This is a genomic window from Klebsiella ornithinolytica NBRC 105727 = ATCC 31898 (assembly GCF_001598295.1).
In the GTDB taxonomy this organism is placed as follows: domain Bacteria; phylum Pseudomonadota; class Gammaproteobacteria; order Enterobacterales; family Enterobacteriaceae; genus Klebsiella; species Klebsiella ornithinolytica.
This window is the reverse complement of sequence record NZ_BCYR01000004.1, coordinates 172,234-286,117: the sequence shown is the minus strand read 5'-3', so window position 1 is coordinate 286,117 and position 113,884 is coordinate 172,234. Positions and strand designations below refer to the sequence as shown.

Sequence of the window (113,884 nt, the reverse complement as noted above, 5' to 3'; positions counted from 1 at the left end):
CAGCGCCTCGGTCGGCGCCATCCAGCGCGGCCTGCTGACTCTGGAACAGCAAGGAGCGGAGCACTTTTTCGGCGAGCCGATGCTCGACATCCAGGACTGGATGCGTCTCGACGAGAACGGCAAAGGGGTGATTAATATCCTCAGCGCCGAAAAGCTGTATCAGATGCCGAAACTCTACGCCGCCAGCCTGCTGTGGATGCTCTCGGAGCTCTACGAGCGCCTGCCGGAAGCCGGAGATCTGGAAAAGCCGAAGCTGGTCTTTTTCTTCGATGAAGCGCATCTGCTGTTTAACGATGCGCCTCAGGTGCTGCTGGATAAAATCGAGCAGGTTATCCGCCTGATTCGTTCCAAAGCCGTGGGGGTTTACTTCGTGTCGCAGAACCCGTCGGATATTCCCGATGCGGTTCTCGGCCAGTTGGGCAACCGCGTTCAGCACGCCCTGCGCGCCTTTACACCAAAAGATCAGAAAGCGGTGAAAACCGCGGCGCAGACCATGCGCGCCAACCCGGCTTTCAGCACCGAACAGGCCATCCAGGAGCTGGGCACCGGTGAAGCGCTGATCTCCTTCCTCGATGAAAAAGGCAGCCCTTCGGTGGTCGAGCGCGCGATGGTAATTGCCCCCTGCTCACGAATGGGGCCAGTGACCGATGATGAACGCAACGGGCTCATCAATCACTCCCCGCTGTATGGCAAATATGAGGATGAAGTGGATCGGGAGTCCGCCTTCGAGAAATTGCAGCAGGGCGTGCAGGCCACCGCCGAACAGCAAAATGCGCCGCCGGCAAAAGGGGCCACCGCTGACCTCGACGACGGCATTTTAGGCGGCCTGAAAGATATTCTGTTCGGCACGACCGGCCCGCGCGGCGGCAAGCGCGACGGTCTGGTACAAACGGCAGCGAAAAGCGCCACGCGGCAAATCACCAATCAGATTGTGCGTGGCATGCTCGGAAGTTTGCTGGGCGGCAGACGGCGCTAGTCAGACGCACACCGCTGCCGGGGCGATAAGGGTGCCCTTTTCGCCCCGCAGGATGGCTGGGGCATCGCGCAGCGCGCCGATGTACGCCGGGTGACCTGTCATCTCCACAAACTGGATCGCGGCTTCCGCTTTCGGCCCCATTGCACCATCCGGCACGGCCAGCGGCCGAAGATCGTCCACGGTGGCCGTGCGCAATGCGCGCGCTTTTGGGGTACCCCAGTCAAGATAAACGGCGTCAGCCTCGGTGAGGATCAGCAGCGCTTCTGCCTGCAGCGACTGAGCCAAAACCGACGCCGCCAGATCTTTATCCACCACCGCCTCCATGCCCTGATAACTGCCGTTTTCCTCCACCACCGGCGTGCCGCCGCCGCCCGCACAAATCACCACGTTGCCGTCGGCCAGCAGCTGACTAATGGCCTGCCGCTCAAGGATTTTTTGTGGTCTTGGCGACGGCACGACCCGGCGAACATAGTCGCCGTCTTTTTTCATCTGCCAGCCATAGCGGGCCTCCAGCGCACTTTGCTCCTCCGCAGCCCACACCGGACCGATATATTTCCCGGGCTGGCGAAACGCCGGGTCGGCGGCGTCCACTTCCACTCGGGTCAACAGGGTGACGACCGGTGGGATCCCGGCCCGGCTGCCCAGCACCTGAGCAATCATGTAGCCCAGCATCCCCTGGGTCTCGGCCACCAGCACATCCAGCGGCCACGCCGGGCTGTCGCTGTAAGCCTGATTTTGCAATGCCAGCAGCCCCACCTGCGGGCCATTACCATGCACAATCACCACCTGATACTCCTGGCTCAGACTGGCCACCACATCGGCAATTTGCGCAATATTACGGTACTGATTTTCGGCGCTTAACGCTTCACCGCGTGCCAGCAGAGCATTCCCCCCCAGCGCAATGACGATGGTCTTTTTCATGTTATTCTCCGGTTAATAATATTGCCTGAAAACATAACGAAATAATCATCATAAAATGTGAGCAATATCATTATTGACCGACTCGAAAGAACAATTTAAAAATTAAACCTCAGTCCATCATGGTTATTAAATTAATTCTAATAATGGCTTCTTTTAAATATTTTTAATAATCCAGACGGCGTGAAGAAAAAAAATCTCACAATCAGGCGAGTGTGATCTGCTTCACCAGAATACCCCTATTTCTACTGTAGGTTTAGCCACAGAACACCCGCCGGGACTGGCGGCGGCAACATTATCTACAGGAGACAAACCATGTCTGCACAACTCAACGATGCGGTGGCCCCGCACAAAAGAGGGATCCCCGCCTGGTGGGTGACCATCTTTTTATTCTGGCTCGGCTGGATATTTATGTATGCCGACCGCACGGTATTAAACCCGGTCATGGGGGAACTGGAAAAAGAATTTGGTTTATCAGGCACCCAGCTCGGATTAATGAATTCGGTCTTTTATTTCTCTTACGCTTTATTACAGGTTCCGGCCGGGATCCTCGGAGATAAAATAGGCAAGAAAAAAGTCCTTATTCCTGGATTTTTACTGTTCGGGGCCTTTACCGCCGCCACCGGCTGGGCCAAAAGCTGGAGCACCCTGCTGTTCGCCAGGGTCGTCACCGGCGCTGGCGAAGGCACCTACTACGGCCCGCAGTACGGCCTCTCCTCAGAGCAAATCCCCAAAAAATACCGTTCGCTCGGCAGCGCCATCATCAACAGCGGCATGGCTTTTGGTATTGCGCTGGGGCTGATGGCCTCCAGCTGGCTGGTGTATGACCAGGGCTACAGCTGGCGTACGCCGTTCTTTGTCATGTCGATCCCTACTCTGCTGACCGGGCTGGCTATCTGGCTGTTTGTCAAAGAGAAAAAGCGCCAGCCCGTCGAGGCAGGCGGGGTGGCGAAACCGAAAAGCAAATTCACCGATTTGTTCAAAAACCGCAATCTGCTGCTGGTCTATCTGATGGTGTTTTGCAGCCTGTTTGGCTTCTTCGTGATCCTCACCTGGCTGCCCTATTACCTGCAAAGCGAGCGCGGCATTGCGGGCAGCGAAACCGGCTTTATCACCTCGCTGGTCGCCTGGATCTCAATCCCTGGAGCGCTGCTCTTCTCCTCGCTCTCCGACCGTCTGGGTAAACGTAAGCCGCTGATTCTGGTACTGGTGCCGGTGGCCATTCTCAGCATGCTCTCCATCATCTGGATGCCGAATATGACCGGGGTAATCGTCGCCCTGTGCGTTTACGGCCTGGTCGGCAAGCTGGCGCTGGATCCGGTTCTGGTGGCGCTGGTCGCCGACAGCGTCGATGAGAACAACTACAGCTCCGCCTTCGGCCTGTTCAATTTTATCGGTATGAGCTCCTCCATACTGGCTCCGGTGATTGCCGGCGCCGCTCGCGATATGACCGGCAGTCTTGCCTCCAGCTTCTACGTCTCCGCGGCGTTACTGGTCGTGGGTCTGGTCGGCATGCTGTTCCTGAAAGAGAAGAAATAACCCGAGGTCTGTGATGATTTACGCATTCGTAAAAAAAGGCAGTTTTCAGGACTCCGTCAGCCTGATGCTTATCTCCCGTAAGCTGAGCGCCATTGACGATGTCGAAGAAGTCTCGGTGATGATGGGCACCCCCGCTAACAAAGCGCTGCTGGAGTCGACGGGCTTCTGGCATGAAGAATTTGCCCAGGCAACGCCGAACGATATCTGCGCGGCAATCCGCACCCGTCAGCCGGTCGCCGATATTCTCACCCTGATCCAGCAGCGACTGGACGCCGAGCTAAACACCATTGCCCAGGGGCAAAGCAGCGGCCTGCGTCTGCAAAAGGCGCGCCGCTGGGAGAGCGCCTGCGCGAAGCTGCCGGAGGCAAACCTGGTGCTGATCTCCGTCGCCGGGGAGTACGCGGCGGGCGTGGCCCGTCAGGGGCTGGAGAGCGGTAAAAATGTGATGCTGTTTTCTGACAACGTGCCGCTGGAGCAGGAGCGGGCCCTGAAACAATACGCCCGCGAGCGCGGTCTGCTGGTGATGGGGCCCGACTGCGGCACCGCCGCCATCGCCGGAGCGCCGCTGGCCTTCGCCAACATTCTGCCTGCGGGCTGTATCGGGGTGATTGGCGCTTCGGGCACCGGCATCCAGGAGCTGACCTCACAGGTAGCGCTGCTCGGCCAGGGCGTGACTCACGCGATGGGTTTAGGGGGACGCGATCTGAATCAGCAGATCGGGGGCCTCAGCGCCCTGACGGCGCTGGAGATGCTGGCGGCAGACGAGCAAAGCAAGGTGATCGCTTTCGTCTCCAAGCCCCCTGCTGAATCAGTCAGGCAGACCATTATCAGCGCCATGAAAAAGCTGTCTAAGCCCGTCGTCGCCTTGTTTCTCGGCAGCAAACCCGCCCGGGCGCAGGAGGGCAATATCTGGTTCGCCAGCTCACTGGCTGAAGCCGCGCGCCTGGCCGCTATGCTGGCGAGCGTCGAGCAGATAGCGGCTTCGCAGGCACCACAACGTGGTAAGCAGATCCTTGGCCTGTATGCAGGCGGTACGCTCGCCGCTGAGGCGGCGATGCTACTGGCGGAGCATCTGGGGGTGGAAACCGATGCTCATCACCCGGACGGCGTGATGCTGGAAGCCCAGGGTCATCGCCTGATCGATCTTGGCGACGACGCCTGGACGGTGGGACGCCCGCACCCGATGATCGACCCAACCACCCGTTCACAGGAGATCGAGAAACTCAGCCAGCAGCCGGAAACCGGGGTGCTGCTGGTAGACATCGTGCTCGGCTATGGCGCCTGTGACGATCCGGCGGGCGCGCTGCTGGAGGCCATTAACACCGTCCGCAGCGCCCGTGGCCCTGAGCAACCGCTGACGGTTATCGCCACCGTCACCGGCACCGAACAGGATCCCCAGCCTCGCTCCCAACAAATCGACGCCCTGCTCAACGGCGACGTCATCGTAATGAACACCTTGCAGGAGGCGGTGCTGCTGGCGCATTACCTGGTGGCTCCCCGTCAACACCCGGCGCCTGTCGCTCCCCCGGCGCTGCTCAACGGCGTGCAGGTGATCAACGTTGGCCTGCGCAGCTTTGCCCGTGATTTGCAGCAGGCCGGTTGCCCGGTGGTGCATTTCCAGTGGGCGCCGATAGCCGGCGGCAATCCGCATCTGGCGGCCCTGCTTAAGCAACTGAACTTTTGACTCTATTTTTGTAAGAGGTAGCTATGTACACCAGCATTAATCAAGCAAACGACGCGGTGATCGCCCGTATTAAAGCCGCCCGCCCGCACTGGCTCGACGTTAAACCCGCCGCCAGCGTTATCCCTGAACTGCGTGAAGGCCGCGTGCTGCTGCATGCCGGGCCGCCAATCCGCTGGCAGGAGATGACCGGCCCGATGCGCGGGGCCTGTCTCGGGGCCTGTCTGTTTGAAGGCTGGGCTGATGATGAAGCCCATGCTTTGCAGCTGCTGGAGCAAGGAGAGGTCGCCTTTGTCCCCTGTCATCACGTCCGGGCAGTGGGTCCGATGGGCGGTATTACCTCCGCCAGCATGCCGGTGATTGTGGTGCGCGATGCGGTGCACGGCAATGAAGCCTATTGCAACCTCAACGAAGGAATCGGCAAAGTGATGCGCTTTGGCGCTTACGGCCCTGACGTGCAAACCCGTCTGCGCTGGATGCGCGATACCCTCGCCCCGGTACTCAGCGACGCGCTAAGCACCTTCGAAGAGGGCCTTGACCTGTCGGCGCTGATGGCGCAGGCCATCACCATGGGCGACGAGTTCCACCAGCGCAACATCGCCGCCTCGGCGCTGCTGATGCGTACCCTTGCCCCGCGCATCGCCGGACAGGAACGAGATAAAACCCAGACCGGTGAAGTGCTGGAGTTCCTCAGCGTCACCGATCAGTTCTTCCTCAACCTGGCAATGGCCTACTGTAAAGCCGCCATGGATGCCGCCGCAGAAATTAAAGCAGGCTCGGTGGTCACCGCCATGACCCGCAACGGCCAGATGTTCGGCATCCGCGTCAGCGGCCTCGGCGACCGCTGGTTTACCGCGCCGGTGAATACCCCGCAGGGGCTGTTCTTTACCGGCTACAGCCAGGCAGATGCCAACCCGGACATCGGCGACAGCGCAATAACGGAAACCTACGGCATCGGCGGCGCGGCGATGATTGCTGCCCCAGGCGTTACCCGCTTCGTTGGCGCAGGCGGGATGGAGGCGGCCCAGGAAACATCAGAGGAGATGGGCGAGATTTATCTTCAGCATAACCCGCTGTTGCAGATCCCGTCGTGGAACTTCCAGGGGGCCTGCCTGGGGCTCGATATTCGTCGGGTCGTGGAAACCGGCATCACGCCAATCATTAATACCGGCATTGCCCACAAGGAGGCCGGGATTGGCCAGGTGGGTGCCGGAACCGTCCGCGCCCCGCTGGCCTGCTTCGAGCAGGCGCTGGAAGCGCTGGCCCAGGCGATGAATATCCAGGCAGCCTGATATGATCCTGACGCCGCTTGCCTCTGGCTGCAGCCATCCGCTCCCGGACGGCGAGTGGCGTTGTCATAGCCTGTTTAACCAGGCCATTAATCTGCAGCATGAGGATGGCACGCTGTTGACCCTGCTGCGCGGCGGAACAAACCTGCCACCCATGGGCTGGCTGCTGCACTGTCAGGAGTATGATTATCTGCGCAGCATCCTCTCTCCTGGCACCGTGCTCACTCTGTTTGCCGGCGTTTTACACTGGCGGGCGCTGCGATTGCGCGCTCCTCGTCGGCATATTACCCCCTCACTCCCTACTCATCCCTTACAGCCACTGGCGGCTTTTTTATCCGCTTATCCTCAGAATACCGGGCTTTGCGGCAGCCTCTCAGAAGCGGTGAACCGTGCAGATGCGCCACAGCAGCGCCTGTTCAGGCTGCTGAACAACGGCTTTGCCGACGCAGAAACGCTGATCGGACTCGGCCCCGGACTGACCCCCTCCATGGACGATATGCTGGTCGGTGCGCTGGCCGTTCTGTACTGCGCCGCGCCACTTCGCGAGTTGCCTCGCAAAATCGAGCAATTCCCCCCGGCCCGGACGCTGCAACAGCTGACAACGACGGTAAGCGCTTGTTATCTTCTGCACGCCAGTCAAGGGCGCTTTTCGACCACGCTTATCCATCTCCTGCGTCACCTGGCTGTCGGTGCTCATCGCACAAGGACTCACCACGCCATTCGTCACCTGCTGGCACACGGACACACCTCTGGCGCAGACACTCTGCTGGGAGTGCATGTTGCGCAGCAGTGTCTGGTAACGCATGTATCAGGGGGACACTGTAATGATGGACCATGAAACGATCCGCACCTTTATTCGCGTGGCGGAAACCCGGAGTTTTTCCCGCGCCGCCGAGAGCCTGTTCAAAACCCCGGCCGCCATCAGCTACCGCATCAAAATGCTGGAAGAATCGTTGGGTACACCGCTGTTTCTGCGAACCACACGCTCGGTCAGTCTGACCCCCGCCGGCACCCATCTGCTTGAGCGCTGCCTGCAGTGGCTAAGCTGGCTGGAGGCGATGCCCGATGAGCTAAGCCAGGTCAATGACGGCGTCGAACGCCAGGTGAATCTGGTTATCAACAATCTGCTGTACGACAACCTCGCCGTGGCCCTGCTGCTCAGCCATCTGCATCAGCGATTCCCGTTTACCCAGTTTCAGGTCTCCCGCCAGGTCTATATGGGGGTCTGGGATGCCATGCTGTATGGCGACTACCACCTGGCGATTGGCGTCACCGGTTCGGAATCGCTCTCCAACTCAATTAATCTGTTGCCGCTCGGGGAAATCAGCTGGGTCTTTGTGGTGGCGCCGCATCATCCGCTGGCGGCCGTCGAAGGGGTGATTAACGATGCACCGCTGCGCGCTTTCCCGGCTATTAATATCGAAGATACCTCCCGCAATCTCACCAAGCGCGTGGCCTGGCTGCTCTCCGGACAGAAGGAAATAAAAGTCCCGGACATGCAGACTAAATTACAGTGCCATATTACCGGGGTGGGCGTCGGCTTTCTGCCGCGCAATGTCTGTCAGCCGTGGCTTGATAACGGCAGTCTGATAGCCAAAGAGGTGGAGAATCGTCGACAGCCTTCACCGCTGTCGCTGGCATGGAGTAAAGAACGGGACGGTAAGGCGGTGAGTGAGATAGTGACGCTGTTCCGTCATCAGGAAAGCTGCGTGAAAGGGTTTTTAAACAATATTGACAGGCCGCCCGCGCTGTAACGACTCCTCCCGACGGGAGGAGTCGCGGGTCGTTTACGCCTTACGCATCATCAGCCAGAGGCTGATCAGGAAGAAGCTGGCGCTTGGCAGCAGCGCGCCGATAATCGGCGGGATGCCGTAGACCAGCGTCAGCGGGCCAAAAATCTGGTCCAGCACGTAGAAGATAAAGCCAAAGCTGATCCCGGTGACAACCCTTACCCCCATCGCCACGCTGCGCAGCGGGCCGAAGATAAACGACAGCGCCATCAGCATCATCACCGCCACCGACAGCGGCTGGAAGATTTTGCTCCACATGTTGAGCTGGTAGCGTCCCGGGTCCTGTCCGCTGGATTTCAGATAGGTCACGTAGTTATGCAGGCCGCTGATCGACAACGCATCCGGATCCAGCGCCACCACGCCCAGCTTGTCGGGCGTCAGCTTAGTTTTCCAGGTGCCGCTGACCATCTGCGAGCCGGTGATCTGTTTCGGGTCGGTCAGGTCAGACTCATCAACCTGCGACAGGCGCCAGACTTTATTATCGTTGTCGAATTTCGCCGAGGCGGCGTAGCGAACGGTCTGCAAACGGCGCTGGTCGTTAAAGGCGTAAATACTCACGCCGCCCAGTTCATCGTTTCCTTTCACCCGTTCGATATACACGAAGTTATGGCCGTCTTTCGCCCACAGCCCCTGCTGGGTCGACAGCAGCGAACCGCCGTACATCTGCTGGGCGCGATAATTACGCGCCATCTGCTCGCCCTGCGGCGCCACCCACTCCCCGATCGCCATAGTCAGCAGAACCAGCGGAATCGCGGTTTTCATCACCGCCAGCGCTACCTGTAACCGGGTGAAGCCGGAGGCCTGCATCACCACCAGTTCGCTGCGCTGCGCCAGCATCCCCAGGCCAAGCAGTGCGCCAAGCAGCGCTGCCATCGGGAAGAAAATCTGCACATCTTTTGGCACGCTGAGGATGGTATACAGCCCGGCACCGAGCGCGTCGTAGCTGCCCTGGCCGGCTTTTTTCAACTGGTCGACAAACTTGATAATGCCCGAGAGCGAAACCAGCATGAACAGCGTCATCATGATGGTGTTGAAAATCGTCCTACCGATATAACGGTCGAGTACGCCAAACGCCTGCATCACACCGCTCCTTTGTTAAAACGGGCACGGAAGCGGCGCATCGGCACCGTATCCCACAGGTTCAGCAGCACGGCCAGCGCGAAATAGAGCAGGTTAATCCCCCACATCCAGATCATCGGGTCGATTTTACCTTTACCGCCGTTTGACTTAATCGAGGTTTGCAGCAGGAAGAAGACCAGATACAGCAGCATCGCCGGCAGCATCGACAGCACGCGGCCCTGACGCGGGTTCACCACGCTCAGCGGAACGACCATCAACGCCATAATGAACACCGTTGCCACCAGCGTGAAGCGCCAGTGCAGCTCAGCGCGCGCGCGGTCGGTATCGGTGCGCCACAGCGCGCGCATGCCCATCTGTTCGGTGTCGTCAGGATCCGAAGCCACCGCCTGATGGCCAATAATGGCCTGGTAATTTTTAAAATCAGTAATGCGGAAATCGCGCAGCATCGCCGTACCTTCAAAGCGGGTACCCTGATTCATGGTCACCACCTGCGAGCCGTCTTTCTTCTGCGTCAGTTCGCCGGAATCGGCCACCACGACGGAAGGTCGCGCGTTACCTTTTGGCTTCAGCTGCGCCAGGAAGACATCATGGAAGCGCTTGCCGTTGACGTTTTCAATAAACAGCACGGCGCTGCCGTCGCTGGCCTGCTGAAACTGGCCCTGGGCCAGCGCCGCCATACCGGGGTTGGCTTTCGCCTCCGCCAGCACTTCATCCTGATGGCGAGACGACCAGGGGCCGGCCCACATCACGTTGACCGCCGCCACCGCGCCGGTAAACAGCGCGAGGATCATCGCCGCTTTCACCAGCACGGCCTTACTCAGGCCGCAGGCATGCATCACCGTGATTTCACTTTCGGTATACAGTTTGCCCAGCGTCATCAGCAGCCCGAGGAATAAACTCAGGGGCAGAATGAGCTGCGCCATTTCCGGTACGCCCAGCCCTAACAGCGAGAGCACCAGATTTGTCGGGATATCGCCATCCACCGCGGCGCCAAGGATCCTGACCAGTTTCTGGCAAAAGAAGATCAGTAACAGGATGAACAGGATCGCCAACTGGCTTTTCAGCGTCTCACGAACCAGATATCTTATGATTATCACTATAAATACGCCCGTAAAAACCCGTCTTATTGCAGGAAAATTGCTTGTTTCATGGCTTAAACGTCATTTATTCTCTTTGGTCTTCGAAATCATCGCTAAGATTAAATGACTCACTGGTTCCGCGTATCAGGTTTTTTTCTGACGAACCAAAGCCGTAATAACGTTAAGATTAACACGAAGTCACCGCAACAGCGGACATGAGTTACGAAAGCTTTCAATTCTATCCGTAGCCACCGTCGTTGTCTTTAAGATTCAGGAGCGTAGTGCATGGAGTTCAGTGTAAAAAGCGGTAGCCCGGAGAAACAGCGGAGTGCCTGTATCGTAGTCGGCGTCTTTGAACCGCGTCGCCTCTCCCCTATTGCCGAACAACTCGATAAAATCAGTGACGGCTATATCAGCGCGCTGCTGCGTCGCGGTGAACTGGAAGGTAAGCCTGGCCAGACGCTGCTGCTGCACCACGTGCCAAATATTCTGTCAGAACGTATTCTGCTGATTGGCTGCGGCAAAGAGCGTGAGCTGGACGAGCGTCAGTACAAGCAGGTCATTCAGAAAACCATTAATACTTTGAATGATACCGGTTCAATGGAAGCCGTCTGCTTCCTGACCGAACTGCACGTGAAAGGCCGTAACAACTACTGGAAAGTTCGCCAGGCCGTTGAGACCGCCAAAGAGACGCTGTACAGCTTCGATCAGTTGAAAACCAACAAAAGCGAGCCGCGTCGCCCGCTGCGTAAAATGGTCTTCAACGTCCCGACCCGTCGCGAGCTGACCAGCGGCGAACGCGCCATCCAGCACGGACTGGCCATTGCCGCCGGTATCAAAGCAGCCAAAGATCTCGGCAATATGCCGCCAAACATCTGTAACGCCGCCTATCTGGCCTCTCAGGCCCGTCAGCTGGCCGATACCTACAGTAAGAATGTGATCACCCGCGTCATCGGCGAACAGCAGATGAAAGAGCTGGGTATGAACTCTTACCTGGCGGTTGGCAACGGTTCGCAGAATGAATCGCTGATGTCGGTGATTGAATACAAAGGCAACCCGGCGGAAGACGCGCGTCCGATCGTTCTGGTCGGCAAAGGGCTGACCTTTGACTCCGGCGGTATCTCCATCAAGCCTGCCGAAGGCATGGATGAGATGAAGTACGACATGTGCGGCGCGGCGGCGGTGTACGGCGTCATGCGCATGGTGGCCGAGCTGCAGCTGCCGCTGAACGTCATCGGCGTACTGGCGGGCTGTGAAAACATGCCCGGCGGCCGCGCCTATCGCCCGGGCGACGTTCTGACCACGATGTCCGGTCAGACGGTTGAGGTGCTGAATACCGATGCCGAAGGCCGCCTGGTGCTCTGCGACGTCCTGACCTACGTAGAGCGCTTCGAACCGGAAGCGGTGATTGACGTCGCCACGCTGACCGGCGCCTGCGTGATTGCCCTGGGGCACCATATCACCGGCCTGATGTCGAACCACAACCCGCTGGCTCACGAGCTGATCGGCGCATCCGAACTGGCGGGCGACCGCGCATGGCGCTTACCGCTGGGCGACGAATTCCAGGATCAGCTGGAGTCTAACTTCGCGGATATGGCCAACATCGGCGGACGTCCTGGCGGCGCGATCACCGCCGGCTGCTTCCTGTCGCGCTTTGCCCGTAAGTACAACTGGGCACACCTGGATATCGCCGGCACCGCCTGGCGTTCCGGGAAAGCGAAAGGTGCCACCGGCCGCCCGGTCGCCCTGCTGTCGCAGTTCCTGCTCAATCGCGCCGGGTTTACTGGCGAAGAGTAATTGCCGTCTGATGCCCGGCGGCGCTACGCTTGCCGGGCCTACGCAAAGATGCCGTTTGTAGGCCGGGTCAGCGCAGCGCCACCCGGCTTAAGCATTTAAAGTCACCACAAGAAGCCCCATATATGAAAAACGCAACGTTCTACCTTCTGGACAACGACACACAACAAGACGGTTTAAGCGCCGTTGAACAACTGGTGTGTGACATTGCCGCAGAACGTTGGCGTAGCGGCAAACGCGTGCTTATCGCCTGTGAAGACGAACAGCAGGCCATCCGTCTGGATGAAGCGCTGTGGGCCCGCCCTCCGGAAAGCTTCGTCCCGCATAATCTGGCGGGAGAAGGCCCCAGAGGCGGAGCGCCGGTGGAGATCGCCTGGCCGCAAAAACGCAACAGCAGCCCGCGGGATATTCTGATCAGTCTGCGGCTAAACTTTGCAGATTTTGCCACCGCTTTCACAGAAGTGATAGACTTTGTCCCTTACGAAGATTCTCTGAAACAACTGGCGCGCGAACGCTACAAAGCGTACCGCATGGCTGGTTTCAACCTGAATACGGCAACCTGGAAATAATGGAAAAGACATACAACCCACAAGATATCGAACAGCCGCTCTACGAGCATTGGGAAAAGCAGGGCTATTTCAAACCGAATGGTGATGAAAGCCAGGAGAGCTTCTGCATCATGATCCCGCCGCCGAACGTCACCGGCAGTTTGCATATGGGTCATGCCTTCCAGCAAACCATCATGGATACCATGATTCGCTACCAGCGCATGCAGGGTAAAAATACTCTGTGGCAGGCCGGTACCGACCACGCGGGTATCGCGACCCAGATGGTGGTTGAGCGTAAGATTGCCGCAGAAGAAGGGAAAACTCGCCACGACTACGGTCGCGATGCCTTTATCGATAAAATCTGGCAGTGGAAAGCGGAATCCGGCGGCACCATTACCCGTCAGATGCGTCGCCTGGGCAACTCCGTGGACTGGGAGCGCGAGCGCTTCACCATGGATGAAGGCCTCTCCAATGCCGTAAAAGAAGTCTTTGTTCGTCTGTACAAAGAAGACCTGATTTACCGCGGCAAGCGCCTGGTTAACTGGGATCCGAAACTGCGTACCGCGATTTCCGACCTGGAAGTGGAAAACCGCGAGTCTAAAGGCTCGATGTGGCACATCCGCTACCCGCTGGCCGACGGCGCGAAAACCGCCGACGGTAAAGATTACCTGGTCGTGGCGACCACCCGTCCGGAAACCCTGCTGGGCGACACCGGCGTGGCCGTTAACCCGGAAGATCCGCGTTATAAAGATCTGATCGGTAAATTCGTGGTGCTGCCGCTGGTTAACCGCCGCATTCCGATCGTCGGCGATGAACACGCCGATATGGAAAAAGGCACCGGCTGCGTGAAAATCACTCCGGCGCACGACTTTAACGACTATGAAGTCGGGAAACGTCACGCCCTGCCGATGATCAACATCCTGACCTTTGACGGCGACATCCGCGAAAGCGCGCAGGTGTACGATACCAAAGGCGAAGAGTCCGACGTTTACTCCGCAGAGATCCCGGCGGAATTCCAGAATCTGGAGCGTTTCGCTGCGCGTAAAGCCGTGGTGGCAGCCATCGATGCGCTCGGCCTGCTTGAAGAGATCAAACCTCACGATCTGACCGTGCCGTACGGCGACCGTGGCGGCGTGGTGATCGAGCCGATGCTGACCGACCAGTGGTACGTGCGTGCCGACGTGCTGGCGAAGCCTGCCGTAGAAGCGGTTGAAAACGGCGACATTCAGTTCGTGCCGAAGCAGTACGAAAACATGTACTTCTCCTGGATGCGCGATATTCAGGACTGGTGTATCTCCCGTCAGCTGTGGTGGGGTCACCGTATCCCGGCGTGGTATGACAACGAAGGCAACGTCTACGTAGGCCGCACCGAAGACGAAGTGCGTCAGGAGAACAACCTCTCCGCTGACGTCGCGCTGCGCCAGGACGAAGACGTGCTCGACACCTGGTTCTCCTCCGCGCTGTGGACCTTCTCCACCCTCGGCTGGCCGGAAAACACCGATGCGCTGCGTCAGTTCCACCCGACCAGCGTGATGGTTTCCGGTTTCGACATCATCTTCTTCTGGATTGCCCGCATGATCATGATGACCATGCACTTCATCAAAGATGAAAACGGCAAACCGCAGGTACCGTTCCATACCGTCTACATGACCGGTCTGATTCGTGACGACGAAGGCCAGAAGATGTCCAAATCCAAGGGCAACGTTATTGACCCGCTGGATATGGTTGACGGCATCTCCCTGCCAGAGCTGCTGGAGAAACGCACCGGTAACATGATGCAGCCGCAGCTGGCGGAGAAAATCGCCAAACGCACCGAGAAACAGTTCCCGAACGGTATCGAGCCGCACGGCACCGACGCCCTGCGCTTCACCCTGGCGGCGCTGGCCTCCACCGGCCGCGACATCAACTGGGACATGAAGCGTCTGGAAGGTTACCGTAACTTCTGTAACAAGCTGTGGAACGCCAGTCGTTTCGTGCTGATGAACACCGAAGATCAGGACTGCGGCTTCAACGGCGGCGAGAAAGTCCTGTCGCTGGCGGACCGCTGGATCCTTGCCGAATTCAACCAGACCGTAAAAGCGTACCGCGAAGCGCTGGATAACTTCCGCTTCGACATCGCCGCCGGCATCCTGTATGAGTTCACCTGGAACCAGTTCTGCGACTGGTACCTGGAGCTGACCAAACCGGTCATGACCGGCGGATCTGAAGCCGAGCTGCGCGGCACCCGCAACACGCTGGTCACCGTGCTGGAAGGTCTGCTGCGTCTGGCGCATCCGATCATTCCGTTCATCACCGAAACCATCTGGCAGCGTGTGAAAACTATCGTCGGTATCGATGCGGATACCATCATGCTGCAGCCGTTCCCGGCTTACGATGCGGCGCAGGTTGATGAAGCGGCGCTGGCCGATACCGAATGGTTGAAGCAGGCGATCGTTGCCGTACGTAACATCCGTGCGGAAATGAACATCGCCCCGGGCAAACCGCTCGAACTGCTGCTGCGCGGTTGCAGCGCTGACGCTCAGCGTCGCGTGACCGACAACCAGAGCTTCCTGCAGTCCATGGCGCGTCTGGAAAGCATCATCGTACTGCCAGCCGACGACAAAGGTCCGGTTTCCGTGACCAAAATCATCGACGGCGCCGAGCTGCTGATCCCGATGGCGGGTCTCATCAACAAAGAAGATGAGCTGGCGCGTCTGGCGAAAGAAGTGGCGAAGATCGACGGTGAAATCAGCCGCATCGAAAGCAAACTGGCCAACGAAGGCTTTGTCGCTCGCGCACCGGAAGCGGTGATCGCCAAAGAGCGTGAGAAGCTGGACGGTTATGCCGAAGCGAAAAGCAAACTGATCGAACAGCAGGCGGTCATCGCCGCGCTGTAATCCTCCCGCCCCTTGCCTGCTCAGGCAGGGGGCGTTTTAATCCGCGATCCCCGCTTGCGCTCCCCCCGCTCCCGATGTTATTAACAACACCATCCGTCATTTTTTTGCTATGAGTAATCGTATGAATACGATCGCGACCGTTACGGCGTCGCTGCGCCGCATCACCGCTGAAGACAATGCTGCTATCGCCAACGTTATCCGCCAGGTTTCTGCGGAATACGGGCTGACGGCTGATAAGGGCTACACCGTAGCCGACCCCAACCTCGATGAGCTGTTTGAACTCTACAGCCAGCCGGGCTCCGCCTATTGGGTGGTTGAGCAGGATGGTCGGGTGGTCGGTGGCGGCGGCATTGCTCCGCTGGCACATAGCGAACCGGATATTTGCGAACTGCAGAAAATGTATTTTATGACCTCTGCCCGTGGGCAGGGACTGGCGAAAAAGCTGGCGCTGCTGGCGTTAGATTATGCCCGCGAGCAGGGTTTCAAACGCTGCTATCTGGAAACCACCGCCTTCCTGAAAGAAGCCGTCGGGCTGTATGAGCGCCTGGGTTTCGAACATATCGACGGCCCGCTGGGCTGCACCGGTCATGTAGATTGCGAAGTGCGGATGCTGAAAACGCTGTAAGCGCTCGTGCCCGTCAGCCGCGCTTCCCCGGTCTTACCGGGGCGACGGGCTCTCCCCCTCAGATACCCCGGATAAGGCGTGCAGCGCCGTTAGCCGGGCCTCGTCAGGTTTGGTCGTCCGGACCCGCCTCCGGGGAAAGGCACTTTACGCCGCGACCATCGGTACGCCGCTGTGGAAGCGGAACTCCGCCTCAGGTCGGAGAATTAACGCCGCCTCCGCCTCGCCAAGCTGGTGAATACGTTCACTGATATCCTCTTCGGCAATCTGCTGCGCCAAATCCAGATAGTCCTGATAGTGCCGCGCTTCGGAGCGCAGCAGCGACAGATAGAACTTCTGCAGATCGTCATTCAGCCACGGCGCCAGCGCGGCAAAGCGCTCGCAGGAGCGCGCTTCAATGTAGGCTCCGCAAATCAGCTTATCGATGAGCATCACCGGTTCGTGGGAGCGTACCTCTCTGCGCAACCCGCGGGCATAATTACTGGCGGTGATTTTGACGTACGGAATAGCGTGGGCCTGCATCATCTCCCGCACCTGCCAGAAATGGTGCAGCTCTTCTTTAATCAGCAGTACCATGCTGTCCACCAGCTGACGGCTCCAGGGATCGTCGGTTTGCGGCATGGCGCTCTTATTAATCCGTTTATGCAGCGCGACGAAATCCGGCTCGGGCCCCCGGCGATAGGTAAAGTCCTCATACGGCTTCAGGCAGGCCAGCAGCTCGTCGGCCCCTTCTTTATCAGCAACATATTTACGCACCAGTAGCAGCGCGTTTTGCGCCGCTTTTAGCTCACAAACCATATGATCGGTCAGCAGCAGCGGGAGATTTTCCGGCTTACGGGCTTCATCAATCCACGCCTGTGGCGTCGGGCAGTGCAGGAAGTGACTTACGGGGGCGAGTATTTGCGGGTAGTCCATTGAGGTTCCTTGCTATACGGTAACGGCTGCCGGCCGTTATCGCATCCAAACAGACACAATATTATTGTTCAGGGTATAACGAGACGAAAACCCCGACAACATAGAGAACGATGTCGCCGGGGTTCCTGTGCGTAGCCAGCAAAGACGCGGCCTGAAGGATGACGTGCAGATTTACTTAGTGGCGAACGCCGTCATCGTCTTCATCGACGAGATCGTCGTCATCTTCTTCATCGCCCTCTTCACCGTTCGGGTCTTCATAGTAAGTACCCCAACCGTCATATTCGACGCCGAATTTTTCCGCCAGAGTCATCAGTTGTTCAACCTGGGCATCAATCAGCTCCACCTTCAGGGCGCTTTCGCTCAGGATGTCACAGCAGATAACCACTTCGCCTTCTTCCACTTCCAGCTCTTCCGGCTCGGTCACTTCGTAACCCAGCTTGAAGGCCTCGACAGCCACTTTCTCCAGCGTTTCAAAGTCGTCGGCAGAGAGATGGTGTTCAATCGTGTACAGCGCGTCCGGATCGCTGCCGTCTTCGAGCAGCTCTTCGATAATCAGACGCGTTTCTTCACGCTGTTCTTCCAGTAGTTCCGGGTTTGCCATGGCTCGTTCCTCATAATGTGCGGCAGATACTTCTATTGTCACATACCGCCGTGATTGCCTCCACCTTTGTGCGAAAGATTTGTGTCACGGGGTTGCAAATGAATATTCATACATATAAATTGAATTTTAATTCAATAAGGGGCTTAAGCCATGTGAGGGAATCATGTCCGCGTTTTACCAGAAGCATTTTTTAAAGTTACTCGATTTTACCCCTGCAGAAATCACCGCTCTGCTGAAGCTGGCGGCCAGACTGAAAACCGATAAAAAAAACGGTATTGAAATCCAGCATCTGGCTGGAAAAAACATCGCGCTCATCTTCGAAAAAGACTCTACCCGGACACGATGCTCTTTCGAAGTTGCCGCATTTGATCAGGGTGCCCGCGTCACTTATCTCGGGCCAAGCGGCAGCCAGATCGGCCATAAAGAATCCATTAAAGATACCGCCCGCGTGTTGGGCCGGATGTATGACGGTATTCAGTACCGCGGTCATGGTCAGGAAGTGGTCGAAACGCTGGCCAAATATGCCGGTGTTCCGGTATGGAACGGTCTGACCAACGAGTTTCATCCCACCCAGCTGCTGGCAGATCTATTGACCATGCAGGAACATCTGCCGGGGAAAGCCTTTAACGAAATGACCCTGGTCTATGCAGGCGACGCCCGCAACAATATGGGCAACTCCATGCTCGAAGCCGCGGCGTTGACCGGTCTGGATCTGCGCCTGGTGGCTCCGAAGGCCTGCTGGCCCGAAGAAAATCTGGTGGCAGAATGCCGGGCGCTGGCACAGAAAAACGGCGGCAACATCACTCTGACCGAAGATATCGCGGCGGGCGTGCAAGGGGCGGACTTTATCTACACCGACGTGTGGGTCTCGATGGGCGAAGCCAAAGAGAAATGGGCGGAACGCATTGCGTTACTGCGCGCTTATCAGGTGAATAGCAACATGATGGCGCTGACCGGTAATCCGCAGGTGAAATTTCTGCACTGCCTGCCCGCGTTCCATGACGATCAAACGACCCTTGGTCAGCAGATGGCGGAGGAATACGGCCTGCATGGCGGCATGGAAGTGACTGACGAGGTCTTTGAGTCGCCGGCAAGCATCGTCTTCGATCAGGCGGAAAACCGGATGCACACCATCAAAGCGGTGATGGTGGCAACGCTGAGTAAATAGCGCATCTGGTACGGATCATCCCGGAGCGGTGCTATCGCGCCTGACCGGCTAGCGGATGATCTCCCCGGATTGCGGCACAAGAGCCTTCATCCGGATGACCTCCCCCGTAAGCGTAGCGCCTGCGGGGGATTTTTTACGCCATCAGGATCTTCACTACCGCCTTACGCACTTTGGCCGGTTCGCCCACGGCACACAGCGGCTTATGCACTTCTCCAGGGTAAAAGACCACAAAATCCCCCTCGTTCAGAATGACGGTTTTCTCCTGTTCGCCGGCCGACAGAAACGCAATATCTCTCTCCGCCAGCCCGTCGATGTCCGCTGCGCCGGCGGCAGGGCGGGTGCTGAAGGTCATGGCCTCCTGGCCGCGCAGCACAATCTGGATATCCAGATAGCGCGCATGGTATTCCGCGCGGCGGGCGGCAAGAGGTTCGGTCGTATCTTCTGAAATCATATAAAACACGTTGTTACCGTCAATATCGTATTTGCCGGGCGACGTCTCTTCGCTCACGTGGGCTTTAACGTGCTCAATCGCCTGACGCAACGCGTCCGGTAGCCAGGCCTGCAGATGGTGAATGTGACCAACGATCATAGTACCCCTCAAAGATAAAACAGCTTTTCATTTTTGTTTTTATACGCCCCTTCACACTGCCATACCACCTCTTTTTTACGGTTTTTTGCGCTGGCGCAGCCTTATCGAAGCAATCGTTTTCTTGTTTGTGTACTAATCGCTTGATCCGAAATTTGAGCTGCGTATAATGCCGGTCGATTTGCCGGGAGGAAGCATGGTCTACTGCGTACGACATTCTGTCTTACCGCGTCTGAACACAGGCGCTGGCGTAGCGTTTTTCTTTCCGTTGCTCAATGAATTCTCGAAGCCCCTTATTTAAGGGGCTTTTTTTTTGCCCAGGCGTCAGGAGATAAACATGGCTAACCCGCTATATCAAAAACATATCATTTCCATAAACGATCTCAGCCGAGAAGACCTCGAACTGGTCCTGGCGACCGCTGCAAAACTGAAAGCGAATCCACAGCCGGAACTGCTGAAGCATAAGGTTATCGCCAGCTGTTTCTTTGAAGCCTCCACCCGTACCCGCCTGTCGTTTGAAACCTCGATGCACCGCCTCGGCGCCAGCGTGGTGGGCTTTTCCGACAGCAGCAACACCTCGCTGGGCAAAAAAGGGGAAACCCTGGCCGACACCATTTCGGTCATCAGCACCTACGTCGACGCCATCGTGATGCGCCATCCGCAGGAAGGGGCTTCGCGTCTGGCGACCGAGTTTTCCGGCGGTATCCCGGTCCTCAACGCCGGCGATGGCGCTAACCAGCACCCGACGCAGACCCTGCTGGATCTCTTCACCATTCAGGAAACTCAGGGCCGCCTGGAAAACCTCAACGTCGCGATGGTTGGCGACCTCAAATATGGCCGCACCGTCCATTCGCTGACCCAGGCGCTGGCGAAATTCAACGGCAACCGCTTCTACTTTATCGCCCCGGATGCGCTGGCGATGCCGCAGTACATCCTCGATATGCTGGATGAGAAAGGGATTGCCTGGAGCGTGCACAGCGCCATTGATGAAGTGATGGGAGAGCTGGATATTCTGTACATGACCCGCGTGCAGAAAGAGCGTCTTGACCCGTCGGAATACGCCAACGTGAAAGCGCAGTTTGTCCTGCGTGCCGCCGACCTCGACGGCGCCCGTCACAATATGAAAGTGCTGCACCCGCTGCCGCGCATTGATGAAATCACCACCGATGTCGATAAAACGCCGCACGCCTGGTACTTCCAGCAGGCCGGCAACGGCATCTTCGCACGCCAGGCGTTACTGGCACTGGTACTGAATAGCGAGCTGGCTCTGTAAGGGGAAACGACCATGACACACGATAATAAACTGCAGGTAGAAGCCATTAAACGTGGCACCGTTATCGACCACATCCCTGCGCAGGTGGGCTTTAAACTGCTGACGTTGTTCAAACTGACCGAAACGGATCAGCGGATCACCATCGGCCTGAACCTGCCGTCAGGTGAAATGGGCCGCAAGGACCTGGTAAAAATCGAGAATACGTTCCTGACCGACGAGCAGGTAAACCAGCTGGCGCTGTATGCCCCGCATGCGACGGTCAACCGCATCGATGATTATGAAGTAGTCGGTAAGTCACGCCCGAATCTGCCGGATCGGATTAACAGCGTGCTGGTCTGCCCGAACAGCAACTGTATCAGCCATGCCGAGCCGGTTTCCTCCAGCTTTGCGGTGAAAAAGCGGGAAAACGATATCGCGCTGAAGTGCAAATATTGTGAAAAAGAGTTTTCGCATTATGTGGTTCTGGCCAACTAATTGAGGTTGGTATTGGCAACCCGGCTCCCTATAATGGCCGGGTTCCATACGCGCTATCCTTCAAGCTGCTTCTTTGTCGGCCGTGCGGGCGGTTCGCCCCTTGCCGCGTCGCTGCAACTCGAAGGATTTTGCGTCACTACTTAATAATGCTGTTATTCAGGAGAACTCATGTCTAAAACTATCGCGACGGAAAATGCACCAGCAGCAATCGGCCCGTATGTTCAGGGTGTTGATCTGGGCAGCATGATCATCACTTCCGGCCAGATCCCCGTCGATCCGAAAACTGGTAGCGTGCCGGAAGATGTCGCCGCTCAGGCGCGTCAGTCTCTGGACAACGTCAAAGCTATCGTTGAAGCCGCAGGCCTGAAAGTCGGCGACATTGTTAAAACGACCGTATTCGTTAAAGATCTGAACGACTTCGCCACCGTGAATGCCGCTTATGAAGCGTTCTTCACCGAACATCACGCGACCTTCCCGGCGCGCTCCTGCGTGGAAGTGGCTCGCCTGCCGAAAGATGTGAAAATCGAGATCGAAGCGATCGCCATTCGTCGCTAAGCCTCGCATCCCCTCACCCATACGCCTTTATTACCGCGCCGGGTGAGGGAGTTTCACTACTCGACCTTCGTCGCCCGCAGCAGTTTCTCCAGCGGATAAACCGCCGCAATCACCAGCTCATCCTGCGTTTTCGCCGCCTCGTCCAGCTGCGCCTGAACCGACGCATACTCTTTATCATCCAGCGTGCCCTGCCGCGCCACCAGATCGGTCAACCGTATCCCCAGCGTCGCCAGCTTATCCACCTGCGCCACCACCGGCTTTATCGCCGCCAGCTGATAGCTGTTTTCCGTCAGCGCCTGCGCATCGGCGATATTATTTTGCCAGAGGGTAAAAATATGGCGCAGCGCATCCGCGCTTTCGCTGTCTTCCGCATCGCTGATCAAACGCGACGCCCAACGATCGAGGTTGCGTACGGTCGTACTTTCTGCCGGTAACGCATCGGCGAGGCGGTTCAGCGGCTCAAACAGATGATAATGATTAGCCTGGAATTTCAGATGCTGGCGGGTGTAGTAGTGCGCCGGCTCCAGCGCCTGGGCGAGAATTTGTAGCGGCAGCGTGCTGCCGCCGTTGGCTAAGCGCGTGAACTGCACCAGCTGCTGGGTATGTTGCTGCAGGCCAACCGACACCGTAGACCAGCTGTCCATCGCCTGTAGCCGCTGATACATGTTATCGCTGTCGTTGACATCCTGCGCCGACCACAACCGCTCCGCCACCGCAAAGGCCCGCGGCCAGAGTTTAATATCCAGCACCGGCGCCGCCACGTTTTCCGCCCATAGCGCCGCCTCGCCGCCGAGCAGGTTCTTCTGCTGGTCCGCCTCCGGGACCACCGGCGGCGTGCCCTGGGGCACCGCTTCCAGCCTTTGCCCGCTGACAGGATAGCGGGTGTTGCCCAGCAGGAAATAGCCGCCCAGCTTATCGTCGTTCACGGTCAGCACCGGTCGGGTTTCCCCCATCCAGGTGTCGACGCGAAAGGTCAGCCGATCGTCGCCGCCCCATTCAATATCCTGCGCCGCACGACGAGATTTGCCTTTGAAATCAATAAACCCGCGCCAGCCGCTCTCGCCTTTAACCAGTGTAAAGCTTCCCTCCACCGCGCTGCCCTTCAGCCGTGGCATCGAGAAGCTCCAGCTCTGCGCGCTGTCGTTATCACTTATCGTATCCACGCCGTTCAGCCCCTGGGGCACAATTTCATTACGATAGTGATAGGCAGTGTACTGCGGCTGGTCGAGATAGAAACCGGTGGAGAGGATCCCCCGATAGCCCTGCTTTACCACCTCGCCCAGCGCGTCCTGTCCCTGCCAGGACTGAATCAGAATGCTTTTCGGCAGGTCCGGGTGATAAATCTCATCCCAGCCGACCATCTGCCGGTGGTATTTTTCGAGGATCGCCTCCAGCCTGCGGTTGAAGTACGCCTGCAGCGCGTGGCTATCGGCCAGCCCCTTCTCGCGCATAAACGCCTGGATAGTCGGGTTCGCTTTCCACTGACTGTCGTCCACTTCATCCCCGCCGATATGCAGATACGGGTCGGGGAAAATAGCCGCCAGCTCGGCGATCATCGCCTCGGCAAAGGCGTAGGTGGTCTCTTTGCTGGGATCGAGCACGGGTTTCAGTACGCCCCAATGGCGCTCCATGCCGTAGGGCCCCGGGGCGCTCATCAGCTCCGGGTAGGCCACCGCAATCGCCGACGCGTGGCCGGGCATATCGATTTCCGGCACCACGCGAATGCCGCGGTCCGCCGCGTAGCGCACCACCTCTTTCATCTGCGCCTGAGTATAAAACAGCCCGTCGCTGGCCTTCTGTTGCAGTTTCGGATACCGCGTGGAGGCGAAGCGCCAGCCCTGATCGTCGGTCAGATGCCAGTGGAAGACGTTGAGCTTGGCCGCCGCCATGCCGTCAATCTGGCGTTTGATCGCCTCCAGCGGCATGAAGTGGCGAGCGGAATCCAGCAGCAGCCCGCGCCACGGAAAGCGCGGCGCATCATCAATCGTGACGTAAGGAATTGCCGTGTTCTCGGCGCCGTTCTGCATCAGCTGGAGCAGCGTTTCCATCCCGCGCATCGCGCCAAACCGGGTATTCGCCTTGAGGGTAACGCCCTCGGCAGTCACCTTCAGCTGGTAGCTTTCATCACTGTCAGGACGAGGAATCGCCGGCACTTTTTTGGCCACCACCACGTTAATTGTCGGCGTGGTAACCGGCGCCATTTGCGGTTGTAACGTCCAGCCGGTCTGGCGGGCAATGCGCTCGCGCCAGCGGCCCACGGCGTCGCCGGGCACGTCGCCGGTCACGTTCAGCGTCAGCGCGTTATTCACCACCAACGCCCCCGGCGACTGCGGGCGTTCGACCTGAGCCGGCCACGGCATCAGCGGCAGATCGCCGGCCGGAGCGGCATGTGCCATCGCGCCAAATAATAATCCGCTGGTCAGCAGGCCATTGCGCACAGAGTTAAGCATGAGTTTTCCTTTTGATGACGGGCCAAAAAAAAGCAAAACATTGGGTTAACATGCGCGCAAAAGAGCGTCAAGCAAACGGGATGACGGGGTTCACAACTTTCTGAGATTTAAGAGAAATGCCAAAAAGACCGTCCTCCCCTGAGGGAGAACGGTCGGCACAAAGACGGGTTATTGCCAGCCGTAGCGACGGCTGTAGAAGCCTTTTACCATCTGCGTCAGCGTCATGTAGCCTGCCAGAATAGCAATCAGCCACGGGAAGTAGCTCAGCGGCAGGGCCTGCAGCTGCAGATAGCCCGCCAGCGGCGAGAACGGCAGAGCGATGCCAACCAGCATCACCACCAGCGTCATGGCAAACAGCGGCCATGCGGCGCGGCTCTGAACAAACGGAATCCGCCGCGTACGGATCATATGCACAATCAGCGTTTGCGACAGCAGCCCTTCAATAAACCAGCCCGACTGGAACAGCGTCTGGGCTTCCGGCACGTTGGCCTGGAACACCCACCACATCAGGCAGAAGGTCAGGATATCGAAAATCGAGCTTATCGGGCCAAAGAAGACCATAAAGCGCCCCAGTTCCGAGGGATTCCAGCGCTGCGGTTTTTGAATCTGCTCGTCGTCGACGTTATCAAACGGGATCGCCACCTGGGATACATCGTACAGCAGGTTCTGGATCAGCAAGTGCAGTGGCAGCATCGGCAGGAACGGCAAAAAGGCGCTCGCCACCAGCACGCTGAAGACATTACCAAAGTTCGAACTGGCGGTCATTTTGATGTATTTCAGCATGTTGGCGAAAGTACGGCGACCTTCGATCACCCCCTCTTCCAGCACCATCAGGCTTTTTTCCAGCAGAATAATATCCGCAGCTTCGCGCGCAATATCCACCGCGCCATCCACGGAGATACCGATATCCGCCGCGCGCAGCGCCGGAGCATCGTTGATGCCGTCGCCCATAAAGCCGACCACATGGCCTTCGCGTTTAAGCAGCGTGACGATGCGCTCTTTATGTAACGGCGCAAGACGTGCAAACAGGGTCGTGCGTTTGGCCAGCGCCGCCAGCTCGTCATCGCTCATGTCTTCAATCTGGCTACCGGTGACCACCTCGCCGGCGTCCAGCCCCACTTCATGGCACACCTTCGCCGCCACCAGCTCGCTATCGCCGGTGAGGATTTTGACGGTAATGCCGCTAGCCTTCAGCGCTTTCAGCGCCGGGGCGGTGGTCTCTTTCGGCGGGTCGAGGAAGGCGATATAGCCTTCAAGGATCAGATCGGACTCGTCAATGCGCTGATAGTCACCTTCGCGGGCGGGCAGATATTTAGTCGCCACCGCCACCACGCGCAGCCCCTGGCGATTCAGGGTATCGGTGACGCGTTTGATACGGCGCAGCATGGTATCGTCCAGCGGCACGATTTCACCATTGTGGCGCACCTGGGTCGAGACGTTGAGGATCTCCTGGAGCGCACCTTTGCAGATCAGCTGATGCACGCCGTCTTGTTCACTCACCACCACCGACATACGGCGACGTTCGAAGTCGAAGGGAATTTCATCGACTTTCTGCCAGCGTTCAGAAAGCTGGCGCGCCGCATCCAGATCCACGCCTTCCAGCACGGCCTTATCGAGCAGGTTTTTCAACCCGGTCTGATAGTGGCTGTTCAGCCATGCGCAATGCAGAACCCGCTCGCTGACCTTACCGGAAATATCGGTATGGTTTTCCAGCACGATTTTATCCTGAGTCAGGGTGCCGGTTTTATCCGTGCACAGGATGTCCATCGCGCCAAAGTTCTGAATCGCGTCGAGGTGCTTCACAATGACTTTCTGTTTCGACAGCTTCACCGCCCCGCGTGCCAGGGTCGAGGTGACAATCATGGGCAGCATCTCCGGCGTCAGGCCCACCGCCACCGACAGGGCAAACAGCGCCGCTTCCCACCAGTCGCCTTTGGTGTAGCCGTTGATCAGCAGCACCACCGGCGCCATCACCAGCATAAAGCGGATCAACAGCATGCTGACGCGGCTGATGCCTTTCTGGAAGGCATTGGGTTCGCTCTCCTGCTCGCTTACCCGCCCGGCCAGCTGACCAAACCAGGTGTTGCCGCCGGTGGCGAAGACCATCGCCTGCGCCGTTCCGCTCACCACGTTGGTGCCCATAAAGCACAGGGTATCGCACTCAAGCGGGTTGCCCTGCTGAGGGTCGCGGCTGCTCGCCACTTTTTCGACCGGCAGCGATTCACCGGTCAGCGACGCCTGGGCCACGAACAGATCCCGCGCCTGAAGAATACGCAGGTCTGCCGGGATCATATCCCCGGCCGACAGCTTCACGATATCGCCAGGCACCAGCCGATCAATCGGCAGTTCGCACCAGCGGCTTTCGCCCTGTTCGTTGACCACCCGCAGCACCGTCGCGGTGTTGCTGACCATCGCCTTCAGCGCATCCGCCGCTTTGGTCGAGCGGGCTTCCTGAATGAAATTGAGCAGCGTGGAGATCCCCACCATCAGCGCAATCACGCCTGCGGCAAACAGGTCTTCCGTCGCATACGAGACGATACCCAGCACGGTCAGCAGCAGGTTGAACGGGTTGCGGTAGCAGGTCCAGAGGTGCACCCACCACGGCGCCGGTTTTTGTGCCGGAATTTGGTTATCGCCGTAGCGGGCAATTTTCCGCGCAACGTCGGCGTCGTTAAGCCCTTCCGGGTGGCTTTCGAAGGCGCGCCAGATTTCATTTTCGTCCATTGCCGCCACGTTCAGGCAGTGCTTACCCAACGAATCCGGAATCGGCGCAGTGGCCAGATTGCGGGCATCAGGTAACGGATCGCGCTGAACCAGTCGGCGCGGCAAATGGCGGCTGAGCTGTGCAAACAGCTGCCGGGTGATATTTTTCAGCATAAACAGTCCCTCCACGCTCGTACAGACGAACGCGGCAAAACAGACAGGCACGATAGAACCTTACCTGTCAGGTATTATTTTTTTATGGCAGGGACATCAAGGACGTCACTGCTTTACGCTTCCGGTAAAGCAGTGCTAAGCAGGCTTACCGGAAAAGGATGTAACTCCATCGAGGATGAGGAGTGGGATCGGGGTCCATATAATCTCCGGTAAGTGAGTAAAAGCGGCGCGAGAGTACCGCGAGCAACAGGCAATTTATAGCCACTGTCTTAATGATAACCCCGCGTAACTAAACAAGACGTAAACCAGACTTTGCTCATTGCGGTTTGGTTGAGTAGCATTAGGCTCACTTTTATCGGACCACGACGAGACCTCTGCATGCAAAACCGGCTGACCATCAAAGATATCGCGCGCTTAAGCGGCGTCGGGAAATCGACGGTATCCCGCGTGCTTAATAACGAAAGCGGCGTCAATGAGCGCACCCGTGAACGGGTCGAGGCGGTGATGCAACAGCACGGCTTCTCGCCCTCCCGCTCAGCGCGGGCGATGCGTGGTCAGAGCGATAAAGTGGTGGCGATTATCGTCACCCGTCTGGACTCGCTGTCGGAAAACCTTGCCGTACAGACCATGCTGCCCGCCTTTTACGAGCAAGGTTACGATCCGATTATGATGGAAAGCCAGTTCTCTCCCGCGCTGGTCGGCGAGCACCTGGGGATCCTCGCCCGCCGCAATATCGACGGCGTGGTACTGTTTGGCTTTACCGGCATTAGCGAAGAGATGCTGACGCCGTGGCGGGAATCGATGGTGCTGCTGGCCCGCGACGCGCCGGGATTCGCCTCCGTCTGCTACGACGATAACGGCGCGGTGAACATGCTGATGCAGCGTCTGTACGATGGCGGTCATCGGCATATCAGCTTCCTCGGGGTACCGCATAGCGACGTCACCACCGGGCAGCGCCGCCATCAGGCCTACCTCAATTTTTGCGAGCAGCATCAGTTGATCCCGTCCGCCGCCCTGCCGGGCCTGGCCATGAAACAGGGTTATGAAAATGTCGCCGGCGTATTGACCCCCGATACCAGCGCGCTGGTGTGCGCGACCGATACCCTCGCCCTCGGCGCCAGCAAGTATTTGCAGGAGCAACGCATTGGACATCTGCAGGTCGCCAGCGTCGGCAGTACGCCGCTGATGAAGTTTCTCCATCCGGAAATCCTGACCGTGAATCCCGGTTACGCCGAGGCCGGTCGCCAGGCGGCCCAACAGCTGATCGCCCAGATCGGCGGCCAGGCAGAACCTCGTCAAATCGTCATTCCCGCCGCGCTGATTTAAGCCCGTTTGTTGGATTTATGTGATCGTTGCTGCGTTTCGGGAACGTTCCCATTTTGAAAGTTGAACGGAGCGGTTAGGATTCGTCTCAGGTCATTACGCAATCTCTTCCCTCTGTTTTGAGGCCTCATAATGAGCAAAGTAAATCAGCAGGACATCGATAAATTAATCGAACTGGTCGGCGGGCGCGATAACATTGCGACCGTCAGTCACTGTATTACCCGTCTACGCTTTGTGCTGAACAATCCGGCCATCGCCAAACCGAAAGAAATTGAGCAGCTGCGCATGGTGAAAGGCTGCTTTACCAACGCCGGGCAGTTCCAGGTCGTGATCGGCACAGAAGTCGGCGATTACTACAAAGCCCTGCTGGCGACCACCGGCAAAGCGTCTGCCGATAAGGAACAGGCCAAGCAGGCGGCGCGGCAAAATATGAAGTGGCACGAGCAGCTGATCTCGCACTTTGCCGAGATCTTCTTCCCGCTGCTACCGGCGCTGATCAGCGGCGGTCTGATCCTCGGTTTCCGCAACGTGATCGGCGATCTGCCGATGAGCAACGGCCAGACGCTGGCACAGATGCACCCGTCGCTGAAAACCATTTATGACTTCCTGTGGCTAATTGGCGAAGCCATCTTCTTCTATCTGCCGGTGGGTATCTGCTGGTCAGCGGTGAAGAAAATGGGCGGCACGCCGATCCTCGGCATCGTGCTCGGCGTCACGCTGGTCTCTCCACAGCTGATGAACGCCTATCTACTAGGCCAGCAGGTGCCGGAAGTGTGGAACTTCGGCCTGTTTACGATTGCGAAGGTCGGCTACCAGGCGCAGGTCATCCCGGCGCTGCTGGCGGGTCTGGCGCTCGGCTTTATCGAAACGCGCCTGAAACGCATCGTGCCTGACTACCTCTATCTGGTGGTGGTACCGGTCTGCTCCCTGATTCTGGCGGTGTTCCTCGCTCACGCCTTTATCGGTCCGTTTGGCCGCATGATCGGCGACGGCGTCGCCTTTGCCGTGCGCCACCTGATGACCGGTAGCTTTGCGCCGATTGGCGCCGCGCTGTTCGGCTTCCTCTACGCGCCATTGGTCATTACCGGGGTCCATCAGACCACGCTGGCTATCGATATGCAGATGATTCAGAGCATGGGCGGTACGCCGGTATGGCCGCTGATTGCGCTGTCCAACATCGCTCAGGCGTCGGCAGTGGTGGGGATTATTATCGCCAGCCGCAAGCAGAATGAGCGTGAAATCTCCGTCCCGGCGGCGATCTCCGCCTACCTGGGCGTCACAGAGCCGGCAATGTACGGCATCAACCTCAAGTACCGCTTCCCGATGCTCTGCGCGATGATCGGCTCCGGTCTTGCCGGGTTGCTGTGCGGCCTGAATGGCGTCATGGCGAACGGGATCGGCGTCGGCGGCCTGCCGGGCATCCTCTCCATTCAGCCAACTTACTGGCAGGTATTCGGCTTAGCGATGGTCATTGCGGTGGTGGTGCCGATTGTTCTCACCACCGTCATCTATCAGCGTAAGTTCCGTCAGGGCACATTACAGATTGTCTGATTTTTTCTTCCGGGGCGCGCTGGCGCCCCTTCGTTGTAGCAGGAAAGCGATATGAATACCCTCCCCCACTGGTGGCAAAACGGCGTTATTTATCAAATTTATCCGAAGAGTTTCCAGGACACGACCGGCAGCGGTACCGGCGATCTGCGTGGGGTCACCTCGCGCCTCGACTACCTGCAAAAACTTGGCGTGGACGCCATCTGGCTGACGCCTTTCTACGTCTCACCGCAGGTCGATAACGGCTACGATGTGGCGAACTATACCGCCATCGACCCCACTTACGGCACGCTGGATGATTTCGACGAGCTGGTCGCCCAGGCAAAAGCGCGCGGGATCCGTATCGTGCTGGATATGGTTTTCAACCATACCTCTACCGCCCACGCCTGGTTTCGCGAGTCGTTGAATAAAGCGAGTCCGTACCGCCAGTTTTATATCTGGCGCGATGGCGAACCGACGACGCCGCCCAATAACTGGCGCTCGAAGTTTGGCGGCAACGCCTGGCAGTGGCACGCGGAGAGCGGGCAGTACTATCTGCATCTGTTTGCCGCGGAGCAGGCAGATCTCAACTGGGAAAACCCGACGGTCCGTGCGGAACTCAAAAAGGTGTGCGAGTTCTGGGCCGACCGCGGCGTCGACGGCCTGCGCCTCGATGTGGTCAACCTGATTTCGAAAGATCAAACCTTCCCGTCGGATACCCAGGGGGATGGCCGCCGTTTTTATACCGACGGTCCGCGGGTCCACGAATTCCTGCAGGAGATGAGCCGCGATGTCTTCACGCCGCGTAATCTGATGACGGTCGGCGAGATGTCCTCTACCTCGCTGGAACATTGCCAGCAATATGCCGCACAGGACGGCCGCGAGCTGTCGATGACCTTTAACTTCCACCATCTGAAGGTGGACTATCCCGGCGGCGAAAAATGGACCCTTGCGCGCCCGGACTACGTGGCGCTGAAAGCGCTGTTCACTCACTGGCAGCAAGGCATGCACAACCGGGCGTGGAATGCGCTGTTCTGGTGTAACCACGATCAGCCACGTATCGTGTCGCGTTTTGGCGATGAAGGGGAATACCGGGTACCGGCGGCGAAAATGCTGGCGATGGTCCTGCACGGCATGCAGGGCACTCCCTATATTTATCAGGGCGAAGAGATTGGCATGACCAATCCGCACTTCTCGCAGATCGGCGATTATCGCGACGTCGAGAGTCATAACATGTTTATTGAGCGCTCGGCGCAGGGACAGGCTCCCGATGAGCTGCTGGCGATTCTGGCCAGTAAATCGCGCGATAACAGCCGCACGCCGATGCAGTGGGACGCTCGCGACCAGGGCGGATTTACCGCCGGTGAACCGTGGATTGCGCTGTGCGATAACTATCAGACGATCAACGTCGAGGCGGCGCTGGCGGATGCGGATTCCGTCTTTTACACCTACCAGCGGCTGATTGCGCTGCGTAAAACCACGCCGGTGCTGACCTGGGGCGACTATCTGGACCTGCTGCCTGATCATCCGTCGCTGTGGTGTTATCGCCGCCAGTGGCAAGGGAAAACGCTGGTTGTCGCGGCGAACCTGAGCCGCGAGTTCCAGAGCTGGCAGCCGGAGGAGGTGGACGGCGACTGGCAGGTATTGATGAGCAATTACGCGGAAGCGGCGAATCGCCCGGCCGCCATGACCCTACGGCCGTTTGAAGCGGTATGGTGGCTGCAGGAGTAACCCCTGGAGCGCTGCCTGTAACCGGGCTACGGGTTCGCCAACTTCGGCGAGCCGGTAGCCCGGACAGCGGCGCTGCCGCGCCGGAGTGAGCAGACGTTACGTGCGGTCAGCCGCAGACAGCGTAGCGCTCACTTCCGACTGCGTCGCCGCATGTTCCTCTTTCGCTTTCAGACGATCCCACGCCCGGAAGAACGGGTAATAGACCACCAGCGAAATACTCAGGTTAACGACCTGCAGAATAGTCCCGGAAATATGCCCGCCCGTCGCCAGGTAGCCGCTGATAAAAATCGGCGTGGTAAACGGTAGCGCAATCCCCGCCGGCGGCGCCACCAGCCCGGTGGCCATCGCGGTATACGAAACAATCACCAGCAGCACCGGCGTCAAAATAAACGGCAGGAAGAACCAGGGGTTCATCACCAGCGGAATGCCGAATACCATCGGTTCGCTGATGTTGAACAACGCGCCCGGCGCGGCGATTTTCCCTAACTGCTTCATCTGCTGGCTACGGCTTCTGAACAGCATAAAAATCACCAGCCCAAGCAGCGCTCCGGTACCGCCCGGGGCGATCCACAGGTCGTAAAACTGCTGCGTAATAATGTGCGGAATCGGCTGGCCGTTCTGAAACGCCGTCAGGTTTTCGGACATATTCGACAGCCACACCGGCTGGATAAACACCAGCACGATAGCATCACCGTGCAGGCCCAGCGTCCACAGGATACCGATCAGGATAACCGAGATAATCATCCCCGGTAGCGTACCGCCGATATGGTGCATCGGAATACCGATAATGGTCGCGATCATGCTGTTGATATCGCCGAACGAGGAGGCTTCCACGGCCAGACGCAGCGCCAGCACCACCGCCAGCACGCAGAATCCGGGGATCAGCGCGAGGAAGGATTTCGCCACCGCCGGCGGTACACCGTCCGGCATGCGAATAACCAGATTACGCCCGGCGACAAAGCGGTAAATCTCAGTAGAGAGCAGCGAAATCACGATCGCCACAAACAGCCCCTGGCTACCGACCAGCCCGACCGGAATCACCCCTTTCACCACCTCCGCCGCCCCGTGGACCGGGGTGAACAGCGTGTGCTGTGGAATGGTCATCACAAAAGCGACCAGCGACAGGGCGCCTGCGGTCAGCGGATCCAGCGTACGGTATTTCTCTGCCAGCCGGTAAGCGATGCCGAAGCTGGAGATCAGCGCCATGATGTCGTAGGTCGCTTTCACCGGATAGAGAATTTTATCGCGCCAGACATCGCCGAACAGGCCGCTCATCATATCGGCATAGCCCGGAATCGGCAGATAGGCAAAAATCAGGAAAAACGAACCAATCAGCATAAACGGCATATTAAGAATAATGCCGTCGCGTACGGACAGAACATGTTTTTGCCCGGCGAATTTCAGCGCCACAGGCATGACGTAACGTTCAATGAAGGTAGTGTTCGACATTTGCGATCCCCGAAGGAAATAATGGTCAGTTAAATTGCGTCAGCCACTGACGGTTGATAGTTAACACTTCATCCAGTAACGCCTGCGCATCGGTGACGTTCCCCACCAGCGGGTTGGTCACCAGCGCCAGCAGCGCGCTGTCGCGACAGCCGTGGACCGCGGCTTCAATGGTCAGCCGTTCGAACGCTTTCACCTGTTGCGTCAGGCCATTCATCGCCGGAGGCAATGCGCCAAAGGTGAGCGGCCGTGCCCCCTGGGCATCAATAATGCTGTTGGTCTCCACCACCGCGTCATCATCCAGCCCGTGAATCGCGCCGTTGTTGCGGGTGTTGACCACCATCTCCTTACCGAGATTGTTGTGGATGGCGGTAATCAGTTCCACGGCAACTTCGGAGTAGTAGGCCCCGCCGCGGAAGCTGAGCTGCGCCGGTTTCTCAGCCAGCGCCGGATCGGCGTACAGCGCGAACAGCTCCTGTTCGACCTTCATCACCTGCTCGGCGCGGGTGCCTTTGCTTTTCGCCGCGGCGATCTCTTCCGCCAGCATCGCCGGCGTCAGCCAGAAGTAGCGGTGATACGGGCAGGGAATCGCGTTCAGCGCCCGCAGAAATTCCGACGGCCACGGCAGCTCCTTGATGTTATTCATCGACAGCGCCTGGCCATCACACAGCATGTCGATCGCCTTGCGGGTGACATCTTCGCCCCCGCGCATGACCTTATGCACCCAGACCATATGGTTGAGGCCGGCAAAACGCAGTTTGACCTCCTCCTCTCTGGCGCCCAGCATGCCGGCGATCATGTGCTGCATATTAATGGGCACGTTGCACAGGCCAATGATCTTTGCCTTGCTGTAGCGGCTCACCGCTTCAGTGACGATCCCCGCCGGGTTGGTGAAGTTGAGAATAAACGCCTCCGGCGCCAGCGCTTCCACTTTGCGCGCCACCTCAAGGATCACCGGAATGGTCCTCAGTGCCTTAGCGAATCCGCCGACGCCGGTAGTCTCCTGCCCCAGCAGATGATACTTCAGCCCAAGGCGTTCATCCGCCGCGCGCGCTGCCAGCTGGCCGACGCGCAGCTGGGTTAAGACAAAGCTGGCGCCGCGAATCGCCTCATCAAGCGTAAAATGGACGCTGACGGTAACGTGCTCCAGCCCTTTGTGTTTCAACATCCGTTGCGTCAGCGCGGCGATAATCCCGACCTTCTCCCTGCCGGATTCAACATCGACCAGCGCCAGCTCGGTGACCGGAAGCTGCTCATAACGAACGATAATTCCTTCAATAAGCTCCGGCGTGTAGCTACTGCCGCCGCCAATCACGGCGATTTTCAGTGTTTGCATAGAGGCCCCTTTCGGCATGCAGAGAGCCGCACGCAACCGGCATGATTGCGCGTGGTGGTTCAGATTTAAGAGAGAAAAATCAGTGGTTAAGCAGCGAAAGCGCCTTATCGAGCACGGCCGCGCCGCGCATCATGCCGTAGTCGGCCATATCGATCACCGCCACCGCTTTACCGTGCGGAGCGGCCAGCGCGCTCAGGCGCCCGGCTTCATACTTCACCTGCGGACCCAGCAGGATCACATCGGCATTGGCCAGCTCGCGCTCAAACTCCGCCACCGCAACGGCGTAAATATCCAGCGCCAGCGCGCGCTGCTGCGCTTCCGCCTTCATTTTGTTGACCAGCATGCTGGTCGACATGCCCGCCGCACAACACAGAACGATTCGTTGCATCGCGTTTTCCTCTTGTGGTTTCGTGATCTGGCCCGTCAAGGCATACATGAATATATTGTTAAGATTGTGTAAGAGTGAAGGCTATATGAAAATAATTTTCACCGATGTGATCGGGGATGAATTTTTCAGCATTATTATTGCGTTTTTTCAGCGCTGACTTCGCCTGTCATTAGGAAAAACTCTGTACTGGTGCTATAAATGGCAGAAAGCGATAAGTGAAAAATATTTTCAAATCATCTTCCGGAGAAAGGGACAGTCAGGATGGATATCGTAGGTCAGTTACAGGAAGGGTTAGTTCGTTTTAGCGCTCAGGAGTCGCGAGTCGCCGCGTTTATCCTGAAAAACTTAAGCTTTACCGCCAGCGCTTCTATCGACGAACTGGCCGCCAGCGCCGGCGTCAGCCCGGCGACGATCACCCGCTTTGCCCGCTCCGTCGGCTGCGAGGATATTCGCGATCTGCGCAAACAGCTGGCGCAGGCCAGCGAGCGCCGCGCCAGCTGGCTGGCGCCGGACAGCAATGCCCTGCCCGCCGCCTGGCGGGACGCGCTGAGCTATCTTGGCTCCACCCTCGCCCAGCAGCTGGCGAATACCTCGGAAACGGCGGTGGAAAAGCTCAAATCCCGGCTGCGCGAGGCCCGCGCCGTCCACTGCTTTGCCCTCGGCGCCCAGGATACGGCGCTGGCATCGCTACTCCAGCATCAGCTGCTGCCCGCCGGCATTGCCATTAACCTGTGTCAGGATGCCTCGCTGATGCGCATGACCGCCAGCACCCTCAGCGACGATCATCTGCTGCTGGTGCTGGTGACCGCCGAGGCCGATACGGTTTTACAAAGCGCAACGCTCCAGGCGCGAACCCAGGGCGTCACCATCATCGCGCTAACGCCGCCACAGCATGCGCTGGCCAATATGGCCGCCGATATTATTCCCCTTCCCGATAGTCCGCAGCTGGCACGCTATGCCCTGCTGCTGCTGGTCGATCTGCTCAATGACACCCTGATGGCCTGACGCAGGGCATTTCCGGCCTGAATACTTCCCCCCTTCAGGCCATTTTTTGCTTATTTTATAGTCAGATAAATTTACATAACGCCCAGCGCCCACCATCCGTACTCTCGTCTTTTTACTTTGTTCTGGGTCAATAAAATCGCAAACATCTTTGATGCAAATCACTACATATAGAACTTAGAATGCATCCCGGCCCTACATCTTGTATTAATCGTCTATTATGTCAGCACATCCCATCGTTCTGTGGCGGTGGTGGGATGTGGATAAAAAGGGCCGGAACCGACGCTAAACGGCGGCAGCTAAAGCCCCCGCGACGCCGGCGATACTTCCGCCTCTGTGGATAACCTGTTTTATAAAGTATGGAGTGATCATGACACCGCATGTGATGAAACGTGATGGCTGTAAAGTGCCGTTCAAATCTGAGCGCATTAAAGAAGCAATTCTGCGTGCAGCTAAAGCAGCGGGAGTCGATGACGCAGACTATTGCGCCACCGTCGCAGAAGTCGTTAGCCAGCAAATGCAGGACCGTAGCCAGGTTGATATCAACGAGATTCAGACTGCCGTTGAGAACCAGCTGATGTCAGGGCCGTGGAAACAGCTGGCCCGGGCCTATATCGAATATCGCCACGACCGCGATATCGAGCGTGAAAAACGCGGCCGCCTGAACCAGGAAATTCGCGGTCTGGTTGAGCAAACCAACTCGTCCCTGCTTAACGAAAATGCCAACAAAGACAGTAAAGTCATCCCGACCCAGCGCGACCTGCTGGCCGGTATCGTCGCCAAACATTACGCCCGCCAGCATCTGCTGCCGCGCGATGTGGTGCTTGCCCACGAGCGCGGTGAGATTCACTACCACGATCTCGACTATTCGCCGTTCTTCCCGATGTTCAACTGCATGCTGATCGATCTGAAAGGGATGCTGACGCACGGGTTTAAAATGGGCAACGCGGAGATTGAACCACCGAAATCGATCTCCACCGCCACGGCGGTAACGGCGCAGATTATCGCCCAGGTCGCCAGCCACATTTATGGCGGCACCACCATTAACCGCATCGATGAAGTGCTGGCGCCGTTCGTCAAAGAAAGCTTCAACAAGCACCGTAAAATTGCCGAAGAGTGGCAGATCCCTGATGCGGAAGGCTATGCCCGCTCGCGTACCGAGAAAGAGTGCTACGACGCCTTCCAGTCGCTGGAATACGAAGTCAATACTCTGCATACCGCCAACGGGCAGACGCCGTTCGTCACCTTTGGCTTTGGTCTCGGCACCAGCTGGGAATCCCGCCTGATTCAACAGTCTATCCTGCGTAACCGCATCGCCGGCCTGGGCAAAAACCGCAAAACTGCGGTATTCCCGAAACTGGTGTTCGCCATTCGCGACGGCCTGAACCACAAGTTCGGCGACGCGAACTATGACATCAAGCAGCTGGCGCTGGAGTGCGCGAGCAAGCGCATGTACCCGGACATTCTCAACTACGATCAGGTGGTGAAAGTCACCGGTTCGTTTAAAACGCCAATGGGCTGTCGCAGCTTCCTCGGCGTCTATGAAGAAAACGGCGAGCAGATCCACGACGGCCGCAACAATATCGGCGTGATCAGCCTCAACCTGCCGCGCATTGCGCTGGAAGCGAAAGGTGATGAAGCGACATTCTGGAAGCTGCTGGATAACCGTCTGGAGCTGGCTTACAAAGCGCTGATGACGCGCATTGCCCGCCTGGAAGGAGTGAAAGCGCGCGTGGCACCGATCCTGTACATGGAAGGCGCCTGCGGCGTACGCCTGAAGGCCGACGACGATGTATCAGAGATCTTTAAAAACGGTCGCGCCTCTATTTCGCTGGGCTATATCGGTATCCACGAAACCATCAACGCGCTGTCTGGCAACCAGCATATGTACGATAGCGACGCGCTGCGTGAAAAAGGCGTCGCCATCGTCCGACGTCTGCGTGACGCCGTCGACCGCTGGAAAGAAGAGACCGGCTACGGCTTCAGCCTGTACAGCACGCCGAGCGAAAACCTCTGCGATCGCTTCTGCCGTCTTGATACTGCCGAATTCGGCGTCATTGAGGGGGTGACCGATAAGGGCTACTACACCAACAGCTTCCACCTCGATGTCGAGAAAAAGGTTAACCCGTACGACAAGATCGACTTCGAAGCGCCGTATCCGCCGCTGGCCAACGGGGGCTTCATTTGCTACGGCGAATACCCGAATATCCAGCACAACCTGAAAGCGCTGGAAGATGTCTGGGATTACAGCTACCAGCATGTCCCCTATTACGGTACCAACACGCCGATCGATGAGTGCTATGAGTGCGGCTTTACCGGCGAGTTCGAATGTACCAGTAAAGGCTTTACCTGCCCGAAATGTGGCAACCACGATGCCGCCCGGGTGTCGGTCACCCGACGGGTCTGCGGCTATCTCGGCAGCCCGGACGCCCGTCCGTTCAACGCCGGCAAGCAGGAAGAAGTTAAACGCCGCGTTAAGCATTTGGGTAACGGGCAGATCGGCTAATTTCGCCACCGTCATCCCGGATAGCGACGCCAGCGGCCTGTCCGGGCTACAACGCTAATCTCACCATCGTCCCCCCGGAGGCGCCGCCAGCGGCTTATCCGGGCTACAACGCACCAGCGTAGGTTTCCTCAAATCAGTTGGCGTTGTAGCAAGGCGGCAAACGAGTCAGTCCCGGGGAGCTTACTGTAGTAAGTGACCCGGGCGAGCGAGCGCAGCCAACGCCGCTGCAGCGTCAAATGAGAAGAGGAAACAATGAATTACCATCAGTATTACCCTGTCGACATCGTCAACGGCCCCGGCACTCGCTGCACCCTGTTCGTCTCCGGCTGCGTCCACGAATGCCCCGGCTGTTATAACAAGAGCACCTGGCGACTCAACTCCGGGTTGCCGTTCACGACCGAGATGGCCGACCGTATCATCGCCGACCTCAACGACACGCGGATCAAACGCCAGGGGATCTCCCTTTCCGGCGGCGATCCCCTGCATCCGCAGAACGTGCCGGAGATCCTCGCGCTGGTGCGCCGCATCCTCGCCGAATGCCCCGGCAAGGATATCTGGGTCTGGACCGGTTATAAGCTCGACGAGCTGAACGACGCGCAGCGGGAAGTGGTTGATCTGATTAACGTACTGGTCGACGGCAAGTTTGTCGAAGATTTAAAAGATCCGGCGCTGATCTGGCGCGGCAGCAGCAATCAGGTCGTCCACCGCTTGAGATAGTGACGTTCAAAAACGGCTGACGCACTCCACCGCCACCGCTTTGAACTCATCGAAACTGCGTGTCTCGGCCAGCCGGGCCATCGCGCGCTCGCGCAGGAAAGTGACAAAAATATCGTAGATCGCCATCGCCTCTTCATACTCGCTTTTGCTGATCGCCAGCAGGAAGATGATATGGGCCGTTTCATCACCCCAGGCGATACCATTCGGCGCAATGACGGTATAGACCACGGTTTTTTGCGCCAGCAGGCCAAGGGCGTGAGGCAGCGCAATACCGTCGCCCAGCATGGTGCTGACGATGGCCTCGCGTTCGACCACCGAGTCATGGAACCCGGCATCGACAAATCCTTCCTGCTGCAGCTGCTGGCACAGCCCGGCAAACAGCGTCTGCCGATCGATCGGCGCATCGATCACCTGGAAATGGGCCGCATCGAAATATTTATTCAGCACCCACGGACGGGTCCTGTCCACCAGCACCAGCTTGCCGATTTGATCCAGCTGATAATCGGTCGGAAATGGCGCAATGGTCACCACCGGCTTGTCTTTTTCACCAATCCGCACGGTCGAGATGACAAAATCTTCAGCGACCGCCGCCAGCTGTTCATACTCCCGCTGCGACAGGGTGGCGGCGATTTCTAACTGCGGATATTTACGCTGCAAAATGGCTTCGATCATCCGCACCATCGCATTGCTGGTATCGCATACCAACAGCACCCGCGGCTGCCGCTGATAGCCAATGTTGTAATGACGTTCCAGTCCGACGCCAATATGCAATACCAGGAAACCAATCTCGTTTTCACTGATGACATAGGGCGTGTATTTCCCCCAGCTGGTCACCGCAGCGAGAGTCATGTCCCACGCCATCGGGTAGTGCTGCTTAATATTATCGAGCAGAGGATTGGGGATCATGATCTGGTAGCGGACCCGGGTGATCATGGTCTTAACGTGGGTCAGCAGATCGGCATGTAGCTGAGTGTCGTCCAGCAGGTTGTAGTTATACTGGCTGTTGATGTAGCGCAGAATGTAGTTTACCAGCGCTTCGCCATCGTCGGCGCTGATGGTACCCGGATCGATGTCCTGAACCTGACGGGCGGCAAGATGTACGCACAGCCACGCTTCCTCTGCCGGAGAGAGGGCCTTTCCCGCCAGCTGCTGCAGCACCGCAGCCAGATCCCGCGCGGCATCCCGCACGTTTTGCGCGACATCCTCCGCGCTGAATTCCGCCAGCGGATAACCCTGGCTGACGCGACGCACCGTCACTGCGCTGTACATCCGGATAAAGCGCTCGCCTTCATCGGTGAGGCGCACGTGGTGCCGGGTCAGGATCTCCTGCAGCATGTCCCCAAGCTGCTCCTGCACATCCGAATTCAGCGCTTCCTCATCGATCAGCGGGTTTATCCCCCCCTGCTGCGCCTGTTGCCATAACAGATCGGTCAGGCAGGCGCGAATCGATACTTCGCTGCCAAACAGCCTCATACCGTGCCGTGGGCGGGTCTCGAGAGTCAGCTGGTAGCGCTGAAAGCGCTCGCGCACTTCGGCCATATCGCTTTGTAACGTCGCCCGGCTGACAAACCACTCGTCCGCCAGATCTTCGAGCTTAATGGAGAACGCAGAGGTCAAAAAGCGCACCAGCAGAAAGTTGATGCGATCCGCCGCCGTACGCGGAATCTGCTGCGGCTTCGGCGCATGCTCTTGCAGAGTCTGGTAGCGGGCCGAGTCGTCGATTTTCAACTGATAGCCGCTGCCGCGAGTGAGTATGAATTGCGCGCCATACTCCACTAACAACGCGTTAAGCGCGGTAATGTCGGCGCGCACGGTACGAGTAGAAACCGACAGCCGCTGCGCCAGCTCATCCTGCGGCAGCGTTTCGTTTTGCAGCAAAGTAAACAGTTGCGCTAAACGTTGGTTGGGAAATCGCATGTCAGTTCCTTCATCTTACGGCTCAAGGTTGAGCGGATATCACCATCTGTGATGGGCTGCCTACCGGGGTGTAGTCCGGGGCAAAGGTCAGCTTACCGCTCTGAGGCGCCACGCTAAAACGGGTAATATTATCGCTACGCTGGTTCATGACGTACAGCCACTGCCCCTGATTATCCAGCGTCAGCGTGCGGGGGTAGTCGCCGCGGGTCCAGATATCTTCCTGATGACTCAGGCTGCCGTCGGCCATCACGCTAAAGTGCGCAATGCTGTTATGTAAACGGTTGGCGACATACAGCTGTTTTCCGTCGGCGCTCAGCGCCAGCCCCGCCGCGAAACTGGTGCCTTTATACGCTTGCGGTAACGCGGAGACCGTTTTGCCCTCGCGCAACAGCCCACTTTTCTTATCAAGATGATAGAACGTCAGCGTCGAGGATTCTTCATTAATCAGCCACAGACCATCCCCTTCCGGCGTAAAGACAAAATGCCGCGGTCCGGCGCCGGCAGAAGAGGCGGCGATAAACGGCGGATCGTTCGGCGTGAGCTTGCCGCTGCCGTTGTCCAGCCGGTACTGATAGATCCGATCCAGCCCCAGATCGGTAGAATAAACATATTTCCCGCTCGGATCGGCGGCGATCATATGGGCATGGGGACCGTTATGATCGCTGATAGCAAAGCTCCCCTCGGCGGCCGCAGCCGGCCGTTCTGCGCCGGCAGGGCCCTGATCCTGATGGCTATCAACCGCCTCGCCGAGGCTGCCATCGTCTTTGATCGGCAGCACCGCCACCGTTCCGCTGACATAGTTTGCCACCAGCAGATGACGACCGTCCGGTGTCAGCGACAGATAGACCGGCCCGGCCCCCACCGAAGAGACCTGATTGAGAGCGGTTAGCTCACCGTTGGCTTCAATCCGCCACGCCTGTACCCCCCCTTTTTCCACTTCGCTGGCGGCATACAGGGTTTTACCATCATGCGATACGGTGAGCTGGGCCACGTTCGGCAGCGAGCTGACCAGGGCCTTATCGCGCAGCGCGCCGGTTTTACCGTCGACGGTAAACCGGTAGAGGCCTTCGCCATTCGGGTTGTAGGTACCGACCCAGGCATAATGCGTTTGCGCGGAGGCGGTGGCAGCCAGCAGAGAAAGTGAAGCAACAAGCAGGTGACGAGCGGTGGGCATAGTGACTCCTTGATGGTTCGATGAGGGGTTTCCGCACGCGTCTCTCACAAAGCAACGCGTGCGGCGGGACAGCAAACCTATTTGACGAGAGCTTTGGTCATCTCCAGCAGCTGGCGAACGTCCGCCGGACGGGTATTGCCACTGGCTTTATCAATAATCGAGCTATAAATGTGCGGAATAATTTTGCTGACGCCCGCGTCCAGCGCGATCTGCAAAATTTCACTGTAGTTTTCCAGATCGATGCCGCCGGTCGGCTCCAGCCAGAAATCATGGCGGGCGCAGGCCTGTGCCACTGCGACGAACTCATCGCGGTGTTTCAGGCCCCCCATCGGGAAGTATTTGATTGAGCTGCCGCCCATATCCTTCAGCAGGGCGATGGCGGTTTCCAGCGGCACAATGCCGTCCGCTGCGCCGCTGCTCAGCGGCCCGGTCGAGATCTTAACCTTACCCGGTGTGCCGGTCGGCGACACCAGGCCGTTGACCACGGTCTGGTTCTGCCCGAGCAGCGCACGGCTGGCGCCGACGCCGGTGAACACCTGATTGACGTGCTGCGGCTGTACCTGACGCGAGATTTCGCTGACCATAGCCGACTGGTTCGGATCGCCCGCTCCCAGCCCTACTGAGAGTGCGTTATCGATGAGCTGCGCATATTCACGCATATCCGCCACCGCGCTCGCCACGTCCGGGTAGTTTTTGGAGAGCACGCCAACCAGAACGTGACCTTCCGCCGCCTCGTAGATCTCGCGGGCGTTGTCTTTGCTACCCGCCAGAACGTTCAGACATACCCGATCGCGGTAAAAGTTGGGGGTCAGTTTCATGCGTTTTTCTCCTTGTTCAGAACCTCGGCGATGCGACGAGAGACAATCTCCAGCTGCTGTGCGTTCACGCTGCGAACATCGGCTTCAATAATCCCTTCGTTGGCCTTATAGCCGCGGAAATAGATGGCGTATTCGCCCTGTTTCAGCGCGTCCACCAGTTCGCCGGTGGCGATGCCGGTAACGGCTTCATCAAATTTGATTTCGCTACGGGCGATATCACGGCCGGCGCTGTCCCAGACAACACGGGCGGTGACGCCATTAAGCGTGTTCAGCTGGTTAATGAACGGCGTCATTTTGGCAACCATCTCATCACCGCTCTCTTTACGCGCCAGCAGATAGTGTTCAATCGCGCAGGTCAGACCGAGGATCCCCTCTTTACCTACCTTCATCGCCCGACCAATACCCGCCGACTGGCGTTTCACCCACTCAACGTACTGAGTTTTCCCCACCACCAGACCGCTGGTCGGCCCTTCAATCGCTTTCGCGCCGCTGTAAATCACCAGGTCAGCCCCGGCCCGGTAGTAGCATTGCAGGTCTTCTTCTGCCGCCGCATCGACGATCAGCGGCAGGTTATGTTTGCGCGCCACGACCACCGCCTGCTCTACGCTGAGCATGCTTTTCTGCACGCAGTGGTGAGATTTGATATACAGAATCGCCGCGGTGCGCGGGGTAATCGCTGCCGCCAGCTGGTCAGCGGAACATTCGTTGGCGTAGCCCGCCTCCACCAGCTTACCGCCGCCCAGCGCGACCATCGAACCCACCGGCGCGCCAAAGTTGACGTTGTGGCCTTTCGGCAGCACGATTTCATTGTTCTCAATCGGCGTAACGTGCAGATTCTCCAGCAGCCAGCTGCTGTCTTTCACCAGCACCGCCGCGACCGACTGCGCGATCCCCGCCGAGGCGCAGGAGACGACGGTCGCCCCCTCCACATCCAGCAGTTGCGCAATGTACTCCCCGGTTTTATTCACCAGGTCTTTGATTTCGAAATAGTGATTCATGCCGCTCATCACCGCCTCCACCACTTCCGGACGCGGAGTGGAGACACCCAGCGCCGTCATGCGGCCGGAGGTATTGATGACTTGCTTGAGATGGTATTTTTCAAAAATCGAAGGCATTTTCCGCGCTCCCTTGTTCGGTCAGATAGCCCTTGCCTGCGCGAATCGCGGCAAGCGGCACCAGAATATTGTCAGCCTGCAGGCTCTCTTTTTCCGCGTCGACCAGTAACGTCGGCGCATGCTGCACGGTAAACAGCGTTAAATCGGCATCATAGCCCGCGGCCAGCTGCCCTTTGCTCTTCAGGCGCAGCCCACTCGCGGCATTCACGGTGACACAATCAATGACCTGCGGCAGCGTCATGCCGATGGCGAGGAACTTCGACATCACCAGCGCCAGCGAGCGAACCGGGCCGTCAATACGGTTGCGGCAGTAAATATCGGAACTGATGCTGTGCGGCAGAATGCCCATCGCAATGGCCCGTCGGGCCACTTCGAAGCTGAAGCTGGCGGTACCGTGGCCGACATCAAGCCGCACGCCGCGCTGCAGCGCGCGGGTAATCGCGCTGCGCAGCTCACCTTCTGGCGTCAGGATGCGGTTCGGTTTGCCGTTATAGCAGTGGGTAATGATGTCGCCTGCGCTGAGCCGTTCGGCGATTTCATCGAGGTTCGGCGGGTTGTTGCCGATATGCACCATCAGCGGCAGATCGCCGTTTTCCCGCTGGATGGCTTTCGCCCGCTCCAGCGGCGTAATTCCGTTCTCGCCGACAACGCTGCTGCTCATGCGCGCCTTCAGGCCGACGATAAAATCCGGGTGGCGTGCGACCGCCTGCTTCACCGCATCCGCGTCAATGTTGGCCATATTGGCCAGCTCGTTCTGGGCAATCAGCCCGACGCGGGAGATATTGAGCAGCGCATAAACGTCGGTAGCCGCTTCGCGGGTCAGCTGATAAAAGTCATCGACATCGTCTGCACCGGTGCTCCCGGCATCAATCACGGTGGTGACGCCGGTAGCAATACCGATGCTGTCCGGCTGGTCATGATAAATCGGTGACTTCGGGTAGCAGTGAACGTGGGAATCAATCCAGCCGGCGCTGACATAATAATTACCATGCAGATCGACGGTTTTGCGCGCAGACGCGCTAATCTCGCCCAGCGCGGCAATTTTTCCGTCCTGGATGGCGATATCGGTCAGGGTATCGTCGACGAGGCGCGCACGGCGCAGGAGTAAATCAAACATACGTATCTCCTGTTAAGGCGGGCGCATAGGCGCCCGTTGGTGTCACAGCGCTACCGGGAATAGCGAACCTAAAATCATTGCGCCGAGGATGGCGCCGCCGGTGATCGGCTTCTGCCAGATGTAGAACAGCAGCGCGCCGACCAAAGAACCGATACCGATAGGAATTGAGGCGGTCATGGCGCTGAGGATAATCAACGGCCCGAGGAAACGGCCCGAGGCGTTACCGGCCCCCATCATCACATCGGCACCGTAGGTGGAGTCGCTCTGATTGATGGTGAACTTACGCGCCAGAATAATGATGTAGCCAATCGCCAGGCCCAGCGCGAGACCGGTCGCCAGCGAGGCGGCAAAGTTCGCCACCGGGAAGACAATACCAGCCCCGAGCAGCAGCGCCGGAACGCCAAGACCGACGCCGGTCTGAATCGCGCCGCCGATATCGAGGATCCCGACCAGCGAACCTTCGATAATACGGGCGAAGAGGAAGCTGGCGCCGAACGCGGCTACCGCGCCATAAGCGCCGGTATCAATACCCGCTTTCAGCATGGCCACGAAGGCCACTTCGTTAAATGCGCCGATGCCGTAGAGGTAATACATGTGGGTCCCGGCGAAAACACCGGACGAAAGCAGACCAACAAAAATCGGAAACGACCAGTCGGCATACCAAAAACCTTTATTCTGTTCCATTTAGAGGCTCCTGTTATTTGCCGCTGAGCGAGTTGTGGATCAGATCCAACCAGTTCGGCACGGTCAGATGGAAGGATTGCAGTGTCTTAATGTCAAAGCCGCGGAAGAAGGTGCTCAGGACAAACAGCGCAATAATGGCGGACATCATCACTTTGGTGACGCGGTTCCAGCCGCTCTCTTCTACGCCTTTACCGATCAGGATCCCCAGTACCAGGCCCGGTACGGCGTTGCCCATAATCAGCTGCGCCGCGCCGCCGAAAATAGTGGCCCAGAAGCCCGATTTTTTACCGGCGTCGATGGCTGCCAGCCAGAAGATAACCGGCATTACGGTGTTAACCAGCAGGTTGGCCGCCGGGACCAGCACCTTCACCGCGGTGACCTGCAGCGCTTCCGGTACGGAAGAGGCGGTCAGGTTTAAGAAGGCGACCACCAGCATGCCGATGATGCCGCAGGCAATCGCCATTTTCTTCGGATCGTGCAGCGTTTCGCCGACGTTACGATTTTTCAACATCAATGCCGCAGCGCCCCAGTTCGGGATAATGCGGTGATCGACGTCCTGGGTGAATGAGCCTGCTGCAACGGAAGAGGCCCAGGCGTTAAAGAAGAATCCCAGACCAAAGGAGAAGTGAGAAGCCGGATCGCCTTCGCAGGAATTCAGCTCGCCCAAGGTACGAAACGCCCCCATCCCCTGGGTGGTAGGCGCATGAAACATGCGTGCCGCTCCGGCGCCCACTCCGACGCCGACCAGGCCGCCGATAATGAGCGATTTTATTAAAATTATCAGGAACATAGTTTAACCCTATGATGAAATTCAGGTTTGCGTGACGAAATCCACTTTATCGACATTAATGGCCGTCACGTTGACGGTGACATCCAGCTCCACGCTGTAGGTCCGTCGTTCACGACGCAAAAAGAAGAACAGAAACGCTTCTTTGCGCGTCGCTTCATGCGCACGAACAACCTTCACATCCTGTGGCTCAATACGCAGTAAGATATGCGGCGAGGTTTTCATCACCGCTGCCTGTACATGGCTCAGGGCGTCGGCGAAGGCCCGTGCTTTGCTTTCGCCTTTACCCTTCACGCTCACCGTCGTGGTGAATTGCTCTTTCATGCTCACGCGCCGTATTTCTTTTTCCAGGCTTCCACCAGGCGCTCGCCCAGCTCTTCTTTATCCATAAAGCCGAAACCCAGTACGTTGTAGCCTTCGTTGATCGCAGTCACGCCTTCGTCAACGGAGCGCATGCCATATTTTGCCTTGTAGCCGTGCTTGTTCTGCGCAGTGATGGCGCCTGCGCCGCCGCTGCCGCAGAAGGAGATGCCGAAGGTGGCGTTTTCTGCTTTCATCATGTCGCCGAGCTTCATATCGGCGGCAACACCCGGTACAACAACAGCACGAGCACCGGCTTTTTCCGCGCCAGCGGCCACTTTTTGCCCTTTACCCAGGCGGTCGCCAATTACCACAGTAATCTGTTCCATTTTATTGCTCCTTACAGGTTGTCTTTTGCTACTTCGAAGTGGACGGACAGCAGCCAGGACTCTTCTTCTGGCAGGTTGCCGAATTCCGCGACCACTTCGCGGGCCAGCATCATTGAATCTTCTGAAATTTCTTCAAACAGGCTGGCATCCACTTCCGGCAGCGGCTCGCCGCTAATCGACCGGTGGGCCATCGCCCGCACGTGGGAAGTCAGCATCTGCTCCTGGACGGCGTTGGGGATGATATTGCGACGGCTTAACAGTGCATAAACCCGTGGCAGCATCTTCTCAGCCAACTGCTCCGTTTGCTTTGCCTGTTCCCCTACGTCGTTTATTACCGCTCCGTTATTCACTTGTGTTACCCCGTTGATGTCTCTGGGGATAAAACTAGCGCCGGGGGGAAGGAGTTTGTAGCGAGTTGTTTTCCACTTCGAAGTGGAAAGGCGGACGGCATGCGTGATCTATTGCACATAATCGACGTGAAACTGTCGCGGAGAGGACGTTTTGGGCGAAATCACGTGATGAGCATCACAAGAAAATCATTGCGTTGGCGGTTGCCGTTGCCTGAATAAGCGGAAAAGAAAAAGGGAAAAGTGTGATGCCAGCAGGGTTTTATCGCGGGAGGCAAGCAGGAGGTCTCGACAGAAACCTCCTGTAACAGACGTTAACGGTATTTCTGATGGTAGGTATTACGGGTTGTTTTGAACCCTTCAGCGGCAGCCTGCGCCTCTTTTACTTTACCTTCCTCCGCCAGCTTCAGCGCACCGTCAATCTGACCAATCAGAATATCCAGACCGTGACGATAGTCTTTCATTTCCGCACTGTCCGCCGCTTTGCCTTCCAGCTTCTGCGGGGTGGCTTGCTGCGCATCCACGGCGGCACCGCGCATCTTCGTCAATGCCGCTTTCAGTTCGCCCGCATCGGAGGTCTTCTGCACCACCTGCAGGTTTTGCGCGATAGTATCCATATCTTCGCCCAGTTCAGCGGCGAATGCCGAAACAGACCCCATCGTAAGGGCGGAGACGGCCAGCATTGCTAACAGTTTTTTACGCATTGCTCACATCCTTTTTTATTATTTAAGCAAACGGGCGCCGCAGGGAGCGCCCTTCTGTACAGATTATTCTGCAAACTGGATGGTGAATAGTGGGGATAATCCGCTATTACTGTCCGGCGATTTTCATCTCAGGCAACAGCACGGAACCGCACTGGATATTGCTACGCGTTTCAATATCGTCACCCACGGTCACGATATTACGCCACATATCTTTCAAATTGCCGGCGATGGTAATTTCGCTTACCGGATACTGAATTTCACCATTCTCAACCCAGAAGCCAGAAGCGCCGCGCGAATAATCGCCGGTCACGCCACTGACACCCTGCCCCATCAATTCGGTGACGACAAGTCCGGTGCCCATCTCTTTAAGCAACTTTTCAAAACTCAGACCGCGGCCGTTAATCCGCCAGTTATGAATGCCGCCCGCGTGTCCGGTGCTCTTCATGCCCAGCTTGCGCGCCGAGTAGTTGGTCAGTAGCCACTGCGTCAGCACGCCGTCTTTAATAATGTCACGACGTTCCGTGCGCACGCCTTCGCTGTCGAACGGCGTCGAGGCCAGTCCTTTCAGCAGATGCGGATGCTCTTCAATCGTCAGCCACTCCGGCAGAATCTGCTGGCCGAGGGAGTCGAGCAGGAAAGTGGATTTGCGATAGACCGCGCCGCCGGCGATAGCGCCGACCAGGTGACCAAACAGCCCGGTGGCGACTTCGTTAGCAAAGATAACCGGTGCTTTCATCGTCGAGAGTTTACGCGGTGCCAGGCGCGACAGGGTGCGGCGGGCGCATTCGTCACCGACCCACTCCGGGGTATGCAAATCTTCGAGCGCACGGCCAATGGTGTAAGCGTAATCGCGCTCCATATCGCCGTTCTCTTCCGCGATAACGCAGCTGGAGAGCGAATGGCGAGTTGAGCAGTAGCTCTGCAACATGCCGTGGCTGTTGCCGAACACTTTAATGCCGTAGTGGCTATTGAAGCTGCCGCCTTCGGTATTGGTAATGCGTTTATCCGCCTGCAGAGCGACCTGTTCCGCGCGCGCGGCCAGCTCGATTGCCTGATCCGGAGTCACTTCCGCCGGATGGAACAGGTCAAGATCCGGGGCGTCAAAGGCCAGCAGCTCTTTATCCGCCACGCCGGCAAACGGATCCGGGGAGGTATAGCGGGCAATATCCAGTGCCGCCTGTACCGTGCGGGCTATCGCCTGCGGGCTCAGATCGGTTGAAGAGGCGCTTCCCTTGCGGTTCTGATGATAAACGGTGATGCCTAACGCACCATCGCTATTAAATTCTACGTTCTCCACCTCGCCGTAGCGGGTGCTGACGCTGATGCCGGTGGTTTTGCTGACGGAGACTTCCGCACCGTCTGATTTGCCTGCCGCCAGTTCCAGCGCCGTGGTCACGGCCTCTTCCAGCGTCTTGCGCTGTTGTGCAACTTGAGAGATGACTTTCATCGCTAATGCCATAATGTAGGAAGGTGTTAAGTGAAGTCTAACAGAGAACCGTTTTTCAGTGCGCGCCTTAACTGGTAACATTAGCCTCTTTTTTTAAGGAGCCTGAGATGACTAAGCAGCCCGATGACTGGCTCGACGACGTGCCCGGTGATGACGTTGAAGATGAAGACGATGAAATTATCTGGGTCAGTAAAAGTGAAATTAAACGTGACGCGGAAGAACTGAAGCGTCTTGGCGCTGAAATGGTTGAGCTGGGAAAAAACGCGCTGGATAAAATCCCGCTCGATAGCGACCTGCGCGACGCCATTGAACTCGCCCAACGTATCAAGAAAGAGGGTCGCCGCCGCCAGATGCAGCTGATTGGTAAAATGCTGCGCAGCCGCGATGTCGATCCGATTCGCCAGGCGTTGGACAAGCTGAAGAACCGTCACAACCAGCAGGTTGCGCTGTTCCATAAGCTGGAAATGATTCGCGATCGCCTGATTGAAGAGGGTGATGATGCGGTCCCGGAAGTGTTAAACCTGTGGCCTGACGCCGATCGTCAGCAGCTGCGTTCGCTTATCCGTAACGCCAAAAAAGAGAAAGAAGGCAACAAGCCGCCGAAATCCGCGCGCCTGATCTTCCAGTATCTGCGTGAACTGGCTGAAGGCGAAAGCTAACTCCGCGTTTGCCCGCCAGATTTTCCCGGAGGCGGCGCTTTGCGCCTGTCCGGGCTACCGGATAACGCTGTACCTGTAGCCCGGCAAGCGATAGCCTCGCCGGGAATATCCGCTCTCTACGCGCGCCCTCACCTTCATTCCTGATTCCTCATTCCTGTTTCCTGTTTCCTGTTTCCTGATTACCGCCCTGGCGTTCGCCCGGTTTTTACCATTCCCCAAAAAGCTGAATCGTTAAAGCTAATGATGCTTAAATTCACATATTTAAAGTCGAATTAATTTCATGTTGCTTATAAAAAGCGATATTTATCGCATTTAAAAATTTAAAAATGCGCATTTACTCACCAGGTGAGGCACTTCACGTTTTAATCGGCCACTTGCAATTAGATTTCCTTCATCGGAAACACAATCGATTCAGCAAAAGGGATGAAAAATGAAAAAAACTCTGATTTTGACGGCCATTTCCATGCTTATTTCCGGTCAGGTAGCGGCGAAAACGTGGGTGCTGACAAGCGCTGAAAGCGGCACTGACAAAGGAAACTGGCAGATAACAAGCGATCAGCTGAAGATAAAAGATCGCGATTTCAGCATTGAGCAAAAAGTCCTCCACGGCGGCAAACAGGAAGGCAGTAAAATTCTGGTCATCCGCAGTAAAGATGGCCTGACTATCGCCCTCAGCCCGACCCGGGGCATGAACCTGCTGAAAATTGAAGGTTTCGGCACGCGAATGGGCTGGGATTCACCGGTGAAAGAGGTCGTCAATCCGGCCTTTATCAACCTCGAAAGCCGGAACGGGCTGGGCTGGCTGGAAGGTTTCAATGAGATGATGGTGCGCTGCGGCTATGAGTGGACCGGCCACCCGGTCGCTGCTGACGGGCAAATTTATACCCTGCACGGTAAAGCCGGGAATACGCCGGCATCGCAGGTGGAAGTCGAAGTGGCGGATACCGCCCCGTATGAGATCCGCATTCGCGGGCTGGTGAAAGAGAGCACCTTCAAAAAAGCCGATTTGCAGACCATGACCGAACTGCGCTATGTCCCCGGCAGCAACAGCTTCAGCCTGCATGATGTCTTAACCAACCACGCGGATTACCCGCATGATTACCAGATCATTTATCACAGCAACTTCGGTACGCCGATTCTGGAAGAGGGAGCGCGTTTTCTGGCACCTATGTCCAGCATCAGTCCGTTCAACGACTATGCCAAAGCGGGCCTGAAGACCTGGCAAACCTACGCCGGGCCGACCAAAGGGTTCGACGAGATGGTATTCAATATTCAGCCGCTGGCGGATGACAACCACCAGACCCTGGCCGCGGTGGTTAACAAGGCGGGAGATAAAGGGGCGTCAATTCAGTTTGATACCCGCCAGCTACCGGTGCTGACGCTGTGGAAAAACACCGACAGCGAAAAACAGGGCTACGTCACCGGTATTGAGCCGGGCACCAGCTATGCCTATCCGGTCACCATTGAGCGCGAACAGAAACGCGTGAAACAGCTTCAGCCAGGAGCCAGCACGCAGTTTGACCTGACCTATACACTGCTGCACAGCAGCGAACAGGTTGCCGACGTTGAGAAGAAAATTGCCGCAATTCAGGGTGATACCAAAGTGGCAGAAGACGAAACGCCTATCGCGAAGGAGTAATTTAACACCTGAAGCATGCCCCGGGTTGCGGCCAACGCGTCGGACCCGGGCAGCCTGCCTACGCCATCACCACCTGACGTAAATCCTCAGCAAAACGCCGATACTGCGCTTCATCAACCGCCTGAGGGTAGCCCAGCACCAGCAATGCATGATCGGCGATGCCGGCATGATAGCTCGGGTGAGAATGCGACCACGAACTGGCGCGAAAGCCCATCGTTTCATAAAAACGCAGCCGCTTATGGGCAATGTCGCTGGTTAACGGGTCGATTTCCAGAATGGTCAACGGCGCGCGTTCAAGGATCCCGGCCAGCAGGCGTTTGCCATAGCCGCGAGAGCGCAGCGTATCGTCAATCGCCAGATGTTCAATATAGCTGTAGCCGCTAAACTGCCAGCAGCCGCTCAGGCCAATAAAGAGTTCCCCGTCAAACCACGCTTCCAGCGCATAGCGCGGATCGCGCAGCGCCTGCTGCTTTGCCGCCGGTTCTCGCTGTTCATGCCACGGAAACGCTTTGACGTACAGCGCATCAACGGCAGAAAAATAAACCGAGTCGATAGCGGTGATTTTTTTCGCTGTGAGCATGACAAATCCAGAGTCACAAAAGGAGATCTGCCCTCGCGCGGAGGGCAGAACGGGACAGGCCGCGCAGTTATTCCGCTGCGGCGGCTTTGCTGGCCAGCTTATCGAGCAGCTTCTGATGAATGCCGCCAAAACCACCGTTGCTCATCACCAGAATATGATCGCCCGGGTGCGCGGTTTTGACCACCATATCGGCCAGGACATCGACATCGGCGCTCCAGTGCGCAGGCTGCACGCAGGCGTCCGCCACTTCCGCAACCTGCCACGGAATGTGCTGCGGCTGCAGCAGGAACACTTCGTCGGCACGGCCCAGGGACGGCGCCAGATCGTCTTTGCACACCCCCATTTTCATGGTGTTGGAGCGCGGCTCCAGTACCGCGAGGATTCGCGCGGTTCCGCCGACTTTACCGCGCAGCGCCTGCAGCGTCGCCAGGATCGCCGTCGGATGATGGGCGAAATCGTCATACACGGTCACGCCGTTGGCTTCGCCGCGCAGCTCAAGGCGGCGACGTGCGTTGATAAAACCGCCCAGCGCATTGGCGGCATCGGCCGGCAGCACGCCAACATGACGAGCCGCGGCAATCGCCATCAGGCCGTTATGCATGTTGTGTTCACCGACCAGATCCCACTTCACTTCCCCGGCTTTCTCGCCGTCCAGCCAGACTTCCCACTGCGAAGCATCGGCGTTGAGTTTCTTCGCCTGCCAGTGGCCCTGCTCGCCCACCAGCTCCTGCTCGCTCCAGCAGCCCATCGCCATCGTCTGTTTCAGATTAATGTCGTTTTCCGGCAGGATAATTTTGCCTTTACCCGGTACAATTCGCACCAGATGATGGAACTGTTTCTGAATCGCTTTCAGGTCGTCAAAGATATCCGCATGATCGAATTCAAGGTTATTGAGGATCAGCGTACGCGGGCAGTAGTGGACAAATTTGGAACGTTTATCGAAGAAGGCACAGTCATACTCATCGGCTTCGATAACGAAGAACGGGCTGTCGCCCAGACGGGCGGAAACATCGAAGTTACCCGGTACGCCGCCGATCACGAAACCAGGCTTATAGCCACAGGCTTCAAGGATCCATGTCGCCATTCCCGCGGTGGTGGTTTTCCCGTGGGTACCGGCAACCGCCAGAACCCAGCGATCGCGCAGGACGAAATCATGCAGCCACTGCGGGCCGGACATATACGGAATGTTATTTTCCAGTACCGCTTCGACGCACGGATTGCCGCGGGTCATTGCATTACCGATGATCACCAGGTCCGGCCGGGGCTCCAGCTGGCTGGCATCATAGCCTTGAATCAAATCGATGCCCTGGTTTTCCAGCAGGGTACTCATTGGCGGATAGACGTTAGCATCCGACCCCGTTACCTCATGACCGAGAGAACGAGCCAGCATCGCCAGTCCTCCCATAAACGTGCCACAGATACCTAAAATATGAATGCGCATTCGTCGTTTCCCTTTTTAATCTGGGGCACATTTTACCCATATGTACGGCATCAGAGAAATGCATTTCAGGCGAATCCGTTTTTTGCTGGCGCGATTCACCTGTGCGTATTTTTTTTATTCTTTGTTAAGATTGTTGCGTTCGTTTTACTTCACATAAACATGCAGGGAACGGGTTATGAAAACGTTAGGTGAATTTATTGTCGAAAAGCAACACGAGTTCTCCCACGCAACCGGCGAGCTTACTGCTTTGTTGTCGGCGATAAAGTTAGGCGCCAAGATCATCCACCGCGATATCAACAAGGCCGGTCTGGTCGATATCCTGGGTGCCAGCGGTGCTGAAAACGTCCAGGGTGAGGTACAGCAAAAACTCGACCTGTTCGCCAATGAAAAATTGAAAGCTGCACTGCGAGCGCGCGATATCGTGGCAGGGATTGCCTCCGAAGAAGAAGATGAGATCGTCGTCTTTGAAGGCTGTGAACACGCGAAATACGTGGTGCTCATGGACCCTCTGGATGGCTCCTCTAACATCGACGTTAACGTCTCCGTCGGGACTATCTTCTCCATCTACCGTCGCATAACTCCGGTTGGAACACCGGTCACCGTTGAAGATTTCCTGCAGCCGGGCAGCAAGCAAGTCGCGGCAGGCTATGTGGTTTACGGCTCTTCCACCATGCTGGTCTATACAACCGGCTGCGGCGTACATGCCTTCACCTACGATCCTTCTCTTGGCGTATTCTGCCTCTCTCAGGAGCGCATGCGCTTCCCGGAGAAAGGCAACACCTACTCCATTAACGAAGGTAACTACATCAAGTTCCCGATGGGCGTGAAGAAGTACATCAAGTTCTGTCAGGAAGAAGATAGCGCAACCCAGCGCCCCTACACCTCGCGCTATATCGGCTCGCTGGTGGCGGATTTTCACCGCAACCTGCTGAAAGGCGGCATCTATCTGTATCCGAGCACCGCCAGCCACCCGGACGGTAAGCTGCGCCTGCTGTACGAATGCAACCCGATGGCGTTCCTCGCGGAACAGGCGGGCGGTAAAGCCAGCGATGGTAAAGAACGTATTCTCGATATCATCCCAACCAGCCTGCACCAGCGTCGTTCTTTCTTCGTCGGCAACAACCATATGGTTGAAGACGTCGAGAACTTCATTAAAGAGTTCCCGGACGCGTAACGCCTCCCTTCCCCTCCCGTTCGGGAGGGGAGTTTTCCGCTAACGATGCGCCGTTCCGCTCACCCGGGTAACCGGGGAGTTCTGCCGGTTTTCCCACAGCACCGTCAGACCACGCTGCAAGGCGATAAAAACAAACAGCAAAATCCCGATGGCAATTTTTGTCCACCATGAGCTCAGGGTGCCGTCGAAGTTAATGTAGGTCTGAATCAGCCCCTGAATCGCCACCCCGAACAACGTTCCCAGCACCGTCCCGACGCCGCCGCTCAACAGGGTGCCGCCAATCACCACCGATGCGATCGCATCCAGCTCAACGCCAACGCCGGCGAGAGCATACCCGGCCTGGGTATAGACAGAAAACACGATCCCCGCCAGCGTCGCCAGCCCGGTGGACAGCATATAAATTCGAATGGTCGTACTGCGGGTCGAAATGCCCATCAGGTTCGCCGAGACCGCGCTACCGCCGATGGCGTAAACCTGGTTACCGAAGCGGGTGCGATGGGCCATAAAGATACCCGCCACCACCACCAGCAGCATCAGCAGCCCCATTGCGCTCAGACGTCCGCCGCCGGGAATCGTCCACGCCAGCCCGGACAGGGTGTCATACAGCGGATGATCGATAGGAATCGACTCTTCGGACACCAGATAGCTGACGCCGCGCAGAAAGAACATCCCGGCGAGGGTAATAATAAACGCCGGGATTTTCAGCGCATCGATCAGCCAGCCCATCAGCGCACCAAACCCGCAGCCCATCGCCAGCACCAGCGGGAATGCCAGCAGCGGATCGACGCCCCAGGCACCAATGGCCTTCGCCAGAAACACGCCGGTGAAGGCGATAACCGATCCGACCGAAAGATCGATCCCGCCGGAGAGGATCACGAAGGTCATGCCGACGGCAATGATGCCCAGAAAGGCGTTGTCAGTCAGGATGTTGCAGATAACCCGCGTCGAAGCAAAGCCGGGAAACTGGGTCAGGCAGTACAGATAGCCCAGCACAAAGACGGCCAGGGTGATCATCAACGGTAAATTACGTTTTATCATGGCCGCGTACTCCTTTCAGTAAGCCAATAAAGCGCGGCGACTGGACGATCAATACGCACAGAACCACCACCGCCTTCACCACCTGATTCATCTCCGGCGGGAAGCCCGACAGCAGGATCCCGGTATTCATTCCCTGGATGATCAGGGCTCCGACCACCGAAAGTAGCAGGTTAAAGCGCCCGCCCATCAGCGATCCGCCGCCGATCACCACCGCCAGGATGGCATCCAGCTCCAGCCACAGCCCGGCGTTATTGGCATCGGCACCGCGAATGTCTGCCGCCACGATTATTCCGGCAATCGCCGCGCAGATACCGCTCAGCACATAGGCCAGCATCACCACAATCCGGGTATTCACGCCGGCGTTTTTCGCTGCCCGAATGTTGATCCCCACCGCTTCGATAAACATCCCCAGCGCCGTTTTACGGGTGAACAGCCAAAACAGCAGCAGCGTCGCGGCCGCGATCAGGACCGGTGTCGGCAACAGCAGCAGCGAACCGCTCCCGAGCCAGGCCAGGTGCGGTGAATCGAAGGTCACGATCTGCCCGGAGGTAATCAGCTGCGCGACGCCGCGCCCGGCAACCATCAGAATCAGCGTGGCCACGAAAGGCTGGATCTTCAGGATCGCGACCAGAATACCGTTCCATAAGCCCGCCAGCGCCCCCGCCGCCAGGGAGGCCAGCAGCACCACCGGCAGACTGTGTCCGGCAACGGTCATCGAGGCCGCTGTCGCGCCGGCAATCGCCATCACCGCGCCAACCGACAGATCGATTCCGCCGGTAGCAATTACCAGCGTCATACCTATCGCCAGCAGCGCCACCGGCGCCGCGCGGTTGAGAATATCAATCGGGCTGCCGAACAGGCGCCCGTCCTGTAACACAATCTGAAAGAAGTGCGGCGCCACGAAGCTATCCACCACCAGCACGAGGATCAGGGCGATAATTTGCGGCATACCTTTCGGCCAGCTGAAGCGCCGCTTTGGCTGGCCGGTTTGTGGAACTGATCGAGGCATCATGGGTTACTCCTTATGCCGCAATAGCGTTCATGATCGCCGGGACAGAAAGCTCGGCTAGCGGGATCTCCGCTACCTGCTTACGATCGCGCATAATAATCACCCGATCGGCATAGCCCACCAGCTCTTCCAGCTCCGAGGAGATGACCAGCAGCGCCAGACCATCGGCGCACAGGGTTTCGATCAGGCGGATGATCTCCGCATGGGCGCCAACATCGATCCCGCGCGTCGGCTCATCGAGGATCAGGAACTGCGGTTTGGTCAGCAGCCAACGGGAAAGCAGCACCTTCTGCTGATTGCCGCCGGAGAGAAATTCGATCGGCTGTTCGGCGCTGGGGGTGCGAATACCGAGCTGGCGGATAAAGCGATCGGCAATGTCATTTTGCTCGCGTCGCGGAATCGGCCGCAGCCAGCCGCGCTGCGCCTGCAGCGCCAGGACTATATTTTCCCGCACCGATGCCGCGGCAATAATCCCGTCGGTTTTACGATCCTCAGGACAGAAGCCGATGCCCAGACTTGACGCCTGGTGCGGCGAACGCAGCCCCTGCGCTTTACCTTTGATCCACGCGGTGCCGCTGTCTGCCGGTTTGATGCCGAAAATAACCTCGGCAGTTTCCGTGCGTCCGGATCCGAGCAGTCCCGCCAGACCGACGATCTCGCCGGGACGAACCTGAAGGTCAAACGGCGCAATAACGCCTTTCTTGCCAAAGCCCTCAAAGGCGGCGACCGGTTTGTCGCTCAGTAAAGTACGACCCGCGCGATGCAGGGCATCGTGCTCAAGCTCGCGGCCGAGCATCATCTTCACTAACTCGATCTGCGGCAATTCGCGGGTTTCCCGGCAGCCGACAAAACCGCCGTTGCGCAGAACGGTAATCCGGTCGCTGACGGCATACACCTGATCGAGGAAGTGGGTAACGAAAATCAGGCTGACGCCATCGTCGCGCAGCTGGCGCATCAGGGTGAAGAGCATCTCCACTTCCTGGGTGTCCAGACTGGCGGTCGGTTCATCGAGGATCAGCACTCTGGCCGACAGGTCGATGGCCCGACAAATCGCGACGATCTGCTGCATCGCTACCGAAAAGCGGTTCAGCGGTTCGCGAACGTCGAGGGAAAAACCGTAGGAGGCCATCAGCGCGGTGGCGCGCTTTTCCATCTCTTTGCGCCGTAGCAGGCCAAAACGACGGGGTTCACGTCCGAGGAACAGATTGTCCGCCACCGACATGTTTGGCAGCAGGTTAACCTCCTGATAAACCGTCCCGATGCCCAGTTGCTGGGCATGAGCGGTATTTTTCGGCGATATTTCCTGCCCCTCCAGCCAGATCGCCCCGCGATCGGCGTGGTACACGCCGGTGAGGGCTTTAATCAATGTGGATTTACCCGCCCCGTTTTCGCCCAGCAGCGCCATGATTTCACCGCGCCGCAGACTGAAATTGACATTATCCAGCGCTTTGACGCCGGGGAAAAACTTGCTAAGCCCTTCCGTGCGAAGGATTTCCTGGCTTACCTCGGCGTTCATATTCAGTCTCACCTTCAGAGGATGAAAGACGGCTCCCGGTCGCACAACGCTGACCGGGCTACCGACAGGCGCGGATCGATGGACCGCCAGCATTAGCCGGGGAGCCATTCAGGCGATGCGGCACATCGCCTGGTTATTGCTTCTCCCGACGGACTCAGTAGCCCATGTTTTTCTTCTTCTCGAGCTCTTCTTTCGCCGTATCCGGCAGATAAAGCGTCGATTTGGTGATGGTCAGCTTCTCTGGCAGCGTGCCGTCCTTTTTATATTTCTCCAGCGCATCAAATGCGGGGCCGGCCATATTTGGCGTCAGCTCGACGCTGGCGTTCGCTTCCCCCGCCATCATCGCTTTATAAATATCCGGGACGCCGTCAATTGAGCCGGTGAGGATATCTTTACCCGGTTTCAGCCCGGCTTCTTTAATGGCCTGAATCGCGCCAATAACCATGTCATCGTTATGGGCAAAGACCATGCAGATGTTCTTGCCGTTATTTTCCGCTTTAATAAAGCTCTCCATCACCTCTTTGCCTTTGCTGCGGGTAAAGTCGCCGGACTGAGAGCGAATGATTTTGATGTTTGGCGTTTTGGCGATAACGTCAGCAAACCCTTTCTTACGATCGATCGCTACGCTGGCACCAACGGTGCCCTGCAGCTCAACCACGTTACACGGCTTGCCGTCGACCGTTTTCACCAGCCAGTCACCAATCAGCTGACCTTCAAGCACGTTATTGGCGGTGACGGTGGTCATGTAGAGATCTTTGTCTTTGACATCAATCGAGCGGTCGAGCAGGAATACCGGAATTTTGGCCTCTTTGGCCTCTTTCAACACCGGTTCCCAGCCGGTCGCCACGACTGGCGCGATAAAGATGGCGTCAACGCCCTGGGCGATAAAGGAGCGAACGGCTTTAATCTGGTTTTCCTGTTTTTGCTGGCCGTCGGCAATCTTCAGAGTGATTCCGCGTTTGGCGGCCTCCTCTTTCGCAACGTTGGTTTCGGCCGCACGCCAGCCGGATTCAGATCCGACCTGCGAAAATCCTACGGTCAGAGGGGCAGCCATTGCCATAGACGACATAGCTGCGGAAACTGCTGTGACAAGAAGTAAGCGCTTCCACATAAAAAGGTCCTCATCGGGTTACTTTGGGTTAAACCGTCATCTGCGGACAAACTATAGACAACTCGTGATGTAACTGAATGCGTTACATCACACTTCGAAAAAGTAAATTAAATGTTAATTCCCGTGATTTAATCCAGCTGAGAGCGGATAAGGCTTCCCGCAGCTCGTATCTGCCGACGCATGAGGTGAAATTTTGCGCACGTTGAGAAATCAAACAGATGCAATGTAAACGGTTACATTGTTTTATTCAGGATGCGGCTATGTTTATGGATTTTCAGGTTGTTTTTCAGGGGGAAATTCAGACTGATTACCGGCGGGCAAAATAAAAAGAAGCCAAGACATTCGATGTGAGTTGGCTATAATACCAGGCACTTGTTTGCCATACATTTTAAAGGAAACAGACATGAGCTTACTCAACGTACCTGCGGGTAAAGATCTGCCGGAAGACATCTACGTCGTGATCGAGATCCCGGCTAACGCAGACCCAATCAAATACGAAGTCGACAAAGAGAGCGGCGCGCTGTTCGTTGATCGCTTCATGTCCACTGCGATGTTCTATCCGTGCAACTACGGCTATATCAACCACACCCTGTCTCTGGACGGCGACCCGGTTGACGTACTGGTCCCGACGCCGTATCCGCTGGAGCCAGGCTCTGTGATCCGCTGCCGTCCGGTTGGCGTACTGAAGATGACCGACGAATCTGGTGAAGATGCGAAACTGGTTGCTGTACCGCACACCAAGCTGAGCAAAGAGTACGATCACATCAAAGATGTGAACGACCTGCCGGAACTGCTGAAAGCACAGATCACCCACTTCTTCGAGCACTACAAAGACCTGGAAAAAGGCAAATGGGTGAAAGTTGACGGTTGGGACAATGCTGAAGCGGCTAAAGCTGAAATCATTGCTTCCTTCGAGCGCGCTAAGAAGTAATTCTGCCGCACTCAGATTGTCGAAAACACCGCCTCAGGGCGGTGTTTTTGTTTCTGACACGGAGCCATTTCCCGGGTGGCGGCTCACGCCTTACCCGGGCTACAAATACTCGCAGACATCATTCCGGGCAACCAACCCAAACACCGCACTTACCCGTAGCCCCGGTAAGCGCAGCGCCACCGGGGAACAAACGGTGCCAGTGCCACAGCCTCCAGGGCATCACTCCGGGCAACCAACCCAAACACCGCACTTACCCGTAGCCCCGGTAAGCACAGCGCCACCGGGGAACAAACGGTGCCAGTGCCGCAGCCTGCCACAGCCTCCAGGGCATCACTCCGGGCAACCAACCCAAACACCGCCCTTACCCGTAGCCCCGCTAAGCGCAGCGCCACCGGGGAATAAACGGTGCCAGTGCCATAGACCTTTCCGCCGGTCGGTTAATAAGGTTTTTTATGTCTGCCATTGTCCTGTGCCAGGTGAATGGCAGACATAAAAAAACAACGCCACCCGAAGGTGGCGTTGTCGTGGTTAATACTGGTCTCTGTCTAACCAGTTGCCGTTCTCTATCAGCGTAAAGCCCTCTACGGGGCGCTGATAGACATACATCCATGCGCTGCCATAAGGCGTCTGGATCAGGTGACGTGCGTACTCACCGCCCTTGGTGCGCAGCGCGTCCAGTTCGGCCAGCGTTGATGCGTCAATACGATACACTTCACCATGTACTGTGCCTTCGCCAGGCACCGCGCCTGGATAGTGGCCCAGGCTGTACAGCTGATAATCGTTGACACTATGATCGCCCAGCCACTGAGCGTTGGTCATCCAGTGGCTGTTGCCTTGTTTGCGTCGTAAACTGCCGTAAACAAATATTCGCATTGCTAAAACTCAAACTGATAGAGCAAATCGAGAGCCTGGTCTACGCCAGACACCGCTTCCATATATAGCTTAGGCATCAGGCGATAGCGTAACGTCAACGTCGCCAGGGAATCAAAGATCCCTACCCCATATTTTACCTGCAGACCTGGCAGTACATAGCCGCTGACCACCACCTGGGAGGAGTCGCCCACTCCCTCGGTATCCAGCGCCAGATTGCTTACGCCAAACGTCTCGCCGATTTTACCCACAACCTGACCACTTTGTGCAACCCCCATACCAATAAGCATTGAAGTCATTGCGGCACTATCGCTCTGTCCGCTGCTTAAACCCTGTCCTCTCAGCAGGTAAGAAAGCGCTTCTTGCTGCGACATGACCGGGTCAGAGAAAATCTCTGCTTTCGGCTGATCGGCCGAACCAGTGACGCGAACGCCAGCGATCACGTCGTCTTCTGTGGCATCCGGGTTACGAATGGCTTCGATATTCAACAGCGGCTGATCCGGCGGACCGGAGAACAGCAGCTCGCCTTTACGTACGATCAGGTCCTGACCGTAGGCATGGAAGCGACCTTCCGGGATATTAATCTGCCCGTTCAGTCCCAGCCCCTGTTTATCCTGAGCCACTTTCAAATCGCCGGTCAGACGCGCTTTCAGGCCGAAGGCGCTCAGACGGACGTTGTTACCAACGTGAATCGTCAGGTTGCTGTTGATGGGAATACCGGCGCTCTGCTGCTGAATCGGCTGCAGATTTTTATCCAGCATCACTTCATCAGAAGAGACCCCAACGGCACTTTCCGGCACATCGTTGACGACGATACGCGCCCACGGAACATCAACGCTGCCATCAAGGCTAAACAAACTCGGGGTAGCGGTAAAGACCACATCCGGCGAAACGTCCAGCCTTACCATCGGCGGCACGGTAATACGAACCCGGCTGCCTTTGGCCGCTACCTGCGCACGCCAGTTGTCAATCTGGGTCCAGTCGGCGTTACCGCTCAGACTGATTTGGCCCTGTTTGGTATTCACGGTGCCCTGCAGCGTTGAACGGGTGCCGTTGAAGTTCATCGCCAGCTGACTCGGCTGCATATCAAACGGCATAAAGTTACCGTCGATGTCGATACCGCCCAACTGCATCTGGCCAAACAGCTGCGGGTTTTGCAGATCGCCGCCGAGGCGCAGGTTCGCATTGAGCTTCCCTTCCGCCTTCTCTCCGCGGGCGAAGATCGGGTTAATCATCGCCAGCGAGAAGTTATTGATATTCACATTACCGCCGAGGTTACGGCGCCCCTGCGGGTCGGTAATCTGCACCTGGCCATCCAGCTGACCGTTGTTGGTCAGGCGAATCAGCCAGCCGAGCTGCGCACGGTTGTTATGCAGTTCGGCCGTCAGGTTCAACGTATCGAAGGCCACCGGCAGCGGCGCATCGTTGACCATCTGGGTGACTTTGACATTGCGACCGTTCAGCGTCACTTTGCCCTGCGGCAGCCCCTCTTTGGTGGTGTCCCAGCTGACATCCGCATTGCCGCTGAATACGCCGCTGGCCTGGGTCGCCTCCGGCATAAACGGCTTCAGCATCGCCAGATCAAAGCGGTTCAGATTCACCACCGCCCGTCCGCTGGCACCGGCGTCGATGGTCTGCGGCACGCACAGCTCGGCGTTCGGGTTAGCCCAACAGTGCGGCCCGATACTGATTTTTTGTTCGCGATTACGGTAATCCAGCGCGATGTTGCGCGTCAGGGAAACCGGCCCTACCGGCGTCTGGAAGCGGGTATTGCTCAGCGTCCCTTTCCAGCGTTCCTCTTTACGATCGAAACTCCCCGCCAGCGACAGCTGCCCGGAAACCGGATCGCCCTGCACTTTCAGCTGCAGATCGTGTTGCTTTTCGTTCCCTTTGGCATTCAGCTGCACGAGGCTGATATTAACCCCCGGCTGGCTGATCCGGTCGACGCGCACATCAAGATTGCCGCCGATTTGGTCGCTGGACTTTACGTCGCCCTTGACGTTGACCTGAGCAACGGTCAGCTCCTGCCAGCGCAGCGCACGCGCGGTGATATCCGCCAGCAGCTGCGGCGCATCAACGGTACCCCGCACCTTCAACAGCCCCTTCGCCGTGCCGCCCAGCCCCGGCAGCGCATTATCCAGATTGGGCGCATCGATGGTGGCATCCAGGTTGAGGTCTTTCACCCCCAGCTCTCCCTTCACCTCGGCGCTGTTCTTACCCAACGCCAGGTGCAGACCGGGGATTTTCCACTGCATGTAGCTGTTACCCTGCAGTGAACCGCTGACATCGACCTTGTTCTGCTTAACGTTACCGGTGATTTTCAGCTCCGGTACCGACATCTGCCAGCTCCCGCCGTACAGGCTGCCCTGCGTTTTAATCATCCCGTTCAGCTTCGACGGCCAGTCCGGTACCTCTTTGGCGGTGTTGATGCCGTCGAGCGTCAGCTCGCCGCGCCAGCTGATAGCCTGCTGCCAGTCCAGCAGCGCTTTCAGTTCGGTTTTCCCCTCCAGCGCCGCAACGGTCAGCTTATCGAGGTTCACCTGCTGTTCGTTCCCTTTGGCATTGAGGGTGATTTTCGCCGGCGGCAGCGATTGCCCCTTCACCGCGGTGCTGAACGCCATGGTGTAGTCGGTCATCTTGCCATTAAATTTCAGCAGCACATCATCGGCCTGGAACTGTTTTTCTCCGCTGAACGGCCAGTACAGCTGTTTACTCTTCAGTTCCATATTCAGCGGCAGTCCGGCTTCCGCCAGCTGCGCGTCGGCACGCAGCGTCATCGCCACGGAACCGGCTAAATCCACGCCGATCTGCAGCGTTTTACGCATTTCGCCGCCGACGGTCAGCTTCACCTTTTCGCCTTTCAGCGGATCGATGTTCAGCGTACTGTTGAGGGTGATGTCTACCGGCCAGTTATCCTGCAGTTGCGCGGTGCCCGCGGCATTGATCTTGCCCTGATCGGAATCGATATCCAGCGTATCCAGCTTCATGTGTCCGTCGATGCTGCTGACTTTCAACAGCATGCTGTAGACGGTCATGTCGGTATCGCCGGTGACGCGCAGCTGCTCGCCGCGGAACGACTGGATATTCAGGTTCAGCGGCAGATGAACGTCGGTCATCTCCGGCAGCACCGGCTGGGAGAACAGCGCTTTCATCGTCTCGCCGAGCGGTTTTTCTTCCGGCTTCGGATTGTCGATCTTCGGTTCAACCACCTGCTCCTGCGCCACTTTCGCCACTTTCGGCAAGGCGATAAGCAGCCCCTGCAGCGAGGTTGGCGTCAGGGTCAGATTCTTCTCCTGCCAGTTCAGGCCGGTGGAAAAGTCCCGCACCGAAACGGCGGTATTATCAATTTTGACGTTCACGTTTTGCAGCGCGATGCGGCTCAGCGTCACAGGATACGGCGTCGAAAGATTCAGCGGCCCCGTCTCCTCCTCTTCTACCGGCGCAGAAGGCGGCATCTTGCTGGTGTCGATCGCCACGTAGATATCGCGCAGCGAAATATCGTTCACGCACAGGCTGCTGTCCCACAGGCACTGTAATTTGACCGCCAGATGGAACTGACCGGCCGTGACCGCGACGCCCGGCTGCGCAAAACGGACGTTTTGCAGCGTCAGGTCACGCCAGCCGCCGGTCACCTTGCCGATTTCCAGACCGGGAACCCAGCGGTCCGCCGCCTTCAGCACCAGGTGCAGGCCGCTGGTCGTGCCGACCAGGAACGCGACCGTCCCCAGCAGCAGAACCAAAAAGATCAGTACCCCGAGGCTTATCTTCTTCCATAAACTCATAATTCAGGCCCCAGACCGATGTAAAACTGTAAACCGTGTTCGTCTTTGTCGCCGACCGGCGCGGCAATATCCAGCTTGATCGGGCCAACCGGCGACTGCCAGCGCACGCCGACGCCGGCGCCGGTTTTAAAATCGCTTTTGCGGATATCGCTCACCGCTTCGCCGCTGTCGACGAAGACTGCGCCCCACCATTTTCCGCTGACGTTGTACTGATACTCCAGCGAACCTGTCGCCAGCTTCGAGGCACCAATCAGTTTGCCATCGTCATCCTTCGGCGAGATCGATTTGTATTTATAGCCGCGAATACTGCGGTCGCCACCGGCGAAGAAACGCAGATCCGGCGGGACTTTGTTGAAGTCATCGGCTTCAATCCAGCCGAGGTTGCCGCGCACCACAAAACGGTGGCGGTCGTAGAGCGTGCGGATCCACACATCCTGCGCTTGGGCGACGATGAAGTTAATATCCGAGCCCCACATGGTGTTGGAGTAGTCCACCGAATAGCGCTGGGAGTCACCCCAGGTCGGCATCAGGCCACCGCGGGAGCGGGTACGGTTTACCGACACCCCGGGATAGATAAGCATCGTGGTGTTGGTGACGTTGGCCTGGGTAAAGTGGTCAAGGCTCCAGCGCAGGTTAAGCGCGCGCTGCCAGCCGCTCGACATCTCCCAAAAACGTGATACCCCGAGGGTCGTTGAGTCGGCTTTCGTATCGTTGAGGTCCGTACGTTTAAAGCCGCCCTGCACCAGGTAGTATTGCTCCAGCGGACTTTTTAACAGCGGCACCTTATAGCTGAAATCAAGCTGCTGTTCAGGAGCGGAAAGGCTGAGGCTGGAAGTCAGGCTATGTCCGTAGGAGTTCATCCACGGCTTTTTCCACGTTCCTTTGACCCGCGGCCCGACGTCGGTTGAGTAGCCGACACCGGTTTCCACGGTATTCTCTTTACGCGGGGAGACCACGCCCTGCAAAGGCAGAACTTTAGTCTTGCGGGACTTTTCAAACTGCGGCGCCACAACGACGGAGCTGAACCAGCCGGTTGCCGCCAGGCGGCGGTTGAGTTCGGCGAGATCCTGCGAGGTGTAGTAGTCGCCCTGCTTGAACGGCACCAGGTTTTGCAGATATTCGTCGCGAATTTGCGAGCCTTCAAAAGTGACCGGACCAAAGCGGTAGCGCTCGCCGCTGTTGTAGTCGATATCCCAGAAGGCCTGATGACGGTCGAGAGAAACCCCGAGTTGGCTTTTGATGAATTCGCTGTCAAAGTAGCCCTTACGCAGCGCAACGTGAGTGAGCGAGCTCTTGAAGCTATCATAATCGCCATGATCCAGGACGGTGCCGATAGCCGGGCGCTTTTTTAACAAATCCAGATAGTCACGGTCGGTGCGCGCCCCGCCTCGCAGGATGACTTCCGTGCCGCCAATACGTACCGGTTCACCTGGCGTGACTTTGGCAATCAGCACCTGCCGGCCTTTTTTCGGCGGCGGACGGAGGTCGAAAACGATTGTCGGTTCGTAGTATCCCAGGGCCTTCAACCCTTCGCGAATCGCATCATCGACGCGCGCACGAAAGCGGCGATCCGGCGTCACTTCGTCGCTCTGGATCGTAGAAAGTTGAGCTCGGACGTTTTTTTCCAGCTCTCCGGATAACCCCTCAACCTGCAAACGCACGCTCGCGGCGCTAGCGACCCCGCTGACCAGCAAAAGGCTGGTGATACATAACTGGCGGATTTGTAGCACGTTTTCTCCTGAATATCCTTGTTTCCCCCCGAAGGAAACGAAAGCGCCGTTCCACGGCTTAATAAAACCCCAACGACATAGGGTTGAAAAAGAAACGCTAAACCAAATAATTCTTATGTTTAAATCTAGACGTATCGGGCATGTTTATTGTGTAAAAAGACACGCTTCGTTACAACCTTAACCACGACTTATGTTTTGAGAGGCCAACCGTGAGTCTATTTGATAAAACGCATCTTGTCGCCCAGGCGGATGCGCTGCCAGGACGCAACACCCCTATGCCAGTGGCAACACTCCACGCTGTCAATGGCCACTCCATGACCAATGTCCCGGACGGAATGGAAGTTGCCCTGTTCGCGATGGGCTGTTTCTGGGGCGTGGAGCGTCTGTTCTGGCAGTTGCCTGGCGTCTACAGCACCGCCGCGGGCTATACCGGCGGCTATACGCCGAACCCGACCTACCGTGAAGTCTGTACCGGTGACACCGGCCATGCCGAAGCCGTACGCATTGTGTACGATCCGCAGGTCATCAGCTACGCGCAGCTGCTGCAGGTTTTCTGGGAGAACCACGATCCGGCCCAGGGCATGCAGCAGGGTAATGACCATGGCACCCAGTATCGTTCCGCCATCTATCCGCTGACTCCAGAGCAGGATGAAGCGGCGAAGGCCAGTCTGGCACGTTTCCAGGCCGCCATGCGTGATGCCAACGACACGCGTACAATCACCACGGAAATTGCCACGGCGAAGCCGTTTTACTACGCTGAGGACGATCATCAGCAGTACCTGCACAAAAACCCGTACGGCTACTGCGGTATCGGAGGCATTGGCGTCTGTCTGCCCCCGCAGGCATAATACCGTTTATCGCTGAGGTGAATAATTAACGCTCTGGCGGCTTTACAGTCGCTTACGCTATACTACCCTGTGTTATAGCCGGTCCAGAGCCTTCGGACCGGTTTTTTATGTATTCCACTATAGAGTTATCAACTTCCCTTCCGAGGATCTGGCCTCAACGGCTGGATAAACTATGTTAAATAGTATTTTAGTTATTCTTTGTCTGATCGCTGTCAGTGCGTTTTTTTCGATATCGGAGATCTCGCTGGCAGCTTCACGTAAGATCAAACTCAAACTGCTGGCCGATGACGGCAACGTGAACGCCCAACGCGTTCTCAAAATGCAGGAAAATCCGGGCACTTTCTTTACCGTCGTACAGATCGGCCTCAACGCCGTCGCCATTCTTGGTGGTATCGTCGGTGATGCGGCATTCTCGCCGGCGTTTCACAGCCTGCTGAGCCAGTACATGTCGGCTGAGCTTTCAGAGCAATTGAGCTTTATCATCTCCTTTACCCTGGTCACCAGCCTGTTCATTCTGTTCGCTGACCTGACCCCGAAACGCATCGGTATGATTGCGCCAGAAGCCGTTGCTTTGCGTATCATCAACCCGATGCGCTTCTGCCTGCTGGTCTTCCGCCCGCTGGTGTGGTTGTTCAACGGCATGGCTAACAACATCTTCCGCCTGTTCAAAATACCGATGGTGCGTAAAGACGATATTACTTCCGACGACATCTACGCCGTGGTAGAAGCCGGCGCGCTGGCCGGGGTGCTGCGTAAGCAGGAACATGAGCTGATTGAGAACGTTTTCGAGCTGGAATCGCGTACCGTTCCGTCGTCCATGACCTCGCGTGAAAATATCATCTGGTTCGATCTGCACGAAGACGAGCAGAGCCTGAAGAACAAGGTGGCGGAACATCCGCACTCCAAATTCCTGGTCTGTAACGAAGATATCGACCACATCATCGGCTACGTGGACTCTAAAGATCTGCTTAATCGCGTGCTGGCGAACCAAAGCCTGGTGCTGACCGGCGGCGTACAGATTCGCAATACGTTGATTGTCCCGGATACGCTGACGCTCTCTGAAGCGCTGGAAAGCTTTAAAACCGCCGGTGAAGACTTCGCGGTGATCATGAACGAATATGCGCTGGTAGTAGGGATTATCACCCTCAACGACGTGATGACCACGCTGATGGGCGATCTGGTCGGTCAGGGACTGGAGGAGCAAATTGTCGCTCGCGATGAGAACTCATGGCTGATTGATGGCGGTACACCGATTGACGACGTCATGCGCGTGCTGGATATCGACGAATTCCCGCAGTCCGGCAACTACGAGACCATCGGCGGTTTTATGATGTTTATGCTGCGTAAGATCCCAAAACGCACCGATGCGGTGAAATTCTCCGGCTATAAATTCGAGGTGGTGGATATCGACAACTACCGAATTGACCAGCTGCTGGTAACGCGCATCGACAACAAACCGACCGTGCTGGTACCGAAACAGCCGGACGCCGCCAATAGCGATAAAGAGCCGGCGTAAGATATTGGGTCGAACATAAAAGGCGGATGAAAACTCCGCCTTTTTTATTGCCCGAATGTGAAGCGGCTCACGCCTCTCAGCCGATAGCAGATTTTTACTACTCCATAGCGAAACGTTCATGACTCCCCTCCGCGCAAAAAGGTAACTTTGCTCGCGTCTACACGATCATATTCCTGTTCAACGGGAGCGAGGATTACCATGATTGAATCAAATAAAAATTACTATATAAGCTGTCTGTTCTTCCTGTTCTTCTTTATTGGCTGGGGATGCTGCTATCCTTATTTATCATTATGGTTAACGGAAACCATCGGTATTAATTACACTGATGTCGGTCTGGTTTATTCCTTTACTGCGATTATTGCCGTTTGTGTCCAGCCACTATTCGGATTCATCTCCGACAAACTGGTCTATCGTAAAAACCTTATGTGGATGCTGGCAATCATTATCACTTTATTTGCCCCCTACTGGATTTACGTCTTTGCGCCATTATTAAAAATTAATGTTTTTCTCGGAGCGCTGGCGGGCGGTATCTATATTGGTATGGCCTATGGCGCTGGCTGCGGTATTTGCGAAGCCTATATTGATAAAGTCAGCCGCGCGTCCGGGTTTGAGTTTGGTCGCGCCCGAATGTTTGGCGGTATTGGCGCGGCTATCGGCACCTTTGCGGCAGGTAAACTCTACGGGATCGACCAGAATATGATTTTCTGGCTGGCCAGCTGTGCGGGAGTTTGCCTGCTGGTGATTGTCTGGAAAATGCAGATTAGCGCGGATAAACAGGGCGCGATGCCGAGCGGGAAAGCCTCGCCGGTCACCTTGAGCGACGCCGCATCGCTGCTGAAAATGAAGAAATTCTGGTTCTTCGCCATCTATATGATTGGCGTCGGCGCGGTATATGAAACCTACGACCAGCAGTTCGCTATCTATTACAGCCACTTCTTTGAGAGCAAAGCGCGCGGCGCGGAGGTCTTCGGCTATTTAACCACCGGTCAGATTTTCCTGGATGCCGTCGTGATGTTCTTTGCCCCATGGTTCGTAAATAAAATCGGCCCGAAAAATGCCCTGCTGTACTGCGGGATGATTATGAGCCTGCGCATTATCGGTTCGGCCTGGGCTATTGGCCCGGTGTCCATTAGCCTGATTAAACTGCTGCACGGCTTTGAAAGCTCGGTGCTGCTGGTTGCGGCATTAAAATATATCTTCGCCAATTTCAACCCAATGCTGTCCGCCACCGTTTACTTAATTGGCTTCCAGTTCTCTAAAAGCTTTAGCTCTATTTTTCTTTCTACCGGCATCGGCCATATGTATCAGAGCATGGGCTTTACCAGCAGCTATATCGTACTCGGCGGTATCGCCCTGTGCTTTACGCTGATTTCATTTATTACGCTGGACAAAGCGCGCGTTTTTTCCCCGCAGCCGGCACCCGTGCATTAATTTAAGGAGGTAACCTGTATGTCTGATTTATTTTATGGCGTAGCGTATTACGATGAATATATGCCGGAAGATCGGTTAGCGAAAGATATCGCCTTAATGCGCGAAACGGGCATTAACGTGGTGCGGATTGCCGAATCAACCTGGAGTACGCTGGAGCCTCAGGAAGGCGAGTATAACTTCTACCATATCGACCGGGTGCTGGACGCCATGCATGAAGCGGGGATCGCGGTGATTATCGGTACGCCGACCTACGCCGTCCCGGCCTGGCTGGCGGCTAAACATCCGGACATTCTGGTCACCACCGTCGACGGACAGCAAAAATATGGCCCGCGACAGATCATGGATATCGTTAACCCGACTTTTCGCCGCTATGCCGAAAAGATTATCCGTACTCTGATGGCGCACGTGCAGCATCATCCGGCGATTATTGGCTGGCAGCTGGATAACGAAACCAAGCATTACGATAATATCGGCCGCTATATGCAGGAAGGATTTGTGCGCAGTCTGCGGGAACACTATCCCGATCTCGCCAGGTTGAATAAAGATTTTGGTCTGGACTACTGGAGCAACCGCATCGATAGCTGGCAGGATTTTCCGCCGGTCGAAAATACCATTAACGCCAGCCTCGCCTGCGCGTTCTCCCGCTACCAGCGCCAGCAGGTAACCGGGTACCTCGCCTGGCAGGCGGACATCGTGCGTGAATATGCCCAGCCGCATCAGTTCGTCACCCACAACTTCGATTTTGAATGGCGCGGCTACTCCTATGGCGTGCAGCCGCGAGTCGACCACTTTGCGGCGGCGCAGGCGCTGGATATTGCCGGTGTCGACATCTATCACCCGAGCCAGAAGCACCTGACCGGGCGGGAAATCGCGTTTGGCGGCGCCATTACCCGTTCACTCAAGCAGGGTAAAAACTACTTCGTACTGGAAACCCAGGCGCAGGGCTTCGCCCAGTGGACCCCTTTCCCGGGGCAGCTGCGTCTGCAGGCCTTTAGCCACGTGGCCTCAGGTGCGGCGATGGTCTCCTACTGGCACTGGCATTCGATTCATAACTCGTTTGAGACCTACTGGAAAGGGCTGTTAAGCCACGACTTCTCGCGTAATGCCACCTGGCAGGAAGCGACCACTATCGGGGCTGACTTCGCCCGCCTGTCGCCGCAGCTGGCGGAGCTGAAAGCAGAAAACGACGTCGCGCTGCTGGTGAGCAATGAAGCCATGGACGCCCTCAATCAGTTCCGCCCCGGCGATACGCAGGGCAATATTTATAACGATATTTTTCGCCGCTTCCACGATGCGCTATACGACCACAATATCAGTGTCGACATTATCCATGATGTTAATGAGGAGACCTCGCGCTACCGCGTGCTGATCGTGCCCGGACTTTACGCCGCAGATGACGGCCTGCTTACGCGCATCAATCGCTATATTGAACAAGGCGGCAGAGCGCTGATCGGCTTTAAATCAGGCTTTAGCGATGAAAACGTCAAGGTGCGAACCGGCGCGCAGCCGGGGATTTTGCGCGAGAGCTGCGGCGTGAGCTACAGCCAGTTTACCCTGCCGGAAGAGACCACGGTGTGTTCATGCTGCGCAGACATTGATTGCAGTAAAGACAATCAGGCCGAACTGTGGATGGAGCTGCTGACGCCGGACTCCGGTACCCGCACGCTACTGCGCTATCAGCATCCGGCATGGGGCGAATATGCCGCCGCCACCGACGCGGATTACGGCCAGGGTCGGGCGATTTACGTGGGCTTCCTGCCGCAGAAAACGCTGATTAGTCAGCTGTTTGACCTCCTCACCTCCGGCCTGGATCTGCGCTCGCGCACGTCGGCGTACCGCTATCCGCTGGTGGTTAAACAGATGCGCAACCGCAACGGCAACCGCATCCACTTCCTGTTCAACTACTCCGGCGAGCCGCTGGAGTTTATCAGCGAAACATCGGGCAACGCGCTGTTGAGCGGGGATGAGGTCAGCTGCGGCCAGCCGTTGCGTCTCAAGGCATGGGAATTTAGTATCATCGAAAGTTAAGCGGCAGCGGCGTTCAGGCGGGAGAAACGATGGAACTGGATATCAATGAGCTACTGAATTTCTCGCCATTGATGAAGACTTTTACCTTCAACGCCTGGGTCGTCGCCGGCTTTACCCCCATCACCCGCGGGTCAAAGCTGGACTACTACATTAACCGCCCGCAGGGGATGAAAGGTTACATCATCAATCTGACCCTGCGCGGCCAAGCGCGCGCGAAAGCGGGCGACGGCTCCCTGCTGTTTCGTGCAAACGATCTGCTGCTCTTCCCGCCCGGTGTTCCCCACCATTACGGACGGGATGAACACAGCGAGCACTGGGATCATTTATGGATCTACTTTATCCCCCGGCCCTACTGGATAGACTGGCTGAAATGGGATCAAACGACCCACGGCATCGGCAAAACAACGGTCAACGATCCTGAGCAGCTGCAAAATCTGCGCGATCTTTTCTATGAAGTTATCCGCCATCATTCCGCTTCCGCCCCGCTTTCTGAAGCGCTGGCGATGAATGCGCTGGAGCGCCTGATCCTGAGCTGCTTTCAGCGACAGCCGATCAGCAATCGCCACGCTCACGATCCGCGGATTAACGCCGTGTGTGACTATCTTAACGAGCATATTGCACAGGAGATTAAGATTGAGACCCTGGCAGCGATGGTTTTTATCTCGCCTTCACGACTGGCGCACCTGTTCAAAAATGAGCTGGGGCAAACGGTATACGCCTGGCGCGAGGCGCAACGCATTAACCGCGCGCGATGGCTGATCCAGAGTACTTCCCTGCCGCTTAACAAAATCGCCCTGTCGGTCGGTTACGGAGACCCGGTCTATTTCACGCGCATTTTCCGCAAACACAACGGCATTCCGCCGGGCGAGTACCGTAAACGCTATGCGGAAATGAAGGGATAGGCCAGAAACATCAACGGCTCCATCAGGAGCCGTTTTTTTACCGCATAGCTATATCGTTATTCAGGTTAAGCCATCTCTGTTTGCAGACGCAGAACCTGACGATTGACTTCAGACATCACAGACAAATGCTGCTTGTCTTTAACCTTCGGGATAAGGATTTTGCCCTTATCAAACTCAAAAGCGCCAACATCCTTGATATATAACCGTCCACGGAACAGGATCTTCACGTACTTCGCCACTTGCAGCGGATTGTAGCGTTGGAAAATTTTCATTGTTGTCTCCTGCCAGGGTTACGCTCTTGTGGTGCCACACTTGGCCCACGATTCGGGAGCGCAAATTTTAATGCCCTGAAACTATAGTCCAGAACTTCTGTAATACCCAGCATGCATAAGTTTATTTACCTTTTGATGACAATAATTAAGAACTTTCTTTTCAAACATACGTAGAAGTTAGTATAAGTCGCCGATTTCCTTCGAATATGTGCGTTAACACGCAAACTGGCACCCTGATTGCGTGTAATGCCGGGAAATCGCATTTATGCTTAAACGAGACCAAGTGGTCGGATCACCTGCATAAAAATAAGGACTCATCATGACCCTACGTAAGCTACTGGCGGTTTCCTGCCTCCTGTTACCGCTGATGGCCTCAGCGCATAATTTTGTCGATGGCCAGCGCGTCGCGCCGGTTGGCATTGCCGACCGGGGAGAATTAATTCTGGATAATGATAAGTTTAGCTATAAAAACTGGAATAGCTCGCTGCTGGCAGGAAAAGTTCGCGTGGTGCAGCACATCGCCGGACGCACGTCGGCAAAAGAGAAAAATGCCACTCTGATAGAGGCGATTAAGGCGGCCAAATTCCCGCACGACCGCTACCAGACCACCACCATCGTCAATACCGATGACGCCATTCCAGGCTCCGGCATGTTCGTACGTAGCAGCATTGAGAGCAACAAACAGCTCTACCCGTGGTCGCAGTTTATTGTCGACAGCAACGGCCTGGCCCGTAAAGCCTGGCAGCTGCAGGAGGAGAGCTCAGCGATTGTGGTACTGGATAAAGACGGTCGCGTGCAGTGGGCCAAAGACGGCGCGCTCACGCAGGATGAAGTGCAGCAGGTGGTCGCCCTGCTGCACAAACTGCTTAGTAAATAGAGACCCGGAAGCCGGGGTTCAGGAAGGATTCACGCGGGGTATAGTCCAGAGTGCGCCCCTGCCAGTCGTGAACGTGCGCCCCGGCAGCCACCGCCACGGCATGGCCAGCGGCGGTATCCCAGGTACTGGTTGGCCCAAAGCGCGGATAAAGCTGGGCCTGACCTTCCGCTACCAGGCAGAATTTCAGCGACGAACCGATCGACGTGGTCTGATGCTCGCCAATATGTTCCAGGTACTCCTGCAGTTCCGGATCGTTACCGTGGGAGCGGCTGATCACCACCAGCGGCGGCCGGGCATCCCGCACCTGAATCTGCTTGCGCATGCCGCATTCGTCTTTCCACGCCTTGCCGCCTTCCGCGCTGTACAGCACTTTTAAGACCGGCGCGTAAACCACGCCAAGAACCGGTTTTCCTTTTTCAATCAAGGCAATATTGACGGTAAATTCACCGTTACGTTTAATAAATTCTTTGGTGCCGTCCAGCGGATCCACCAGCCAGTAGCGCTGCCAGTGCTGCCGCACCTCCCATCCGGGGGGATCTTCTTCAGAGAGCACCGGGATATCGGGCGTCAGCGCCAGCAGGCCATGCATAATCACCTTGTGCGCGGCGAGATCTGCCGCGGTGACCGGAGAATCGTCCTTCTTGCTGGCAACGTCCATCGGCTGCTTTCCATCATAGACTTCCATGATGGCATCACCTGCAATCCGTGCAAGTTGACATACTTGTTCTAACATTCTCCACCTCATCTGGTTACAGTGGCGTTAACTCGTTGTTTTAGTTATATCGCATCGGTGCGAGTTCCGCTATCTGTGATAACGATGGCGGTTTCATGAGCCAGTTTTCGGCATGATTCACATTTCTGTAAGCAACAGGATGTACATACATTTTCTTCTGTGCCATTGCTCATAAAAAGGACGCCTCTGATGATTAAGTTTAGCGCAACGTTACTGGCCACGCTGATTGCCGCCAGCGTGAACGCCGCGACGGTCGATTTGCGAATTATGGAAACCACCGATTTGCATAGCAATATGATGGATTTCGACTACTACAAAGACGCCGCAACGGAAAAATTTGGCCTCGTGCGCACCGCTACGCTGATAGAAAAGGCCCGCCAGGAAGTCAAAAACAGCGTGCTGGTCGATAACGGCGATGTTATTCAGGGAAGTCCGCTGGGTGACTACATGGCCGCCAAAGGGCTCAACAGCGGTGATGTCCACCCGGTATATAAGGCAATGAATACGCTGGACTACGCGGTAGGTAACCTCGGCAATCACGAGTTCAACTACGGCCTTGATTTCCTGCACAAGGCGCTCGCCGGGGCGAAATTTCCCTACGTAAACGCCAATATTATCGATACCAAAACCGGTCAACCGATGTTTACGCCGTACCTGATTAAAGAGACGGCGGTGCAGGATCGCGACGGCAAAACGCAGACGCTGCGTATCGGCTATATCGGTTTTGTGCCGCCGCAAATCATGACCTGGGATAAAGCCAATCTCAGCGGCAAAGTGACCGTCAACGATATCACCGAAACCGCGCGTCAGTATGTGCCGGAAATGCGTAAAAAAGGCGCAGATGTGGTGGTGGTCGTCGCACATTCGGGACTATCTGCCGATCCTTACCACGCGATGGCGGAAAATTCGGTGTACTACCTCAGCCAGGTGCCCGGCGTGGATGCCATTATGTTCGGCCACGCCCATGCGGTGTTCCCGGGGAAAGATTTTGCCGCCATTCAGGGGGCGGATATCGACAAAGGTACCCTGAACGGCATCCCGGCCGTGATGCCCGGGATGTGGGGTGACCACCTTGGCGTCGTCGATCTGGTGCTGAACAACGATGCCGGTCAATGGCGGGTCGCTCAGGCCAAAGCCGAGGCGCGCCCTGTCTATGACGCCGTGGCGAAAAAATCCCTGGCGGCGGAAGACGCGAACATGGTGAAGGTACTAAAAGCCGATCATGACGCCACCCGCGAGTTCGTCAGCAAACCCATCGGCCAGTCTTCAGACAACATGTACAGCTATCTGGCGCTGGTGCAGGACGATCCTACCGTGCAGGTGGTCAATATGGCGCAGAAAGCCTATGTCGAACACGCTATTCAGGGCGACCCGGACCTGGCAACGCTGCCGGTACTTTCTGCCGCCGCGCCGTTTAAAGTCGGCGGCCGCAAAAACGACCCGACCAGCTTCGTCGAGGTGGAGAAAGGCCAGCTCACCTTCCGCAATGCCGCCGATCTCTATCTCTACCCGAATACTCTGGTGGTGATGAAGGTCAGTGGTAAAGAGGTGAAAGAGTGGCTGGAGTGCTCCGCCGGGCAGTTTAACCAGATTGACCCCACCAGCAGCAAACCGCAGTCGTTAATCAACTGGGACGGTTTCCGCACCTACAATTTTGATGTGATTGACGGCGTAAACTACCAGATTGATGTTACCCAGCCGGCGCGATACGACGGCGAGTGTCAGATGATTCACCCGCAGGCGGAACGCATTAAGGATCTGACCTTTAACGGTAAACCGATTGACCCGACGGCCACCTTCCTGGTGGCCACCAATAACTACCGCGCCTACGGCGGTAAATTTGCCGGAACCGGCGATAGCCACATTGCTTTTGCCTCGCCTGACGAGAACCGTTCGGTGCTGGCGGCATGGATCGGCGCAGAGTCGAAAAAAGCGGACGCTATCCACCCGGCGGCCGACAACAACTGGCGTCTGGCCCCGGTCCACAGCAAGGTGCCGCTGGACATCCGCTTTGAAACCTCTCCGGGTGCAAAAGCCGCGGCATTTATTAAAGAGAAAGCGCAGTACCCGATGCATCAGGTCGCAACCGACGATATCGGTTTTGCGATTTACCAGCTGGATTTGCGGCCGTAATGCCGCTTCCCCGCTGGCGTGAGGCTTTACCCGGCGGGAAACCGCCCGGGTAAAGCCTCGGCCGCTGCCCGGGCATTCGCCGTGGTTATGCCATCTGCTCGTGGTTCGCCAGAACCGCGGGCAGATTAAGCTCAATCCAGTCCGCCAGCGCCGCCACTTTCGCGCTAACCTGCTCGCCAAGCGGTGTCAGGCTATACTCTACGTGCGGCGGGACGACCGGTCGCGAGACCCGATTGATAAAGCCATCCTGCTCCAGCGCCTGCAGCGACTGAGCCAGCATCTTTTCGCTGACCCCGCCCATTTTACGGCGTAGCTCGCTGAAGCGATGGGTTCCTCCGCGCAGCGCCACCAGGATTAATACCCCCCAGCGACTGGTCACGTGCTTCAGCACATCGCGTGACGGGCACTGCTCGGCAAACAGATTCCCGTCGCGCATTTTTTCGCTCAGCGTCGGATTCGCCATTTTCATACTTACCTTTTTGTACGTACTTACTAAAAGTTAGTTAAGGTGTTAGCTTACCACAACTGTCACGCAACACGAAGGAGAAGACTGATGATCGCTATTACCGGCGCGACCGGCCAGCTTGGCCACCTCGTCCTACAGAATCTGTTAAAAACCACGGCCGCCAGCCAGATTGTGGCCATTGTGCGTAACCCGGCAAAAGCCGAAGCGCTGAGCCAGCAGGGTATTGTGGTCCGCCAGGCCGATTATACCGACGAAGCGGCATTCACCGCGGCGCTGCAGGGCATCGATAAACTGCTGCTGATCTCCTCCAGCGAAGTCGGTCAGCGTACCCCGCAACACCGTAACGTCATTCATGCCGCCAAAGCCGCCGGGGTAAAATTTATCGCTTACACCAGCCTGCTGCATGCCGATAAATCGCCGCTTGGCCTGCACGTTGAGCATGTTGAAACCGAGAAAATGCTCGCCGACTCCGGTATCCCTTATGCTCTGCTGCGCAACGGCTGGTACACCGAGAACTATCTCGCCAGCGCGCCGCCAGCGCTTGAGCATGGGGTGTTTATCGGTGCTGCGGGCGACGGAAAAATCGCCTCGGCGACCCGCGCCGATTATGCCGAGGCCGCCGCACGCGTTATCGCTGAAGAGGGCCATGCCGGGAAAGTGTACGAGCTGGCCGGCGATGAAGCCTGGACCCTGAGCGAACTGGCTGCCGCACTGAGCAAGCAGAGCGGTAAAAACGTGGTGTATCAGAACCTGAGCGAAGCCGACTTCGCCGCTGCGCTGAAGAGCGTTGGCCTGCCGGCAGGGCTGGCGGACATGCTCGCTGACTCCGATGTCGGCGCCGCCAAAGGCGGCCTGTTTGACGACAGCCGCACCCTGAGCGCGTTGATTGGTCGCCCGACGACACCGCTGGCTGAGAGCATCAAAGGCATTCTGTAACGGTTACAAAAAGGTTAATTTTTGTAGCTTCCCGGCGGGTCATCCCCAATAATAAAAGGATATCCGTCGGGAGAAACACAATGCAGGGCGTACCGGAACAGTTCAACGATGAGAGAGACAGCGCGCGCTTTCGCCATCCGGCGCAGCTGCCTGGCGTTGAGTTGTACCATGCCCATATCTCCCGCTACGCCTTCGAACCCCATACCCATGAAGCCTTCGGCATCGGTGCAATTGAGCTCGGCGCCGAGCGTTTTCGCTATCGCGGCAGCCAGTACGTCGCTCCGGTTAACTCCATCGTTACCATGAACCCTGACGAACTGCACACCGGAGAAGCGGCCACCGCCGACGGCTGGCGCTACCGTATGGTCTATCTGGAACCGCAGATGCTGGAAGAGGTTACCGGCGTGCGCCACTGGTGGTTCAGTGAGGTGGTTCGTCAGGATCCGCAGCGCTCGCAGCGGCTCTGTCAGCTTATTTATGGCTTATGGCATACCGACGATCCGCTGGCTCAACAGGGTCTGTTGCTCGACGTGATTGATACCTTCCGCCCGCTGGCCCATCACGCCCCGGTTATCGCGGAAGCCACCCACCGTTTCGAGCGCGTGCGCGATTATCTGCATGACAACTATATGCACGCCGTCTCCCTTGATGAGCTGGCGCAGGTTGCCTCCCTGAGCCCGTACCACTTTCAGCGCCAGTTTAAGGCGCATTTCCACGTCACGCCCCATCAGATGCTGATGGCCATTCGCCTGTGGCGCGCCAAAGCCTTCCTCACCCACGGAATGCCCGCTGCCGAAGTGGCCGCCGCCAGCGGTCTGACCGATCAGTCACACCTGACCCGCGCCTTTACCCGCCGCTATGGCATCACCCCGGTGCGCTATCAAAAGCAGGTCGCCCGGCGCTAATGCGCAATCTCATACAATATTCCCGACGCGGCCTCTTCTACACTTTAGCCAACTGAAACCGGTACGGATGGCGTGATGATTAGTGGTGTGTTGTATGCCCTGCTGGCGGGGATGATGTGGGGGTTAATATTCGTCGGCCCGGTGCTGGTGCCGGAATACCCGGCGGTACTGCAATCCATGGGACGCTATCTGGCGCTAGGGTTGATTGCCCTGCCGCTGGCGTGGCTCGGGCGCGCGCGACTGCGGCAGCTTTCCGGGCAAGACTGGTGGACGGCGCTAGGGCTGACCATGATGGGCAACCTGATCTATTACGTTTGTCTCGCCAGCGCCATTCAGCGCACCGGCGCGCCGGTATCGACGATGATTATCGGCACGCTTCCGGTCGTGCTGCCGGTGATGGCTAACCTGCTCTACAGCCAGCGTGACGGTAAGCTACCGTGGCGACGTCTCTTTCCGGCACTCTCCTGTATCGCTGTCGGCCTGGTGTGCGTCAATATTGCCGAACTGCGCCAGGGACTGCCCAATTTCAGTATCTGGCACTACGGTTCCGGTATTGGTCTGGCGCTGGTATCGGTGGCCTGCTGGGCCTGGTACGCGTTGCGCAATGCGCGCTGGCTGCGGGAAAACCCGGATAAGCATCCGATGATGTGGGCGACGGCGCAGGCGCTGGTGACGCTACCGGTCTCGCTGGCCGGTTATCTGATTGCCTGCGGATGGCTGCATGCTCAGCAGGTCGACTTCCCGCTTCCCTTTGGCCCGCGCCCCCTGCTCTTTGTAACGCTGATGTTGGCCATTGCCGTCCTCTGCTCCTGGGTCGGCGCATTGTGCTGGAATATCGCCAGCCAGAAGCTGCCAACGGTCATTCTCGGGCCGCTCATCGTCTTCGAAACGCTGGCGGGCCTGCTGTATACCTTCCTGTTACGACAAAGCATGCCACCGCTGCTGACGCTCAGCGGCATCCTGCTACTGGTTGTTGGCGTGGTCTACGCGGTCTGTTCCCGACCACAAAAACCGGTGGTCGTGGAGCGGGTCTGCGAGAATAAAAAATAGCCTGGTATCCGAAAGGGGTATTCCCTTGCCTATAAGATGCATTTAATATACATCTTATATTTTTAAAGACGAGGTATTCGCTATGGCTTTTCGTGACCAACCTTTAGGCGAGCTGGCGCTGACGATTCCGCGCGCCTCCGCGCTGTTCCGTAAATACGATATGGACTACTGCTGCGGCGGCAAACAGACGCTGGAACGCGCCGCATCGCGCAAGGAGCTGGACGTCGCGGCGATCGAAGCCGAACTGGCCAGACTGGCGGAAGAGCCGGTAGAGAAAGACTGGCGTAGCGCACCGTATGCCGAAATCATCGACCATATCATCGTTCGCTACCACGATCGCCATCGCGAACAGCTGCCGGAGCTTATCCTGCAGGCGACCAAAGTTGAACGAGTGCATGCCGATAAGCCCAACGTGCCGAACGGCTTAGCCAAATACCTGACCATGCTGCATCAGGAGCTCTCCAGCCACATGATGAAAGAGGAGCAGATCCTGTTCCCGATGATCAAACAGGGCATGGGGACTCAGGCCGCCGGCCCTATCAGCGTCATGGAAAGCGAACACGACGAAGCGGGCGAGCTGCTGGAAGTGATTAAGCATGTCACCAACAATGTCACCCCGCCGCCGGAAGCCTGCACCACGTGGAAAGCGATGTACAACGGCATTAACCAACTGATCGACGATCTGATGGAACATATCAGCCTGGAGAACAACGTTCTGTTTCCGCGTGCCCTCGCCGGAAAATAAAAAAGGCGCCCGCAGGCGCCTCGACATTGTCAGTCTTATTGGCCACCCCGGTGGCCTTTTTTTATGACGGGCCGTTGCAAGCAACGTTAAAAATCTTTGCCGAAGATTTTTTTATTTCGCCAGACGCTTCTTACCGGCAAAGAACCAACCTGCCGCCAGCAGAACAAACCACAGCGGGGTGACGATCAGCGCTTCGCGCGTGTCGGCTTCCAGCGTCAACAGCACCAGCACGAAGACGAAGAACGCCATACAGACCCAGCACATCAGCTTACCCAGCGGCATCTTATATTTGGACTGCTCATGCAGATGCGGACGCTTTTTACGGTAGACCAGGTACGAGCACAGAATAATGGTCCAGACGAACATAAACAGGATCGCCGATACCGTGGTAATCATGGTGAAGGCGGCAATCACGCTCGGGTTCACCATCAGCATCACCACGCCGCCCAGCAGGCACATACAGGAGAAGGTCAGCCCTTTCGCCGGTACCGCACGTTTCGACAGCTTGGCAAACATCGACGGCGCCTGACCATCCTGCGCCAGACCGAACAGCATACGGCTGGTTGAGAACACGCCGCTGTTAGCCGAAGAGGCGGCCGAAGTCAGCACCACAAAGTTAATCAGGCTGGCCGCCGCCGGCAGGCCCACCAGGACAAACAGTTCGACGAACGGACTCTTGGTCGGCACCACGGAGCTCCACGGCGTCACCGACATAATCACGATCAGGGCGAAGACGTAAAACATAATAATACGCAGCGGGATGGAGTTAATCGCGCGCGGCAGGGATTTTTCCGGATCTTTGGTTTCTGCAGCGGTGGTCCCTACCAGCTCAATACCGACGAATGCGAAGACCGCGATCTGGAAGCCGGCAAAGAATCCGCTGATACCTTTCGGGAACCAGCCGCCGTCATTCCACAGATGGGCAAAAGACGCCTCCACGCCGGTCGGCGATTTGAAATGCATCATCACCATCACCAGGCCGACCACAATCAGCGCCACAATGGCGACGATTTTGATCATTGCGAACCAGAACTCCATCTCACCGAACATTTTCACGGTGGCAAGGTTAAGGCTCAGCAGCAGCAGGATCACCGCCAGCGAAGCGACCCAATCGGAAAGTCCAGGGAACCAGAACTGGGCGTAGGCGGTAATCGCCACCACGTCGGCCATCCCGGTCACAACCCAGCAGAACCAGTAGGTCCAACCGGTAAAATAGCCGGCCCACGGCCCCAGAAGGTCGGCGGCAAAATCACTGAACGATTTATATTCCAGATTCGACAGCAGTAATTCGCCCATCGCGCGCATCACGAAAAACAGCATAAAGCCGATAATCATATAAACAAAAATAATGGATGGCCCGGCGAGGCTGATGGTTTTGCCGGATCCCATAAACAGCCCCGTCCCGATGGCGCCACCAATGGCAATGAGCTGAATATGTCGATTCGTGAGATTTCGCCGTAGCGATTGTCCAGTCGGAGCCTGCTCTTCGGCAGCGACTTTAACCTGATCTACCATGTGATTTTCTTCCTGTTGTACCTGTCTGTGTTGTTCAGGCTCTGATGGCCCGTCATTTGTCATTACCCTGAAAAAGGGTTTATCGATATTAGGTAAGAATCAGAGGGATGAATACTATGATTTAGATATAATGTTAATTTTATGTTTAAAGTGAGTGTTATATCACTCCTGCAGCGCGAAACAGCTCACAAAAATACACCTAAAAAGCCTGAGAGCAACATAAAATTCCAACAAATTCCTAACTTAAGTATTTTGCGCTATTTTTAGTCGCTCCCTCCCCCTTAAGGGAGAGGAAGCACCTGCTGATTAGATAATATCCAGCAGTTCGACTTCAAAGATCAGGGTGCTGAACGGAGGAATAGAAGCACCGGCGCCGCGCTCACCATAGGCCAGGTTGTGCGGAATAGTCAGTTCCCATTTGGAACCCACCGGCATCAGGGTCAGCGCTTCAATCCAGCCGCCGATCACGCCGGTCACCGGGAACTCAGCCGGTTCGCCACGGGCCACGGAGCTGTCAAATACGGTACCGTCGATCAGTTTACCGGTGTAATGCACGCGGACGCGGTCGGTACGCGCCGGGATCGCGCCTTCACCCTGGGTCAGAACGCGGAACTGCAGACCGGATTCGGTGCTGTTCACGCCTTCACGCTCGCGGTTTTCATCCAGGTATTTCTGGCCATCGGCCGCCATCTCCTGGAAACGCTCGCGACGTACCGCGTCAGCGCGTTCGTGGATTTCACGCAGCGCACGGTGAACGGCTTCCACCGGCACCTGCGGCTGATTGCCTTCCAGCGCATCGGCAATGCCGGCAACCAGTGCTTCAGGCAGCAGCCCCTGCAGGCCGGATTCGCTCAGCTGTTGTCCAACCTGCAAGCCGATGCCGTAACTTGCCTGCGCTTCAATAGTGTCAAAAGTCGGGGTTGCCATCTTCTTTCCTTATTTTTCGGGGGGGAAATTTCATACTCGACGGATTCCAGATAGCAAGAAGGCGGCATGCGGATGATTCACCGGCAGGACAGGCCACAGTGTGGTCAGTGCAGGCAGGCGCAGCCAGCGCATCAGCAACTCGAAGCGCGACGAGCATAAAGTGGTGGGCAGCATATCAGCCATCGTCCGATGGGTAAAACTTTGTCGCGGAGATGATGACAAATCTGAGGGAAACAGAAACAATAGGAGATATCAGGTTAACCTCACGAAACATATCTTTGTCTCGGCCATCAGGAAGTTAGCCATCTATACTCTACGGAGAGCAGGATAAAAATATGCGGAGCAGGAGGAAAGCCATGCCCGGGCGCTTTGACATCACACCTACCCTGGCGAAGATCTGGCACGCCCCGGATCATATTCGCATTATGGATCCGCTGCCGCCCATGCATCGCCGGGGCATCATTGCCGGCGCGTTGCTGGTGATTATCGGCATACTGCTCCCGTCAGAGGAGAGCAGCAGCCCGGTACAAAGTGGCCGCGAAGCCAATATCGACCTGCAATCGCAGTCCCAGCCGCAATCTTCCCAACAGGCCATGCCGCTGCCACCGATTACCACTACGCCGACGGTGAATGACGCCGATCAGATGGCGCCGGTGGCGCCGGAGCCGGTTCAGGACGAACCGGTGGATCAGGGACAAAGCCAGGCCTACTCTCAGCCGCAGCAACAGCAGCAGCAGTCGGCACCGGGAATTGAGCAGCAGTGGCGTACCTATCGCATAGAAGCGGGTAAAACCCTGGCCCAGCTGTTCCGCGATCATAATCTGCCGCCAACCGACGTCTATGCGATGGCCCAAGTAGAAGGTCCGGGCAAACCGCTCAGTTCGCTGCAAACCGGGCAGACGGTGCAAATTCGCCAGAACGCGAATGGCGTGGTGACCGGCCTGACAATTGATACCGGCGGCGGACAGCAGGTGCTGTTTACCCGTCAGGCGAACGGCAGTTTTATTCGCGCGCGCTAATCGCCGTAAAGAATCCACGGGTCATGCCGGGTATCACGCCCGGCCTGCGCAAAGGCGCCCCGTCTCCTTCCCGTGCCCTTTTTCCCGCTTCATTTGGTACCGCGTCGCGTCCGCTCATACCAACGCTTCCCACTCAAAGGATTGGTCATTGACGGCCTGATATTGCAATTGTGTCAGGAGAGAACCACAGAAGGGGAATGCAGAAAAGCAAAACGCCGGCACAAGGCCGGCGTCTCGACGCGAACTGAGTAAAAAATTACTCAGCTACAACGTTAACAACCAGTTTCGCGAAGACTTCGCTGTGAACCTGGAAGTCCACTTCGTGCTCACCGGTGGTGCGCAGAACGCCGTTCGGCAGACGAACTTCGCTCTTAGCAACAGCAACGCCAGCTGCAGTTACAGCGTCAGCGATGTCGCGGGTACCGATGGAACCGAACAGTTTACCTTCGTCGCCAGATTTAGACGCGATGGTAACGGTGCCCAGTGCGTTGATTGCTTCAGCACGTGCGTTAGCAGCGGCCAGAACGTCAGCCAGTTTGGCTTCCAGTTCAGCGCGGCGCGCTTCGAAGAACTCAACGTTTTTCTTGGTAGCAGGAACAGCTTTGCCCTGTGGTACCAGGAAGTTACGAGCATAGCCCGCTTTAACGTTAACCTGATCACCCAGGCTACCGAGGTTTGCTACTTTATCAAGCAGAATAACTTGCATTACCTTATCCTCTCAAAGTCGTATTAATGGACCGTGACCGATTACTGATGACGATCAGTGTACGGCAGCAGGGACAGGTAGCGTGCGCGTTTGATAGCGCGAGCCAGCTGACGCTGATATTTTGCACGGGTACCGGTGATACGGCTTGGGACAATCTTACCGCTTTCGGTGATGTAGTTTTTCAGCGTTGCGATATCTTTATAGTCGATCTCTTGAACGCCTTCCGCGGTGAAACGGCAGAACTTGCGACGACGGAAATAACGTGCCATTTGGCTAGTCTCCAGAATCTATCAATTCAATCTGCTCGGCATGCAGAACCATTTTGCTCAGGCCGTTCTTTGCCTTGTGGCAAGAGATGAACCCCTGAACGGTCACTGCGCTACCGACCGTTATACTGTGAGTAATGGCCTGGTTCTCGTGTCCGCTAATAATCACGGGCATTTGACACCATGCCTGCCGGTGAAAACCGGCTTCCTCCTGCACTGAACGATGCTCAAGCACGAACTGGCAGTGTGGAATTCCTGACGGGCTGACCTTACGAAGTGGCGTCCTGCAAACAATGCCGGACAGCTCCAGACGATTGGTCATCAGGATTACTCTTCAGAATCCCCAGCTTCAGAATCATCTGCGGTTTCGTTTGCGAAATCTTCGCGACGCTCACGGCGCTCGTCTTTCGCTTTAACCATCGGAGATGCTTCGGTAACAGCGTGCTTAGTACGCATTACCATGCTGCGGATAACGGCGTCGTTGAAGCGGAAGTTAGTTTCCAGCTCATCGATCGCTTCCTGCGGAGCTTCAACGTTCAGCAGAACGTAGTGAGCTTTGTGCAGTTTGTTGATCGGGTAAGCCAGCTGACGGCGGCCCCAGTCTTCCAGACGGTGGATCGTACCTTCTGCTGCAGTGATTGCACCAGTGTAACGTTCGATCATACCCGGAACCTGTTCGCTCTGGTCAGGATGGACCATAAAAACGATTTCGTAATGACGCATCGAATTGCTCCTTACGGATTATTCAGCCTCCTGTCTGGGTCAGCCGCGGCCCATGGAGGCAAGGAACGTGTTAAAGGGCGGCCGAAAAATTGACGCGTCATTCTACTTTCGCCGCCCCTTTAAGACAAGCAAATTGCGCAAATAATTCGCACTAACGGTAAAGCCGCGCTAAGTCAGTGATTTAAAATTAATCAACGGCACCAGCGACACTTTTTTGAACAACTTCATCAGAAATGGTCGCGATACCCACGGTAGCCAGAGATTACACTTATATCAGAGCTATCGGTAACCCAGGAGGATCCCGGATTTAACGCCAGCATGGCCGACAGAACGTCAGGAGCGTAGAGTATGAAATACATCATCATTGCCGCTTTGGCTGCGCTTTTACTGAGCGCCAACGCGCTCGCAGCCATCAAAATCGATGGGCGCCAGGCACGCAACATGGACGATGTGCAGAGCCTGGGCGTTATCTATATCAACCATAATATGGCGACTGAGCAAGAGGCCGATCGGGCACTTAATCAGCTGAGCGATGCGCAAGGCGCAAAATATTTTCAGCCGATCCTGATTCACGAACCGGAAAGCAACGGCGTGATTCATGCCAGCGCAGCCATTTATCGCTAATAGCCGACTCTTTGACTTCGCCCCGTCACGGGGTGAAGTCTTAATGCCATCGCCTCGACGTTTTCGCCGAAGCGATAGTTTGTGAACGGACGCTTGCTGGCATGCGTTTGCCAACAATACGAAAATGGCTCCGGAGCAGACCGGTTAATTCATCATCAAGATGAATGGCTCCGGAGCACATGACTTACTTTTGCCCGTAATAGGCATTTGGTCCGTGCTTTCGCATAAAGTGTTTGTCCATCAGCCAGCTATCGATCGGCTTGAGCAGCGGATTGATTCCGCGAGCAATCCACGCCATCCGCGCCACTTCTTCCATCACCACCGCGTTATGCACCGCATCGTGCGCATCTTTACCCCAGGTAAAAGGTCCGTGTTGATACACCACAATCCCCGGCGTAAGGAGCGGGTCTATCTCGCCCAGCGTTTCGATGATCACGAGCCCGGTGTTCAGTTCATAAGCCTCTTCGACTTCCCGCGGGCTCAACGCCCTGGTGCAGGGGATATCGCCAAAGAAGTAGTCTGCGTGGGTCGTTCCCAGCGCGGGAATGGCCAGCCCGGCCTGCGCCCAGGCCGTCGCGTGTGTCGAGTGGGTATGCACCACGCCGCCAAGGCTCGGATAGCGGCGATAGAGCGCAAGATGGGTGGCGGTATCGGAAGAAGGACGATACCGTCCTTCCACCACGTTACCCTGCAGATCCACAACCACCATATCGTTCACTTTCATCGTCTCATAGGCCACACCGCCAGGCTTAATTACCACCAGCCCGCGTTCGCGATCGATCGCGCTAACGTTACCCCAGGTAAAGGTCACCAGGCCGTAGCGCGGTAAATCCATGTTGGCTTCAAAAACCTGCTGCTTAATTTTTTGCATTATGCCGCCTCCACCAGCCCGGCACTGGCCATCCGCGCCATCACCCAATCGCGGGCTTTCGCCACCTCCGCTGCCGGATCGTCGGTCGTTTCGCTCCACATTTCAATCAGGTAGGGTCCGCAGTAGCCGGTTTGTTTGAGCGTTTCAAAGCAACGCTCGAAATCAACGACCCCTTCACCAAACGGGACGTTTTTAAAGATGCCGGGTTTAGTATCCTTCACATGTACCGCCACGATATGACCCATCCCGGCCTGTAGCTCCATCTGCACATCGTTATCCCATGCTGACAGGTTGCCGATATCCGGATAGAGCTGGAACCACGGATTATTCAGGTAGTGTGCGTAGCCCAGCGCCTTACTGATCGAGTTCATCAGCGGGTAATCCATAATCTCCATCGCCAGCGTCACCTGCGCGCGGCTCGCCATTTCGACGCTCTCTTTCAGGCCATCCCGGAAACGACGGCGCGTCTCGTTGTTGGCTTCCTGGTAGTAAACGTCATAACCCGCAAGCTGAATAACCCGAATGCCTACATCCTGCGCCAGCTGAATGGCTTTGCGCATAATCTCCAGCCCCTGCGCCCGTACCGCGTCATCTTCGCTACCAAGCGGGAAGCGCCGGTGGGCGCTGAGGCACATAGAGGGCACCCGTACCCCGGTTTCAGCAATCGCATTGACTAGCTCCAGGCGCTGCTCCCGGCTCCAGTCAAGCCGTTCCAGCCGAGCGTCAGTTTCATCCACCGACATTTCGACAAAGTCAAAACCGAGTTTTTTCGCCAGTCGCAAACGATCCAGCCAGCGTCCCCCGGCAGGGAGCGCCTTTTCATAGATGCCGAGCGGAATTTTTTTCGACAACATAACCGCTCCTTAGCCCCATAGCTGGGCAATAGAACGTTTAAACTGCCGTGCAGCTTCTACCGGGGAAGCAGCGTCGCGAATGCTGCGACCGGCAATAAAGACGTGAATCGGAATACCCTGGAACAGCGGCAGATCTTCCAGCGCCAGGCCGCCGGTAACGGTGACTTTAAAGCCCATGTCGGACAAGCGCTTGATGGCGCTGATATCCGCCTCCCCCCACGCTACGCCAGCGGCCTGCGCATCGCGGCTACGGTGATAAACCACTTGTTGAATGCCCGCATCGCGCCATTCCTGCGCCTGCTCCCAGGTCCAGTAGCCGGTTAGTTCGATCTGTACATCACCGTTAAATTCTTTCGCCACATCCAGCGCACCTTTGGTGGTGTTGATATCTGCACAGCAGATAACAGTCACCCAGTCGGCATGCGCTTCAAAGCACATCCGAGAGAGAATTTTGCCGGCATCGGCAATTTTGGCGTCCGCCAGCACGATTTTGTGGGGATAGAGTGCTTTCAGGTCGCGCACGGCGCGTACGCCCTCGGCAATACAAAGAATGGTGCCAACTTCAATAATATCCACTTCATCGGCAATCAGGCGTGTCGTTTCATACGCGGAAGACATTGATTGATTATCCAGCGCAACCTGCAACATAGGTAATGACATTTGATGCTCCTTTTAGAAGGCCGCCGTCGTGGCGTTATCAATTAAATTCAGTACTTCCTGCACGGTGCGGCAGGCACGTAAACGGTCGAAATTCGCTTCATCGTCAAACAGATTGACGATCTGCATGATGCCCACCTCCTGATGGGTGTTGGCATCAACGGCCGCCATGGTGATCAGGATGTCGACCGGGTCGTTATCCTCATGGTTGAAAGCCAGCGGCTTCCTCAGCGTCACCAGCGCAAAGCCCGTTTTCTTAACCCCCTCTTCCGGGCGTCCGTGCGGCATCGCCAGACCGGGCGCAATCACAAAGTAGGGCCCATGCTGAGCAACGCCATCCAGAATGGCCTGGTAGTAGCGCGGCTCAACCACGTCAGCCTTCACCAATAAATCAACGCTTAGCTTTACGGCTTCCTGCCAGGTACTGGCATCTGCCTGCAAAAGAATGGAGTTATTCTCGACAAGCGAATCACGTAATTTCATTTGGCGTCCTCACTTCACATCCTGTGGGAAATGTTCTTTGATCACTTCCAGCAGTTTTGGGCCAAAATCCGCAGGCGATAGCATGTTGCGCACGCCGACCACGTATTTGTTGCCGGAGACAGTAATCTCCCCGGCAATATGAGTAGAGGCGATGATGATATCCGCGCCGCTTAATTCACTTTTGTATTCACCCACCGCGCAACTGTTCACTGAGTGATCAATATTTGATTGAGTCAAAAACTGGTCCACTTTCATCTTCATGATCATGGAACTTCCTTGCCCGTTGCCACATACAGCCAGAATACGTACGGTCATAGTCAAAACTCCTTATTGAGCAGAAGCATCTGCCAGTTGTTTTTCCGCGTCCTCTTCAGCACGCAGCGTGCGTCCTGCGAAGAACATATAGGCCAGTGCAATAATGATGATGACGGCCATAAACGCGATACCGATAGAGGCAAAGCCCTGCATCATCGGCGGCGCCAGAATTGACCAGTCCGCCATGCCCATCCAGGCGCTCATACCGGTGAGCTTCACCGCCCAGACGCAGCCGAAAATTTCAATCATCCCCATCACCAGACAAATCTTGAGCGCCGCGCGCCAGCCGCCAAAGTGGTTCGCAAAGACGCCGATAGTCGCGTTCGAGAAGAACATCGGAATAAAGCCCGGAATAATCAGGATGGAAGAGCCGAAGCCCACCAGGATAGCGACAGCGATAAGCTGGCCAATGGTGCCCCACATAAAGCCCCAGACAACGGCGTTCGGCGCAAAGCTATAAATCGCCGCACAGTCAATCGCCAGCACGGCACCGGGGATCAGGCGTTGGGAGATCCCGTTGAACGCCTCGGAAAGTTCGGCGACGAACATACGCACGCCCTGAGTGATAATAAAAATAGCGACGGCGAACGAAAAACCAGTTTGCAGGATATACACCGTCCAGTGAGTTTTTCCCGCCATCGCCTGGACGGTGTCGATGCCGAAGGAGAGCAGGATCGCACCAAAGAAAATGGTCATTACAATAGCCGTGGAAACGATGTTGTCGTGGAAAATATTCAGCCATCCTGGCAGCTTAAGATCTTCAACGCTCTCTTCTTTTTTCCCCAGATAAGGTGCGACCTTATAAGCAATCCATGAGGCGAACTGCTGCTGATGTCCGATGGAGAATCCGCAGCCGTCGGTAACTTCCTGGGTCGGCTTGTACATCATGTTGGAGGTAATGCCCCAATAGAGAGACACCAGTACCGCCGTGCAGATAATAGTCGTCCACATCGGATACCCGAAGATATAGAAAGAGACGGCAATCAGCCCCGCCTGCTGGAACATGATGTGCCCGGTCAGCATGATGGTGCGAATACCGGTAATGCGCCGCAGCAATACGTAACAAATATTCAGCGCCAGAGCTAACAGCACGGCATAGCCCACCCAGCTGTAGGCCTCCCCCATCCGCTCAATGGTCGCCATCATAGAGGCATAGGTATCGGAGATAGCACCGTTGATGCCGTAAACCTCAGACATTTTCGCGACGACGGGTTTAAAGGTACTGGTCAGAATGCCGGACCCTGCCTGCAACAACATAAAACCGATAATCGTTTTAATCGTACCTTTTACAATCACGCTGGCGCTTTTACGCAGCAGGATATAGCCCAGGCACGTCACGATCCCCAGCAGCAGAGGGGCGTTGGTCATCACCTGATTAAAGAAAACGGTAAAGATGTTGTAGAGAATCTCCATAACACACTCCAGAAGGTGGAATCTCTGAACGCACGCTACGCCCAGGGTTTGTTGTTGCAATCACTCTAATAATCAAAAGTAATCACAACAAGATTATATTTGATTAAGTGTGACACACGCCGCAAATAATCATTCAAACCGTTACCGTATTAATTCTCATTTTCTAAAATCACAAAATAATCAATATAAATCAATTAAATGATGACATGAAGGCATCATAAAACAAGCATTTACCTCCCATTCACCTACCAAAAACATCTCGTAGATGGCGAAATGCAGGATTGCAATCCTGAAAAAATGGTGCCAGTATTTATCAAAACGAATCAAAAAATGATTTCTTTTGACAAAACGTGAGGTAAAAATCAATGAGTAAAGTACAAACCATCACCCGCGAGTCATGGATCCTGAATACTTTTCCAGAGTGGGGCAGCTGGCTGAATGAAGAAATTGAACAAGAGCAGGTTGCGCCTGGCACTTTTGCTATGTGGTGGTTGGGTTGTACGGGCATCTGGCTGAAATCCGAAGGCGGAGCCAATATCTGCGTCGATTTCTGGTGCGGTACCGGCAAACAAAGCCACGGGAACCCACTGATGAAAGCAGGCCATCAGATGCAGCGTATGGCAGGCGTTAAGAAGCTCCAGCCAAACCTGCGTACCACTCCGTTTGTACTGGATCCCTTCGCTATTCGCCAGATTGATGCGGTGCTGTCCACACACGATCATAACGATCACATTGATGTAAACGTTGCTGCCGCCGTCATGCAAAACTGTGCGGATGACGTGCCGTTTATCGGCCCGCAAACCTGCGTCGATCTGTGGATTGGCTGGGGCGTCCCGAAAGAGCGCTGCATCGTGATGAAACCGGGCGATGTCGTAAAAATAAAAGATGTTGAAATCCACGCGCTCGACGCTTTTGACCGTACCGCCCTGATAACCTTACCTGCGGCTCAAAAAGCGGCTGGCGTGCTGCCGGACGGAATGGATGAGCGCGCGGTAAACTACTTGTTCAAAACGCCGGGCGGCAATCTGTATCATAGCGGCGATTCTCACTACTCCAACTACTATGCGAAACACGGTAACGAACACCAGATCGACGTGGCGCTGGGGTCCTATGGCGAGAACCCGCGTGGTATCACCGACAAAATGACCAGCGCCGATATCCTGCGCATGGCCGAGTCTCTGAACACCAAAGTAGTCATCCCGTTCCACCACGATATCTGGTCAAATTTCCAGGCTGATCCGCAGGAAATACGCGTTCTGTGGGAGATGAAGAAAGACCGCCTGAAGTATGGCTTTAAACCTTTCATCTGGCAGGTGGGTGGGAAATTCACCTGGCCACTGGATAAAGACAACTTCGAATACCACTATCCGCGCGGATTCGACGACTGCTTTACCATGGAACCGGACCTGCCTTTCAAGTCATTCCTGTAAGATTCATCCGGCGAGCGGAAGTCCTTGCCCCCTCGCCGGAAATTATCCCGTCAGCATTAGTATTTTCACCTGATTTCAAATATCATCTTTGCTTATCACTTTTAATCGGATTTGCTCATGACGGAAGCGCAAAGACATCAAATTTTACTGGATTTGCTGGCACAAACGGGATTTGTCACCGTGGAGCAGGTGATTTCCCGGCTGGGAATTTCTCCGGCAACGGCACGACGCGATATCAATAAACTCGACGAAAGCGGTAAGCTGAAAAAAGTCCGCAATGGCGCTGAAGCCATCAGCGAGCAGCGCCCGCGCTGGTCGCCGATGAACATTCACCAGGCCCAAAACCACGACGAGAAAGTACGCATTGCGCGGGCGGCTTCGCAACTGGTTAACCCGGGCGAAAGCATCGTCATCAACTGCGGCTCTACCGCATTCCTGCTGGGGCAAGAGCTGTGCGGTAAGCCAGTACAGATCATTACTAACTATCTGCCGCTGGCCAATTACCTGATCGACCAGGAACACGACAGCGTCATCATTATGGGTGGACAGTATAACCGTAGCCACTCCATCACCTTGAGCCCGCAGGGCAGTGAAAATAGCCTGTATGCCGGGCACTGGATGTTCACCAGCGGCAAAGGGCTGACCGCCGAAGGGCTATATAAAACCGATATGCTTACCGCGATGGCCGAGCAAAAAATGCTTAACGTCGTTGGCAAACTCGCGGTGCTGGTAGATAGCAGCAAAGTTGGCGAACGCGCCGGAATGCTGTTCAGCCAGGCCGGGCAAATCGACCTGGTGATTACCGGAAAACAGGCGGATGAAGCGATCCTCAAGCAGCTTGAGGATCAGGGTGTTCAGGTCATTCGCGTTTAAAGGCTGCGCTGAAAAAATGCCACCGTCGCCGCTAACGCCTCCGGCGTTATCCGGTGGCGAACCCCTTTTTGCCAGATGCAGGTCAGGTGAGTATCCAGATCGTTTTGCCGCAGCGCCTGCTGGAGCCTGAAGGTACCTTCAGGCGGCACCACGTCATCTTCCTCGCCGTGCCAGAGCAATAGCGGTCTGTTGGCCAGCGTGCTGAGCTGCTGAGTGACATCCCACTCAGCCAACCGTTCGGCACTGACGGCAGGCGAAGGGAACAGGCTCTGCGAGAGCCGGGTAAAATAGCCGGAGCCCATCAGACAAGCCACGCTTTTTAGTTCCGGATGGTGGGTCATTATTCCCAGCGCCGTCATGCCGCCCATTGATGCCCCGGCGACCGCCAGACGATCCCCTTCAACCCAGCCCTGCCCGATAACCGCCTCGCGCAAGGCCGGAAACTCGGCAAAATTTTGCAGTAAAATCGGCCAGAAGCGCTGCATTCGTCCGCGATCATCGCCATCGTAACGTGCGCCATGCTCTGGCGCATCGGGCATAATGACCCGAAAACCGGCTTCCGCCAGCGCTACGGCGAAGTAGCTGTACACCAGCTTTGAGGAGGTAAAGCCGTGATAAAAGATGATGCAGGGCAATGGCTTATCCAGTGCATACTGCGGGCAGGCATGTAGCACTTCGCCCCCCGCCAGACGACGTATTTCGAGAGCAATCATTGACCATCTCCTTTCACTAAAATGAGGGTATGTCATAGGCTGACATATTCAGCAAGAAACCAGGTTCGCCATGATTCATAATGTTGAGAACTCGGTTACGCTTTCACGATATTTTCATTCGAAAATCGCGTCAGAGATAACACTTCGGGAACATTCCCCGGAAATGACATTCAGGCTACCACTACACTATGACTATCAGGAAACGAGATATGGTTATGCGCAGGTTAACACCGTGGTTTCTGGCTATCGCACTGAGCGGTTGTAGTGCCCTGCAAGGGACGCCAGAAGCGCCACCACCCGCAACCGACCATCCGCAAGAGATTCACCGTAACCAGACGACAGGGCTACAAAAAATGGGGACGGTGAGCGTGTTGATGTACGGTTCGCCGATGGATGTCGAAGCGGCGTTGAAAGCGAAGGCAGAAACGGCTAAAGCGGATTACTACGTCATCATCATGATTGATGACACCATGGTTCCCGGCCAGTGGTATTCGCAAGCGATTCTGTACCGTAAATAGCGGTACACCGTCTTTTAGCCAGCTTTACACTGCTTTGCGTCCATTCACGTTCTCCTGTGCATAATAACGTTCGGCCAGCCAACCTGGCAGGACGTTAGCAACGGACTGCCCTCGGGACTACGTGAAATGGAGCTGACGACGATGAAACGATCTTTTACCCTACCCGCTCTGCTGCTGACCACAGCGACAGCAAACACCTGCGCACAGTCAGCGGAATTCGCCAGCGCGGACTGCGTCACCGGCCTCAATGAAATTGGCCTGATCTCGGTCAATAATATTGCCGGCAGCCAGCAGGACGTCGAGCATGCCATCGCCGTAAAGGCCGATGAACAAGGCGCATCGTGGTATCGCATCGTACAGATGTACGAGGAGCAGCAGCCGGATAACTGGCGAGTCCAGGCCATTCTTTACGCCTGAGGCGCCTGACGTCCACGCCCCATCGCACGTAGCAGTAAATCCTCCAGCGTCGGCTCATCCAGCCGCATACCGCCGCGCGTGTCGAGCATCATGCGACACCAGGCCTCCGCCAGCGGCGGCGAGGCGTAGCGTAGCATCTGCGCACCGACGCCGAGCATATAAACCCGGCGGGCTATCTCTCTACCCTGCTCTTCCGCAGGCCGCCGTAGCAGCTGGTGCAACTGCCGCCACGTACGGTCGAAATGGCGATTCTGCCCCTTCACCTCTGCGCACTCCGCCGCCAGCAGCTCCAGCGCCGCCGGATGTTTACCGAGTACCCGCATCACGTCCAGACACATGATATTGCCTGAGCCTTCCCAGATACTATTGACCGGCATCTCACGATACAGGCGCGGCAGCTCGCTCTCTTCACAGTAGCCAATCCCGCCCAGCACCTCCATCGCCTCTGCGACGAACGGAATCCCGGATTTGCAGATGGCAAACTTCGCCGCCGGCGTAAATAAGCGTGCCCAGAGGACCTCTCTGGCGTCATCACGGCTATCCCACGCCCGCGCCAGACGGAATAGAAAGGCGGTCTGCCCTTCAAGGCGCAGCGCCATCTGGCCCAGCACCTGACGCATCATCGGCTGATCGACCAGATTCTTACCGAATGCCTGGCGCTGCAGCGCGTGATAGAGCGCCACCGAATAGGCCCGACGCATTAAGGCGTGGCTGCCGAGCGCGCAGTCGAAACGGGTGAGCCCGCCCATTTTGAGGATTTGCCGAACGCCATCGCCCTCTTCACCCACCAGCCAGCCGCAGGCTTCAACGAATTCGACTTCGCTGCTGGCATTCGAGCGGTTGCCGAGCTTATCTTTCAGCCGCTCCAGATGCAGCGCATTGCGCTGACCGTCGGGAAGCAGACGGGGCACGAAAAAGCAGGAGAGACCTTCCGGCGCCTGAGCGAGAACCAGGTGCGCATCGCTTTGCGGAACCGAGAAAAACCATTTGTGACCGACCAGATGATAAAAGCCTTCGGCAGTTTTTTCCGCCCGGGTGGTATTGATCAGGACATCAGATCCCCCCTGCTTTTCCGTCATCCCCATGCCAATTAGCACCCCACGTTTCTGAGCGCCCGGCGCCAGATGCGGATCGTAGCGGTCGCTCAGCAAGGGGGGCAGCCAGTCGCTAAAAGGTGTGGGTAGCGCCTGCTGTAACAGTGGCGTAGCCGCAAAGGTCATGGTGACCGGACACAGCGTCCCCGCTTCCACCTGCGCATGCAGCATAAAGCGGGCGGCGCGCGCGACAAAGGCGCCTGCGCGGGCTTCCTCCTGCCAGGCAAGGTTATGTACCCGGTTGGCACACAGCCCCTGCATCAACAAGTGCCAGGCAGGGTGAAACCGGACATCATCAAGCCGGCTACCGGTCGCATCGTAGCGCAGCAGCTCCGGCGGATTACTGTTCGCCAGTCTCCCCAGCTCCAGCGACTCCGCCGCCCCCAGCTGTTGGCCGATACTGGCCAGTAAATCACTGTCCCATCCGGCCCCTTCGCGCGTTACGGCTTCACGCAGCGCACTATCCGACAGAAATAAATTGCTGTTCATCAGCGGCGCAGGCTGATTGAACACGGTATGCGTTTGCCAGGCCATACTGTCTCCTTGCGTCATTGGCATTACTATTCAGTATGGCTACCCTCACCGGACATCGCCCGCGAGTCCGGTCACAAATAAACCATCTGCCCCTTCGTGAAGCCCATCACAGCCACAAGAATTTTAAATTTCATAATAGGAAATGTATGGAATAGTTTATTCATTTGTAACTTTTTTGCTCATATCAGGATGATTTATGCAGACCGTAACAACCACAATGGGCGCGCATAAACGCGCGCTGATCGCCGGCTCTATCGGCAACTTTATTGAATGGTACGAGTTCGCGGTATATGGCTTCCTGGCGACGGTTATCGCCCGCAACTTCTTTCAGCTTGCAGGGGAAGCGCCGCTGACCGGCCTGATTCTGACCTACGCGTCGTTCGCGATCGCTTTCTTCTTCCGCCCGTTAGGCGCCATTATTTTTGGTCGGATCGGCGATCGTATTGGCCGTAAGCCCACGCTGATTATCGTGCTGGTAATGATGACCCTGGCGACGACAGCCATTGGCCTGGTGCCGGTTTATGCCAGTATCGGGATTGCCGCACCGCTGATTCTGACGGGACTGCGCATTCTTCAGGGCCTGTTTGCCGGCGGTGAGTATGGCGGCGCGGTATCGCTGATGACCGAGTTCGCCCCACGCGGCAAACGCGGGCTGTATGGCGCCTGGCAATCCTTTACCGTGGCATTAGGGCTGCTGGCGGGGGCGGGCATCGTGGCGTTGATTTCAGTCGTTCTGAGCCCGGAGGAGCTGTACGCCTGGGGCTGGCGCCTGCCCTTCTTCCTCGCCATACCGATGGGTGGCGTGGCGCTCTGGCTACGGGTGAAGATGGAAGAGACGCCGGGCTTTCTCCGTCAGCAGAAGCAGCAACAACAGTATCCGCAGCCCACGGCGAACGTCGGCCAGACGCTGAAGGCCATTCTGACCGGCATTGGCCGCCTGATGGTCTGGTCCGCTGCGGGGTACACCTATCTGGTGATTATGCCCGCCTATCTGCAATCCTCGCTGCATACCGGTTTTAATCAGGCATTGCTGATTGCGGTGATCTCCAATATTGGTTTCGCCATGACGATTCTGCCCGCCGGGATACTTAGCGATAAATGGGGACGCCGCAACGTGATGGTGGTTGCCGCCGTGCTGCTGCTCATTCTGGCGCTCCCGCTGCTGAAAATTCTGCAGGCGGAATCCAGCACGCTGCTGGTAAAAGCGCTGGTCGTGTTGGTGGCCGGGGGATTAGTCGGCATGCTGGCGGGCCCAGGACCCGCGATGCTGTCAGAGATGTTCCCGACCAAAGTACGTTACACCGGGCTTGGGCTGGCGTATTCACTGTCGAACGCGATTTTCTCGGGATGCGCAGGGCTGATTATCACCGGTCTGATTAAGCAGACGGGGAACCTCGATATTCCGGCTTATTACGTGATGGCAACGGCGGTGGTGAGTATTTTCGCGCTGATGACGCTGAAGAAAAACGACCATTTGCGGTCGCTGGATGAGTGACAAAATTGCCCGGCGGCGCAAGCTTGCCGGGCCTACGGTTCTGGAGGCCGGGTAAGGCGCAGTCGCCACCCGGCAAACATATCAGCTACGCTGGCGCACCGCTTCAAACAGGCAAATCCCGGTCGCGACAGAAACGTTCAATGAAGAGACGCTGCCCGCCATCGGGATACTGATTAACTCATCGCAATGTTCACGGGTCAGACGACGCATCCCTTCCCCTTCCGCCCCCATGACCAGCGCCATCGGGCCGGTCATTTTGCTCTGGAACAGGGTATGGTCCGCTTCACCCGCGGTGCCGACGATCCAGACATTCTCTTCCTGCAGCAGGCGCATGGTGCGCGCGAGGTTGGTGACGCGGATCAGCGGGACATTTTCCGCCGCGCCGCAGGCCACTTTTTTCGCGGTCGCGTTCAGCTGGGCGGAACGGTCGCGCGGTACAATCACCGCGTGTACTCCGGCGGCATCGGCGCTACGCAGGCAGGCGCCGAGGTTGTGCGGATCGGTGACGCCATCGAGGATCAGCAGGAACGGCTGCTCAAGCGAGGCAAGCAGGTCCGGGAGATCGTTCTCCTGATACTGACGTCCCGGCTTCACCCGGGCAATAATCCCCTGATGCACGGCACCTTCGCTTTTCTCGTCAAGAAACTGACGGTTAGCCACCTGAATCACCACGCCCTGCGCTTCCAGCGCATGGATCAGCGGCAGCAGGCGTTTATCCTCGCGGCCTTTCAGAATATAAACTTCCTGAAAACGCTCTGGAGCGCGCTCGAGCAGGGCCTGCACCGCGTGGATGCCGTAAATCATTTCACTCATTAAAGGTACTCATCTGGGGCGGTATGCGCCGGGTTAATTGGGCCGTGAACCACTTCACTTGCGCCTATTATAACCGACATAGCGTTCAAATCGACTCTTGTCCGATTAAACTGCCCGCCGCCGGGCGTCGCGTTTAACCTAAATGCCGTTTTGCCTCCTGGCGCACCCGGTGCAAAACGTGATGCTTAATCTCGCTGTAGCGCGGGTGTTCCGCCAGGGTTCCGATATCCCGTTCGCGGTCGAAGGGCAGGATAATCTCTTCGACAATTTTTCCCGGTTTCGCTGACATAATCAGAATGCGGTCGGCGAGAAACAGCGCCTCTTCGACATCGTGCGTCACGAACAGCAGCGTGGTGCCGGTCGAAAGCCAGGCCTCGCGCAGCAGCTCCTGCATCATCAGCCGGGTTTGCGCATCCAGCGCGCCGAATGGCTCATCCAGCAGCAGCACCTCCGGGCCGGGTAGCCAGGCGCGCGCCAGCGCCACGCGCTGTTTCATGCCGCCGGAGAGCTGCCAGGGGGCATGATGCTCAAACCCTTTCAGGCCCACGCGCCCCAGCCAGTCCAGCGCCCGCGCGTTGACCTCCTGTTTGCGGTATTTGCCCAGCCGCGGGCCAAAGGTGACGTTATCCAGCACCGACAGCCACGGGAACAGATTCGGCTGCTGGAAAATCATGCCGCGATCCGGCCCCGGCGCGCGTACCGGTTTGCCGCCCGCCGCCACACGCCCCCGGTCCGGTTGGGTAAACCCGGCCACCAGGTTGAGAATGGTAGATTTCCCGCAGCCCGAAGGGCCGAGCAGAACGACAAACTCCCCTTTATTCAGCGACAGGCTGATATCCTCAAGCACCGTGAACGGCTGCGGCCTGGCCGCAAAAGAGAGCGAGACATTTTCCAGCGTGATGGCGCTCATTATTCTTTCCCCGCCCAGGGCACAAACAGGCGCTGTAGCCCCAGCAACAATAAATCCAGCAGATAGCCAATGCCGCCCAGCAGCAGAATGCCAAGCATGACGATGTCGGTACGCAGATAGGAGCTGGCGTTAATCACCATCCAGCCCAGGCCCGAACTGGCCGCCACCATCTCCGCCGCAATCAGCGAGGTCCAGCCGATACCAATTGACAGCCTGACGGTGGTGAAGAGATCGGGGAGCGCATCCGGCAATACCACCCGCAGGAAAATTTGCTTACGCGAAGCGCCGAGGGTTTGCGCCACGCGAATGCGCGAGCGGCCAATCCGCTCGACGGCGGCAGAGGCTCCGACCACCACGCTTAAAAAGGTGGCGATAAATATCAGGAAGAATTTAGAGGCTTCGCCGATCCCCAGCCAGACCACGGCCAGCGGGATCAGGGCGATTTTAGGCAATGGACGCAGGAACTGCACAAACGGGTTTAACACGGCGGCGAGGCCATCCGACAGCCCCATCAGCAGCCCCAGCGGAATGCCGATGATAATTGCGACCGCAAAGGCGCTGAGGGCGCGCGCGAGGCTCACCGCGATATGCTCCCACAGCGGCACCTGACGATAGCCATCCGCCAGCAGCTCTTCGGTGGTGAGGCCGATATCCGTCAGGGAAGGCAGCAGCAGCGGGTCGACCCACTGCCGCGTCGCCGCCACCTGCCAGACGATAAAAAAAACCGCCACCGAGACGATGCTGATAGCGATATGTTGGCTCAATCTCATTGCGCGGCTACCGCCGCTTCGCGGATATAGCGTGAATCAATCGCAGCATCCCAGTTCGCCGGAATATCGCGTTTGCGGATTTCACCAATCCCCGCGAGGAAGCCGGAGGTTTTACTCAGCGCTTTGCCGATCCCGCTATCGGAGGTTTGCGTCCCGTTACCCAGCCATGCCGCCGTCCCTTGTTGGCTCAGCGTGGGGTATTCCAGGCCGCCAAGCGTATTCGCCGCGGTGGTCACCGGGGCACCAACTTCTTTCGCCACGATAGCCGCTGCGCGCTCCGGGTCTTGCTTAAATTCGTCAACCTTTTGCTGGTGAACGCGCAGGAAGGCGGTCACCACCTGGGGATATTGCTCGGCAAAGGCTTTACGCACCACGTAGTTGTTGTAAATCAGGTAGCCATCTTTTTGCAGATCTTTGGTGGCGAAGACCTGGTGTCCGCCGGAGGACTCCAGCTCCTGGGCAAACGGCGCCCAGACGTAGCCGGCATCGATATCGCCGCGCTTCCAGGCCGCGACCATATCGGCCGGACGCAGCGGCAGCAGGGTGATCTTACTGCGATCCAGTTTGTTGACCTCGATAGCGGCTTCCAGGGCGTACTGCGCCGTCGAGTTCGGTGGATAGGCCACGCGCTTGCCTTCGATATCTTTAAGGCTGCTGATGCCCTGTTTGCCAATCAGCCGCTCATAGCTGGCAATGACGCCGGAGACGCCAATAATCTCCACCGGCAGTTTTCTGACAATCCCCGCCGCTGCCGGGCTGGATCCAAAATTAGCAATATCGATCGCATTGCTGGCGAAATAATTTAACGCATCGGCGCCAGAGGCAAACTGCACCCACTTCACTTTACTGTTTAACGCTTTATCCAGAGAGCCGTCGGCCTTCGCCAACATTAATACCTGAGAGCCGCCGCTATAAGCCACCCGGACTTCGGCCGGGGTATCGGCAAAGCTGACATTGACCCATAAACTACCCGCTGCAAGGAATAAGCAGAGAATTTTTTTCATTATATTTACCCTTCGAAAGTTCGGAAATTTCACGCCCGGATAAAGAACCGGACTCAATCATATTCAGTGAGATTTTAACGGGCTTGCCATAATTGCGAACATCGCTCGGCCAGCGCCTGGGCCGGATCGAACGTCAGGTCATTAAACGGCGCCTTCACCGCCGCAAGCGCGACGGGAACCTCGGTGCAGGCCAGAATCAGCTTTTGCGCGCCGCGTGTGAACAGCGCGTTGGCCTGGCGCACCAGCAGCTCGCCCCCCTCTTCCAGCGCACCGCGTTTGACCGCGTAACAGCCGGGGACAAACCAACGGGCCAGCTCCTGCTCCGTCGGTTCAACCACCTCCACCCCCTGCGCCGCTAGCTGGCGCTGATACCAGCCCGCCTCCAGCGTGCCTTGCGTGGCGATAATCCCCACCCGCTGGGGTTTGTCCGCCTGCTGCGCCAGCGCGGCTATTGCCGCATCAACGATGTGCAGAATCGGGGCATCGCTCACCTGACTGAGGGCGTCATACCAGTGATGCGCCGTATTACAAGGGATGGCGATATGGCTGGCCCCGGCCTGATTGAGTTTTTCAATACCATGGATAAGCTGCGGCAGCGGCGATGGCCCGCTTCCCGCCAGCGCCTTTTGTCGGTCCGCGATCTGCGGGACGTTCCACACCACCGAAGGGATCTGCTGCCGATCGTTCTGCGCCGGCGTGGCGTCCAGCAGGCGCCGCTGAAAGTCCAGGGTGGCGAGCGGCCCCATCCCTCCCAGCACACCAAGCAGAAACGGTTTAGTCATGGCGGGTCTGCGCCTCTAACAGCTGGCGGTAGCCGAACAGTCCGGCAGAGCCGCCGGTATGGATAAAGACCACGTTCTCATCCTGACGAAAGTGGCCCTGACGAATCAGATCGATAAGCCCGGCCATCCCTTTCGCGGAGTAGACCGGATCCAGCAGAATGCCCTCGTGGCGTGCCAGCAGCGTCAGCGCTTCCAGCGTTCCCGCGGTGGGCAGACCGTAGCCCTCGCCGACATAATCGCTATTGGCTACCACGGCGCTGCGCGGTAGCTCGCCCGCCACGCCCAGCAGGTTGAGCGTTCTCACCGCCAGATGCCAGACGTTCTCTTCCTGCTTCGCCTTCGGCGCGCGCACGCTGATGCCCAGCACCGGAACGTGGCTGTTGGTCGCCGTAAAGCCCGCCACCAGCCCTGCCTGAGTACCGGTGCTGCCCGTGGCGTGAACCACGTGATCGATGCGCAGGCGTAGCTGAGATGACTGATACAACAGCTCTTCGGCGCAGGCGACATACCCCAGCGCGCCGATAGGGTTAGAGCCGCCGCCGGGGATGATATACGGTGTGTGTCCTTGTTCACGCAGCGTGGCGGCATACTCCTCCATCGCCTGCTGCATATCGCTGCCGCCCGGCAGATGAGCAACGATCTCCCCACCCAGCAGCTCATCCAGCAACACATTGCCGGAGCGTTGATAATCCTCGCCAAAATCCGTCACCCGCTGTTCCAGCAGCGCTTTAGCCTGCAGGCCAAGACGCGCCGCGCCGGCAATGGTCTGACGGACATGGTTAGACTGCGTGGCTCCCTGGGTAATCACCACGTCCGCGTTTTTCGCCAGCGCATCCGCCAGTAAAAATTCCAGCTTGCGGGTTTTATTTCCCCCGCTCGCCAGGCCGGTCGCATCATCGCGCTTTATCCATATTTTTGGCCCGCCTAATAATTTCGACAAATTATCCAGCGGCTCAAGCGGAGTCGGGAAATGACCAAGTGACACACGGGGAAAACGGGCCAGATGCATATAGATTCCTTGCACATAAAAAGGGGGTGATGCGAAAGTAAAATCCACTATACACAGTGAGAAAATATGGCTAATCAAAAAGAATAAATAACGATTGCTGAAAACAGACTAAGCAGGAAACAGGCGGGGAAAGGAACAATATCTATTCTGTTGTGGAATGACTTACGGCAAAAAAGAATAACCCCCTCCGGCTGGAAGGGGTTATATACCCGTCATACTTCGGGCTGTCAGGACGCTGGCGCCAGGCATTTCCCCGGCCACATTGTTATCGATGTGGCCGGAGCTTCCCGGCACCCCAAATGATTGAGGGGCCGGAGGCGCTTACTCAGCGACTTTTTTCTTCGCCGCGCGCTTCGCCTTCGTCGCCGCCGCTATTTTTTGCGTCTTGGCCGACGGTTTTTTCGCGCCCTTCTCTTTCTTCGCTTTCGCTGGTTTCGGTTTGCCCTTATCACCACGGAACGCGCTGTCTGGCTCGAAGTTCACCTGTTTGCCGGCCTGACGGCGACGGCCGGACGGTTTGCCGGCATTATTGCTGGCGCCGTTAGCCTTCTTCGTCTTCTCCCGGGCGGTCTTGCCGACGTTACGCGGTCCACGCTCGCTGGAGATCAGCGAGAAGTCGATTTTACGTTCGTCCATGTTGACCGCTTCCACGCGGACTTCCACGCGATCGCCCAGACGATAAGTCTGGCCGCCCGACTCACCGATCAGACGTTGCCCGACCTGGTCGAAACGATAGTAGTCGTTATCCAGCGAGGAGACGTGCACCAGACCATCGATAAACAGTTCATCGAGACGCACGAAGAAACCAAAGCCGGTCACGCTGGCAATCACACCTTTAAAGACGTTACCCACCTGATCCAGCATAAAGTCACACTTCAGCCAGTCGGAGACTTCGCGGGTAGCTTCGTCGGCACGACGTTCGGTCATCGAACAGTGTGCCCCCAGCTGCAGCATTTCATCCATGCTGTAGTGCCAGCCGCCGGTTTCGGTACTGTTGCCTTTATGGCCCTGCTCTTTCGCCAGCAGGTACTTAATCGCACGGTGCAGCGACAGGTCCGGGTAACGACGAATCGGCGAAGTGAAGTGCGCGTAAGATTGCAGCGCCAGACCAAAGTGGCCGCGGTTTTCCGGGTCGTATATCGCCTGCTTCATCGAACGCAGCAGCATCGTTTGCAGCATTTCATGATCCGGACGATCGGCAATCGAGATCAGCAGCTCAGCGTAATCACGCGGCTCTGGTTTATTGCCGCCAGGCAGCTCCAGCCCCAGCTCCGCCAGTACGGAACGGAATGCGGTAATCGCTTCGGTGCTCGGCTTATCGTGGATACGGAACAGCGCCGGCTCCAGCGCCTTCTCAACGAAGCGTGCGGCGGAGATGTTCGCCAGAATCATGCACTCTTCGATCAGTTTGTGCGCATCGTTACGCTGCGTCTGCTCAATGCGCTCAATACGACGTTCAGCGTTAAAGATAAACTTCGCTTCTTCGCTCTCAAAGGAGATCCCGCCGCGTTCTTCACGGGCGCTATCCAGCACTTTATAAAGCGCATGCAGCTCTTCAATATGCTTCACCAGCGGCGCATAGTGCTCACGTAGCTCCTGGTCACCCTGCAGCATATGCCACACTTTGGTGTAGGTCAGACGCGCGTGTGAGCTCATCACCGCTTCATAGAACTTGTAGCCGGTCAGACGTCCCTTGGACGAAATGGTCATCTCGCAGACCATGCACAGGCGATCGACCTGCGGGTTCAGGGAACATAAGCCGTTGGAGAGGACTTCCGGCAGCATCGGTACGACCTGAGACGGGAAGTAGACCGAAGTACCGCGGCTGCGTGCTTCAGCGTCCAGCGGCGTACCAGGACGGACATAGTAGCTGACGTCGGCAATCGCCACCCACAAACGCCAGCCGCCGCCGCGTTTTTTCTCGCAGTAAACAGCGTCATCAAAGTCGCGTGCATCTTCACCATCGATAGTCACCAGCGGCAGGTCGCGCAAATCCACGCGGCCCGCTTTCGCCTCTTCCGGCACCTGCTCTTTCAGCACCGAAACCTGTTTCTCTACCGCCGGTGGCCAGGTGTAAGGGATTTCATGGGTGCGCAGCGCCATGTCAACCGCCATGCCGGTGCCCATATTGTCACCCAGCACTTCGACGATTTTACCGATCGCTTTAGTGCGTCGGGTCGGGCGTTGGGTCAGCTCCACGACCACTACGAAGCCCATTCGCGCGCCCATCACCTCTTCCGGTGGGATCAGGATGTCAAAGCTCAGACGGCTGTCGTCCGGTACGACAAAGCCCACGCCGGCATCGGTGAAATAGCGGCCGACAATCTGGCTGGTTTTAGGCACCAGAATGCGCACGACGCGCGCTTCGCGGCGGCCTTTACGGTCCGCGCCCAGCGGCTGCGCGAGGATCTGATCGCCATGGATGCACATTTTCATCTGCTCGGAAGAGAGATAAAGGTCATCTTTACGCCCTTCGACGCGCAGGAAGCCATAGCCGTCGCGGTGGCCGATAACGGTGCCTTTGAGCAGGTCGAGACGCTCCGGCAATGCGTAGCACTGGCGGCGGGTAAAGACCAGCTGCCCGTCACGCTCCATGGCGCGCAGGCGGCGTCGCAGCCCCTCGAGTTGTTCTTCTCCTTCGATATTCAGTTCTGTCGCCAGCTCGTCGCGACTGGCCGGTTTTTCACGTTTTGCTAAATGATCGAGGATAAATTCCCGGCTTGGGATTGGATTCGCATACTTTTCAGCTTCGCGTTCCTGGAAAGGATCTTGTGACATGTCGGTTCCTCCGTTGTCATCTCTGATGAGAGTTTATGTCACTCCACCAGTAATAATTTATAAAGCGGTTGATTTTCTTCAACCAAATCAGCCAGCGTGTAGTTATCTAGTTCCTTGAGAAAACTTTGCGCCGCTTCAGCCAGCGCCTTTTTCAGGCGACAGGCGGGTGTAATATGGCAAAATTCGCTGCTGCAGTTGACCAGCGACAGCGGTTCCAGATCGCGGACGACATCGCCAACCCGAATGGTTTTCGCCGGCTTACCCAGGCGAATCCCCCCGTTCTTACCCCGCACGGCCATGACATAGCCAGCACGACTTAACTGATTGATTATTTTTACCATATGATTACGGGAAACGCCGTAAACCTCCGTCACTTCGGAGATACTGGTCATTCTTCCATCCGGCAACGAGGCCATATAAATCAGCGCCCGTAATCCGTAATCAGTGAAACTCGTTAACTGCACATCAACCTCAGGGTAAGGGGGAAAGCGGCATACACTCATCATTCAGGTCACTGCTGCGTTGTGCGATCGGACGCATCCTGAAAGCTTGTGTGTATTAATCCTCGGGTAAGACCGTATTGATACTGTATTGATGATAAACCAGCCAGCGCTCAGGCCGCTAATTTATTTGAAATGGGGCGGGTGAACAGCAAAAACAAGGGGCGCCTTAGCGGCGCCCCAGGAGATGATTATGCGTCAAACGGATCGCGCAGAATCATCGTCTCAGAACGGTCGGGACCGGTAGAGATGATATCAACCGGCACGCCGGTCAGCTCTTCAATGCGCGCGATATAGTTCAGCGCTGCCTGCGGCAGACCGCTGCGCGTTTTCACGCCGAAGGTGGTTTCAGACCAGCCCGGCATGGTTTCATAAATCGGCTCAATGCCTTCCCAGTTGTCAGCAGCCAGCGGAGTGGTCGTCACTTCACGGCCGTCCGGCAGACGGTAGGCAACGCAGAGTTTCACTTCTTTCAGGCCGTCCAGAACATCCAGCTTAGTCAGGCAGAAGCCAGACAGGGAGTTGATCTGCACCGCGCGACGGATCGCAACGATATCCAGCCAGCCGGTACGACGACGACGGCCGGTAGTGGCGCCGAACTCGTTACCCTGCTTGCACAGGAACTCGCCGATATCATCAAACAGTTCAGTCGGGAACGGACCTGCACCGACGCGAGTCGAGTAGGCTTTGATGATTCCCAGAACGTAATCCACGTAACGCGGCCCCAAACCGGAACCGGTCGCCACGCCACCCGCGGTGGTGTTAGACGAGGTCACGTACGGATAGGTACCGTGGTCGATATCCAGCAGCGTCCCCTGCGCGCCTTCGAACATCACGAAGTCGCCGCGCTTACGCGCCTGGTCCAGCAGATCGGAAACATCAACAACCATCGCCGTCAGAATGTCGGCAATCGCCATGACATCATCCAGCACTTTCTGATAGTCAACCGCTTCTGCTTTATAGAAGTTCACCAGCTGGAAGTTGTGATATTCCATCACTTCTTTCAGTTTGACAGCGAAGGTTGCTTTATCAAACAGGTCACCAACGCGCAGACCGCGGCGTGCGACTTTATCTTCGTAAGCAGGGCCGATGCCGCGACCGGTGGTACCGATAGCTTTCGCACCACGTGCTTTTTCACGCGCAACGTCCAGCGCGACATGATAATCGAGGATAAGCGGACAGGCTTCGGACAGCAGCAGACGCTCACGAACAGGGATACCACGGTCTTCCAGACCTTTCATCTCTTTCATCAGCGCAGCCGGAGACAGCACAACACCGTTACCGATGATGCTGGTGACATTCTCGCGAAGAATACCTGATGGAATAAGATGGAGGACGGTTTTTTCACCGTTGATTACGAGAGTATGGCCTGCGTTGTGACCACCCTGGTAGCGCACAACATATTTAGCCCGTTCAGTCAGGAGATCGACGATCTTCCCTTTACCTTCGTCACCCCATTGGGTGCCCAGTACGACGACGTTGTTACCCATTTTTCAAAATCACCGTTTGCTTAAAAATGGATTCTACCATCGCTTTTTCAGAGTTACAGCACTTTTTGCAGGCAATTCCAGGCAAGTCTGACCACTTTTTGATCAAGTCATCGATTTCGTCAACATGTAGTAGATGACAAACCCGGCAACCACAAGACCACCGCCAAAACGGCGTAATAAATTATCCGGCAGCTGGCTCATTGTCGCGACCATCCGACGCCAGGCGCGCGGATAAAGCAGCGGCCCGAGCCCTTCGAGTACTAAAACCAGCGCCAGTGCCAGCCAGATTGTTGCGTTCATTATTGACCCTTAGAAAGAAAGCGTCCCCACCCACAAGAGGCATCGACGGGAGAGCAATGCGGAAACAGACCTTTTGCGGCATTGTCCGGTATTTCACGTTCATTATGAACTGGTATCGTACAAAAAAGCCCATAACTTATTGTGTTACAAGTTATTTATAAACCCGCACCTATAAAAAAGGCGCCTTTCTCAAGGCGCCTTTTTACTCACAATATAACTTACTTGCGAACCGAATCCGGCGATTTCATATAGCGGAAGAAATCGCTGTCCGGGCTGAGAACCATCACGTCCTGATTGCTCTGGAAGCTATTCTCATAGGCGCGCAGACTACGGATAAAGGCATAGAAGCCCGGATCCTGGCTAAACGCATCGGCAAACAGCTTCGCGGCATCCGCATCACCTTCACCACGCATGATACGGCCCTGACGTTCCGCTTCAGCCAGCGTTTTGGTGACTTCATAGTCCGCCGTTGCGCGCAGCTTCTCAGCCTCTTCCTGGCCCTGTGAACGATGGCGACGGGCAACCGCTTCACGTTCGGCGCGCATACGGTTGTAAATCGCTTCGGACACTTCAGCCGGCAGGTTGATCTGCTTGATGCGTACGTCGACAACTTCAATACCCAGCGCCGCCATACTGTTCGGGTTAATAACCGGCACCTTACCGTTGGTTTCTGCCGATACGCGCTCCGCCGCTTTAGCGATAGCATCGTCGGCCGCCGGCGTACTGACTTCGTCTTCTGTGCCCGCTGAACCGGAGTTCAACGCATCACGCACTTCCAGCGTCAGACGACCGCGGGAATCGGTCACGATATCCTTCACGTCCAGGCGACCAATTTCAGAACGCAGACGGTCAGAGAACTTACGCTTCAGCAGTACTTCGGCCTGGGAGACGTCGCCGCCGCCGGTTGCCAGGTAGTAGCGGCTGAAGTCGCTGATACGCCATTTGATGTAGGAGTCAACGATCAGGTCTTTCTTCTCTTTGGTGACAAAGCGATCGGCCTGGTTGTCCATGGTCTGAATGCGCGCATCCAGCGTTTTCACTGATTCAATAAACGGGAGCTTGAAGTGCAGACCCGGAGAATAGACCAGCGGTTTGTTTTCACTATCGCGGAGAACTTTACCAAAGCGCAGCGTAATCCCACGCTCGCCTTCTTTGACGACAAAGATCGACATGTAAAGCACTACCAGCACGATGACAATTATCGCAATAACAGATTTACGCATCGTTATTCCCCCTGACGCTGGTAGTCGTTACGCTGCGCGTTAGCGCGGCGTTGGTCCATAATGTTGCCGTCCGTGGTGGTCGGCGTGGTGCTGGCACTGCTTGAGCTGGATGCAGGCGGCAGACGCAGCAGATCGCTCGCGCCACTGCTACCGCTCTTTGCCGCCGGGGCTCCGGCGCCTTTCAGCATCTGGTCCAGAGGCAGAACCATCAGATTGCCACCCTTATCGTTCACCAGCACTTTACGGGTATGGCTCAGCACTTTTTCCATGCTTTCGATATACAGACGTTCACGGGTGATTTCCGGTGCAGCTTTATACTCAGGCAGAATCTTCGCAAAGCGCGCAACTTCACCCTGCGCTTCAAGAACGGTCTGAGTTTTGTACGCACGCGCCTCTTCAAGGATACGCTGCGCCTGACCATTGGCTCGCGGCTGAACTTCGTTGGTATAAGCTTCGGCTTCACGGATGTATTGCTGCTCGTTCTCACGCGCCGCAATTGCATCATCAAATGCCGCCTTCACTTCTTCCGGCGGACGCGCCGTCTGGAAGTTGACGTCCAGCAGGGTGATCCCCATGTTGTACGGACGAATCGTCTCTTCCAGCTCACGCTGGGTATCGCTACGAATAACGGTACGACCTTCGGTCAAAATGCGGTCCATCGTGTACTTGCCGATCACGCCGCGCAGGGCGCTGTCGGTGGCCTGACGCAGGCTATCGTCCGCGCTGGCCACGCTAAACAGGTAGCGCTCAGGATCGGTCACACGATACTGGACGTTCATCTCAACGCGCACGACGTTTTCATCGGACGTCAGCATGACGCCAGAAGCCGCCAGTTCACGTACCGACTCAACGTTAACGGCCTGAACGTTATCGATAAAGGTTGGCTTCCAGTTAAGACCAGGCTCAACCAGATGGCTGAATTTACCAAAGCGAGTGACCACACCACGTTCAGCTTCCTTGATGGTATAGAAACCGCTGGCAGCCCAGATAATAACCGCGGCAGCCGCCACGATGCCGACAATGCGTCCGCCCATCGGGCCGCGTGGTCCCTGAGAGCTGCTACCGCTCCCCTGGCCCCCTTTGCCGCCACCGAGACCGCCAAGTTTTTTACTTAACTTGCGGAAGATATCATCCAGATCGGGCGGCCCCTGCTCGCGACCACCTTTATTGCCATTTCCCCCGGAGTTGCCGCCTTGGTTATTGCTGCTCCCCCACGGGTCGCGGTCCTGTCCGTTATTACCGGGCTGATTCCACGCCATGTATATGCTCCATATTTGTTTTTGATATCCCCACAGGGGTTAATATCTTCAGGCAAGCTGCAAGGTCAAATCACGTAATCAACCAGCGCTGGCTCTTGTTTACAGAGGCGACGCCAGTCAACGATCGGCATGCGCACCTGCAGACCCACGCTGCCGTCATCCTCCAGCCACTCTTTTTCTATCGCCTGAAGCTGATAGAACCGACTTCTCAGTCGCCCTTCCTGTGGCGGTAAACGCAACGTGTGCTGCGCTACTTCACCGGAAAGCCGTTCCGTCAAAGCCTGAAAAAGCAGTGGTACGCCAACCCCGGTCTGGGCGGAGAGCCAGACCCGAATCGGTTTATTCTCTTCATCTCTATCGATACGCGGTTCAAAATCATCCAGCATGTCGATTTTGTTCATCACCAGCAGCATCGGGATCTCATCGGCCTCAATTTCCGCGAGGACCGTATTGACTGCATCAATGTTTTCCTGCACCCGAACATCGGCTGCATCAATCACGTGCAGCAGCAGCGTCGCCTGACGCGTCTCCTGCAAAGTGGCTTTAAACGCCGCGACCAGGTCGTGCGGCAGATGGCGAATAAAGCCCACGGTATCCGCAAGCACGGTCTCGCCGACATCGGTAACATCAATGCGGCGCAGCGTCGGATCCAGCGTCGCGAACAGCTGGTTCGCAGCGTAGACCTCGGCTTCCGTTATCTGGTTAAACAGCGTTGATTTTCCGGCGTTGGTGTACCCCACCAGCGAGACGGTTGGAATATCGGCTTTGGCTCGTGACCGCCGTCCTTGCTCACGCTGTTTTGACACTTTCTCCAGTCGCGACAGGATCTGCATTATCCGATTGCGCAGGAGTCGACGGTCAGTTTCGAGCTGGGTTTCACCCGGGCCGCGCAAACCAATCCCGCCTTTCTGTCTTTCAAGGTGGGTCCAGCCGCGAACCAGGCGCGTGGCCATATGGCGCAGCTGTGCCAGCTCAACCTGCAGTTTCCCTTCATGGGTACGCGCGCGCTGGGCAAAAATATCTAAGATAAGACCTGTGCGATCGATAACCCGGCATTCGCATAAGCGTTCCAGATTTCGTTCCTGAGCCGGGCTCAGGGCATGATCGAACAGCACGACTGACGCGCCGGTCGCTTTTACGGCTTCCGCAATTTCGACAGCCTTACCTTCACCAACAAAATATTTTGGGTGCGGTGCTTTACGGCTACCGGTAATCACCTGCATTGCTTCGACACCGGCAGAGGAGACCAGGGATTCAAACTCCTGAAGGTCTTCCATATCTTTGTCTTGCGAAAAATAGATGTGTACCAGCACCGCCTGCTCACCGGCATCATAACGGTCAAACAAGCGTAAACCCCTTATAAAATACCAGCGGGGAACACAGTTACCCGTTGTCTTTCAGGCCGCATGGA

Annotated in this window: 108 protein-coding genes (1 of these 108 cut by a window edge); 45 read left to right on the top strand and 63 right to left on the bottom strand. The window is 56.7% G+C overall.

Translation table 11 applies throughout. The features are described from left to right. A protein-coding gene (locus tag ROR01S_RS11190) for a helicase HerA-like C-terminal domain-containing protein (RefSeq protein ID WP_004857337.1) crosses the window boundary here: on the top strand, positions 1-976 show its 3' portion. Its footprint begins 527 nt before the window's first position; the window shows 976 of its 1,503 coding nt (coding positions 528-1,503); its start codon lies off the left edge, out of view; it ends in the stop codon at positions 974-976. Here ROR01S_RS11190 and ROR01S_RS11185 read toward each other — a convergent pair whose 3' ends face one another. After that, on the bottom strand, positions 977-1,897 hold the full coding sequence (locus ROR01S_RS11185; RefSeq protein ID WP_032718605.1) for a carbamate kinase: 921 nt from the start codon (positions 1,895-1,897) through the stop codon (positions 977-979). It lies immediately after the preceding gene. 312 nt (positions 1,898-2,209) lie between these two features. On the opposite strand from ROR01S_RS11185, the gene ROR01S_RS11180 reads away from it, so the two are divergent. The 5 genes from ROR01S_RS11180 to allS are packed head-to-tail and all read left to right on the top strand — an operon-like array spanning position 2,210 to position 8,157. Further along, entirely contained in the window at positions 2,210-3,433 is a 1,224-nt protein-coding gene (locus ROR01S_RS11180; RefSeq protein WP_064359470.1) for an MFS transporter, read from the top strand. A 13-nt stretch (positions 3,434-3,446) separates the two neighbouring features. After that, positions 3,447-5,117, top strand: a complete 1,671-nt coding sequence (gene fdrA, locus ROR01S_RS11175) for an acyl-CoA synthetase FdrA (protein ID WP_064359469.1) — start codon at positions 3,447-3,449, stop codon at positions 5,115-5,117. Positions 5,118-5,140: 23 nt separating this feature from the next. Continuing rightward, positions 5,141-6,406 (top strand): YlbE family protein, encoded by a 1,266-nt coding sequence (locus tag ROR01S_RS11170; RefSeq protein WP_004857327.1) that lies wholly within the window; start codon positions 5,141-5,143, stop codon positions 6,404-6,406. 1 nt (position 6,407) lies between these two features. Next, positions 6,408-7,241, top strand: coding sequence for an oxamate carbamoyltransferase subunit AllH family protein (locus ROR01S_RS11165; RefSeq protein ID WP_064359468.1), 834 nt, complete (start codon positions 6,408-6,410; stop codon positions 7,239-7,241). Next, entirely contained in the window at positions 7,228-8,157 is a 930-nt protein-coding gene (gene allS, locus ROR01S_RS11160; RefSeq protein ID WP_004857321.1) for an HTH-type transcriptional activator AllS, read from the top strand. Before ROR01S_RS11165 ends, allS begins: the two co-directional genes overlap by 14 nt. A gap of 33 nt (positions 8,158-8,190) precedes the next feature. Here the strand turns inward: allS and lptG are convergent, their stop codons facing one another. Together lptG and lptF are read right to left on the bottom strand one after the other, a co-directional pair. Continuing rightward, positions 8,191-9,273, bottom strand: a complete 1,083-nt coding sequence (lptG, locus tag ROR01S_RS11155) for an LPS export ABC transporter permease LptG (RefSeq protein WP_004857316.1) — start codon at positions 9,271-9,273, stop codon at positions 8,191-8,193. Next, on the bottom strand, positions 9,273-10,370 hold the full coding sequence (gene lptF / locus ROR01S_RS11150; RefSeq protein WP_004857311.1) for an LPS export ABC transporter permease LptF: 1,098 nt from the start codon (positions 10,368-10,370) through the stop codon (positions 9,273-9,275). Before lptF ends, lptG begins: the two co-directional genes overlap by 1 nt. 267 nt (positions 10,371-10,637) lie before the next feature. On the opposite strand from lptF, the gene pepA reads away from it, so the two are divergent. The 4 genes from pepA to ROR01S_RS11130 all read left to right on the top strand — a co-directional run bounded on the left by pepA (position 10,638) and on the right by ROR01S_RS11130 (position 16,195). Continuing rightward, positions 10,638-12,149: a leucyl aminopeptidase gene (gene pepA, locus ROR01S_RS11145; RefSeq protein WP_004857309.1), complete on the top strand. Its 1,512-nt coding sequence runs from the start codon at positions 10,638-10,640 to the stop codon at positions 12,147-12,149. A gap of 122 nt (positions 12,150-12,271) precedes the next feature. Next, positions 12,272-12,715, top strand: a complete 444-nt coding sequence (gene holC / locus ROR01S_RS11140) for a DNA polymerase III subunit chi (RefSeq protein WP_004857306.1) — start codon at positions 12,272-12,274, stop codon at positions 12,713-12,715. Continuing rightward, positions 12,715-15,570, top strand: coding sequence for a valine--tRNA ligase (locus tag ROR01S_RS11135; protein WP_064359467.1), 2,856 nt, complete (start codon positions 12,715-12,717; stop codon positions 15,568-15,570). The genes holC and ROR01S_RS11135 overlap by 1 nt, the downstream gene beginning before the upstream one ends. A gap of 121 nt (positions 15,571-15,691) precedes the next feature. Next, positions 15,692-16,195: a GNAT family N-acetyltransferase gene (locus ROR01S_RS11130; protein ID WP_004857300.1), complete on the top strand. Its 504-nt coding sequence runs from the start codon at positions 15,692-15,694 to the stop codon at positions 16,193-16,195. A gap of 144 nt (positions 16,196-16,339) precedes the next feature. Here ROR01S_RS11130 and miaE read toward each other — a convergent pair whose 3' ends face one another. Then, the gene (gene miaE, locus ROR01S_RS11125; protein WP_004857296.1) at positions 16,340-17,107 is read right to left on the bottom strand and encodes a tRNA isopentenyl-2-thiomethyl-A-37 hydroxylase MiaE; all 768 of its coding nucleotides are present in this window, start codon (positions 17,105-17,107) and stop codon (positions 16,340-16,342) included. Between the two features lie 175 nt (positions 17,108-17,282). Further along, positions 17,283-17,708: a ribonuclease E inhibitor RraB gene (gene rraB / locus ROR01S_RS11120; protein ID WP_004857292.1), complete on the bottom strand. Its 426-nt coding sequence runs from the start codon at positions 17,706-17,708 to the stop codon at positions 17,283-17,285. Between the two features lie 98 nt (positions 17,709-17,806). Here rraB and argL point away from each other — a divergent pair, with 98 nt between their 5' ends. Both argL and argF read left to right on the top strand, forming a co-directional pair. Then, entirely contained in the window at positions 17,807-17,902 is a 96-nt protein-coding gene (gene argL / locus ROR01S_RS27760; protein ID WP_371033352.1) for a putative translational regulatory protein ArgL, read from the top strand. After that, positions 17,872-18,876 carry an ornithine carbamoyltransferase gene (gene argF / locus ROR01S_RS11115; RefSeq protein ID WP_004857290.1) on the top strand — a complete coding sequence of 335 codons (1,005 nt, stop codon included), beginning with the start codon at positions 17,872-17,874 and terminating at the stop codon, positions 18,874-18,876. The genes argL and argF overlap by 31 nt, the downstream gene beginning before the upstream one ends. Positions 18,877-19,009: 133 nt before the next feature. Here argF and ROR01S_RS11110 read toward each other — a convergent pair whose 3' ends face one another. Then, positions 19,010-19,465: a YhcH/YjgK/YiaL family protein gene (locus ROR01S_RS11110; protein WP_004857287.1), complete on the bottom strand. Its 456-nt coding sequence runs from the start codon at positions 19,463-19,465 to the stop codon at positions 19,010-19,012. Positions 19,466-19,658: 193 nt separating this feature from the next. Between ROR01S_RS11110 and ROR01S_RS26075 the strand changes: the two genes are divergently transcribed. From ROR01S_RS26075 to ridA, 5 genes are all read left to right on the top strand, one after another. Next, positions 19,659-19,763: a pyrBI operon leader peptide gene (locus ROR01S_RS26075; RefSeq protein WP_015585298.1), complete on the top strand. Its 105-nt coding sequence runs from the start codon at positions 19,659-19,661 to the stop codon at positions 19,761-19,763. Beyond that, positions 19,738-19,797: a pyrBI operon leader peptide gene (locus tag ROR01S_RS27695; RefSeq protein WP_112150686.1), complete on the top strand. Its 60-nt coding sequence runs from the start codon at positions 19,738-19,740 to the stop codon at positions 19,795-19,797. Before ROR01S_RS26075 ends, ROR01S_RS27695 begins: the two co-directional genes overlap by 26 nt. A 2-nt stretch (positions 19,798-19,799) precedes the next feature. Beyond that, entirely contained in the window at positions 19,800-20,735 is a 936-nt protein-coding gene (gene pyrB / locus ROR01S_RS11105) for an aspartate carbamoyltransferase (protein ID WP_004857285.1), read from the top strand. Between the two features lie 12 nt (positions 20,736-20,747). Continuing rightward, positions 20,748-21,209 (top strand): aspartate carbamoyltransferase regulatory subunit, encoded by a 462-nt coding sequence (pyrI, locus tag ROR01S_RS11100; protein WP_004857283.1) that lies wholly within the window; start codon positions 20,748-20,750, stop codon positions 21,207-21,209. Between the two features lie 168 nt (positions 21,210-21,377). Next, entirely contained in the window at positions 21,378-21,764 is a 387-nt protein-coding gene (gene ridA / locus ROR01S_RS11095) for a 2-iminobutanoate/2-iminopropanoate deaminase (RefSeq protein ID WP_004857278.1), read from the top strand. 56 nt (positions 21,765-21,820) lie between these two features. Here ridA and ROR01S_RS11090 read toward each other — a convergent pair whose 3' ends face one another. The 3 genes from ROR01S_RS11090 to mgtL form a co-directional block, all read right to left on the bottom strand. Next, a complete protein-coding gene (locus ROR01S_RS11090; RefSeq protein ID WP_064359466.1) occupies positions 21,821-24,214 on the bottom strand; it encodes a beta-N-acetylhexosaminidase in 2,394 nt (797 codons plus the stop codon). A 168-nt stretch (positions 24,215-24,382) separates the two neighbouring features. Beyond that, on the bottom strand, positions 24,383-27,091 hold the full coding sequence (gene mgtA, locus ROR01S_RS11085) for a magnesium-translocating P-type ATPase (RefSeq protein WP_015585300.1): 2,709 nt from the start codon (positions 27,089-27,091) through the stop codon (positions 24,383-24,385). A 145-nt stretch (positions 27,092-27,236) separates the two neighbouring features. Beyond that, positions 27,237-27,290, bottom strand: a complete 54-nt coding sequence (gene mgtL, locus ROR01S_RS27690) for a mgtA regulatory leader peptide MgtL (RefSeq protein WP_155417144.1) — start codon at positions 27,288-27,290, stop codon at positions 27,237-27,239. A 179-nt stretch (positions 27,291-27,469) separates the two neighbouring features. Between mgtL and treR the strand changes: the two genes are divergently transcribed. The 3 genes from treR to treC all read left to right on the top strand — a co-directional run bounded on the left by treR (position 27,470) and on the right by treC (position 31,672). After that, positions 27,470-28,417 (top strand): trehalose operon repressor TreR, encoded by a 948-nt coding sequence (treR, locus tag ROR01S_RS11080; protein WP_004857268.1) that lies wholly within the window; start codon positions 27,470-27,472, stop codon positions 28,415-28,417. Positions 28,418-28,546: 129 nt separating this feature from the next. Then, entirely contained in the window at positions 28,547-29,965 is a 1,419-nt protein-coding gene (gene treB / locus ROR01S_RS11075) for a PTS trehalose transporter subunit IIBC (RefSeq protein ID WP_004857263.1), read from the top strand. 51 nt (positions 29,966-30,016) lie between these two features. Beyond that, a complete protein-coding gene (gene treC / locus ROR01S_RS11070; protein WP_004857259.1) occupies positions 30,017-31,672 on the top strand; it encodes an alpha,alpha-phosphotrehalase in 1,656 nt (551 codons plus the stop codon). 96 nt (positions 31,673-31,768) lie between these two features. On the opposite strand, the gene celB is transcribed toward treC, so the two are convergent. The 3 genes from celB to ROR01S_RS11055 form a co-directional block, all read right to left on the bottom strand. Beyond that, positions 31,769-33,121 carry a PTS cellobiose transporter subunit IIC gene (celB, locus tag ROR01S_RS11065; protein ID WP_064359465.1) on the bottom strand — a complete coding sequence of 451 codons (1,353 nt, stop codon included), beginning with the start codon at positions 33,119-33,121 and terminating at the stop codon, positions 31,769-31,771. A gap of 25 nt (positions 33,122-33,146) precedes the next feature. Further along, the gene (locus tag ROR01S_RS11060; RefSeq protein ID WP_064359464.1) at positions 33,147-34,454 is read right to left on the bottom strand and encodes a 6-phospho-beta-glucosidase; all 1,308 of its coding nucleotides are present in this window, start codon (positions 34,452-34,454) and stop codon (positions 33,147-33,149) included. Between the two features lie 79 nt (positions 34,455-34,533). Further along, complete coding sequence (locus tag ROR01S_RS11055) at positions 34,534-34,842, bottom strand: PTS sugar transporter subunit IIB (protein WP_004857247.1); 309 nt, start codon at positions 34,840-34,842, stop codon at positions 34,534-34,536. 261 nt (positions 34,843-35,103) lie between these two features. Here ROR01S_RS11055 and ROR01S_RS11050 point away from each other — a divergent pair, with 261 nt between their 5' ends. The 3 genes from ROR01S_RS11050 to nrdG all read left to right on the top strand — a co-directional run bounded on the left by ROR01S_RS11050 (position 35,104) and on the right by nrdG (position 39,067). Further along, positions 35,104-35,847 carry a MurR/RpiR family transcriptional regulator gene (locus ROR01S_RS11050; RefSeq protein ID WP_015585302.1) on the top strand — a complete coding sequence of 248 codons (744 nt, stop codon included), beginning with the start codon at positions 35,104-35,106 and terminating at the stop codon, positions 35,845-35,847. Between the two features lie 367 nt (positions 35,848-36,214). Next, a complete protein-coding gene (gene nrdD / locus ROR01S_RS11045; RefSeq protein WP_004857238.1) occupies positions 36,215-38,350 on the top strand; it encodes an anaerobic ribonucleoside-triphosphate reductase in 2,136 nt (711 codons plus the stop codon). Between the two features lie 252 nt (positions 38,351-38,602). After that, the gene (gene nrdG / locus ROR01S_RS11040; protein WP_004857235.1) at positions 38,603-39,067 is read left to right on the top strand and encodes an anaerobic ribonucleoside-triphosphate reductase-activating protein; all 465 of its coding nucleotides are present in this window, start codon (positions 38,603-38,605) and stop codon (positions 39,065-39,067) included. A 6-nt stretch (positions 39,068-39,073) separates the two neighbouring features. Here nrdG and ROR01S_RS11035 read toward each other — a convergent pair whose 3' ends face one another. The 12 genes from ROR01S_RS11035 to pmbA form a co-directional block, all read right to left on the bottom strand. Further along, complete coding sequence (locus tag ROR01S_RS11035) at positions 39,074-40,984, bottom strand: BglG family transcription antiterminator (protein ID WP_064359463.1); 1,911 nt, start codon at positions 40,982-40,984, stop codon at positions 39,074-39,076. A gap of 22 nt (positions 40,985-41,006) precedes the next feature. Continuing rightward, a complete protein-coding gene (locus tag ROR01S_RS11030; protein WP_064359462.1) occupies positions 41,007-42,158 on the bottom strand; it encodes a lactonase family protein in 1,152 nt (383 codons plus the stop codon). A gap of 77 nt (positions 42,159-42,235) precedes the next feature. Next, complete coding sequence (dagF, locus tag ROR01S_RS11025; RefSeq protein WP_004857224.1) at positions 42,236-42,976, bottom strand: 2-dehydro-3-deoxy-phosphogluconate aldolase; 741 nt, start codon at positions 42,974-42,976, stop codon at positions 42,236-42,238. Next, a complete protein-coding gene (locus tag ROR01S_RS11020; protein ID WP_004857221.1) occupies positions 42,973-44,091 on the bottom strand; it encodes a DgaE family pyridoxal phosphate-dependent ammonia lyase in 1,119 nt (372 codons plus the stop codon). Before ROR01S_RS11020 ends, dagF begins: the two co-directional genes overlap by 4 nt. Continuing rightward, the gene (locus ROR01S_RS11015; protein ID WP_064359461.1) at positions 44,075-45,208 is read right to left on the bottom strand and encodes an amidohydrolase/deacetylase family metallohydrolase; all 1,134 of its coding nucleotides are present in this window, start codon (positions 45,206-45,208) and stop codon (positions 44,075-44,077) included. The genes ROR01S_RS11020 and ROR01S_RS11015 overlap by 17 nt, the downstream gene beginning before the upstream one ends. A gap of 42 nt (positions 45,209-45,250) precedes the next feature. Continuing rightward, positions 45,251-45,892: a DUF4310 family protein gene (locus ROR01S_RS11010; protein WP_004857216.1), complete on the bottom strand. Its 642-nt coding sequence runs from the start codon at positions 45,890-45,892 to the stop codon at positions 45,251-45,253. Between the two features lie 13 nt (positions 45,893-45,905). Then, the gene (locus ROR01S_RS11005) at positions 45,906-46,682 is read right to left on the bottom strand and encodes a DUF4311 domain-containing protein (protein ID WP_064359460.1); all 777 of its coding nucleotides are present in this window, start codon (positions 46,680-46,682) and stop codon (positions 45,906-45,908) included. 21 nt (positions 46,683-46,703) lie between these two features. Beyond that, positions 46,704-47,003, bottom strand: coding sequence for a DUF4312 family protein (locus tag ROR01S_RS11000; RefSeq protein WP_004857212.1), 300 nt, complete (start codon positions 47,001-47,003; stop codon positions 46,704-46,706). Between the two features lie 2 nt (positions 47,004-47,005). Continuing rightward, the gene (locus ROR01S_RS10995; protein ID WP_004098072.1) at positions 47,006-47,368 is read right to left on the bottom strand and encodes an SFCGS family glycine-rich protein; all 363 of its coding nucleotides are present in this window, start codon (positions 47,366-47,368) and stop codon (positions 47,006-47,008) included. A gap of 11 nt (positions 47,369-47,379) precedes the next feature. After that, entirely contained in the window at positions 47,380-47,718 is a 339-nt protein-coding gene (locus tag ROR01S_RS10990) for a hypothetical protein (RefSeq protein WP_015585305.1), read from the bottom strand. Between the two features lie 311 nt (positions 47,719-48,029). Next, the gene (cybC, locus tag ROR01S_RS10985) at positions 48,030-48,419 is read right to left on the bottom strand and encodes a cytochrome b562 (protein ID WP_004857204.1); all 390 of its coding nucleotides are present in this window, start codon (positions 48,417-48,419) and stop codon (positions 48,030-48,032) included. Positions 48,420-48,525: 106 nt separating this feature from the next. Beyond that, positions 48,526-49,878, bottom strand: coding sequence for a metalloprotease PmbA (gene pmbA / locus ROR01S_RS10980; RefSeq protein WP_004857202.1), 1,353 nt, complete (start codon positions 49,876-49,878; stop codon positions 48,526-48,528). Between the two features lie 95 nt (positions 49,879-49,973). Here pmbA and yjgA point away from each other — a divergent pair, with 95 nt between their 5' ends. Both yjgA and ROR01S_RS10970 read left to right on the top strand, forming a co-directional pair. Further along, positions 49,974-50,525, top strand: a complete 552-nt coding sequence (yjgA, locus tag ROR01S_RS10975; RefSeq protein ID WP_004857200.1) for a ribosome biogenesis factor YjgA — start codon at positions 49,974-49,976, stop codon at positions 50,523-50,525. Between the two features lie 430 nt (positions 50,526-50,955). Continuing rightward, the gene (locus ROR01S_RS10970) at positions 50,956-52,164 is read left to right on the top strand and encodes an aldose 1-epimerase family protein (protein ID WP_054829135.1); all 1,209 of its coding nucleotides are present in this window, start codon (positions 50,956-50,958) and stop codon (positions 52,162-52,164) included. Between the two features lie 58 nt (positions 52,165-52,222). Here ROR01S_RS10970 and ROR01S_RS10965 read toward each other — a convergent pair whose 3' ends face one another. Both ROR01S_RS10965 and mpl read right to left on the bottom strand, forming a co-directional pair. Then, positions 52,223-52,744 (bottom strand): GNAT family N-acetyltransferase, encoded by a 522-nt coding sequence (locus ROR01S_RS10965; RefSeq protein WP_004857197.1) that lies wholly within the window; start codon positions 52,742-52,744, stop codon positions 52,223-52,225. 67 nt (positions 52,745-52,811) lie between these two features. Beyond that, positions 52,812-54,185: a UDP-N-acetylmuramate:L-alanyl-gamma-D-glutamyl-meso-diaminopimelate ligase gene (gene mpl, locus ROR01S_RS10960; protein ID WP_004857194.1), complete on the bottom strand. Its 1,374-nt coding sequence runs from the start codon at positions 54,183-54,185 to the stop codon at positions 52,812-52,814. A gap of 175 nt (positions 54,186-54,360) precedes the next feature. On the opposite strand from mpl, the gene fbp reads away from it, so the two are divergent. Next, positions 54,361-55,359, top strand: a complete 999-nt coding sequence (fbp, locus tag ROR01S_RS10955) for a class 1 fructose-bisphosphatase (RefSeq protein ID WP_004857193.1) — start codon at positions 54,361-54,363, stop codon at positions 55,357-55,359. 39 nt (positions 55,360-55,398) lie between these two features. On the opposite strand, the gene yjfF is transcribed toward fbp, so the two are convergent. From yjfF to ytfQ, 4 genes are all read right to left on the bottom strand, one after another. Further along, positions 55,399-56,397 carry a galactofuranose ABC transporter, permease protein YjfF gene (gene yjfF / locus ROR01S_RS10950; protein ID WP_004857190.1) on the bottom strand — a complete coding sequence of 333 codons (999 nt, stop codon included), beginning with the start codon at positions 56,395-56,397 and terminating at the stop codon, positions 55,399-55,401. Then, on the bottom strand, positions 56,384-57,409 hold the full coding sequence (ytfT, locus tag ROR01S_RS10945; protein WP_004857188.1) for a galactofuranose ABC transporter, ATP-binding protein YtfT: 1,026 nt from the start codon (positions 57,407-57,409) through the stop codon (positions 56,384-56,386). Before ytfT ends, yjfF begins: the two co-directional genes overlap by 14 nt. Positions 57,410-57,419: 10 nt before the next feature. Beyond that, the gene (gene ytfR, locus ROR01S_RS10940; RefSeq protein WP_032718587.1) at positions 57,420-58,922 is read right to left on the bottom strand and encodes a galactofuranose ABC transporter, ATP-binding protein YtfR; all 1,503 of its coding nucleotides are present in this window, start codon (positions 58,920-58,922) and stop codon (positions 57,420-57,422) included. Between the two features lie 154 nt (positions 58,923-59,076). After that, complete coding sequence (gene ytfQ, locus ROR01S_RS10935) at positions 59,077-60,033, bottom strand: galactofuranose ABC transporter, galactofuranose-binding protein YtfQ (protein WP_004857179.1); 957 nt, start codon at positions 60,031-60,033, stop codon at positions 59,077-59,079. Between the two features lie 403 nt (positions 60,034-60,436). Between ytfQ and ppa the strand changes: the two genes are divergently transcribed. Further along, positions 60,437-60,964, top strand: a complete 528-nt coding sequence (gene ppa, locus ROR01S_RS10930; RefSeq protein WP_004857176.1) for an inorganic diphosphatase — start codon at positions 60,437-60,439, stop codon at positions 60,962-60,964. Positions 60,965-61,492: 528 nt separating this feature from the next. On the opposite strand, the gene ROR01S_RS10925 is transcribed toward ppa, so the two are convergent. From ROR01S_RS10925 to tamA, 3 genes are read right to left on the bottom strand one after another with little or no spacing between them, the layout of a single operon-like run. Further along, positions 61,493-61,837, bottom strand: a complete 345-nt coding sequence (locus ROR01S_RS10925) for a gamma-glutamylcyclotransferase family protein (RefSeq protein WP_004857174.1) — start codon at positions 61,835-61,837, stop codon at positions 61,493-61,495. A 2-nt stretch (positions 61,838-61,839) separates the two neighbouring features. After that, positions 61,840-65,616, bottom strand: coding sequence for an autotransporter assembly complex protein TamB (gene tamB, locus ROR01S_RS10920; protein ID WP_048023012.1), 3,777 nt, complete (start codon positions 65,614-65,616; stop codon positions 61,840-61,842). Next, positions 65,613-67,346: an autotransporter assembly complex protein TamA gene (tamA, locus tag ROR01S_RS10915; RefSeq protein ID WP_004857170.1), complete on the bottom strand. Its 1,734-nt coding sequence runs from the start codon at positions 67,344-67,346 to the stop codon at positions 65,613-65,615. Before tamA ends, tamB begins: the two co-directional genes overlap by 4 nt. A gap of 209 nt (positions 67,347-67,555) precedes the next feature. Between tamA and msrA the strand changes: the two genes are divergently transcribed. The 5 genes from msrA to araC all read left to right on the top strand — a co-directional run bounded on the left by msrA (position 67,556) and on the right by araC (position 74,071). Continuing rightward, a complete protein-coding gene (gene msrA / locus ROR01S_RS10910; protein ID WP_004857168.1) occupies positions 67,556-68,194 on the top strand; it encodes a peptide-methionine (S)-S-oxide reductase MsrA in 639 nt (212 codons plus the stop codon). A 172-nt stretch (positions 68,195-68,366) separates the two neighbouring features. Continuing rightward, positions 68,367-69,710 carry a polyamine export protein PaeA gene (gene paeA, locus ROR01S_RS10905; RefSeq protein ID WP_004857167.1) on the top strand — a complete coding sequence of 448 codons (1,344 nt, stop codon included), beginning with the start codon at positions 68,367-68,369 and terminating at the stop codon, positions 69,708-69,710. Between the two features lie 198 nt (positions 69,711-69,908). Then, positions 69,909-71,141, top strand: coding sequence for an oligosaccharide MFS transporter (locus tag ROR01S_RS10900; protein WP_015585310.1), 1,233 nt, complete (start codon positions 69,909-69,911; stop codon positions 71,139-71,141). An 18-nt stretch (positions 71,142-71,159) separates the two neighbouring features. Next, entirely contained in the window at positions 71,160-73,169 is a 2,010-nt protein-coding gene (locus ROR01S_RS10895; protein ID WP_015585311.1) for a beta-galactosidase, read from the top strand. A gap of 29 nt (positions 73,170-73,198) precedes the next feature. After that, a complete protein-coding gene (gene araC / locus ROR01S_RS10890) occupies positions 73,199-74,071 on the top strand; it encodes an arabinose operon transcriptional regulator AraC (protein WP_032718585.1) in 873 nt (290 codons plus the stop codon). Between the two features lie 65 nt (positions 74,072-74,136). Here araC and ROR01S_RS10885 read toward each other — a convergent pair whose 3' ends face one another. Beyond that, entirely contained in the window at positions 74,137-74,343 is a 207-nt protein-coding gene (locus ROR01S_RS10885) for a DUF1107 domain-containing protein (RefSeq protein ID WP_004857160.1), read from the bottom strand. Between the two features lie 319 nt (positions 74,344-74,662). Here ROR01S_RS10885 and ROR01S_RS10880 point away from each other — a divergent pair, with 319 nt between their 5' ends. Further along, a complete protein-coding gene (locus ROR01S_RS10880; RefSeq protein WP_004857159.1) occupies positions 74,663-75,220 on the top strand; it encodes a YtfJ family protein in 558 nt (185 codons plus the stop codon). Here the strand turns inward: ROR01S_RS10880 and cysQ are convergent. After that, complete coding sequence (gene cysQ, locus ROR01S_RS10875; RefSeq protein ID WP_004857157.1) at positions 75,210-75,953, bottom strand: 3'(2'),5'-bisphosphate nucleotidase CysQ; 744 nt, start codon at positions 75,951-75,953, stop codon at positions 75,210-75,212. The genes ROR01S_RS10880 and cysQ overlap by 11 nt on opposite strands. 189 nt (positions 75,954-76,142) lie before the next feature. Between cysQ and ROR01S_RS10870 the strand changes: the two genes are divergently transcribed. Then, positions 76,143-78,086: a bifunctional 2',3'-cyclic-nucleotide 2'-phosphodiesterase/3'-nucleotidase gene (locus tag ROR01S_RS10870; protein WP_064359459.1), complete on the top strand. Its 1,944-nt coding sequence runs from the start codon at positions 76,143-76,145 to the stop codon at positions 78,084-78,086. 85 nt (positions 78,087-78,171) lie between these two features. Here ROR01S_RS10870 and ROR01S_RS10865 read toward each other — a convergent pair whose 3' ends face one another. Then, a complete protein-coding gene (locus ROR01S_RS10865) occupies positions 78,172-78,549 on the bottom strand; it encodes a winged helix-turn-helix transcriptional regulator (RefSeq protein WP_015585314.1) in 378 nt (125 codons plus the stop codon). Positions 78,550-78,639: 90 nt separating this feature from the next. Between ROR01S_RS10865 and ROR01S_RS10860 the strand changes: the two genes are divergently transcribed. From ROR01S_RS10860 to ytfE, 4 genes are all read left to right on the top strand, one after another. After that, positions 78,640-79,488 carry an SDR family oxidoreductase gene (locus tag ROR01S_RS10860; RefSeq protein ID WP_064359458.1) on the top strand — a complete coding sequence of 283 codons (849 nt, stop codon included), beginning with the start codon at positions 78,640-78,642 and terminating at the stop codon, positions 79,486-79,488. 80 nt (positions 79,489-79,568) lie between these two features. After that, entirely contained in the window at positions 79,569-80,393 is an 825-nt protein-coding gene (locus tag ROR01S_RS10855) for an AraC family transcriptional regulator (protein WP_004857147.1), read from the top strand. Positions 80,394-80,468: 75 nt separating this feature from the next. Then, positions 80,469-81,443: a DMT family transporter gene (locus tag ROR01S_RS10850; RefSeq protein ID WP_064359457.1), complete on the top strand. Its 975-nt coding sequence runs from the start codon at positions 80,469-80,471 to the stop codon at positions 81,441-81,443. Positions 81,444-81,525: 82 nt separating this feature from the next. Beyond that, on the top strand, positions 81,526-82,188 hold the full coding sequence (ytfE, locus tag ROR01S_RS10845; RefSeq protein WP_004857139.1) for an iron-sulfur cluster repair protein YtfE: 663 nt from the start codon (positions 81,526-81,528) through the stop codon (positions 82,186-82,188). A 111-nt stretch (positions 82,189-82,299) separates the two neighbouring features. On the opposite strand, the gene cycA is transcribed toward ytfE, so the two are convergent. After that, on the bottom strand, positions 82,300-83,703 hold the full coding sequence (gene cycA / locus ROR01S_RS10840) for a D-serine/D-alanine/glycine transporter (protein WP_064359456.1): 1,404 nt from the start codon (positions 83,701-83,703) through the stop codon (positions 82,300-82,302). A 306-nt stretch (positions 83,704-84,009) separates the two neighbouring features. Further along, positions 84,010-84,630: a BamJ family beta-barrel-assembly machinery protein gene (gene bamJ / locus ROR01S_RS10835; protein ID WP_015585317.1), complete on the bottom strand. Its 621-nt coding sequence runs from the start codon at positions 84,628-84,630 to the stop codon at positions 84,010-84,012. Between the two features lie 356 nt (positions 84,631-84,986). On the opposite strand from bamJ, the gene ROR01S_RS10830 reads away from it, so the two are divergent. Beyond that, complete coding sequence (locus tag ROR01S_RS10830) at positions 84,987-85,649, top strand: LysM-like peptidoglycan-binding domain-containing protein (RefSeq protein WP_004857130.1); 663 nt, start codon at positions 84,987-84,989, stop codon at positions 85,647-85,649. A gap of 256 nt (positions 85,650-85,905) precedes the next feature. Here ROR01S_RS10830 and rplI read toward each other — a convergent pair whose 3' ends face one another. The 4 genes from rplI to rpsF are packed head-to-tail and all read right to left on the bottom strand — an operon-like array spanning position 85,906 to position 87,344. Beyond that, positions 85,906-86,355 carry a 50S ribosomal protein L9 gene (gene rplI, locus ROR01S_RS10825; protein ID WP_004857125.1) on the bottom strand — a complete coding sequence of 150 codons (450 nt, stop codon included), beginning with the start codon at positions 86,353-86,355 and terminating at the stop codon, positions 85,906-85,908. A 41-nt stretch (positions 86,356-86,396) separates the two neighbouring features. Further along, entirely contained in the window at positions 86,397-86,624 is a 228-nt protein-coding gene (rpsR, locus tag ROR01S_RS10820) for a 30S ribosomal protein S18 (RefSeq protein ID WP_000135199.1), read from the bottom strand. 4 nt (positions 86,625-86,628) lie between these two features. After that, positions 86,629-86,943, bottom strand: coding sequence for a primosomal replication protein N (priB, locus tag ROR01S_RS10815; protein ID WP_004857121.1), 315 nt, complete (start codon positions 86,941-86,943; stop codon positions 86,629-86,631). A 5-nt stretch (positions 86,944-86,948) separates the two neighbouring features. Further along, positions 86,949-87,344 (bottom strand): 30S ribosomal protein S6, encoded by a 396-nt coding sequence (rpsF, locus tag ROR01S_RS10810; RefSeq protein ID WP_004098001.1) that lies wholly within the window; start codon positions 87,342-87,344, stop codon positions 86,949-86,951. Between the two features lie 348 nt (positions 87,345-87,692). Between rpsF and ROR01S_RS10805 the strand changes: the two genes are divergently transcribed. Beyond that, positions 87,693-87,968 carry a YdgH/BhsA/McbA family protein gene (locus tag ROR01S_RS10805; protein WP_015585318.1) on the top strand — a complete coding sequence of 92 codons (276 nt, stop codon included), beginning with the start codon at positions 87,693-87,695 and terminating at the stop codon, positions 87,966-87,968. A gap of 184 nt (positions 87,969-88,152) precedes the next feature. Here the strand turns inward: ROR01S_RS10805 and ROR01S_RS10800 are convergent, their stop codons facing one another. The 6 genes from ROR01S_RS10800 to ulaA are packed head-to-tail and all read right to left on the bottom strand — an operon-like array spanning position 88,153 to position 92,561. Beyond that, the gene (locus tag ROR01S_RS10800) at positions 88,153-88,839 is read right to left on the bottom strand and encodes an L-ribulose-5-phosphate 4-epimerase (RefSeq protein ID WP_004857111.1); all 687 of its coding nucleotides are present in this window, start codon (positions 88,837-88,839) and stop codon (positions 88,153-88,155) included. After that, on the bottom strand, positions 88,839-89,693 hold the full coding sequence (locus tag ROR01S_RS10795) for an L-ribulose-5-phosphate 3-epimerase (protein ID WP_015585319.1): 855 nt from the start codon (positions 89,691-89,693) through the stop codon (positions 88,839-88,841). Before ROR01S_RS10795 ends, ROR01S_RS10800 begins: the two co-directional genes overlap by 1 nt. A 9-nt stretch (positions 89,694-89,702) precedes the next feature. Next, on the bottom strand, positions 89,703-90,353 hold the full coding sequence (gene ulaD / locus ROR01S_RS10790; protein ID WP_015585320.1) for a 3-keto-L-gulonate-6-phosphate decarboxylase UlaD: 651 nt from the start codon (positions 90,351-90,353) through the stop codon (positions 89,703-89,705). A gap of 12 nt (positions 90,354-90,365) precedes the next feature. Then, positions 90,366-90,833, bottom strand: coding sequence for a PTS ascorbate transporter subunit IIA (gene ulaC, locus ROR01S_RS10785; protein ID WP_015585321.1), 468 nt, complete (start codon positions 90,831-90,833; stop codon positions 90,366-90,368). A 9-nt stretch (positions 90,834-90,842) separates the two neighbouring features. Beyond that, entirely contained in the window at positions 90,843-91,148 is a 306-nt protein-coding gene (gene ulaB / locus ROR01S_RS10780; RefSeq protein ID WP_004857097.1) for a PTS ascorbate transporter subunit IIB, read from the bottom strand. Positions 91,149-91,160: 12 nt separating this feature from the next. After that, positions 91,161-92,561: a PTS ascorbate transporter subunit IIC gene (gene ulaA / locus ROR01S_RS10775; protein WP_004857096.1), complete on the bottom strand. Its 1,401-nt coding sequence runs from the start codon at positions 92,559-92,561 to the stop codon at positions 91,161-91,163. Between the two features lie 365 nt (positions 92,562-92,926). Here ulaA and ulaG point away from each other — a divergent pair, with 365 nt between their 5' ends. Together ulaG and ulaR are read left to right on the top strand one after the other, a co-directional pair. After that, positions 92,927-93,991 (top strand): L-ascorbate 6-phosphate lactonase, encoded by a 1,065-nt coding sequence (gene ulaG / locus ROR01S_RS10770; RefSeq protein WP_015585323.1) that lies wholly within the window; start codon positions 92,927-92,929, stop codon positions 93,989-93,991. A gap of 117 nt (positions 93,992-94,108) precedes the next feature. Further along, positions 94,109-94,864, top strand: a complete 756-nt coding sequence (ulaR, locus tag ROR01S_RS10765; RefSeq protein WP_004128109.1) for an HTH-type transcriptional regulator UlaR — start codon at positions 94,109-94,111, stop codon at positions 94,862-94,864. On the opposite strand, the gene yjfP is transcribed toward ulaR, so the two are convergent. Next, a complete protein-coding gene (gene yjfP / locus ROR01S_RS10760) occupies positions 94,861-95,577 on the bottom strand; it encodes an esterase (protein WP_064359455.1) in 717 nt (238 codons plus the stop codon). The genes ulaR and yjfP overlap by 4 nt on opposite strands. 209 nt (positions 95,578-95,786) lie before the next feature. Between yjfP and bsmA the strand changes: the two genes are divergently transcribed. Together bsmA and yjfN are read left to right on the top strand one after the other, a co-directional pair. Continuing rightward, a complete protein-coding gene (bsmA, locus tag ROR01S_RS10755; protein WP_004857084.1) occupies positions 95,787-96,095 on the top strand; it encodes a biofilm peroxide resistance protein BsmA in 309 nt (102 codons plus the stop codon). A 141-nt stretch (positions 96,096-96,236) separates the two neighbouring features. Continuing rightward, positions 96,237-96,512 (top strand): DUF1471 family protease activator YjfN, encoded by a 276-nt coding sequence (yjfN, locus tag ROR01S_RS10750; protein WP_004857081.1) that lies wholly within the window; start codon positions 96,237-96,239, stop codon positions 96,510-96,512. Here yjfN and ROR01S_RS10745 read toward each other — a convergent pair. Then, on the bottom strand, positions 96,503-98,140 hold the full coding sequence (locus tag ROR01S_RS10745) for an isovaleryl-CoA dehydrogenase (RefSeq protein ID WP_004857079.1): 1,638 nt from the start codon (positions 98,138-98,140) through the stop codon (positions 96,503-96,505). The two genes, yjfN and ROR01S_RS10745, sit on opposite strands and share 10 nt — an antisense overlap. 196 nt (positions 98,141-98,336) lie before the next feature. Here ROR01S_RS10745 and ROR01S_RS10740 point away from each other — a divergent pair, with 196 nt between their 5' ends. After that, complete coding sequence (locus ROR01S_RS10740; protein ID WP_004857076.1) at positions 98,337-99,635, top strand: MFS transporter; 1,299 nt, start codon at positions 98,337-98,339, stop codon at positions 99,633-99,635. A gap of 81 nt (positions 99,636-99,716) precedes the next feature. Here the strand turns inward: ROR01S_RS10740 and rlmB are convergent, their stop codons facing one another. The 13 genes from rlmB to hflX all read right to left on the bottom strand — a co-directional run bounded on the left by rlmB (position 99,717) and on the right by hflX (position 113,819). After that, complete coding sequence (rlmB, locus tag ROR01S_RS10735) at positions 99,717-100,448, bottom strand: 23S rRNA (guanosine(2251)-2'-O)-methyltransferase RlmB (RefSeq protein WP_004857074.1); 732 nt, start codon at positions 100,446-100,448, stop codon at positions 99,717-99,719. 133 nt (positions 100,449-100,581) lie between these two features. Beyond that, positions 100,582-101,358: an ABC transporter ATP-binding protein gene (locus ROR01S_RS10730; protein ID WP_064359454.1), complete on the bottom strand. Its 777-nt coding sequence runs from the start codon at positions 101,356-101,358 to the stop codon at positions 100,582-100,584. Beyond that, positions 101,358-102,128 carry an ABC transporter permease gene (locus tag ROR01S_RS10725; RefSeq protein ID WP_004857068.1) on the bottom strand — a complete coding sequence of 257 codons (771 nt, stop codon included), beginning with the start codon at positions 102,126-102,128 and terminating at the stop codon, positions 101,358-101,360. Before ROR01S_RS10725 ends, ROR01S_RS10730 begins: the two co-directional genes overlap by 1 nt. After that, positions 102,125-103,132 (bottom strand): taurine ABC transporter substrate-binding protein, encoded by a 1,008-nt coding sequence (locus ROR01S_RS10720; RefSeq protein WP_077266794.1) that lies wholly within the window; start codon positions 103,130-103,132, stop codon positions 102,125-102,127. The genes ROR01S_RS10725 and ROR01S_RS10720 overlap by 4 nt, the downstream gene beginning before the upstream one ends. A gap of 74 nt (positions 103,133-103,206) precedes the next feature. Then, positions 103,207-103,914, bottom strand: coding sequence for a cysteate racemase (gene cuyB / locus ROR01S_RS10715; protein WP_004857060.1), 708 nt, complete (start codon positions 103,912-103,914; stop codon positions 103,207-103,209). Then, entirely contained in the window at positions 103,907-104,923 is a 1,017-nt protein-coding gene (gene cuyA / locus ROR01S_RS10710; RefSeq protein ID WP_004857057.1) for a D-cysteate sulfo-lyase, read from the bottom strand. The genes cuyB and cuyA overlap by 8 nt, the downstream gene beginning before the upstream one ends. Positions 104,924-105,244: 321 nt before the next feature. Beyond that, a complete protein-coding gene (gene rnr, locus ROR01S_RS10705; protein ID WP_004857054.1) occupies positions 105,245-107,701 on the bottom strand; it encodes a ribonuclease R in 2,457 nt (818 codons plus the stop codon). A gap of 38 nt (positions 107,702-107,739) precedes the next feature. Next, complete coding sequence (gene nsrR, locus ROR01S_RS10700) at positions 107,740-108,165, bottom strand: nitric oxide-sensing transcriptional repressor NsrR (protein ID WP_004857051.1); 426 nt, start codon at positions 108,163-108,165, stop codon at positions 107,740-107,742. Positions 108,166-108,392: 227 nt separating this feature from the next. After that, on the bottom strand, positions 108,393-109,691 hold the full coding sequence (locus ROR01S_RS10695; protein ID WP_004857049.1) for an adenylosuccinate synthase: 1,299 nt from the start codon (positions 109,689-109,691) through the stop codon (positions 108,393-108,395). A gap of 102 nt (positions 109,692-109,793) precedes the next feature. Continuing rightward, entirely contained in the window at positions 109,794-109,991 is a 198-nt protein-coding gene (locus ROR01S_RS10690; protein ID WP_004857046.1) for a DUF2065 domain-containing protein, read from the bottom strand. Positions 109,992-110,209: 218 nt separating this feature from the next. After that, a complete protein-coding gene (gene hflC, locus ROR01S_RS10685; RefSeq protein ID WP_004857043.1) occupies positions 110,210-111,214 on the bottom strand; it encodes a protease modulator HflC in 1,005 nt (334 codons plus the stop codon). 2 nt (positions 111,215-111,216) lie between these two features. Beyond that, positions 111,217-112,473 carry an FtsH protease activity modulator HflK gene (gene hflK, locus ROR01S_RS10680; RefSeq protein ID WP_004857040.1) on the bottom strand — a complete coding sequence of 419 codons (1,257 nt, stop codon included), beginning with the start codon at positions 112,471-112,473 and terminating at the stop codon, positions 111,217-111,219. A gap of 65 nt (positions 112,474-112,538) precedes the next feature. Next, positions 112,539-113,819, bottom strand: coding sequence for a ribosome rescue GTPase HflX (hflX, locus tag ROR01S_RS10675; RefSeq protein WP_004857038.1), 1,281 nt, complete (start codon positions 113,817-113,819; stop codon positions 112,539-112,541). Positions 113,820-113,884: the final 65 nt, after the last annotated feature.

Excerpts from the sequence above, each read along its gene's own strand:
- ROR01S_RS11185 (WP_032718605.1), bottom strand. The coding sequence starts at position 1,897 with ATGAAAAAGACCATCGTCATTGCGCTGGGGGGGAATGCTCTGCTGGCA.
- ROR01S_RS11180 (WP_064359470.1), top strand. The coding sequence starts at position 2,210 with ATGTCTGCACAACTCAACGATGCGGTGGCCCCGCACAAAAGAGGGATC.
- fdrA (WP_064359469.1), top strand. The coding sequence starts at position 3,447 with ATGATTTACGCATTCGTAAAAAAAGGCAGTTTTCAGGACTCCGTCAGC.
- ROR01S_RS11170 (WP_004857327.1), top strand. The coding sequence starts at position 5,141 with ATGTACACCAGCATTAATCAAGCAAACGACGCGGTGATCGCCCGTATT.
- ROR01S_RS11165 (WP_064359468.1), top strand. The coding sequence starts at position 6,408 with ATGATCCTGACGCCGCTTGCCTCTGGCTGCAGCCATCCGCTCCCGGAC.
- allS (WP_004857321.1), top strand. The coding sequence starts at position 7,228 with ATGATGGACCATGAAACGATCCGCACCTTTATTCGCGTGGCGGAAACC.
- lptG (WP_004857316.1), bottom strand. The coding sequence starts at position 9,273 with ATGCAGGCGTTTGGCGTACTCGACCGTTATATCGGTAGGACGATTTTC.
- pepA (WP_004857309.1), top strand. The coding sequence starts at position 10,638 with ATGGAGTTCAGTGTAAAAAGCGGTAGCCCGGAGAAACAGCGGAGTGCC.
- holC (WP_004857306.1), top strand. The coding sequence starts at position 12,272 with ATGAAAAACGCAACGTTCTACCTTCTGGACAACGACACACAACAAGAC.
- ROR01S_RS11135 (WP_064359467.1), top strand. The coding sequence starts at position 12,715 with ATGGAAAAGACATACAACCCACAAGATATCGAACAGCCGCTCTACGAG.
- ROR01S_RS11130 (WP_004857300.1), top strand. The coding sequence starts at position 15,692 with ATGAATACGATCGCGACCGTTACGGCGTCGCTGCGCCGCATCACCGCT.
- miaE (WP_004857296.1), bottom strand. The coding sequence starts at position 17,107 with ATGGACTACCCGCAAATACTCGCCCCCGTAAGTCACTTCCTGCACTGC.
- rraB (WP_004857292.1), bottom strand. The coding sequence starts at position 17,708 with ATGGCAAACCCGGAACTACTGGAAGAACAGCGTGAAGAAACGCGTCTG.
- argL (WP_371033352.1), top strand. The coding sequence starts at position 17,807 with ATGAATATTCATACATATAAATTGAATTTTAATTCAATAAGGGGCTTA.
- argF (WP_004857290.1), top strand. The coding sequence starts at position 17,872 with ATGTCCGCGTTTTACCAGAAGCATTTTTTAAAGTTACTCGATTTTACC.
- ROR01S_RS11110 (WP_004857287.1), bottom strand. The coding sequence starts at position 19,465 with ATGATCGTTGGTCACATTCACCATCTGCAGGCCTGGCTACCGGACGCG.
- ROR01S_RS26075 (WP_015585298.1), top strand. The coding sequence starts at position 19,659 with ATGGTCTACTGCGTACGACATTCTGTCTTACCGCGTCTGAACACAGGC.
- pyrB (WP_004857285.1), top strand. The coding sequence starts at position 19,800 with ATGGCTAACCCGCTATATCAAAAACATATCATTTCCATAAACGATCTC.
- pyrI (WP_004857283.1), top strand. The coding sequence starts at position 20,748 with ATGACACACGATAATAAACTGCAGGTAGAAGCCATTAAACGTGGCACC.
- ridA (WP_004857278.1), top strand. The coding sequence starts at position 21,378 with ATGTCTAAAACTATCGCGACGGAAAATGCACCAGCAGCAATCGGCCCG.
- ROR01S_RS11090 (WP_064359466.1), bottom strand. The coding sequence starts at position 24,214 with ATGCTTAACTCTGTGCGCAATGGCCTGCTGACCAGCGGATTATTATTT.
- mgtA (WP_015585300.1), bottom strand. The coding sequence starts at position 27,091 with ATGCTGAAAAATATCACCCGGCAGCTGTTTGCACAGCTCAGCCGCCAT.
- treR (WP_004857268.1), top strand. The coding sequence starts at position 27,470 with ATGCAAAACCGGCTGACCATCAAAGATATCGCGCGCTTAAGCGGCGTC.
- treB (WP_004857263.1), top strand. The coding sequence starts at position 28,547 with ATGAGCAAAGTAAATCAGCAGGACATCGATAAATTAATCGAACTGGTC.
- treC (WP_004857259.1), top strand. The coding sequence starts at position 30,017 with ATGAATACCCTCCCCCACTGGTGGCAAAACGGCGTTATTTATCAAATT.
- celB (WP_064359465.1), bottom strand. The coding sequence starts at position 33,121 with ATGTCGAACACTACCTTCATTGAACGTTACGTCATGCCTGTGGCGCTG.
- ROR01S_RS11060 (WP_064359464.1), bottom strand. The coding sequence starts at position 34,454 with ATGCAAACACTGAAAATCGCCGTGATTGGCGGCGGCAGTAGCTACACG.
- ROR01S_RS11055 (WP_004857247.1), bottom strand. The coding sequence starts at position 34,842 with ATGCAACGAATCGTTCTGTGTTGTGCGGCGGGCATGTCGACCAGCATG.
- ROR01S_RS11050 (WP_015585302.1), top strand. The coding sequence starts at position 35,104 with ATGGATATCGTAGGTCAGTTACAGGAAGGGTTAGTTCGTTTTAGCGCT.
- nrdD (WP_004857238.1), top strand. The coding sequence starts at position 36,215 with ATGACACCGCATGTGATGAAACGTGATGGCTGTAAAGTGCCGTTCAAA.
- nrdG (WP_004857235.1), top strand. The coding sequence starts at position 38,603 with ATGAATTACCATCAGTATTACCCTGTCGACATCGTCAACGGCCCCGGC.
- ROR01S_RS11035 (WP_064359463.1), bottom strand. The coding sequence starts at position 40,984 with ATGCGATTTCCCAACCAACGTTTAGCGCAACTGTTTACTTTGCTGCAA.
- ROR01S_RS11030 (WP_064359462.1), bottom strand. The coding sequence starts at position 42,158 with ATGCCCACCGCTCGTCACCTGCTTGTTGCTTCACTTTCTCTGCTGGCT.
- dagF (WP_004857224.1), bottom strand. The coding sequence starts at position 42,976 with ATGAAACTGACCCCCAACTTTTACCGCGATCGGGTATGTCTGAACGTT.
- ROR01S_RS11020 (WP_004857221.1), bottom strand. The coding sequence starts at position 44,091 with ATGCCTTCGATTTTTGAAAAATACCATCTCAAGCAAGTCATCAATACC.
- ROR01S_RS11015 (WP_064359461.1), bottom strand. The coding sequence starts at position 45,208 with ATGTTTGATTTACTCCTGCGCCGTGCGCGCCTCGTCGACGATACCCTG.
- ROR01S_RS11010 (WP_004857216.1), bottom strand. The coding sequence starts at position 45,892 with ATGGAACAGAATAAAGGTTTTTGGTATGCCGACTGGTCGTTTCCGATT.
- ROR01S_RS11005 (WP_064359460.1), bottom strand. The coding sequence starts at position 46,682 with ATGTTCCTGATAATTTTAATAAAATCGCTCATTATCGGCGGCCTGGTC.
- ROR01S_RS11000 (WP_004857212.1), bottom strand. The coding sequence starts at position 47,003 with ATGAAAGAGCAATTCACCACGACGGTGAGCGTGAAGGGTAAAGGCGAA.
- ROR01S_RS10995 (WP_004098072.1), bottom strand. The coding sequence starts at position 47,368 with ATGGAACAGATTACTGTGGTAATTGGCGACCGCCTGGGTAAAGGGCAA.
- cybC (WP_004857204.1), bottom strand. The coding sequence starts at position 48,419 with ATGCGTAAAAAACTGTTAGCAATGCTGGCCGTCTCCGCCCTTACGATG.
- pmbA (WP_004857202.1), bottom strand. The coding sequence starts at position 49,878 with ATGGCATTAGCGATGAAAGTCATCTCTCAAGTTGCACAACAGCGCAAG.
- yjgA (WP_004857200.1), top strand. The coding sequence starts at position 49,974 with ATGACTAAGCAGCCCGATGACTGGCTCGACGACGTGCCCGGTGATGAC.
- ROR01S_RS10970 (WP_054829135.1), top strand. The coding sequence starts at position 50,956 with ATGAAAAAAACTCTGATTTTGACGGCCATTTCCATGCTTATTTCCGGT.
- ROR01S_RS10965 (WP_004857197.1), bottom strand. The coding sequence starts at position 52,744 with ATGCTCACAGCGAAAAAAATCACCGCTATCGACTCGGTTTATTTTTCT.
- mpl (WP_004857194.1), bottom strand. The coding sequence starts at position 54,185 with ATGCGCATTCATATTTTAGGTATCTGTGGCACGTTTATGGGAGGACTG.
- fbp (WP_004857193.1), top strand. The coding sequence starts at position 54,361 with ATGAAAACGTTAGGTGAATTTATTGTCGAAAAGCAACACGAGTTCTCC.
- yjfF (WP_004857190.1), bottom strand. The coding sequence starts at position 56,397 with ATGATAAAACGTAATTTACCGTTGATGATCACCCTGGCCGTCTTTGTG.
- ytfT (WP_004857188.1), bottom strand. The coding sequence starts at position 57,409 with ATGATGCCTCGATCAGTTCCACAAACCGGCCAGCCAAAGCGGCGCTTC.
- ytfR (WP_032718587.1), bottom strand. The coding sequence starts at position 58,922 with ATGAACGCCGAGGTAAGCCAGGAAATCCTTCGCACGGAAGGGCTTAGC.
- ytfQ (WP_004857179.1), bottom strand. The coding sequence starts at position 60,033 with ATGTGGAAGCGCTTACTTCTTGTCACAGCAGTTTCCGCAGCTATGTCG.
- ppa (WP_004857176.1), top strand. The coding sequence starts at position 60,437 with ATGAGCTTACTCAACGTACCTGCGGGTAAAGATCTGCCGGAAGACATC.
- ROR01S_RS10925 (WP_004857174.1), bottom strand. The coding sequence starts at position 61,837 with ATGCGAATATTTGTTTACGGCAGTTTACGACGCAAACAAGGCAACAGC.
- tamB (WP_048023012.1), bottom strand. The coding sequence starts at position 65,616 with ATGAGTTTATGGAAGAAGATAAGCCTCGGGGTACTGATCTTTTTGGTT.
- paeA (WP_004857167.1), top strand. The coding sequence starts at position 68,367 with ATGTTAAATAGTATTTTAGTTATTCTTTGTCTGATCGCTGTCAGTGCG.
- ROR01S_RS10900 (WP_015585310.1), top strand. The coding sequence starts at position 69,909 with ATGATTGAATCAAATAAAAATTACTATATAAGCTGTCTGTTCTTCCTG.
- ROR01S_RS10895 (WP_015585311.1), top strand. The coding sequence starts at position 71,160 with ATGTCTGATTTATTTTATGGCGTAGCGTATTACGATGAATATATGCCG.
- araC (WP_032718585.1), top strand. The coding sequence starts at position 73,199 with ATGGAACTGGATATCAATGAGCTACTGAATTTCTCGCCATTGATGAAG.
- ROR01S_RS10885 (WP_004857160.1), bottom strand. The coding sequence starts at position 74,343 with ATGAAAATTTTCCAACGCTACAATCCGCTGCAAGTGGCGAAGTACGTG.
- ROR01S_RS10880 (WP_004857159.1), top strand. The coding sequence starts at position 74,663 with ATGACCCTACGTAAGCTACTGGCGGTTTCCTGCCTCCTGTTACCGCTG.
- cysQ (WP_004857157.1), bottom strand. The coding sequence starts at position 75,953 with ATGTTAGAACAAGTATGTCAACTTGCACGGATTGCAGGTGATGCCATC.
- ROR01S_RS10870 (WP_064359459.1), top strand. The coding sequence starts at position 76,143 with ATGATTAAGTTTAGCGCAACGTTACTGGCCACGCTGATTGCCGCCAGC.
- ROR01S_RS10865 (WP_015585314.1), bottom strand. The coding sequence starts at position 78,549 with ATGGCGAATCCGACGCTGAGCGAAAAAATGCGCGACGGGAATCTGTTT.
- ROR01S_RS10860 (WP_064359458.1), top strand. The coding sequence starts at position 78,640 with ATGATCGCTATTACCGGCGCGACCGGCCAGCTTGGCCACCTCGTCCTA.
- ROR01S_RS10855 (WP_004857147.1), top strand. The coding sequence starts at position 79,569 with ATGCAGGGCGTACCGGAACAGTTCAACGATGAGAGAGACAGCGCGCGC.
- ROR01S_RS10850 (WP_064359457.1), top strand. The coding sequence starts at position 80,469 with ATGATTAGTGGTGTGTTGTATGCCCTGCTGGCGGGGATGATGTGGGGG.
- ytfE (WP_004857139.1), top strand. The coding sequence starts at position 81,526 with ATGGCTTTTCGTGACCAACCTTTAGGCGAGCTGGCGCTGACGATTCCG.
- cycA (WP_064359456.1), bottom strand. The coding sequence starts at position 83,703 with ATGGTAGATCAGGTTAAAGTCGCTGCCGAAGAGCAGGCTCCGACTGGA.
- bamJ (WP_015585317.1), bottom strand. The coding sequence starts at position 84,630 with ATGGCAACCCCGACTTTTGACACTATTGAAGCGCAGGCAAGTTACGGC.
- ROR01S_RS10830 (WP_004857130.1), top strand. The coding sequence starts at position 84,987 with ATGCCCGGGCGCTTTGACATCACACCTACCCTGGCGAAGATCTGGCAC.
- rplI (WP_004857125.1), bottom strand. The coding sequence starts at position 86,355 with ATGCAAGTTATTCTGCTTGATAAAGTAGCAAACCTCGGTAGCCTGGGT.
- rpsR (WP_000135199.1), bottom strand. The coding sequence starts at position 86,624 with ATGGCACGTTATTTCCGTCGTCGCAAGTTCTGCCGTTTCACCGCGGAA.
- priB (WP_004857121.1), bottom strand. The coding sequence starts at position 86,943 with ATGACCAATCGTCTGGAGCTGTCCGGCATTGTTTGCAGGACGCCACTT.
- rpsF (WP_004098001.1), bottom strand. The coding sequence starts at position 87,344 with ATGCGTCATTACGAAATCGTTTTTATGGTCCATCCTGACCAGAGCGAA.
- ROR01S_RS10805 (WP_015585318.1), top strand. The coding sequence starts at position 87,693 with ATGAAATACATCATCATTGCCGCTTTGGCTGCGCTTTTACTGAGCGCC.
- ROR01S_RS10800 (WP_004857111.1), bottom strand. The coding sequence starts at position 88,839 with ATGCAAAAAATTAAGCAGCAGGTTTTTGAAGCCAACATGGATTTACCG.
- ROR01S_RS10795 (WP_015585319.1), bottom strand. The coding sequence starts at position 89,693 with ATGTTGTCGAAAAAAATTCCGCTCGGCATCTATGAAAAGGCGCTCCCT.
- ulaD (WP_015585320.1), bottom strand. The coding sequence starts at position 90,353 with ATGTCATTACCTATGTTGCAGGTTGCGCTGGATAATCAATCAATGTCT.
- ulaC (WP_015585321.1), bottom strand. The coding sequence starts at position 90,833 with ATGAAATTACGTGATTCGCTTGTCGAGAATAACTCCATTCTTTTGCAG.
- ulaB (WP_004857097.1), bottom strand. The coding sequence starts at position 91,148 with ATGACCGTACGTATTCTGGCTGTATGTGGCAACGGGCAAGGAAGTTCC.
- ulaA (WP_004857096.1), bottom strand. The coding sequence starts at position 92,561 with ATGGAGATTCTCTACAACATCTTTACCGTTTTCTTTAATCAGGTGATG.
- ulaG (WP_015585323.1), top strand. The coding sequence starts at position 92,927 with ATGAGTAAAGTACAAACCATCACCCGCGAGTCATGGATCCTGAATACT.
- ulaR (WP_004128109.1), top strand. The coding sequence starts at position 94,109 with ATGACGGAAGCGCAAAGACATCAAATTTTACTGGATTTGCTGGCACAA.
- yjfP (WP_064359455.1), bottom strand. The coding sequence starts at position 95,577 with ATGATTGCTCTCGAAATACGTCGTCTGGCGGGGGGCGAAGTGCTACAT.
- bsmA (WP_004857084.1), top strand. The coding sequence starts at position 95,787 with ATGGTTATGCGCAGGTTAACACCGTGGTTTCTGGCTATCGCACTGAGC.
- yjfN (WP_004857081.1), top strand. The coding sequence starts at position 96,237 with ATGAAACGATCTTTTACCCTACCCGCTCTGCTGCTGACCACAGCGACA.
- ROR01S_RS10745 (WP_004857079.1), bottom strand. The coding sequence starts at position 98,140 with ATGGCCTGGCAAACGCATACCGTGTTCAATCAGCCTGCGCCGCTGATG.
- ROR01S_RS10740 (WP_004857076.1), top strand. The coding sequence starts at position 98,337 with ATGCAGACCGTAACAACCACAATGGGCGCGCATAAACGCGCGCTGATC.
- rlmB (WP_004857074.1), bottom strand. The coding sequence starts at position 100,448 with ATGAGTGAAATGATTTACGGCATCCACGCGGTGCAGGCCCTGCTCGAG.
- ROR01S_RS10730 (WP_064359454.1), bottom strand. The coding sequence starts at position 101,358 with ATGAGCGCCATCACGCTGGAAAATGTCTCGCTCTCTTTTGCGGCCAGG.
- ROR01S_RS10725 (WP_004857068.1), bottom strand. The coding sequence starts at position 102,128 with ATGAGATTGAGCCAACATATCGCTATCAGCATCGTCTCGGTGGCGGTT.
- ROR01S_RS10720 (WP_077266794.1), bottom strand. The coding sequence starts at position 103,132 with ATGAAAAAAATTCTCTGCTTATTCCTTGCAGCGGGTAGTTTATGGGTC.
- cuyB (WP_004857060.1), bottom strand. The coding sequence starts at position 103,914 with ATGACTAAACCGTTTCTGCTTGGTGTGCTGGGAGGGATGGGGCCGCTC.
- cuyA (WP_004857057.1), bottom strand. The coding sequence starts at position 104,923 with ATGCATCTGGCCCGTTTTCCCCGTGTGTCACTTGGTCATTTCCCGACT.
- rnr (WP_004857054.1), bottom strand. The coding sequence starts at position 107,701 with ATGTCACAAGATCCTTTCCAGGAACGCGAAGCTGAAAAGTATGCGAAT.
- ROR01S_RS10695 (WP_004857049.1), bottom strand. The coding sequence starts at position 109,691 with ATGGGTAACAACGTCGTCGTACTGGGCACCCAATGGGGTGACGAAGGT.
- ROR01S_RS10690 (WP_004857046.1), bottom strand. The coding sequence starts at position 109,991 with ATGAACGCAACAATCTGGCTGGCACTGGCGCTGGTTTTAGTACTCGAA.
- hflC (WP_004857043.1), bottom strand. The coding sequence starts at position 111,214 with ATGCGTAAATCTGTTATTGCGATAATTGTCATCGTGCTGGTAGTGCTT.
- hflK (WP_004857040.1), bottom strand. The coding sequence starts at position 112,473 with ATGGCGTGGAATCAGCCCGGTAATAACGGACAGGACCGCGACCCGTGG.